Genomic DNA, 114,050 nt, shown 5'->3' with positions numbered 1-114,050 from the left:
CACCGTGCGTCCGCACCAGAGCCTGGACATGCGCACACCCCTGGAAGAGATGCAGCGGCTCCTTTCCCTGGCCGCATGACAGCCACAGAGGCTCCCGGGGGCTGCGAGCCCCCGGCCGCAAGGCCGCCCCCCGGTGTTTTTCATCAATTCAACGTTTCACTTAAAATAAGGAGGTCAAAGAGTTCGCAGAAAACAGAAAATGATTAACTTTGCATCCGGAAGACAGCTGTCAACCCGAAGTGCACTTAACAGAAAAACCTGACAACTATATTTCCACATAAGAAATTTATTGTCAACCTAAAGAACATTTAACTACAAAAACTGTCAACTAAATCCAGGACAGGACAAATTGGAAATTTGACAAGAACTCTATTGGAACTTTTGACACCTGTCGCATAATCGTACGACAAGTGTCGAACGATCGTGTGACACTTGTCAAAAGTTTCAGAAGCATAGCTTTTAGGCAATTGACTGTGGTACGCAAGACGAAAATAAGGTTGCAAAAATCCAACTGCATCTGAAATATTTATCATAACATAGAGCCCAAAACTTTGAAGAAAGACAAAAATATTGTATATTTGTAGCCTAATAGAAAATAACAGAAAGACAGAAACATGGAAGTTGGACAAAAGTTACCCGAGTACCTTGGGAAAGACCAAAACGGGCAAGAAATTAAACTGAGTGATTTTAAGGGCAAAAAACTGGTGCTCTATGCCTATCCTAAAGACTCCACATCCGGCTGCACGGCCGAGGCATGTGACCTGCGTGATAATTACGAACGCTTCTTGAGTATGGGCTATGCGGTCGTTGGCGTAAGCATTCAGGACGAGAAATCGCACCAGAAGTTCATTGAGAAGAACAACTTGCCGTTCCCTCTGATTGCCGATGTTGACCACAAGTTGGTTGAGCAACTGGGCGTGTACGGTGAAAAGAAGATGTACGGACGGTCGTACATGGGCGTGTTCCGCACAACCTTCATAGCAAATGAGGAAGGAGTAATTGAGCGCATCATCACCCCCAAAGAAATCAAAGTAAAAGAGCACTCAAAGCAGATTTTGGGCTAAGAAAGTCTTAAAATATGCAAAAACACGAATGTTTATTTGTGTATTCTAAGATTAGCCGTTACCTTTGCAACCGCTTACGAAAGTAAGGGCGTTTAGCTCAGCTGGTTTAGAGCATCTGCCTTACAAGCAGAGGGTCGGCGGTTCGAATCCGTCAACGCCCACCTTTCAGGGTGGTTACCAGAGTGGCCAAATGGGGCAGACTGTAAATCTGCTGGCTATGCCTTCGGTGGTTCGAATCCATCACCACCCACTCAGAGAGACGAAGCTCACAGGGCTAAGTCTCTTTTTTGTTTATCGAATACGCTACAATCACGATATTTTGAAGCTATAATCCACATTCCCAACCTATGCAGATATTATTAGCCTGTGCCAAGACCATGAACGAGAACACTCCTGTCCGGGTTTCAGGCACCACCACTCCCCTATTCAATGCGGCTGCAGAATTGTTTGCCAAAGAACTCTCCATGATGGATATTGAAGACTTAGCAGATATTTTGCATTGCAACAGAAGAATAGCAGCCGAGAATAAGCTGAGATACATGCAGTTCATGGACGAAGGTCAAAAGCTGCCGGCAATACTGGCATACTACGGACAAGCCTATAAATGCCTGCAGGCCGATACCTTCACAGCTCCGGACTTTGATTATGCACAATCGCACCTTCACATCACCTCGTTCCTGTATGGATTGTTACGCCCGCTCGACAGAATCCATCCGTATAGGCTGGAGGGCAAATCCATACTGCAATCTGCCCATGCCGACAGCATGTTCTCCTATTGGCAAGAGTTGCTGACTGATGTGTTACTCAAGTCTGTTGCGGCAGATGACGGCCTCCTGCTCCATCTGGCAACAAAGGAAATGGAGAGGCTCTTCGACTGGAAACGCGTAAAGAAGGGCCTCCGCATCATTCAGCCGCAATTCCTGGTCAATACAGGCGGCAAGCTGAAAGCGGTATCCGTATATGCCAAAAGCTGCCGGGGAGCCATGACGCGTTACGTGATTGAAAACAGAATAAGCACACCGGAGAGCCTCGAAGCATTCAGCTATCAAGGCTTCAGGTATGCACCGGAACATAGTTCGGTTGATACTCCCGTCTTTATCATGGACCTATAAAATTATCATCAATAAGGTTTTACTTTGCAATTCTTTCCGTATCTTTGCCTTATGAAGAAGTTTTTCGCTTTTATTATCACACTTGCGCTGGCTGCAAACCTCTATGCCAGGCATTATACAGTGGTCGTTTCGCTGGATGGTTTCAGGTGGGACTACCCTCAACTATACAACACTCCTTTCATTGATTACATGGCCAGCCAAGGCGTGGAGTCAGGTCTCATCCCCTCGTTCCCGTCAAAGACATTTCCCAATCACTATACGCTGGCCACAGGTTTGTATCCCGATCACCACGGGATTGTAGGAAACGACTTCTATGATTCGGTCACCAAGGAGTCTTTCTCTCTGAGTTCCAAGGCTGCAAAAACGGATTCAAGGTTCTACGGGGGCGAACCCGTCTGGATTACCGCCCAGAAACAAGGCCTGCACACGACCGTGTTCTATTGGCCGGGGTCGGATGTTAAAGTCAAAGGAAGCTATCCCGACAAGTTCTTTAAATATGATGAACTCCCCCGGCTGGACTACAGCCAACGCATTGACAGCATTATACACGAACTGGAAAAGCCAGCCTCCTCGCGTCCGGAACTGATTATGGCCTACTTCGACCAGCCTGATGCCAGCGGCCATCTGTACGGTCCGCACAACAAGCACACCCGCAAGATGGTGGCAATCATCGACTCGCTGATGCAAAACCTGTATAACCGAATACAGCAACTGCCCGTTGCAGCCGACGTAAATTTGATTATATTGTCCGACCATGGCATGGCCTGGGTGGCCAAAGAACATCAAATACGGGTTATGCCTTATCTGAAAAAGGAATGGATTAGGAAGATTTCCGGCAATGTTCCGGCCAACATCTACACAGCCGAAGGCTGCGCCGACTCCGTTTATACGGCTCTCTCGCACGTTGACCACATCAAGGTATGGAAGAAAGCCGACATACCCGCCTACCTCCACTACGGTAGCAGTCCGCGCGTGGGCGATGTGGTGGCAACGCCCGATGTAGGCTATTACATCATCGAAGACACCATCGACGCCGGCGGCACACATGGATACGACCCCGAACTGCAGGACATGCACGCGCTCTTCAGAGCCATCGGGCCCGACTTCAATCATGTTTCCGCGCCCCATTTCCACAACGTAAATGTCTATGCGCTTATCTGCCGGCTCCTTGGCATTACGCCTGCGCCTAACGACGGAAACATCAAAGAGACAGAAATATTGCTCAAGGAGAGCCTGAAAAGCGGAGGTAATTCGTGATAGAAAAGCCGACTGCCGCCCTACTCCGCCTGTATGCTGATAAGTATGAGACGGCGGATTTTCTTGCCGATGACCCCAGCTGGTTCATGCACCAGGTTGCGGGTGCGCTCAACCAAGAGGCCATCGCCTTTCTTGCCTCGTCTCTGAGCTACGGCAGCAGGAAGCAGTTCTTCCCTAAAATTCAGTATCTGCTGGATTGTTCCGCGGGCAATGTAGATGGCTGGATAAGAAGTGGCGACTTCGTCCATGACGTACCCGATACCTCCGCCTGCTACTATCGCCTGTACACGTTCCACGTTATTCATCAGCTGCTGGTGGCCTATCAGAGGCTTCTCAATGACTATGGAAGCATGGGCGGCTATCTTCAGACAGAAAAATGTCATACTGCACCGGAAGCCGTGCATGCCATCAGCCGGTATTTCTCGGCGTGCGGTATCGAGTCGGTCATACCGAAAGATACCCGGTCAGCATGCAAGCGGCTTTGCATGTACATGAGATGGATGGTGAGAGACCACTCTCCCGTTGACCTTGGACTATGGTGCAAGTTCATTCCCAAGTCGTCACTCATTATTCCGTTGGATACTCACGTGCTGCGGGTAGCCAACGAATTACAGCTCATCCGTACGCACACATCATCCATGGCAACGGCTCTCAAACTTACCGAAGCCATGAGAACGGTGTTCCCTACAGACCCTGTTAAAGCCGATTTTGCCTTATTCGGCATGGGCGTTAATGCCAAGAGAGGGAACAAAAGCAATCATTAGATTTGTAAGGAGATGGTCTCCTTATCGCAAGGAGATGGCCTCCTTATTGTAGTGAGATGGCCTCACTATTGTAGTGAGATGGCCTCACTATCGTAGTGAGATGGCCTCACTACCCAAGTGAGATGGCCTCACTACCCAAGTGAGATGGTCTCACTGTCGACATGAAGGTGTCACAATGCTGTTCGGACATGTGCTTAAACTTCGCATAGTACAGCTATCTGATTCTTATAATCCTTATTCCAACCTGCGAGGGATGCCTGTTCATGTAAGTGCGCAGCAACATGGGTTCTTCTACCACCTTGTGCCTGATGGAACTTGCGTTTAGCAGATGCAGTCCGTCTTTGTGCCAAACGGCGATGCCGATGTGGCTGGTGTCGAGCCCCTTGCGGCTTGTGATGATGGCAATGATATCGCCGCTCCGGATTGTCTCGCGGTAGATTGCCGTGTTGGCTATCTCGTTCTTCGGAATGTATCTGTACTCCTTGCCGTTGAGTTCGTCTTCCATAGCCTTGATACCCTTTATCCATGCCGGGTTTTTCTGCAGCATCGGATAATATTGCGGATAGGTACTCATGTAGTTAATCATCAGTTTCTGCAAGCCGGTAAAGGGCGGGTCGGGATCCTGAACTTCGGCTACATACCCCATGCGCGTGTTGTCTGCAATCCATTCCGTAAAGTAATGCAGGCGGTTGATGTAGCTGACCTCACCGTTTCTGTACCTGATGAGCCTCAGATAAGTGCAGAAGTCTTCGAACCTCTTTCTGCTGTTCTTGGCGCACAAAGAGAGCGCGAGCACGTTCTCTACATAAGTCGTACAGTCCAACTGGCGGAGGTTGACGACCAGTTTTTCGGTCTCGTTCTTTTCAAGAGTTTTGGCTACGTAAGGTATTCCCTTGAGTTCACGCGCAAAATAAACGACTACATTCTCCGCTGAATCCAGTTTCTGCGCCTGCTGCAGCAATCTGGCAACCTTCACGCTGTCCGTCTTCGTGTATTGGATTTCTTGTGCCAGGACCGGACATGTCATCCAGATTGCGGCTATCAAAACTGATAAATGCTTCATGATGAATAGTTCTCTGTAATGTATTTCTGCTTTTTAAGTGTGTTTATCTTCTGTCAAAATTAAAACCAACGTAGATGTTCACATTGCCGAAAGTGCTGTTAGTCCGGAACTGACTCTTACGATAATTATAGGTATGGAATATGGCACTGGCGCCTGCATACCACTTGGTGTTGTTCCATACAATGCCCAAGCGGGTCACGCCGTCGAGGTTGAAGTTCTTGAAATCAAACTCCTCGAAGGTGAAATGCTCCTTTTTCATATCCGCGTCCGTATTCTTATAGCCTACGGCCAGACTCAGTGAGGCATTGAAGAGCCAGTTGTGAGCAAACACCCAGTTGTAACTATAGCCGCCGGAAACGGAAATGTCGGTATAACGGATACGGCCAAAGAGCAGCGTACTGTCGAGCGCAAGGCTGGCTACATCAGTGCCCAGCTTCTTTTCTATCAGGTCGTCAAGGCTTTGCCAGTCTATCTTGAGGCTGTGCCGCGTATAGCCTATGCCGAGCAAGGCCGAACCTGCGTTGCGCCGTTGGACCGTACTCTGGCTGTACGCTGCCGGATAGGAGAATTTCTTGTGGTTGAAGATATAATAGAGATTGAGTCCCTTGATGCTTGCTGAAATGTTGGGGAAGTCGGTGTCCTTGATAGGACTCGTGTCAATGTCTTCACCCAATTTCAGGCTTTTTATCTTATACCCGCTGCCCGTTTCGCGCCAAAAGAAGTCGACACCTATCTGGTTACTGTAGAGACTTATATTGAAGTCTTGCTTGTTGTCGGCGTGGTGCATGTGCGAAACGTCGAGCGTATAGCCCAGGAAAATCCATCTCCACCCGAAGTAAGGGCCAATCTTGATGCTCGGTTTGGGGGCAAAGAGGATGCTCTGGTTATTCTTGTTGGCGATTTCGTAGAACTCATACGTGTTCGTGTTTTGCAGCATCAGCTGGAAGTTATAATGCTGGGGTTCCACGTAATTGGTATCAACGCGGCTGAATTCCTTGACAAAACGGTAGATGCCTTGCAGCATCCCTTTCTTTTGCGGGATAGAGTCCTGGGCGTTGGCGCAGAGCGCAAACAAGCCTATCGCCATCAGGACGATACGCTTCTTGTGGTTGATATGTCTGCAAACACTATCCCGAAACGCCATGTTTAATTGTCAGAATTTACCCAAAATACGGTCCATCACCCAATTTACCGGGGTTGCACTTACGCTTGTACATCCGCATACACCATATCCCTGCAGGTCTTCTATCACGTTCTTGATGATGGGCAGCTGGACGTAGGGCGGATTGGGAACCGTTATGTTCGTAGTTCCTTCGCTGGTAACTACCTTGATGGGGTTGTAAGTATATACGGAGAAAGTCATGGATCCGCGCTCGCCTATCACTTCGATGGCGTCTTCGCGGGCACTCTTATGGCCTACAAAGCACCACGAGCCGCTGCCTACAAGGCCGCTTTCGAACCTGAAACAGGCGCTAATCGTATCTTCGGCATCGTACAGGTGAGCCCGGTTAGAGCAATATCCGTGGGCCTTTACGATAATTCCGAAGAACTCCTGGAGCAAGTCAAGCTGATGTGGAGCCAGGTCATAGAAATATCCGCCACCCGCAATATCCGGCTGCAGACGCCACGGCAGATTACGGCCGGAGGAATAATCCAAATCTCGCGGCGGTACCGAATACCGCAGCTGCACATTCGTTATCTGGCCAAGCGTGCCGTTGTTGATAATTTCCTTGACTCTGCGGAAGTAAGGCAAGTAACGCCGATAATAGGCAACAAAGCAGGGAACCTTGGTCTCCTCGCTGATACGGTTGATGCGTGCGCAGTCTTCATAGCTGGCGGCCAGCGGTTTTTCTACGTACACCGGTTTGCCTGCCCGCATCGACATGATGGCGAAGGTGGCATGCGAGGAAGGTGGGGTTGCGATGTAGATGGCGTTTACATCAGGGTCGTTTATCAGTTCAAGCGCATCAGTGTACCACTTCCTGATATGGTGTCGGGTGGCATATAAGCGTGTCTTTTCTTCATTGCGACCCATAACGGCTTCTACGTGAGAGCCCGGTACCTCGTTAAAAGCCGGTCCCGACTTTTTCTCCGTCACCTCACCACAGCCGATAAAACCCCACGAAATATACTTCATTGTTCTCTGTCTTATTTCATGTAACTCTGCAATTCCTGGCTTTTCCGCTGGTTATATTCGGCAAAAACCTTGTCGAAAGCCTCGCGCTGCTCACTATCAATCTTGCCGAATGTCTCCAGTATGCCGAGATAATAGCTCTTGATGCGCTTCCGGAGTCCCCGCTGGTCAACGGCATTTCCACTCTGTGCCGCCGTGATGTAAGGCTGGTAGATATGGTCGATATCAGCAAACATCTGGGTTCTGACCTGCTCCAGGAAAGCCATCTTGGGATTTACGGGAGCTACGGGAGCAGTTGCGGCTTTCGGAGCGGGCTTCACCTGCTCTTTGGGAGCTGTTTGGACGGAATCCACTATTTCTGTTTGCTGCATTTCTTCCGGTTTTTTCCCGTCTTTTGTCGTAAACCAGTAAACCAACCCAACGACGACAGCAAGCAGGCAGGCTGCCAAAAGTATCCATCTGGCACTTAAACCGCCACGAGACTGGTCACTGTTCAGGGCATCCAGTAAGGCATCAACACCCATGTATCTGTCGGTCCTGCTGTAGCTGCAACATTTATCAATAATGGCATCATAGAATTTTGGGAGCCCCATGTCTTTCATGATAACACCCAATGAATAGATGTCGGAGCGGCCGTCGATAGAGAGCGTTTCGTCTTTCAGTTCAGGCGCCACGTACTTCGGAGCCTTAAAAGGAACCTGCAAATCGTTGGCATAAGCCATTCTGAAATCAATCAGTTTCACCCTGTTGCCTTGCTTGGTTATCAGGACATTGGAAGGCTTCAGGTTCCTGTGCACAATGTTCTTCTCGTGTATATACCTTAATCCTTCGGCAATCTGAACCACGACTGCCAGTTTCTCATCATCAGAAAGGTTTTCTTTCAAGTAATCGGCAAGCGAACGACCATCTACATATTCCTCTACTATACACTTCCCATATTCCGGCAAATCCACAAATTCCTTATACTTAATAATATAAGGACTGTCAAGTTTCTGCCCCTGCTCGAACTCTTTCTTCAACAAGTTCTGGTACTGGCCGCGCTCGCGATATTCCTGTCTTAACCCCTTCATGACTACAGGCTGGTCATCAGTTTGTGCTTTCATGACACGATAGATGCCACTCGCAGCCATCAAACTAAAGTTAGTATATTCCATATTCTACTTGTGTTTACTATGCAATTCACGGGGCAATCACCCACTGCCTCGACGAAAAAGGCAGTACCCGCGCTTGAAAATACAAACTTACATATTTTTTTTCAATTACGAGCCAAATCTTCATAAAACTTCAATCCGGGGGCATTTCTCCCCCTTCGGCTTTGCCGTTTCCTGCTGTCAAAGCCAAGTATTGAGCGGTTTTTATTGGGAGAATGAAAGAGAATACTTACCTTTGTACCTGTTATGAAAGAAAATGTTTTTCGACCCATGAGGCGTAAACGCCAGGAATTGCCCAAAGAAGTTTGTGAAGAAATTCTGCGACAAGGCACATCCGGAGTGCTTGCTCTTCTGGGAGAGAATGATTATCCGTATGCAGTTCCTCTCAGTTATGTGTATTGCGACGGGCATCTATATTTCCACAGTGCCCTCCGAGGCCACAAGGTCGATGCCATCAGGCAGTGCGACAAGGCCTCGTTTTGTGTCATTGACCAGGACTGCGTGAAGCCTAAGGAGTTTACGACCTATTTCCGCAGCGTCATTGCTTTTGGCAGAATATCCATCGTAGAAGATGATACGCACAAGTTGCAAACGCTCAGACTGCTTGCCGAAAGGTACAACCCGAACGACGAAGAAGGATTCCGACACGAAGTGCAGAAAGACTTCAACCACGTACTCATGATGGATTTTATGATTGAAAAACTAAGTGGAAAAGAAGCGATAGAGCTAACAAGAAACCGTCAAACAAACGAATAGAGAAATGGAACACCTGCCCAAAGACATACCGATGCTGGTTTCGGCCATCAATTTTTTGCTGCGCGACGAGGAGTTCGATACCCTCGAAGAGATTTGCTATGCCTACGATGTCGACAAGACTGCGCTGGTTGAGCGCCTTGCAGCTGCCGGTTTCGAGTACAGCACAGAGAACAAACGATTTTGGTAACATAACATCCGGCCCTCGTCGAGCACGTTTTAAGCCTCGACATTATAACTAATTATGAAACAGAAACTTCTGTTTATATGCTTAGGTAATATATGCCGCTCGCCCGGAGCGCATGCTGTCATGCAGAAAATGATTGAACAACACGGCTTAACCGACCGCTTTGAGGTTGATTCTGCCGGCATAGGAGACTGGCATGTGGGGCAGCTGCCCGACAAGCGGATGATGAAGCACGGCCAAAAACGCGGCTACGACATCAGTCACAGAGCACGCCAATTTAACCCAAAGACCGATTTCGACCGCTTTGATTACATCTTCGTCATGGACAACGATAACTATCGCACCATCACATCCACGGCCCGCACCGCGGCTCAAAGAAACAAAGTACGCAAAATGGCGGACTATTTCGCTGAACATGCGGATGCGTCTTCGGTTCCCGACCCCTACTACGGAGACGGCGAAGCATTCGAGTTGGCGCTCGACCTGATAGAAGACGGCTGCCGCGGTATTCTCCGTTCGCTGAACAGCAGGATAAAGATGGTCATTCTGGACTTTGACGGAACCCTCGGCGACACTAACCGGATTATCGTCGACACCATGATGGCAACCTTCGACGAGATAAACTTGCAACGGCCGACTCGTGACGTTTGCCAAAGCACCATCGGCCTACCGCTGGCCCGATGCTTTGCCGTTGCCATGCCATCGCTTACCGACAGCGAGGCCGAAAGGTGTGAAACGACCTACCGAAGGATATTTTCAGAGAACCGAAAGCCCGGAACGGTGCCGCTCTTTCCGCATGTCATGGAGACGTTACGCCAGTTGCACCGCCACGGAACAATCATAACGATAGCCAGCAGCAGAGGCCACAACACGCTCATGGAGTTTGTCCGCGAATTGCAACTGGAGCCACTGGTGAGCTTGGTGCTCGGGGTTGACGACGTTGTTCGGCCCAAACCCGATGCCCAGCCGGTACAACTAACCCTGCAACACTTCGGGGTGAAGCCTCAGGATGCACTCGTAGTAGGCGATACGGAATATGATATCCTAATGGGAAAGAATGCCGGTTGCAGAACCTGCGGCGTAACTTATGGCAACGGAAGTCTACAAGAACTGCAACAAGCGGGGGCTACCTATTTAATTGATGATTTCAGCGAGCTGCTCGGGCTCTAAGCTGTAGCAAGCCGGCAGATGTGCATGCAACAGGCGGAAATTTGCCAATAAAGTCACACTTTTTAGCCCTCAAGCCGTAATTTAACACTAATTATTGTGGCTAAACCAATTTATTTGGTTACTTTTGCATCCGAACATAGGGGCATAGCCCAGTTGGTTTAGAGCGCTGCAGTCACATTGCAGAGGTCATCGGTTCGAGCCCGATTGTCCCTACCCTATCTCACATCCCACTTTCCTGACAAGAAGATACAGCCTTTCTTGTCAGGATTTATTGTTTTTGTACGGCCCTTCCGTCTTGTCTTTCATAGTTTCAACGATGTTTACAAAGTGCTTTTGCCAATGCAACTTCACGTTGATTTCCGGATGTGAAGCCGCAAAAAACAAAGTTTGTTGGTTTTTCACAACTTTTTGAAAACCAGCTGTTTACGGCCAACAATCGTTGAAGAACAGATAAAAAGAAGCCCGTAGAACCCCTTGAAAGCATCATTTTACGTTGCAATGCGGCAAAAACTGCCTGCCGAAGCATACTTACAGCGTTGCTGAATGATAGCTCCAAGGAGGCAAAAGCTATTTTCCAAGCGTGCCAAAGGACACAAGCAACAATCTTGCATGTCGGTTTCAGGCCATTTGTCCGCTGCAAGCAAGAGTTGCGAAGCATGCTTTTTCGGACATTATCCGTACAAATCAAGTCGGCAAAAGGCCGGCAAACGGCAAAGCAGCCGCTGCAATCAGTCAAATAAAATGGTGCCGTTTCTGCTTCAAAAGCAAAGATTTCTGTGGCCGAAAACGGTGTTTTCGGCCAAAAAACTGTAACTTTGCAGGAAAACAGACAATATGAAATACCTCATCATCTCCGATATACACGGGTCGCTCCCCGCCCTGGACAGCGCCTTGCAGTTTTATGCCGACCGGCGTTGTGACATGCTCTGCATCTTAGGCGACATACTTAATTACGGCCCGCGGAACACCATTCCCGACGGGTTGAACCCCAAGGAGATTGCCAAACAACTGAATGCTATGTCCGACCAGATTGTGGCCGTGAGGGGAAATTGCGACTCGGAAGTAGACCAGATGCTGCTGGATTTCCCCTTGCTGCAGGACTACATGCTCCTGGTAGACGAAGGCAAGAAGCTCATGCTTACCCATGGACACGTCTACAACAAAGAAGTTTTGCCGCCCGGACGGTTCGATGCCGTCTTCTACGGGCACACCCACTTGTGGGAACTCTACACTGACGGCAGCAAGGCCGTGTGCAACACCGGCTCAGTCACCTTCCCCAAGGGCGGCAATCCGCCCACCCTGTGCACCTATGAGGGCGGACTAATCAGCATGTTCACCCTCAACGGCGAGTTATTGTCAACCCTAACCATCTAAAACTTCATAACATGTCACCAGCCCTACTTTATGTGCTCATCGCCGTTTTCCTGCTTCTTGCCATCGCCTTGGTGTGGTTCGGCCTCAAAACTTACCTCGACATGAAGAACCATGCCAAGCTGCGACAACAGAAACGCGAGGAGATTAAGAACCGCATCATGCGCCATTAACAGGCGCTGATGCCTGCGGTTGGCGTGTTGCCGCGGCTGACCTGCTTCCGGATTGGCTGCAGGCGGCAACACAACACACTGCCAAAAGAAAAACAAACATTTTCTTTTGGAACAAGAAGATATTTCAACTTTTTTTGTTAGATTTGCATACGACGGGTTCAACTTTGCGTATGCAAGGTTTCTGCCTGCCTGAAAAACCTAAGAACTAATTGGCAATTCAAACCTATGGAGCCTAAACATTATGATGAGTTTTTAGCTGAGGTCAGCAGCTATATACCCAAGCAACAAATTTATACTGACGAGTTACGGACGCTTGGCTGGGGAACAGATGCAAGTTTCTACCGCATGATACCGAAGATGGTTATCCGCTCCGACGGCGAAGAGCAGCTGTCACGGATCGTAAAATCGTGCCGGGCACACAAGTTGCCTTTCACTTTCCGCGCTGCCGGAACATCGCTTTCAGGCCAAAGCGTGAGCGACTCAGTCCTGATAGTGGCCGGCAAGAACTGGGAGAAATACGAGATTGCACCCGACCATAGCAGCATCACGCTGCAGCCGGGGCTTGTAGGCGGAAAGGTGAACCAGTTGCTGAAACCTTACGGCCGGGTGTTTCCGCCCGACCCGGCCTCCATTGGCAGTGCCATGGTTGGCGGCATAGTGTGCAACAATGCGTCGGGTATGAACTGCGGTGTTCATGCCAACAGCGACCGTATGTTGATAAGCGCACGCATCATTCTGACCGATGGCACGCTGCTGGATACGGGCAACGAGGACAGCAAAGCTGCCTTCAGGCAGAGCCATCCAGAGTTTGTACAAGAGATAGAAAGAATAAGAGATAACGTAAACTCAAACAAGGAGTTAAGCGAACTGATAAAACACAAGTACAGTATCAAGAACGTTACGGGGCTGAACATTCGCCCCTTTGTTGCTTACCATGACCCGTTCGACATCATCGCCCACTGTATGGTGGGCTCCGAAGGTACGCTCGCATTCCTCGCCGGCGTAACGATGAAGACCTTGAAAGAGTACGATTACAGGGCTTCTGCCATGGTCTACTTCTTCACAATGAAAGAAAGTTGCGAAGCCGTTGTGGCACTCAAGCAGCTGAAAGCATCGGCTGCCGACCTGGAAATGAGTGCGGAAGACTTGATGGTAAAGAGTGCCGAAATGCTTGATTACATGTCGCTGAGCAGCGTTGACGACCCGGTTTACCTGCGATACAAGAAAGAAGTAGACGCAGGAAACATCCCCGGCGTGGCTCCGGGCGACTATCATAACCTTACGGCCATACTTACTGAGACCAAGGCTATCAGCCATGAAGAACTTCTTGCACAGATAGAGGCCATCAATACTTGCCTCGGCGCATTCCATTTGTATAAGCCTGCAGAATTTACCGAGGATCCAAAGGTCTACGGAAAATACTGGGCAATCCGCTCGGGTATATTCCCCTCGGTAGGCGGAACACGCCCTGTGGGCACTTCGTGTCTGATAGAAGACGTGGCTTTCCATATAGAAGACCTGCCCGAAGCAACCGTAAAACTCCAGCAACTCATTGCAGCGCACGGCTACACGGATGCCTGCATCTACGGTCATGCTTTCGAAGGCAATTATCATTTCATTCTCAACCAGAGCTTCGAGACCTCGGATGAAGTGGCACGATACAAGAACATGATGCAGGATGTGGCACATCTTGTTATCGGAGAATACGGTGGTTCGCTGAAAGCCGAACACGGTACGGGGCGCAATATGGCTCCTTTCGTGAAGTATGAATGGGGCGAAGAGGCCTATGCCGTCATGAAGGAACTCAAACATGTGTTCGATCCCGAAGGCTTGCTGAACCCGGGAGTTATCTTTAATGACGACCCCGATTGCTTTGTCCGGCATCTCAAGCCATTGCCTGTGCTGAGCTACAATACGGACAACATTCCCGACGGAAGACAGTATCTGAAGCAGGAAGGAGAGGATTTCTCGTCGACCAAGGAGATGACCGACGGCGTGGCTGCTGCCAACAAGTGTATAGAATGCGGCTTCTGCGAAATCAACTGCCTCTCGTGTGGTCTCACCTTGTCGTCGCGTATGCGCATTGTCGTTCAACGCGAAATATGCAATCTCGAATTAACAGGCAAAGATCCGGAACGGGCACAGCGTCTTCGGAAACTGTATGAGTATTACGGTGACCAGACTTGTGCATCCGACGGGTTGTGTGCTACCTCGTGTCCGATGAAGATAAACACGGGACATCTGACCCACATGATTAGGCAAATGAACATGATAAAACGTCCTGCAGCCTACCGCGTTGGCAGATTTGCAGGCGAACACATGGCCGGAATAAAGAGCGGATTGCGTGGAGTGCTGGATTTGGCGAACTTCGGTCACACTGTTTTAGGGACTTCAGCCATGAGCAAAGTAACCAAAGGGCTGCATCAAGTCGGTGTTCCTCTATGGACTCCTGCCATGCCACGGAAAGAGAAACAGCCTAAAGCAGCTGATTTACAGCAGCCCATATCGAATTTGAAAGTTGTCTACTTTCCCAGTTGTATCAACCAGACGATGGGTCTCTCCAAAGGTGCTCCGGTCAAGAACTCTTTGGTTGATGAGATGTGCCAACTGCTCCAAAAGGGCGGATACGAAGTTATCTTCCCCCAAAACATGAAGCAAATGTGCTGCGGACAGATTTGGGAAAGCAAGGGAATGATGGATATCGCGGACAAAAAGAGTGCCGAACTGGAGCATGCCTTATGGGAGGCATCAGGACACGGGCGCTATCCAGTGCTCTGCGATCAAAGTCCGTGCCTGCACCGCATGCGTCGGGTGTTTACCAAGATGAAGCTCTACGAGCCGGTAGAATTTATCATGGAGTTCTTGAAAGACAGGCTTGTATTCCACCCAACGGACAGAAAGATTGCCATTCATATAACCTGTTCTACCCGCGAAATGGGTCTCGCAGACCAGTTCATAGCCTTGGCAAAGCTCTGCGCCAAGCACGTTCTGGTGCCCGATGGCGTAGGCTGTTGCGGCTTTGCAGGCGACAAAGGTTTCTCGCATCCGGAGCTCAATCGCTTTGCTCTGCGCAAGTTACGGCCTCAAATAGAAGAGCAAGGAATAGAAGTTGGCTATTCCAACAGCCGTACTTGCGAAATAGGACTCCAAACAAACGGAGGTGTGCCATACATGGGAATTGCCTACCTTGTCAACGAGTGTACGGAAGCCAAGCAATAGACATTGTTTCTGGCTATGCCAAACGGAAAGACCTCCTTGCCCGGAATTAAAATGGCAAAGAGGTCTTTATTGTTGATTGAGGTGTACAAACTCTTCAATCGCCTGTACCGATGTGAAATTCTCCATTGCGGTCAATGAACCCTGTTACCCCGTCTTTTATGGCTTCAAAGTACGGGTACTCATCACGAAGGGAGATATCGTCATAAATGAAGTCGGCCACCACTGTGTCATTGCGGTCTGGCAGTATGAGTCCCAGCTTGCCGTTCTTCTCGGCTATGATGGGCATCAAGGTCAAATCGTCTACATATATATAAGGTGTACGGAGAAATTCGTACTCGGGATGAACCAGAATTTCGCCTTTATGGTCCTTAATCCCGAATTTTCCGTTTTCCTCAAAGACTTCGTGATACTGAATATATTTGTCCTGAATACGATGCAGATAATAAACCATCTTGCGCTTGTTGTTGACCAGTTCGAGCAGATAACTGAAGGTATCGGTGTAATTGGCCATTGCTCTTGTGAGCACCAATTTAAAGTCCAGACCGTTCAGAACCTTTCTGTTCAGGTCGATGTAACGGGCTATGGCTTCTTCCTTTTCAGGGACAGAAAGCGTGGACAGCTTCTCCTCGAACTTGAGCATCATGGCCTTGCTGCCCGACATGCCTTTGATGTACCGGTGAATTTGGCGCCCCATCTCGTCACATACAAACTTGTCTATTTGCTGCTCTTCTATTGGGTCTATGTATTCTATATTAAAATTGTCTTGTGTAATCATGGAAACCTCCTATTTTCAGCAAAGGTAAATAATCTCATCGAATTACACAAATTTTCTGATTGATAACTTTCAGGAGTTGCATCATTCAGAAGTAAAACCCTTCGGTAAACCAATTATTTGCACTACCTTTGCAAATAAAACCGACAACAATGGAAATCAAGAAGTCAGAATTCGTACTGTCAGCTCCCACGGTGAGCCAGTGTCCGAAAGATAATAAACCGGAGTTTGCTTTCATCGGAAGGTCGAATGTGGGCAAATCGAGCCTGATTAACATGCTCTGCAATCACAAGGGACTTGCCAAGACGTCATCAACGCCGGGCAAAACGCTGCTTATCAACCATTTCATCATCAACAACGAATGGTATCTGGTCGACCTTCCGGGCTACGGCTATGCACAACGTTCCAAGTCGGTAATGGCAAAGTTGAGGCAGATGATAGACGGGTATATCCTTCAAAGACCCCAACTGGCGAATGTGTTTGTGCTGATTGACATACGGCATGAGCAACTCCAAATAGACCGCGAGTTCGTAGATTGGCTCGGAGAAAGCCAGATTCCGTTCTGTATTGTGTTTACGAAAGCCGACAAACTCACGGCAGGCAGAGCGAAACAGAATGCAGACAAATGGCTGGACAAGCTGAAGGACCGCTGGGAAGAACTGCCCCCATACTTTATTTCGAGTTCAGAGAAGAAGACCGGACGCGACGAAATACTCGATTACATACAGGAAATTTACAACTCAATGAACGAAGAATAGCTTTCGGAAAGCTTGTATCCGGCCTTTTTACAAACATATTTCCGCAGGCGGTACGGGCTTTACCGAACCGCCTATAACCCATCCTAAAACAACAATGGCAGGCATTCCATATCTTGACGTACAAAATCTTACCAAATCATTCGGGGTAGATGTGCTCTTCAGCGACATTTCCTTTTCGATAGCCGAGGGGCAGAAAGTTGGTCTCGTTGCCCAGAACGGCACCGGGAAATCGACGCTTCTCTCCATCCTCTGCGGCATAGAAAGCGCCGACAGCGGCTCCATCGTATATCGCAACGGCATCCGGACAAGTTTCTTGGAGCAGTCTCCGCACTTCAACCCGCAGGAGAGCGTGCTCGACGCATGCTTCAACCACGAGGGAAATCCGGACAAGATTCTGAAGGCAAAGCAAATACTCACGCAGCTGAAAATAGACAATCTGGAACAGCCGACAGGCGAATTGAGCGGCGGACAGCAGAAACGCGTGGCTCTTGCCAACGCTCTGATAACGGAGCCCGACATGCTGATGCTCGACGAGCCTACCAACCATCTGGACCTTGAGATGATAGAATGGCTCGAAGGCTATTTGGCTCACGGCAACAAAACGCTGCTGATGGTTACACACGACCGCTACTTTCTGGACCACGTCTGCAACGTGATTCTTGAGTTGGACAACAAGAGCATCTACACTTACAGGGGCAATTACAGCTATTATCTGGAAAAGCGGCAGGCACGCATAGACAATGCACGGGCCGAGATTGCCCGCGCCAACAACCTGTACCGCACGGAGCTGGAATGGATGAGGCGCATGCCACAGGCACGAGGACACAAGGCCAAATACCGCGAAGACGCCTTCTACGAACTGCAGAGCAAGGCAAAACAGCGCATAGAGGAACGCCTGATGCGCCTGAAAGCAGGCAATGTGTACATCGGTTCCAAGATTTTTGAGTGCCAATATGTATCCAAGCGGTTTGACGATAAAGTCATTTTAAACAATTTCTATTACAACTTTGCCCGCTTTGAGAAGATGGGCATCGTTGGCAACAACGGTACCGGTAAGTCTACCTTCATCAAGATGCTGTTGGGAACGGTGCCTCCCGACAGCGGAAAGTTCGACATCGGCGAAACCGTACGCTTTGGTTATTTCTCGCAGGAAGGGCTCACTTTCAACGAAGAACAGAAAGTGATAGACATCATTACCGACATAGCAGACTACATAGACCTGGGGAGCGGCAAGCACATGAGTGCGACTCAGTTCCTCCAGTACTTCCTTTTCTCGCCCGAGGAGCAGCACAATTACGTCTACAAACTTAGCGGTGGCGAGAAGCGCAAGCTGTACTTATGCACGGTACTGATGCGCAATCCCAACTTTCTGGTTCTCGACGAGCCTACCAACGACCTGGATATCCAAACGTTGCAGGTGCTGGAAGAATACCTGCAGGACTTCCCCGGCTGTGTCATCATCGTGAGCCACGACCGCTACTTCATGGATAAAGTGGTAGACCATTTGCTGGTATTCGAGGGCGAAGGAGTCATCAAAGACTTTCCGGGCAACTATACACAGTATCGTGAATGGTCGGCCTTGAAGAGCAAAGATACCGAGAAGCAGAAAGACAGTGGCAATACGAAAGAGAAACAGGATTACCACCACGATGCCCGCAAGCGTATGAGCTTCAAGGAAAAGATGGAGTTTGAACAGCTGACCAAGGACATTGAGGCTTTGGAAAAGGAACAACGGCAAATAGAGGAAGACTTGTGCAGCGGAAACCTTGCGATAGATGTGCTCACGGAGAAAAGCAAACGACTGCCCAAAATACAGGAGATACTCGAAGAAAAATCGATGAGATGGCTCGAATTGAGCGAACTCAGCTGATTTTTTACAGTCCATTTTCCGGTATGTTTGATTGCCCGTGCGAACTTTCGACAGGTGTCGCACGATTGTGTGACAAGTGTCAAATTCATGTGCGACACTTGTCGAAAGTTCCTGAAGGATATCTCCAACGCCATGAAAAGATACAGATGGAACGCAAAAAGGCGCGCAATCACACAGTGACTACACGCCTTTTGGCTGTTTGATGTTATCCAGTCAAGAAATACGGCTGAGCATCAGGAAATCAGAAAGACAGCTGAAAGCTATTTGCCTTTGATGAGGTCGACTACATCGTCTATTATCTTCCCTACTCCCTTGCCCGTGGTACTGTCTGTATTTGCCGTTACCTGTTCCTTCACCATCTTGCCTACAGAGTTCACTATGTGCTCCTTGACGGCATTGCCCATATCGGCGTCGGCAGTTGTATCTTCCGCCTGCGGGACCGCATCATCAGGGGCAGGCACCACCGTTGTTTGCTCCTGCCGGCTTGTGAAGCCTGCTTTCTGCAAGGCTTTCAGTATGTCGTCATCGTCGGCTGTAAACACCTTGCCAAGTACACCATAAGAAACGGTGCGTGTTTGGCCGCCAAACTCTGCCGTGGTTGTGGAGAACAGCAGATAGTTGTGGTAGGTCAGCAAGTTGTCAAGGGCGCCGCCGATGATGTGCTGCCCCAGCATCTTGTGCACCATACTGAACCCTATGTCGAATATATCATCCTCGGTTCTGTTGTCCTGAACTTTGTCGAGGGCTGCCCAAAGGTTCCTTTTGATGGCGTCCTCGTGTTCTCTCCTGTCGGGACGGGTAAAAGCCAACAGCAGCACTGCAAACAAGAGAAAGAAGCAGAAGGCTGTGGCAATTTTCCTTCCTGTATGGCTCTTCTTTCTTGGTGGCTGATTGACGTTTTCCGGTTGCTGCGGAGTTTGTGGGACGGTTTGAGACACCGCCTGCTCTGGAGGTGGCGGAGGAGTTGTGCCGTCGGATGTTGTGGTGGTACGAGTGCCGTACAGCAAATCTCTCAACTCTTTCACTTCCCACGCCGGAGTCCATTCCTTCATTCCTTCGGCCCAAACCAGCGTGTCGGATGTTATTTGCCTATCCTTCAGTTCGTAGATAGTAAACGGACCTTCCTGCTTGCCATTATTGACGATAAAGTATTTCATTTCTTTCGTATTTTAAGTTATCTTGAAGCTCTGAACGATTCCATGTTGTCGTATCGGCGTACCATCATTCGCGCATAAATGTTGCGAAGCCACAGGCGGTTGGTGGCTATGAACAACAGTCCTACAGCCAACATGATGATATAAGATGTGTTGAGACTTACCACGCTCTGCAGGACTGATACCAATGCCACGGGCACAATAAACGCTACCATCTGTGCAGCTATCTGGAAATAGTTGTTCTCTATGCCGCTCTTACTAATGAATTTGGTGTTAAGAGGGATGGTCTGCTTGTTGTACACAGCCATCTGGAAGAGGACGAAATACTGGAAACCAGCCGTAAACACACCATAGGAAAATACCATCAGAAGACTCCACTTACCCGAGAAAACGACTGGTAACATGAGCATAAAGGGGAAAAGGAGCATGACGCTATAGAAGCTGTACTTGGCATGAAACAGGGAGAGTATGTTCTCCTTGTGCACCATCAGGCCGTCAATATAATTGCCTTCCGTGCTCATGATCTTAATCAGCAGCACGCTGCCAAACACAACATAGTCGTATATACACCAGAAGTTGGTCATGAACTGCCCGTCGTAGACATCGGTAAACACTATCAGGACGCTGAACAGAAGCACTATCATGAATGCAGAAATGAAACTCTTTCGTGGGTTCTTGTTCCGGAGAATAGACTTCATCTCAAGTTTCAGATATTCGCCCTGTATGCCATATTTGTCTAAGAAAGCAAACTTCGAGACGCTCCGCAGTTTGGTGGTTTCAACATGAGCCAGCTCTCTCCAAATGTGTTTGTACTGCAACAGTCTGTTAATGGCTACAACACCTGCCAACAGCAGGAATACGACAAGGAAAGGCAAAGCGCTGCCATGCTCGATGGCTGTACCGATGCCAGACCACAGTTCCATTAATTTCTCGATGCCGGCATGCTGACCCAAGAATATTGGAGTAGCCAGGAGAGCATAGACGGCAATGGGAAGAAGCCACCATAACTGGCTGTCTACTATGAGTGTACGGACAATGGAGTACCACTGGCTGTCTAACATGATGAGCAGCCACCACAGGAGCAAGAACCCCACCGTGCACCAAACGCCATAGCTGAACAAGACAGCCATCAGGCAATAAGGCAGGAACAAGGCAAGCCAAATCAAGTATCCGCTGTTCCAGAGGGATGTGGCAATAAACGTATCGATGCAAGCATAGCGCGATATCGGCAGCAAGACGTAGGGCTTAATCAGCTGGGCGGGGGTCTGTTGCGCCATGAAGCGGACACCAAAATCAATCGGCAGGATGAACGGAGCCAGTCCGAACATCAGCTCCAATGCCGTAACGTCACTGCTGTCATTGGCTATCAGGGCAAACATGATGGCTATAAAAACGAGGTAGACTATCATGAGTGACCCTGCAATATAAACCATCCCTCGGGCAGTTTTGTTCTGCTCAAAGTTGACGGCACGCTTCCCGGCCAGCTTCCGATGCCTGCGCAGTGCGTTGAATAAGGCTAAAGGCTTCATCTTGATTAATGGAGTTGATGGGCGCAGCAGGCAAAGTTACCGTAAGTCTACCACCTCAGCAGAGGGGTAGTCTTTGGAGCGGAACACGAATAAACTGTCCGACTGGTTCTTTGCCTTGAAGTTACTGATGGCAATGGTTGTCCACGTTTTGCCTTGCCGCATCTTGACTTCAGTCGGAACGTAGCTCTTGGCGTTAACCATGATGTACATTTCCTGAACGCTCCTTTTCTGATTCTGGGCTGTCAGGTGCACCTGGTAGCGGGAGCCAAGCGTCTTGACACCCAGGTTGTAACCATTCTTATACATGGTGATAAAGGTGTAGGGGTTCATGCTCATCTTCTGAGCTTCGGACGGAGTAGAGACGTTTACCTCATTGGTATTCTTCATATAAGTCCATTGGGTTTTGCCATTATACCAGACTACAGCCTGCGGCGTGCGTGCATGAAACTTATTGCCCTTTATGTAAATGGTACCGGTAGTATTGCCATATTTGGCACTTGCTATCTTAAAATCGGCACTGGCACCTCCCTGACGGCCAACAACAGATGCGGCTTTATCAAGGACTGCCTTTGCCTGTGTTGCGTTCTGAGCATTGCCACAGAGGGCAAACAGCAGCATGAATGATACTAAAACAATCTTCTTCATAATCCTTTATCCTTCCTTAAATTATCTAATGTTTATCCTTTAACTTCTTAATCGCGCCAATAGTTCATTGAGTGAGTTCTCATCTTGAATAAGCACTTCACGCGGTTTGCTGCCTTGTGCAGAGCCTACAATTCCCGCAGCTTCCAACTGGTCCATCAGTCTGCCGGCTCTGTTGTAGCCTATCGAGAAGCGCCGCTGTACCATACTGGTGGACCCTTGCTGCGATACGACGATGGCATGGGCTGCTTCTTCAAAATACGGATCTATGTTGCTCATGTTGGCACCACCACCTCCATTGCCTCCCTGACCGTCGTCCGACGGTTCGGGTAACTCAACTGGAGCTACCGGGCCGGGTTGACTTTCAATGTAATCTGAAATGGTTTCTATTTCCGGTGTATCGACAAAAGCACACTGTACACGCACAGGCTCGCCGCCGTTCAGGAAGAGCATGTCGCCCCGCCCTATCAGTCGTTCGGCTCCCTTGCGGTCAAGAATGGTTCTGGAGTCAATCTGCGCACCTACGCGGAACGCCATTCGACCCGGAAAGTTGGCCTTTATGGTACCTGTAATGATATTAGTAGTGGGTCGCTGTGTGGCAATCACCATGTGAATACCTACAGCACGGGCCAGCTGGGCGATACGGGCTATTGGAAGTTCAACCTCCTTGCCTGCTGTCATAATCAAGTCGCCGAACTCATCTATGATAACTACGATGTAGGGCATGTATTCATGTCCCTTGGTCAAATCGAGCTTGTGATGAATGAATTTGTCGTTATAATCCTTGATTTTGTTGACTCCCGCCATCTTCAACAGGTCGTAGCGGTGATCCATCAGCTTACAAAGCGAGTTCAAAGTCCGCACCACTTTCTGCACATCTGTTATAATCGGTTCGTCCTCGTTCTCTGGCAGACAGGCCATAAAATGGGGCGCTATCTTATTATAAATGCTGAATTCAACTTTCTTGGGATCTATCAGGACGAACTTCAACTCATTTGGGTGTTTCTTGTACAGCAAAGAAGTGATGATGGCATTCAGGCCAACCGACTTACCCTGACCTGTGGCACCGGCTACCAGCAAGTGAGGTATCTTGGCCAAGTCAACCATATATACCTCGTTGGTAATGGTCTTTCCCAGCGAAATAGGCAAGTCCATTTTCGTTTCCTTGAATTTCTTTGTATTCAAAACGCTCTCCATCGACACGATATTCTTCTTCTTGTTAGGAACCTCGATGCCGATAGTACCCTTGCCGGGAATAGGCGCAATAATTCTGATACCCAGTGCGGAGAGACTCAAGGCGATATCATCTTCCAAGTTCTTAATCTTGGAAATGCGGACACCAGGGCCGGGGGTAATCTCATACAAGGTAATGGTGGGGCCAACGGTGGCCTTTATTTCCTTAATGGTTACTCCGAAATTGCTGAGCACTTCGACAATATGCGCATTGTTGGCCTTTATTTCCTCCATGTCAACTTCTGGCTTACCGTCGTTGTCGTAGGTCTTCAGCAAATCGATGGTCGGGTATTTATATCTTGTAAAAGGCTCTAACGGATTGATTGGAGTCTTTAAAATGTCCTCCGCGTTGAGTGTCTTCCCATACGCTTCTTCTTCATTGGAAGCCACTTGCACGGAAGTTAGCTTACCGTCGGAGTTGGTTTCCGCCTTGTCTTCCCGGGCCGCTGGAGTTATGGAAAGGCCAATAGGTTCATGCGAAGACTTAGCAGGAGCTGGTTCTGGCGTTAGGTCTACGACCGTGGAAGCAATGCTTTCGCTCTCTGACTCCGATGCCTCAGGCTTCTCTTCGGCCAGCTCTGTTTCAGCATTATCAGCTGGGTCGTCAGAAGAACTGTCCTTGTCGGGGCCGGTTGTCACCGAAATCTTTATCTTTGAAGATATGTATCCGATGGGGTTCAAAGCCTTGCGTATGACGGTAATAGTCTCTGCACTCAAATAAGTAAGGAATGCTATGGCCACCATAAGCAGAATGGCAGTAAGTCCCGGAGGACCCACCAGGTTCTCCAAATGCTGAACACAGAACACACCATGATTTCCACCAGGATTATAGACTTGGTCACCCATGATAGGAGCAAGGAACTTCGCGAAGGTTATCGAACTCCACACCATGACCAATGCCATGCCGAAAAACCACTTCCAGAGGTTCAGCTTGGTATAGGCCTGCATCAATTTAAGGCTTACAAGGATGATGAAAGCCGGTATAAGGAACGATGGCAGACCGAAAGTTGTATAGAGGAAGAAATACGAAAGAATGGCTCCGAACGAACCGCAGTAGTTTGTAAAAACCTGATGCGTATTCATCCATTCTCCGGGTCGCAGACTTTCAAGAAGACTCTGGTCTGCCTGGCCTGTTGTAAGAAACGACACCATCGCGATAATGATGTAGATTGCAACAAGCATGAGAACAAGACCAAGGATAAAATCCGTCTTCTCGTTCGTTTTAAAATTATATGATTTAAAACCGACCGCTTCACCTACATTCTTTGGTTTACGTTCAGATTTCTTTCTTGCCATTTGTCTTTACTATCAATTTTAAATGCAAAAATAGTGTAAAAAAGTCATATCCAGCCATATTTTCGCAACTTTTTCCTAATTTTGCAAATTGTAACAATAACGGGAAATGAAGAAAGTCATATACAACATTTTCGACAAGCATGCCATAAACGAATTACCTACGGTACTTTTCCCCGGAAAAATCATCGTCGTCATTAATCCACGAGAAGCAGAGAAAGCGGTTGATTACCTGCTTACAAGCGATATTTTAGGCATTGACACGGAGACCCGTCCGGCCTTTAAGAAGGGGCAAAACTACAAGGTATCCCTACTCCAGGTGTCCAATCGTGAGAATTGTTTCCTGTTCCGTCTGAACCATACGGGCATGACGCCGGCCATCATCAGGCTGCTGGAAAACAAGCAGGTGCCTATGGTTGGACTCTCTTTACATGACGACTTGCTATCACTCCACCGCAGAGCGGCATTTACTCCGGGCAAGTTCGTTGACCTTCAGGACATGGTTGGGGCCATCGGAATACAAGATTTGTCCTTACAGAAGCTCTACGCCAACCTCTTCCATCAGAAAATCAGTAAGCGCCAGCGCCTGACGAACTGGGATGCGGACATACTGACCGACAAGCAGAAGGCCTATGCAGCAACCGATGCCTGGACATGTATCAACCTATATGAGGAAATAATGAGGCTGAAGAACACCGGGGAATATGAGCTGCGCATGAGGCAAGAGCCACAGAAACTTCAAGAAGCCGAGTTGTGCAAACTGTAAAAATCTGTCAGATTTAAATCATTGAAACCATCTATACGCCACATGTATAAGCAGGTATATCTTAAAAAAGGAAAAGAAGAAAGTCTCAAACGCTTTCATCCGTGGATTTTCTCCGGCGCCATCCACCACATGGACGACGGCATTGAAGAGGGAGAAGTGGTACGAGTTATTACTGCCGGCGGTGACTTCATTGCCGTGGGTCATTATCAGATAGGTTCTATTGCTGTCAGAGTTCTGTCGTTTACCGATGTACCGATAGACGATAACTTCTGGAATGCACGCATACGCTCGGCGCTGAACGTGCGCATGGCAATTGCAGGAATAGCCTGCAATCCTGACAATGACACTTACCGACTGGTTCACGGCGAGGGCGATAACCTGCCGGGACTTGTCATCGACTGCTACGGAAAAACAGCCGTCATGCAGGCCCACAGCGTCGGTATGCACATGAGCCGGATGGAGATATGCAACGCTCTGGTTTCTGTAATGGATGGCAAAATTGACAATGTTTATTACAAGAGTGAGACTACCCTACCCTTCAAAGCCGACTTAGGACAGGAGAACGGATTTATCTACGGCCACACAGACAATAATATTGCGACGGAAAACGGGCTCCGTTTCCGCATCGATTGGCTGAAAGGACAGAAGACCGGCTTCTTTGTGGACCAACGAGAAAACAGGTCGCTGCTCGAAGCCTACGCCAAAGGTCGCTCCGTTCTCAACATGTTCTGCTATACCGGTGGCTTCTCCGTCTATGCCATGCGCGGTGGTGCCAAGCTCGTACATTCCGTTGACAGCAGTGCCAAAGCAATTGAACTGACAAACAGCAACGTCAGCATGAACTTCCCGAACGACAGCAGGCATGCAGCTTTTTGCGAGGACGCATTTAAATATCTCGATGAAAACGACGATAAATACGATTTGATGGTGCTTGATCCGCCGGCCTTCGCCAAGCATCGCGGCGCCCTGCACAATGCCCTCAAAGGATACACCCGGCTGAATGTAAAAGGTCTGCAGCGCATCAAGCACGGCGGAATTCTGTTCACTTTCAGCTGCTCTCAAGTTGTTACCAAGGAGCAATTCCGCAATGCGGTGTTCACTGCAGCAGCTCAGGCGCAGCGTAAAGTCCGCATTCTGCACCAGCTACACCAGCCTGCCGACCATCCCATTAACATTTATCACCCCGAAGGCGAATATCTGAAGGGCCTCGTACTCTATGTTGAATAAGACCGTATCTGATTTTATAACCCGGCATGAGTTAATGGATGGCAAGGGAAAATACCTCGTCGCCCTGTCCGGCGGAGCCGACAGTGTCGCATTGCTGCGTGTCCTTCTGCAGCTGGGCTATCAGATAGAGGCGGTTCACTGCAACTTTAACTTGCGCGGACAAGAGTCTGCCAGAGATGAGACATTTTGCAGGCAACTCTGCAACCGGCACCAAGTAAGCCTGCACATCGCTCACTTCGATACCCGTACTTACGCCAATCTTCATCATGTAAGCATAGAGATGGCCGCCCGCGAACTGCGTTACACGTATTTCGAACAGCTGCGCAACGACCTCGGGTTTGATGGTATCTGCGTAGCCCACCACCAGGACGACAGCTTGGAAACCATCCTTCTGAACCTGCTCAGGGGAACTGGCATACACGGACTCACCGGCATTGCGCCTAAGAACGGGTACATATTACGGCCGCTCTTATGTGTAAACCATTCGGCAATAATCAGTTATTTGGATAACATTCAACAAGATTATGTTACCGACAGCAGCAATCTGACAGACGATGTGCAGCGCAACAAAATACGTCTGAACGTCGTACCGCAACTGCTGCAAATTACTCCGGCAGCCATTGACAATATCCTGAAAGCAGCTGAACACCTGTCGGAAGCTGAAAAGATAATAACCGACAGCCTGGAAAAAGACATCAAGCGCCACGTTGTCTATTACCTGCAAGCCGATAACCGAGCCGACAGCCTCTCGGTTAGCATTGCCGACATCCGGAAATTCGCATCCCCCGAGTATTACGTCTGGTATTTGCTGAAAGACTTCCACTTCCCCGCCCCTGTCTCGCAGCAGATAGCCGAGAACCTTGATGCACCTTCAGGAACCATTTACAGCTCGAGTTCACACGAGGCACTGATAGACCGTGGCCAGCTGATAGTGGAACCCATAACGCCTCTATACCCTGAACTGACGATACCAGAGACTGGATGCTACCGGTTCAACGATGAGATTAAATTCAACGTTCGTATCGATGAAATCGGCAAAAATTATCAATTATCCAGGCGACCGGACGAAATTCATCTGGATGCCGACAAGGTTGAGTTCCCGCTTCACATCAGGTACGCCAAGGAGGGCGACCGTTTTGTACCCTACGGAATGACGGGAAGCAAGCTGGTAAGCGATTTTATGACCGACTTAAAGATGAATGTAATCGAGAAGCGTCACCAGCTTGTCCTCACCGATGCTGCTGACAAAATAGTTTGGATAGTTACCCGCAGGGCAAGTAATGAAGTAAGCATTCGAGAAACAACTAAGAAAGTGCTGGTTATTAATATCTTATGAAAGGTATTCCTGGACATGTTTGTCCCTGCTCCAGGTAATTGTCAGGAGCCACAACGTTTCCGAATTGCACTTTACTGGCAAAGCAATGCCTGCGACATATCATTCTATCCGGCTTGTTTGAAATGATGTCCGGCACCTGTATATTGCTGTTCTGAACCCTCTGCACTTATCGAACAACCGTTTTACCACTATCTGGTAAAGCCTTTACCACTATCTGGTAAAGCCTCTACATGTATCTGGTAAAGCCTCTACATGTATCTGGTAATGCCTCTACATGTATCTGGTAAAGGCTCTACATGTATCTGGTAATCACTTTACCAACTACCTGGTAAAGTCTTTACCACTATCTGGTAATTGGTTTACCACTACCAGGAAGGACTTGAAACTCTACTTCGTTTCGGTATTGTTGGCATGGAGGGCAAACCAAAAGAGAGCCGTTTCCCATTGCGGGGCGGCTCTCTTCTGCTTCCTATATGCGGGTGATACTAATCTAAGGCATCACATTCGTCAGTCCACATTCTGCTTACAGCGTCGCTCGGCATGCGCCAATCGCCGCGTGGCGAGAGTGTCACGTTGCCCACTTTGGGGCCATCGGGCAGGCAGCTGCGCTTGAACTGCTGACTGAAGAAGCGGCGTACAAAGGTCTTGAGCCAATGCTTGATGGTGGCATCGTCGTATTTAACGTTATTTTGACGGAATGCTGACTGGGCAAGCATGAATATCTTGTGCGGACGGAAACCATAGCGCAAGAAATAGTAGAGGAAGAAGTCGTGCAGCTCGTAAGGGCCTACGAGGTCTTCCGTTTTTTGCTGAATTTGCCCGTTTTCATCGGCCGGCGTCAACTCGGGGCTGATGGGCGTGTCTACAATATCAAGCAAAATGTCCGACGCCGTGCGGCCGTCAGCCTGTGCAATTTCGTTTTGCAGCTGCTTGGCCGCATAGCGCACCAGATAGCGGATGAGGGTTTTGGGAATGCCGCTGTTCACGGCGTACATGCTCATGTGGTCGCCATTGTAGGTGCACCACCCTAAAGCAAGCTCGCTCAAGTCGCCCGTACCTATCACCAAACCGCCCATCTGATTGCTCAGGTCCATCAAAATCTGAGTGCGTTCGCGCGCCTGGCTATTCTCATAAGTTACATCCTTTAGGCTTGCATCATGGCCTATGTCTTCAAAATGCTGGGTAACACTCTTGGCGATATTGATTTCGCGCATCGTGATGCCTAATGTCTGCATGAGGCTTACGGCATTTTCGTAAGTCCTGTCGGTCGTTCCAAAGCCGGGCATGGTGACGCCGACAATGCCTTTTCGGTCTAATTTCAGCTTGTCGAAGGCCCTGATACACACCAGCAGAGCGAGCGTAGAGTCCAGTCCGCCACTGATACCTATAATCACCCTGCTGCTGTTGATGTGGGCCAGACGCTTGGCCAAGCCCATTGCCTGAATGTTGAATATTTCCTCGCAGTCGGCACTCATGTCCGTAGATTGCGGCACAAAGGGATGCGGATTTACCGCACGTTCGAGCACGAAATCCGCTGTCGGGGCAACAGCCTGCTGGCACTTGATGATGTGGATGTTTTCGTTCCTCATCCTTCTCTGTGCATTGACAAAGGTTGTGTTGTTGCGCCGGTCGTTGCGCAGGCGTTCCACATCTATCTGCACTGCCGTGAGTTGCGGCTCCAGACAGAAACGCTCGGCCTCTCCCAACAAAATCCCATTCTCATATATCATGGCATTGCCGCCATAGACAACATCCTGCGTGCTCTCTCCAAAGCCGCTGCCGGCATAGATGTAGCCCGATATCGTGCGGGCACTCTGCTGGGCCAGCAGCGTTTGCAGATACTTGTGCTTGCCAATGAGCTCGTTGCTTGCGCTAAGATTGAAGATAAGGTCGGCTCCGGCCAGTGCCAAATGGTTGCTCGGAGGAGTCGGTGCCCACACGTCTTCGCATATTTCAACGCCGAAAGTAACGCCCTGGCTCGTCCTGAAAAGCTGCGGCTCGGGCGTGATGAGGGCGGTACTGCCGCAATATCTTATTTCGGTGGGGCGCAAATCCTGCGACGACGCGAACCATCGTTTCTCGTAAAACTCATTGTAATTGGGCAGATATTCCTTGGGAACAATGCCCAGAATCTGGCCTTTCTGAATGACAACCGCACAGTTGAGCAGCAAATCGCCAACTGCTATTGGCACGCCGACTATCGACACTACGTCCAGATGGCGTGTGTAATCAAGCAGCATCATGACTGCCGTCTCCGAAGCATCGAGCAAGAGGTTTTGCCGGAACAAATCCTGACAGCTGTAACCCGTAATTGAAAGCTCGGGAAAAACCACAATCTCAACGGCTTGTTTTTCGGCCTGAGACACGAGCAACTCTATTTGCTCCAAATTGTATTTGCAGTCAGCTACCTTAACACTCGGCACTGCTGCAGCCACTTTAATAAATCCGTAATTCATGACAAGTAGGTTTAAGTACATTGATTGAAGCAAGCTATCTGACGGTAACCTGCGTGGCACCATAGCCATACTCCTGGAAGCTGGCATCCTGGTACTGGTATTTCTTGTAACGGTAATTAAGCTCGTTGACGATGGCATGGCGCAACACTCCTTCTCCCTTGCCGTGTATAAAGACTATCTTCTGGCCTTTCTTGTTCTTATACGCGGCAAGCGTATCGCGGAAAACCTTGAGCTGATAGTTGAGGATGTCGATGTGCGACATGCCACTCGTAGTGTCCAATAACGCGTCTATATGCAGGTCTACCACAACAATATCCTCATCTCCTTTCCTTTTGACGAGCCAAGGGGTGCCTTTCTGCTTGCCATCATCGTAGCGGCTGACATATCCGGATTGGCTCCCGGCATCGTCGCTCTCGGCAGGCTTGGATTCGGCCGGCTTCTTGTACAACTCTGCCTTCAGCTTGTTTGCATCTATAACCAGTGGACGTGCGGGCACGTCTTTCTCTATAACGGTAAACAGCAAGGCAGGAGTTCCGAAGAAATCCGTAGGCTGGAACGTGTGCAATTTGTAGAATTTCACGCCGTCGATACGAAACTCTACGCTCACAGGCGGCTTCTGGATAAAAGCCTTGTCCTTCTTGTAAGCCAACAGATGGACTGCAATGTGTCTGATGTCGTTGAGATCCTCGTGTCCTATTTCTTCGACAAAGAGCTTTGTGTTAGGCTCAATCTCTCCACGGGAACGAAGCGACCAGCTCGCACCTTCGGCCGACAGATAGGTGTAATCCAGATAGTAATTACAGTCGTTTACCAAATAACACTCAAAGCGCGTATTGGTAGGGGTCTTTTCATCCACAGGTACAAAGGCCAGATAGCAGTTCAGCAGGTTACCGCCTTGCCGTTCTTCAACCGGGGCCCGGAATGAAATTTCTCTGTCGGCAGGCTCTGCATCAACAGCAGTATCTACCGCCTCGTCATAGCCATCGGACATCATGGCCTTGATGCTCTTGCCATCTCTTGCGAGCGGAGAAGTTTCCTTTTGAGCTGTACCTGTTTTGGAAGCTACGATGTTGGCTGTGTTATATTCGTTAGAATCTCCCACTACCACCACATCGTTGACGGGTGTTGGTATCTGGAAACCATCCTTATCCTCTACCAGTACAATGTTTTTTCCCTGAAAGCCGGCAACAACACCGCCGCCGGTTTCGCTTAGAAATCTTACCTTATCTCCTATTTTCATCTTTCGTTTTTCGTTATGTATGTTTTCTGCTGTCCTGTTTGTTCGTTCCGTTTGTGTCAGGGTATCAGCAAACTGCTGTCACCATAGCTCAAGAAACGGAAATCATGAGCCAGAGCATAGTCATATATCTTACGCCAGTCTCCATTCACAAAGGCGCTGACAAGCAGCAAGAGCGTACTTTGAGGTTGGTGGAAATTGGTAATCAACATGTTGACTATCTTGTACACATAGCCTGGAGCGATAATTATCTGCGTACTGGAATGTAAGGCTTCGAGTTCATTACGCGTCAGCCAATCCAGTATATTACTGATTGCAGTATGTGGAGTAACTGCGCTGCCACCAACTATGGCCAACCCAGCTCCGTCATGCTGCAACTCATAAGGCTCCCATTGGTTGATGTGCAGGTCTTCTTCGGATGCCTGAGGATTGATTTGCAACTTCACCCCCATGTAATAGAGACTCTCGAGTGTGCGTACGCTGGTTGTTCCCACGGCAATGGCATGACAGTCGTGAGCGAGCAGTTTCTCGAACGTATGCCGATGAACGACAATATACTCCGAGTGCATCTCATGCCCGGCTATCTCTTCACTCTTTACAGGTTTAAAGGTTCCGGCGCCTACATGCAGGGTTAACTCATCGCGTTCGATACCGTGTGCATCAATATTTTTGAGTACAGAGTCGGTGAAATGCAGCCCGGCGGTTGGGGCAGCAACAGATCCTTTAATCTTGCTATACACCGTTTGGTAGGTTGTTTTGTCGCTCTCCTGAGTTTGCCTGTTCAAATATGGGGGTATGGGGAGCTCGCCCACAGCATCCAGTATCTCTGCAAAGCTGACGGAAGGGTTGTTCCAATCGAAGTCGACCCAATAATTGGTGCCGGTAGATACATGTACGCTTCGCGAATGATTGAGTGTGGCTCGAAGATGGAAACGGTTCCCCTTTATCTCGAATTCACGCACGAGCGAGCCTTCTTTCCATTTCTTTAAATTGCCAATCATGCACAGCCACGAACAGTGACCTGCGGTTTGGAACATCAGTTCGTAGTCTACGGGGTTGGCCGGCTCCATGAGGAATATTTCTATTAACGCCCCGGTTTCTTTGCGAAAATGTATACGAGCCTGAATGACCTTGGTATTGTTAAATACCATCAACGCATGCCGAGGAAGGTAATTGGGAAGGTTGTAGAACACATCCTCGCTGACAACGCCATGTCTGTACAGCAGGAGTTTGCTGTGATCGCGCTCGGAAATCGGGAATTTTGCGATACGCTCATCGGGCAATGGATAACTGTAATCGCTGATTTTAATATATTTTGTTTCCACTGGTTATATGTATATAATGCTACCTATTATGGAAAAAACCATAATAAAGGCAAAAGTACAAACCACAACATCTATATCTACCAGGCTATAACCTGTAGAGGTATATTGTGACGAAATATAATTGATTTTAGGACTTACCTTATAATATAGCTTTCGATATATATAATAAACTCCACAAGCAACTGCACTGCCCCATGCAAGACCTACAATGATATCGCCCGGATAGTGCAGCCCCATGTACATGCGGGTCCAACAGCTAATTACAGACCACGTTATCATGCAAGCAGCAAAAATCCTGTTACGGACCAATAAGCAGAAAAACAATGCTATTGACATTGTGTTGGCGGCATGTGCAGAGAAGAAACCGTAATCTGTACCACGGGTGTTATTGACAATATCTATCGTATATTTGATAATGGGGTCATTGCTCGGCCTCCACCGTCCTACAAGAGGTTTTACGATGCCGTCGGCCATAAGGTCGGCTAAAATGACACACGTCACAGCTCCACCAATAGCAAAGGCTATCTGCAACATTGTTTCGTTATTCTTTACTATCAGATAGAACAAAGCTGCGTACAGTGGAATCCAGGTGTATCCAGAAGTCAGAATTTGGGCAAGACTATCTACAAAGAGAGAGTCACTCCCGTTGAAAACTTCCAATACAGTCCTGTCTATACTGTCTAATGTGGTCCAGTTCATCTGATTTTTACAGCTTTAATTGTTTGCAGGATGTTGTCAAATGTCTTCTATCTGATTGTTCAGAAGCCATCCTTCACGTCCGTCATCCAAACGGATGCCTCTCCATTGCTTCATGCTTCTGTCGGTCACGTTGACGCGAGTGCCTTCATGCAACACAAAGTCATCACTTCCATTCATGTCGGGTGTCTTCTTTACATTGACAGAAGGGGCTATCACTATGGCTCCATTTCTGTTTTCGAGTGTTGATTTCTGCTGATAGGCAAAGAGATTGCTGCCTGCAAACAACAAAAGAAATAATAAAGCGCCAAAGAAACCAACTTTACGAAGGGCAAGCTGGGTGGCGAAAAGATAGACGAGCATCAGGATTAGAGCTAAAGCAATAGAAACTATAGCAACTGCAGCCCAACAGTCTACGCTTGTGTAATTTACCAAAGCCCTGTACCATGTAACAAAAAACATCTCGCTTTCAGGGGTTATTTTGTCAATGGTTTTGCTGCGCGCAAACTCCAGATTGAACCTAATATCCTCGTCGCCCGGCGATAGCAAATGAGCACGCTCATAAGCCAGTACAGCCTGCGTGATATTGTCGCTTCGGAAGTAAGCATTACCCAAATTATAATAAAGGTCGGCGCTCACGCCTTTTTTCAGCAATTCCTGATAATCTTTGATAGCTTGCTGATAGTTGCCTTTCTTGTATTCCAAGTCAGCATCTCTTTTCGTTATAGCCGAACTGGGCAAAGAGAGGAACAACAAAAACAGCAAAAGGACGCCCGTAGCATGATGGCTTGCCGTTCGTTTTCCATTCTTTATGACGTTTTCTATCTCTTCTATTGCTGTCATTGCACTTTCAAAAGTCTTACTCATATTACCCGAAGGATCGCCAGGCGCATAGCGTTCGTATTCACACTCATCCAACGCACCGAGAAACTTCGTGATAGTTTGTTCATCAACAGCATGCTGGTGCAGATTTTCTGCAATATTCTCACGTGACAATTGCTCGACAGGCATGTTCAGTTTATCGCTGACATATCCCCACAAAGCTCTCATCACTTCGTCGTAAAATTCATTTTGCTTGTTTGCAAACATTAATCGGCTGGCGGTTTTCAATCGCTTTGTGGCAATCCTATTAGCCTTTTTGCCACGCATCTTCACAATATCAGCATTGTCGATGGCTCGTTGGCGGAAAATAACAAGTAATGTAATAAATGCTGCCAAGAGCACAAACAAAACAATCCAGTAGACAGTGCTGCCATAAAAGAATTCGTTAATGGCATGCAGTTCTGTTTTGCCTTCCTTAATGGCATGTATATCCTTGTTGCTGTTATCAGCATAATCGGATACAGCTTCACTCGTTCCGTCACCTTTAGCTACATTTACAGTAAATGAATTTGTTTGAATCGTCTTGTAGGCATTGGACCCTATATCGTAGTAAGTGAGCTTCACGGCCGGTATGGTAAAAGTGCCCTGATTACGAGGGACAGCCAGGAAATCATATACCATATTACCTTCTATACCATTAGCAGTCAACTTTGTCTTGTCTGTTACCTTGGCATCATACTTATCAAAGTCCTTGGGGAACTCAATTACCGGTTGTTTGATAAGTTTCAAATTACCAGTTCCACCGATAACAACCCTCAGAGTAATGGGGTCGCCAGCCTTTACCGAGGTCTTGTTGAGTTGAGCTGAAATATTAAATCTGCCTACTCCACCCGAGAAATCTGCCGGCCGATTGGGAAGAGGATCTACCTGGATATCCAACCCCGGCGCAACAATGTTGCGATGAACCTCCACGTATCCGGAACCTCCATTAAAGAATGCTTCAAACGGATCTACAGAGCGGTTTTGCTGGACGACAATTCCTTTAAATGTGATACTTGGAATGGTCAATCTGCCCGTCATTTGCGGATACATTACGTACTGACTCCATGTTACACACTTATACGCTCTGCCGTTCACCTGTTCAATATGGAAGCTCTTTTGCTGAGGCAGTTTCACCTCTTGCGTGTGAAATCCTGTCAGATCAGGCATCTTGCCTTCAAGTTGAGTCAAGTCAACCGTGGTGTACACTTTGTAAGTCAACAACACAGGTTCTTGCTCATGCACTCTCTTCTTGTTAGCACTTACCTTAATAAAAAGATCATTACCGGAAATACGACTGCCTTCGCTGCGTATGCCAGACTCGTCGTAGTCATTGTGCATTTTAGGCGTAACATTGTTTGCGTTGCGGGCGGAACCAGACACAGTAATCCTGATTGCTTGCGAAGATACATGCTTTCCGGCAATACGGGCATGAGCTGCCGGAATGGTATATGTTCCGTTTTTACCTGCATAGAGTGTATAGGTGTAGGTTATAGAAGATGAAGAGCTCGTGTGTCCATTAATCATCTGGTAACTCGATTGCCTTGACTCATAGGGGCCTGCTATGACCTCAATGGCCGACGGTATGTTGCCAGCTCGGAAATCTTCTACATCCTGAGTATTTATGGTATAGGAGAGGCGAAAGTTCTCTCCTAAAGCTACATGGTCAGGTGCTTGCACAGATATACTCTGTGCAACTGCCATCGTTGCTAATAAAACCAGAACGCTGAAAAGTATATATCGTTTCATATAGTCTCTTTCTAATTCTCCTTTGTTTTGGGAAATACTTCACTCATAAAGGCAGTTCTTTACCAATTCTTCAGCAGGCTTCGCTTTCGGGGCTGTTGCATGTTCTTCTTCAATCGTTGCTGAGTTGCTTTTTCTGCTTGCACTGCAGCATTGAGGAGTTGTTCGGCATTTTCCTTGCTCATCTGCTCCTTTGGTTGCTGTTCCTGATTTTGCTTCTGATCTTGGTTTTGCTTGTTCTTTTCCTTATCCTTGTCTTTGTTATCTTGCTTCTTCTTGTTCTTGTTTTGCTTGTCATTCTTCTGCTGGCGCTTACAAAGAGCCAGATTGTATCGGGTCTCATTGTCATTGGGATTGTTGCGCAGGCTCTCCTGGTAGGCTTGTATCGCTTGGGCATACATTTGGTGCGCTTGGAAAATTGTCCCTAAGTTGTGATAAACCATTGCTTTACGCCCTTTCCCAATTTCCAACTTACCAGCATTGTTATATTGAATAACTGCCGCCGAATCTTTTTGTTGCATCATTAAAGCACATCCCAAGTTGTACATGGCTTGAGAATTCTGCGGATTTGCCGTTAAGGCTTTCCTGTATTGAACTTCTGCTTTGGCATAATTTTGCATCCGATACAGTTTGTTTCCATTTCGTATGTACTGGCGGTCGCGCTGCGCGTATGACTGATAGCAGAAAGCGCATAGCAATATTACTAATATATATCTTATTTCTTTGTACATTTCGTTAATTTCTTACTTTTCTCTTATTGAAGAATTTGACATTTTTCAAAAGAGGATTCTTAGATTCCAAAACGCAAACCTCAATGATGAGCATGAGTAGAACCAATATACCCACAGCTTGGAACTGTTCATCGTAAGCGCTGTAAATAACACTTTGCGACTCGCCTGTCTGGAGTTTAGTCAATTCATCATTCAACTTCTCTTGTGCATCGCTTGTATTATCAACGTGTATATATTTCCCACTTCCAGCCTTAGCCACCTCTTTGCACATTTGTTCGTTGAGAGTTGTCATTACCGTCTGGCCGGAATTATCTTTCATATAGCCACCTTCAGCATCCGGTATAGGAGAACCTTTAGGGTCACCAACACCCAGAATGTAAACATTGATACCACGCTTTTTAGCTTCTTGTGCCGCTTGAATAGCTCCGCCCTCATGGTCTTCGCCATCAGTTATGACAATGATAGCTTTACCTATCTTGTCTTCTTGCGTGAAGCTCTTCATTGACAGATTAATTGCCTTGGCAATATCTGTACCCTGAGTTTCTATCAAAGATGGTTCTATGTTTTGCAAAAACATCTTGGCTGAAACATAATCGCTGGTTATCGGTAACTGAACAAAAGCATCGCCTGCAAAAACAACAAGACCTATTTTGTCATTAGTAAAGTGATCTACCAGATTCTCAACAAGCAGTTTACTTTTGTCAAGGCGGGAAGGAGTTACATCTTCTGCTTTCATTGAATTGGATATATCAAGAGCAATGATGGTTTCTATGCCATTCCGTTTCTCGTGACTGATTGTAGTGCCCATCTGCGGACGAGCCAACATTATGATAAGCAACGCCAAAGCTGACAGCATAAACCAGAACTTAACTGTTGGCCGATATTTGGAAACATCAGGCATCAGTTGTTTCAAAAGCTCGATATTTCCGAGCTTTTTCAGTCTGTTCTTTCTTGTTCTCCAGCTTGCCAGTCTTACCAATGCTAAAATTGGAATTATCAGCAAAAGCCAAAGATATATGGGGTCTTCAAATCTAAACATTGCATCAGTGGATTATGGAATTCTCCTTAAAACAGTATTTCTGAGAAGTATTTCTAACAGCAAACAAAAGATGGCGGCAAGTGCAAAAGGTTGATATGCCTCATATCGTTTGGAGAAAGTCTTCACATCCATCTTTGTCTTTTCCAGCGTGTCTATATCTTTATAAATCTGTTTCAGCTCGGCATTGTTGGTAGCTCTGTAAAAATTGCCTTGCGTGGTAGCTGCAATATCGCTCAAAGTCTTCGTATCGATTTCTACCGGGATATTAACATATTGTACACCTCCGGCAACGGGCATAGGATAACGAGCAACTTTGTTTGTACCTACTCCAATGGTATAAACTCTGATACCGAGGCTTTTCGCAATCTGAGCCGCAGTCATTGGCGAGAGATCACCCATATTGTTACTTCCGTCGGTTAAAAGAATTACGACCTTACTTTTGGCTTTACTGCCTTTTAACCTGCTAACAGCATTTGCCAATCCCATTCCAACAGCAGTACCGTCTTGAATGAGTCCTCGGGCAGCAATATCAGTGCGCACATTCTGGAGCAGGCTTATCAAACTGGCATGGTCGGTTGTCATCGGACATTGCGTGAAAGCCTCTCCTGCAAAGATGGTAAGGCCAATATTATCGTTCGGCCTACCCGATATAAATTCAGTTGCAACATCTTTGGCGGCCTCCATTCTGTTTGGCTTCAAATCCTCGGCAAGCATGGAAGTGGAAACATCCATTGCCAACATGATATCTATACCCTCTACCGTCTTCTTGTCCCAAGCATTATGGGTTTGTGGCCGAGCAAGGATGATTACAACAAGAATATAAGTTAAGCATCTCAACAACATCGGCAAATTGCTGATACGCATTCGCCAACTCTTAGGCGCATCGCGAAAAGCGTAAGTGTCGCTCATCCTGATGGTCGGCTCACTTCTCTTTCTGTATAGAAAATACCATAACACATAAGGTATTATCAATAGAAGTAGGAGAAAATATTCTTTATTTGCAAATTCCACTGTATCTCTATATTTAATATTCTTTTTCCGATGGCTACATAAGTTCTGCAGCGGTCGAATTGCTATAGGGTAAGCTCATACACATGATAAACGATGTAAGCAAGCAATGCCACAATAACGCTTCCCAATATGTAAATTGCAGCTTTTAAGGTTGTCCGTTCTTTCTTGGAACGTTTATCCTCCTCACTCAACTTCGGTACTACCTTTTCTTCGGTAGGTTCTCCTTCAAGTTTTGTCTCATCTATGAAGTTTATAGCGTTAACCAGGTTGAGGTCATTTTCGTTGATGAGAGTCGAGTATTTGGCAAACTTAACTAGATCCGCAGTTTGGAACAAACTCTTCAGTTCATCAATCATCTTCTGGTCACCCGTTTCCTTCAACCGGTCTATGATTTCAGCAGAGGTCATTTCCATTGCCTTGAACCCGAACCGTTCGTCAATGTATTGACGTAACGTATCTGTAAGCTTGGTGTAATAGGTTTTCTGGTCCTCTGATATCTGCAACTGCTCCGATTTTATTTTTTCAATGGAAGAGAGCGCTTTCTGATGCGGCAGAACCTTCTTGACAATCCGAATACGCGTGATGACCGGTTTGTTCTCACGCAGGCGAACATACAGATAGTAGCACACCAGACAAAGTAAAAGCAGCAACATGCTGAGCCAGAACAAGGGACTCCACTCGCTCCACTTGAAAGGGTTATCCTGTACATCCTTGGGAGGAAAGAATTGGTTCGGATGGAGCGTGTCTACATCTACCGTAACCACTTTCAGGGCCAGGGGATTGCCGACTACTGTCTTTCCGTTAACCTTGACCTTCATGCCGGGAATCGGATACAGATGCTCGTCAAAGCTGGTTAGGGTAAATGTCTTGCTTACTTTCTCTTGATTATTATCCATGGGCGTGGTGACAGGATCTGTGGATTCAAGAACCTCTACGCCTTGAGTGATATATTGCGACGGTTTAAACTGCGGGAATACAACTTGAGCTCCTTTACCGGCAATTACATCTATCGTAAGATGAGCCTGCTGCCCTATCATAATAGCAATAGAATCTATCCTCGCTTCTACCCGTGGTTGAGCGGAAGAAGTAAGTATTGTCACCCATAGAAGCAGAAACGGATATATATATTTCAACTTGTCGTTTGTCATTTTAGCATTCCTCTTTACAAATTTCAGGCTCGTTGCTTGAACAGCAGAAGCAAAGATTTGGCATAATCTTCGTTAGTGGCTACCGAAACCCAGTCAACATTACTCTTAGTAAAGGTTCTTGTGAGAGTTTCCTGGCGCTGCATCCAGTAACGGGTGTGAGCTTTACGCAGCTTGCTGCTTGAAGTGTCGATAAACGTTTCGTGACCTGTTTCCGCATCTCGTACCTTCATCAGTCCGATATTCGGTAAACTCTTGGCCAGAGGGTCGTACACCTGTATGGCAACCACATCGTGTTTGCGGTTGGCAATCTCGAAAGTATGATCGAAAGTTGGCTCAAGGTTCTTATTATCGTAGAAATCGCTCAATACAAAAGCTGTACACCGACGTTTCATAACACTGGTCAGATATTCCATCGCCATACCGATATCGGTCTTGTAACTTTCTGGATGGAAATCGAGCATTTCTCTGATGATATACAAGATATGTTTTCGACCTTTCTTTGGCGGTATATACTTTTCAATGCGGTCTGAAAAGAATATGACACCAATCTTGTCATTATTCTGTATTGCGCTGAAAGCGAGCGTTGCAGCTATTTCAGTTGTCAATTCACGCTTCATCTGGCGCGTCGTTCCGAAATCAAGAGACCCCGACACATCTATCAGCAACATCACCGTGAGTTCGCGTTCCTCCTCAAAAACTTTGATGTATGGACGATGGAAACGGGCTGTTACATTCCAGTCTATATCCCTCACATCATCACCAAACTGATACTCACGCACTTCAGAGAAGGCCATACCACGTCCCTTGAATGCCGAATGGTATTCACCTGCAAAGATATTCTGACTCAAACCGCGGGTTTTAATCTCTATCTTACGAACCTTCTTTAAAATATCAATTGTTTCCAATCTTCAATATTTTCTCCCGTTTAAGCCGCTATGCACATGGCAAAGTTTAGGGAACCTCAACTTTATTGATTATTTTGCTGACTATTTCTTCCGAAGTTACATTACTTGCCTCTGCCTCGTACGAAAGGCCAATGCGGTGGCGGAGCACATCATGTGCAACAGCCCGGACATCCTCAGGCACCACATAACCACGATGCTTGATGAAAGCGAAGGCACGGGCAGCTTTAGCCAGATTGATACTTGCACGCGGACTACCGCCAAAGGTTATCAAATCCTTCAGCTCTGCCATTCCGTAACGGTCCGGATAGCGGCTGGCAAAAACAATATCAGCAATATATTGCTCTATCTTTTCGTCTATATATACTTGGCTCACCACCTCGCGGGCTTTGAGTATTTCCTCTGCGGTGGTAACCGGAGTTACAACCGGCAGTTCGCCCTGTAAGTTCTCTCTGATGATGAGTTTCTCCTCTTCGATGGTAGGATAGCCTATGACAACTTTCAGCATAAAGCGATCCACCTGAGCTTCAGGAAGCTGGTATGTACCCTCCTGCTCTATCGGGTTCTGTGTTGCCATAACCAGGAACGGGTTAGGTAACTTGAAAGTATTCTCACCGATTGTTACCTGGTGTTCCTGCATAGCTTCCAAAAGAGCGCTCTGAACTTTTGCCGGAGCACGGTTTATCTCATCCGCCAACACGAAGTTTGCAAACACCGGGCCTTTCTTTACCTGAAAGTTCTCTTCTTTCTGGCTGTAAATCATGGTGCCTATCACATCGGCAGGCAGCAAATCCGGAGTAAACTGGATGCGGCTATAATCTGCAGCAATGAGTTGCGCCAAGGTTTTTATAGCCAATGTCTTGGCCAGTCCGGGAACTCCTTCCAGCAGGATGTGTCCATCGCTCAACAGCGAAATGAGTAACGAGTCTACTAAATGTTTCTGTCCGACAATGACGCGATCCATTCCACTCACAAGATTGCTGATGAACGCGCTCTGTTGTTCTATCCGGATGTTTAATTCGCGGATATCAATAGCTTCTGCCATAATTATTTATTCAGTTTATGTTCTATTTTGACGCAAAAGTACAACAATTAGGAGAGAGAGGCGAAAGATAGTATCTAAATTATATTAAAACAGCTCCCTATTTCCTATAATTTAAGAAACTTTTTGTTTGCTTTAAAAGATGTGACATTCAAGTTTGCTACTACAGACTGCTGGGCATGAGCATCAGCCAAACACATAGCAAAAACCATCTAAACATCTTTACAAAGTTGCCGTTGTATCAGAAAGTTTAAAAAGAGCCATAAACATGGAAAGGCCGACTCTGCAGCCGGCCTTTCACTATTTTTCAGATTGCATTTTCAATACATCCCTCTCAGTTCAGGTTCAGGCTCTCTTTAATTGCAGCTATTTTCAGCGCGCCTTCCTTGTCACAACGGTCATAGCATCCGGCGCACTTCATCTGGCCCTTAACCTCAAGATAGAACTTTATTTTAGGCTCCGTACCCGATGGGCGGACACTTACTTTTGTACCATCAGAGCAGAACCACTGAAGCACATTGCTGGTTGCAGGCATGTCTATTTTAGTCACATTGCCCGAGGCGTCCTTTTGTTCCAAGGTACTGAAGTCCTTCCACAGACAGATTTCAGAACCACCCAGTTCCTTCGGAGGATTATTGCGGAAGTTTGCCATCATCTGCTGAATTTCTTCTGCACCCGTCTTGCCCGGTCTTACAACATTGATGGTAAACTCTTTCGAGAAACCGTACTCAAGATAAATGTCCATCAAAACTTCGTATAAGGTCTTGCCTTGGTCTTTTGCCCACGCACAGATTTCGGCCAACAGCGACATGGCCGAAACGGCATCCTTGTCACGAACAAAGTCTTCGGCCAGGAATCCGTAGCTCTCCTCGCCGCCGCCTATATACTGCTGTTTGCCTTCAGACAAAAGAATTTCGCGGGCAATCCATTTAAAACCGGTGTAGCAGTCACGCATCTCGATGCCTGCCTTATCAGCAACTTTCTTTATGACTTCCGTTGTAACAATCGTCTTTACAATGAAGTCGGTGGGCTTGAGCAAGCCTTTAGCCTTGCGGTTGGTAATGATGTAATACAAGAACAGCAAACAGGTCTGGTTGCCATTGATGAGTACCCACTCGCCCTTGTCGTTCTTGCATGCCATGCCCACACGGTCTGCATCAGGGTCAGAGGCCATCACGATATCCGCATCCAGTTCTTTGGCATCGCATATGGCCAAAGCCAGCGCCTCGCCGTTCTCCGGGTTGGGACTCTTAACCGTCGGGAAATTGCCGTCCTTGACCATTTGCTCCTTCACGCAGTGCACATTGTCAAATCCCCACAGTTTGAGCGAGCGCGGAATTAGCGTCATGCCGGTTCCGTGGAGGGGTGTATAGACAATCTTCAGGTCGTGCTGCTTCCTGATAACCTCGGGGTCAATGCTGAGCGTGTGAATTTGATCAAGATATAATTTGTCAATGTCCTCGCCTATTATCTGGATAAGTTCTTCATTGGGCTCGAATTTAACATCCTCTATTTTCACCTTGTTCACCTCATCAATGATGCCCGTATCGTGTGGGGCAAGAACCTGGGCACCATCCTCCCAATAGGCTTTGTAGCCATTGTACTCTTTTGGGTTGTGGCTGGCAGTTACGTTTACACCAGCTTGACAATGCAAGTGCCGGATGGCAAACGAGCACTCCGGCGTTGGGCGCATGTCGTCAAACAGATAGGTCTTGATGCCGTTTGCAGAGAATATGTTGGCAACGGTCTCGGCAAAGAGCCGGGAATTATTGCGGCAATCGTGGCAAACCACCACGGCGATATCCTCTTTATCTTTGAAATTCTTTTTCAGATAGTTGGCAAAGCCTTGGGTAGCCATACCTACAACATAGATGTTCATGCGGTTGGTACCGGCGCCCATTATGCCCCGCAGGCCTCCGGTTCCGAACTCCAAACTCCGATAGAAAGACTCTATCAAGTCTGTCTTGTCTTCTTTATCCAGCATTTCCTGTACGGCTTTGCGTGTTTCTTCGTCAAAAGAAGGAGACAACCATTGTTTTGCCTTGGCCTCACATTGGGCAATGAGCTCTGATTTATTTTCCATACTATTAATTGTTTGTTTAAGTGATATATACCGCAAAGATAACAATAAAAATCGGTAATGGGTGCAGCTTTGGATATTTTTTTGTATTTTTGCACACCGTAAACAGCATATTCACCATTAAGCAATTTATTTGTCATCATGTATTTTACAGGCCTCATCATCGCCATTTCCACCTTTCTCATCATAGGCTTCTTCCATCCCATCGTCATCAAGACCGAGTACCGCTTCGGAACGCGCCCCTGGTGGCTGTTTCTTGCAGGTGGTATCATCTGCATTTGCGGTTCCGTTTGCATTGCCGACGAGATACTGTCCTCCCTCGTTGGTGTCATCGGAGCCAGTCTTCTGTGGTCTATCGGCGAACTTTTTGCCCAGAAGAAGCGGGTCGAGAAAGGCTGGTTTCCCATGAACCCAAAGCGCAAGAATGAGTATCAGCCCATAGACAAGGACGAAACCTTGTGCCCTCTGTCAAAGGGTAAGTCAATCTATGCGGCCAAAGATAACGAAGAATAGCTGCCTATGAAAACAGAGCTTATACTCATAGGCAAGACCCAGGACAGGCACTTGGACGCCGGAATATCCGACTATACGGAGCGTATCGGCCACTACATGCCTTTCGGCATCACGGTAATTCCCGAGCTCAAGAATACCAGAAACCTGTCGGAAGAACAACAGAAGGAAAAGGAAGGCGAACTGATACTGAAGCATCTGGCACCATCCGATACCGTTGTACTGCTTGATGAGCATGGTACCGAGTTCAGAAGTGTTGACTTTGCCGTATGGATACAGAAAAAACAGAACAGCTGCAAGCGCCTCGTTTTCGTTGTAGGAGGCCCCTACGGCTTCTCACCTTCCGTTTATGCCAGGGCCAATGAGAAAATCAGCCTCTCGAAGATGACATTCAGTCATCAACTGATCAGGCTCATCTTTACCGAACAGATTTACCGTGCCTGCACCATTATCAAGGGCGAACCTTACCACCACGAATAGTTAACTCCGCCATGGCAAAAGGACAGGAAACAAGCAATTGAGCCCATGCTGCAGCTTGTTACCTGCCCTCTCTTATTCATTCCTTAAACAGCCGCTGTGCAAACTGCAGCAGATACTGCCGCCAGTTGCACCACAAATGGCCGCGCGTGCTCTCGTGATACTCATACTTGAACCCCAATTTATCAAGCTGTTGCATGTATTCACGGTTGGCCTTATAGAGAAAGTCGTCTTTGCCAATAGATATCCAGTAAAGTTTATAGCCTACGGTTTGCAGTGTCTGCAGTTTCTGGTCCAGATTGTTATAGACCGGGTTAGCGGCATCGTCGGCACTGAAACGGATGCCCGCAGAGAACAACCCCATGTAATCGAACTTCTCCGGAAAGTTGGCCGAGATGTAGAGTGTGTGGAAACCGCCCATAGAGAGGCCTGCTACGGCACGATGTGCCTTGTCAGCCTTCACGCGGTAGGTACGTTCAATGAAGTTGATAATTTCGGGGAAAGCCATTTCATAGTCGCCGTTCTTGTAGTTGCCTTTTATCTGATTGGACATTACTGGGCGGAAGCGCAGGTTGTCTTTCGTTTCACCGGCTGCTGCCTGCACACCGAAGTTGCCATTGGGAATGACCACTATCATGGGTTCAGCTTTCTTCCGGGCTATCAGGTTGTCCATAATTCTGGCCGTCATGCCCAGGTCGAGCCAAGCCGTTTCGTCTCCCCCACTGCCATGAAGCAGGTAGAGCACGGGATAGCTGTGCCCTTCGGTCTGGTAGCCGGCCGGCAAATAGACGCTCATTCTGCGGTCGGTGCCCGCTTTGTCCGAATGATACCACTGCTGCAACACCGTGCCATGAGGAACGTCCTGCACTTGATAAAACTCTGCCGGATAGCCGTCAACGAAGAACATGCTGAAAATGGTTCCCACATCTCTTTTGGTAAAGGGGTTTGCAGGGTCCAATCCCGTTACGCCGTCGATGCTGAACCTGTAGGTGTACATCTCCGACGGCAGCACAGGAGTAGTGTACGTCCACACGCCGTCGGCACCTTTTACCATGTTGCCCTTACCGTCGTTGGCTTCCCAGTCGCCAATAACCATTACCTGCTGCGCCTTGGGAGCATTCAGCCTGAAAGTTACGCTGTTGTCGGAATTCACCTGTGGTGATACCAAGGTACCGTCCTTGAATCCTACGTTTTGCTGTGCCTGAACACCCAGCGCAAAGAGCAGCGCAGGCAGCAACAACATCATCCATTTTGTTTTCATTGCTTCAATATAATTTTAGTTTAGAGTCAGTTGGCAATCTGTTCTGCAGGGCATTTGCAACCTCTTGCAAAATACGCCCCGGTATATGCGCAAAGATAGCTTTTTTAGGTGAACTGACAAAGAAAAAGATGAAGAAACGGAACTTTTGACAAGTGTAGAATATATGTGTGACACATGTCGCACGATCGTGCGACATGTGTCGAAAGTTCCCGAAGCATAGCTTTTGGTATTATTCGGAGGGCAAAGAAGAACGGAAAAGGCAGTAAACAAAAAGAGGACAAGAGCTGTGCGCTCCTGCCCTCCTTTGCCTGAAGACACGGGGAAACTTAGATGATGCCCTGGGCCATCATTGCTTTTGCAACTTTCAGGAAGCCGGCTACGTTGGCACCTTTTACGTAGTTGATGTAGCCATCGGGCTCGGTGCCGTACTTTACGCAGTTGGCGTGTATGTCGTTCATGATATCATGCAGTTTTGCATCTACCTCTTCCCTGCTCCAACGCAGGCGCTCGGAGTTCTGGGTCATCTCAAGACCTGACACTGCCACGCCGCCGGCATTGCTTGCCTTGCCCGGACAGTAGAGTATCTTGGCATCCTGAAACACCTTTGTTGCTTCGGGGGTAGTAGGCATGTTGGCACCTTCGCTCACGGCTATCACGCCGTTGCTGACCAGTGCCTTGGCTGCTTCTTCGTTGATTTCGTTCTGGGTTGCACAGGGGGTTGCTATGTCTCCTTTCTCAAACCACGGCTTGGCACCCTCCACGTATTTAACGCCATACTTCTCGGCATATTCGCGTATGCGGCCGCGCTCAATGTTTTTGAGCTCCATGATGTAGGCAAGTTTCTCTGCGTCAATGCCGTCGGGGTCGTAGATATAGCCGTCAGAATCGGAGCAGGTCACCGGCTTTGCACCGAGCTGGATGAGTTTTTCTATTGTGTACTGGGCAACATTGCCGGCACCGGAAACGAGCACCGTTTTGCCTTTGAGGTCAATGTTGCGGGTCTTGAGCATGTTCTGCAGGAAGTAGATGTTGCCGTAACCTGTAGCTTCGGGGCGGATGCGCGAGCCTCCGAACTCCTGACCTTTGCCCGTCAGGATGCCGCTAAACTGGTGGGTCAGCTTCTTGTACATGCCGAACATGAAGCCTACTTCACGGCCACCCACGCCGATATCGCCGGCCGGAACGTCCTCATCGGGACCGATGTGGCGGTAGAGTTCTATCATAAAAGCCTGACAGAAGCGCATAACCTCGGCGTTCGACTTGCCTCGTGGCGAAAAGTCGGATCCACCCTTGGCGCCACCCATGGGCAGCGTAGTCAACGAGTTCTTGAATGTCTGCTCAAAAGCGAGGAACTTTAAAATAGACTGGTTCACTGATGCGTGGAACCGGATGCCGCCCTTGTAAGGACCAATGGCATTGTTGTGCTGGACGCGATAGCCCATGTTTGTCTGCACGTTACCCTTGTCATCAACCCAATTGACGCGGAACTGGATAATTCGCTCGGGGATGCACAAACGCTCGATAAGATTTGCTCTCTCAAATTCCGGATGCTTGTTGTACTCATCTTCGATAGTTCCTAACACCTGACTAACTGCCTGAATGTACTCAGGCTCATTGGGGAATCTGCGCTGGAGATTCTCTACAACGGTTGTTGCTTTCATAACTTCTTTTGCTTTTACGGTTGATTAAACTTTCTCTACGTTGCAAAGGTACATATAATTATCTAATTACAAAACAAAAAGTAGTTTTTATATCGTATTTGGTGTGATTTTGTTAGATAATCAGCATAAATATTAACGGATTAGTATATTTCTCGCGTTTTTGCTGTCTCAAAAGCATGGACGGCCGGAGAAGTGAAGCTGCTGGTTATGTATCAGTGGCAGAGAATGAGCTTCAGGGAGAACGAGACGGGAAATAAAAAAGGGAACCACCTGAAGATGATTCCCATTCGATAAGGTATATACCTTATTATATAAATGCGTCTCGTATTTATTCCGTGGCTTCATTGGTAACTGTGGTCTGACCTCCGGAATTATCATTCCGTTCGTTTCCCTTGCCATGCTGGCGCGAACGCCGTCGCCGGTTCTGACGATTGTCTTTGCGGCTGTTCCCTTGACCGGAATCTGCAGCTGTTCCGGCTTTTGCTTCCAGCGGTGCAGTGGTACCCTTGTTACTGCGGTTTCCGCTTGCTTTACGGTCATGTCCTTTTGCTCCATGCCCCTTGCCACCTCTGGCAGATTTGCCCGAAAAACGCTGCCCTCTCATCGGCTTGCTAAGCGACCTGTACTCGGGGCCGTCGCCAAGTTCTGCGGGAAGCGGCGTCTTGGTTATCGTTTTTTCCAGAAATCTCTCTATCTGCTGGAAGTAGAACATGTCATCCTCGTTCACAAAAGTAATGGCTGCACCGTCGCGGTCGGCACGTGCCGTGCGGCCTATACGGTGCACATAGTCCTCTACATCGTGGGGCACATCGTAGTTAATGACCACGGCAAGGTCGTCGATGTCAATGCCTCGGGCCAAAATATCAGTTGCAACCAGCACATCGAGCTTGCCGCTCTTGAACCTGAACATCATTTCGTCGCGCTCTGCCTGTGTCAGGTCAGAGTGCATCTCGCCACTGTTCACGCCCATCTTGCATAAAGCGCGGTTAATGTCTTTTACCTTGGTCTTCTTTCCGGAGAAAATGATGACGCGCTTCATGTCCTGATGCTTGAACAGTTCGCGCAGCACGCCCAGCTTTTGCGGCTCATAACAAACATAGGCACTCTGCTGTATCTTCTCTGCGGGCTTGCTGACTGCCAACTTTATTTCAACAGGATTGTGGAGCAAGGTCTTGGCAAGCTGCTCTATCTTTGCCGGCATGGTAGCCGAGAACATGATGGTCTGGCAGGTACTGGGCAAGTGTTTGGCTATGGCGAGAATATCTTCCGAGAAGCCCATGTCGAGCATGCGGTCGGCCTCATCCAGGATAAAGAACGAGACTTTGCTCATGTCTACATTGCCCAAACTCAAGTGAGAGATAAAACGACCGGGCGTTGCAATAATCACATCGGCACCCAAACGCAGTGACTTTATCTCCTGGTCATAGCGGTTACCGTCATTACCGCCGTACACGGCAACGCTGCTCACGCCCTGCAGATAATAGCCGAAGCCCTGCATGGCCTGGTCTATCTGCTGGGCAAGTTCGCGTGTGGGCGACATGATGATGCAGTTAATGGCATCTTTGGGATAGCCTCCGTCATCGAGTTTTGACAGGATGGGCAACAGGTATGCTGCCGTTTTACCGGTACCTGTCTGGGCAACTCCCAGCACATCGTTACCTTTCAGAATTTCCGGAATACACTGTTCCTGTACCGGAGTACATTCATCGAAGCGCATGTCGTACAACGCGTCCAGTACGTTATCATTTAAATCTAATTCATCAAAATACATAATTCAAAATTTATTTCCTCCTCACATTGTTTATAAAACTATCTTGGAGCCTTGCGGTAGCAGAAATACGCCACAATGGCAAAGATGATATTGGGAACCCACGCAGCCAATATTGGAGGGAAATTGGCCTGAATGGCGAAGCTGGAAGATATGGTTTGCAGCAGTATATAGGTGAAACTTAAAGCCAAACCTATGCCCAGGTACATGCCCATACCGCCTTTGCGTTTCTTGGAAGACAAGGATAAACCGATGATGGTAAGAATAAACGAGGCAAACGACGAAGCTATGCGCTTATGGTATTCAACCTGATACTGCACCACATTGCTGGAACCGCGGTTTACTTGTTTGGAGATATAATCGCGGAGTTCGGGACTTGTGAAAGTCTCCTGCTGGCCTTTGGAATACACAAGATCTGTAGGCTCTATCTGGATAACGGTATCTCTCTGGGCGCCGCTTGTAATGTGCTCGCGCAGTCCACGCATCTCCCTTATCTTCCAGTCGCGCAGAGTCCAGTGATACTTGCTGTCGGAGATGGTATCGTACTGAGCCTCCATGGCGGTCATGTGGCTCACCAGCTTCTTGTTTTCAAACTTATCCAGAAGAAAACCGTAACCTTTCTTCAGGTTGTTGTCATAATGCTGAATGTAGGCAATCACACCCTGGTCTACTTGGAGCTGCACGTTTTCGGCCGAAGTGTTCTTTTTGTTGTTTTTATACAGGGACTCGAAGTTCTGCCTGACTACGGTTCCATGCGGGATGACGTAAGCAGTCAGATAGAAAGAAAGCAGTGAAATGAGTACACAGGAGAACATGTAAGGCCGCATCAGCCTGTTAAACGAAATGCCGGTGGCCAGCATTGCAATTATCTCCGAATTGCCTGCGAGCTTTGAAGTAAAGAAGATAACGGCAATAAAGACGAACAAGGGGCTGAACAAGTTCGCGAAGTAAGGCACAAAGTTGGCGTAATAATCAAAAATGATGGCATGCACCGGCGCATGATACTGGGTGAATTTGGCAAGGTTCTCGTTGACATCGAAGACGATGGAGATGGAAATAATTAACGCAATGGAATAGATGTAGGTGCCAATAAACTTGCGGATGATGTACCAGTCAATAATCTGCAAATGGCGGAAAGGATTGAATTTCTGCATCCATCCCAGCTTTCCTTTCAGCCAGCGCAGCACATTGCGCAGCCCGGCTGTATGAAGATACAACCAGCCCATCATGCGGTGAAGCCAAACAGGATGTTGGCTCAACCACCTCAGTATCTTGTAACGTCGCGGATGACGTCGAAGTTGTTTGATGTTCATTGCTGCTTCTTGGATTTAGAAAACATTATATGCGCCGGCCAAGTTGATTGATGACAGAGGACTTCCATTGTACAAAATCGCCTTGCTCGATGTGCTGACGTGCATCTGTCACCAAACGGAGATAGAACGCCAGGTTATGGATACTTGCTATCTGCATGGCCAGCAGTTCCTGTGCCTTAAAAAGATGGTGAAGATAAGCCTTGGTATATACCTTGTCTGTCTCGCAACCTTCTTCGTCTATCGGACTGAAGTCCATCTCCCACTTCTTGTTTCGCATGTTCATCGTGCCGTTATAGGTGAACAGCATGGCATTGCGGCCGTTGCGCGTTGGCATCACACAGTCAAACATATCAACTCCTCGCTCAATGGCTTCCAATATGTTTTGCGGAGTACCTACTCCCATTAAATAACGTGGTTTGTCCTTGGGAAGAATCTCATTGACAACTTCTATCATCTCATACATCACCTCCGTAGGTTCACCAACGGCCAGTCCACCAATGGCATTGCCGTCAGCACCCTTGTCAGCTACGTGTTTTGCTGCTTCGCGCCTCAAGTCCTTGAACGTACATCCCTGTACTATCGGGAAAAGACTTTGATGATATCCATACAGCGGCTCGGTCTCCTCAAATCGTTGTATGCACCTGTCGAGCCATCTTTGAGTCATCTCCAAACTCTTTTTGGCGTATTGATAGTCGCTTTTGCCTGGCGGACACTCATCGAGCGCCATCATGATGTCAGCACCTATGATACGCTCGGTATCCATCACGTTTTCGGGAGTAAAGAAGTGTTTACTGCCATCTATATGTGAACGGAATTCGCATCCGGCCTCTGTCAGTTTCCTTATTCCGGTCAGTGAAAACACCTGGAAGCCACCGCTGTCGGTGAGAATAGGCCGATCCCATCCGTTGAAACGATGAAGCCCCCCAGCAGCCCGCAGAACTTCCAAACCCGGACGCAGGTAGAGATGATAGGTATTCCCAAGGATAATCTGCGCCTGAACCTGCTGCCGGAGTTCATTGAAATGAACCCCTTTCACAGAACCACACGTGCCAACAGGCATAAAGATGGGAGTCTTTATTTGCCCGTGGTCAGTAGTAATGAGCCCAGTGCGCGCATCAGAAGCCTTGTCCGTATGCTGTAACTCGAATGTCATTTCCTCTCGTCCTCAAGTTTAAATGCGATAGGATTGTCAACCAACTCTTCGGTAAGTGCGAAATCCCACACATCCTGCACATTCTCAACATAATGGAATGTTACGCCTTTGAGATAAATGGCAGGTATTTCCTCTATGTCCTTCCGATTGTCCTTGCACATCATAATATCGGTAATGCCCGCCCGCTTGGCTGCAAGGATTTTCTCCTTGATACCACCCACAGGGAGCACCTTGCCCCGGAGGGTTATTTCTCCGGTCATGGCAGTGTTCTTGCGAACCTTGCGCTGAGTGAGTGCCGAAGCAATAGACGTTGCTATGGTTATGCCGGCTGAAGGGCCGTCTTTGGGTGTTGCACCTTCGGGAACATGGATATGAATGTTGTACTGCTCAAATATTCTGCTGTCAACCTTTAGTTTCTCTGCATGAGCTTTCACGTATTCCAAAGCGATAACAGCACTTTCTTTCATTACATCACCCAAATTACCGGTGAGCGTCAGCTTCCCTCCGCGACCTTTACTCAATGAAGTTTCGATGAAAAGTATCTCACCGCCGACTACCGTCCACGCCAGCCCGGTTACAACACCGGCATAAGCATTGCCCTGATAGATATCCCTATAGAAAGGAGGCTTGCCGAGAAGGCTTTCCAACTCTTTGGGCGTAATGTTCGAATAGCTAAGTTCGCCATCCATAGCCTTATTGAAGGCCATCTTGCGTAACGCCTTGTTAATTTGTTTTTCCAGCTGACGAACACCGCTCTCACGGGTGTATGACTCTATTATCTTCTCTAAAGCCGGCTTTGTGAACTTGATTTTTGGCTCGTAGGTATCAAGTCCTGTGTTCTCAAGTTCGCGTGGAACAAGGTGGCGTCGGGCTATTTCGATTTTCTCCTCAGTGATGTATCCACTCAGTTCTATAATCTCCATGCGGTCAAGCAACGGCCGAGGAATTGTGTTCAAGTCGTTGGCCGTAGCAATGAACAGTACTTTGGAAAGATCGTAATCAACATCCAGATAATTGTCATGGAAAGCATTGTTCTGCTCCGGGTCAAGCACTTCAAGCAGTGCCGAAGCCGGATCACCATTCAACGTGTTCTGTGTTACCTTGTCTATTTCATCCAAAATGAACACTGGGTTTGATGAGCCGGCTTTCTGAACGCTCTTGATGATGCGGCCCGGCATGGCGCCAACGTAGGTGCGGCGATGGCCTCTGATTTCGGCTTCGTCATGTAATCCGCCCAGTGAAATGCGAACATACTGGCGTTTCATGGCAGCTGCAATACTCTTTCCCAGGCTGGTTTTGCCTACTCCCGGAGGTCCATAAAGGCAAATGATGGGCGATTTCAGGTCGCCACGTAGCTGCAGTACGGCCATGTACTCCAAGATACGCTCTTTTACTTTCTCCATTCCATAATGGTCATGGTCAAGTACAGCCTGCGCTCTTCTCAAGTCCAGATTGTCTTTTGTGTACTCTCCCCAAGGCAACCCGACAAGTGTCTGAAGATAAGTGAGCTGTACGCTGTATTCAGGACTTTGCGGGTTAAGCGTTTCCAGCTTATCCAGTTCTTTCCTGAAAGTCTTTTCTATCTCTTCCGGCCATTTCTTTTTCTTGGCCTCCTCCTCCAGTTCGTGGCGTTCCGGAGAGCCATCCCCGTCACCCAGTTCTTCCTTTATGTTCTTTATCTGTTGCTGGAGAAAGTATTCTTTCTGCTGTTCATCAATATCCTCTCGCGTCTTTGACCGAATGCTCTGCTTGAGATTGAGCAGCTGAATCTCACGATTGAGAACTCTCAACGTAACAAGAACACGCTCGTAGATTGTGTCTGCACGAAGCATCTTGATTTTGTCCAAGATATTGAAAGGCATGTTCGCACAAACGAAATCAATTGCAATGATGTCGTTCTGGATATTGCTCAACGCATATTGAGTTTCGTCCGGAATGTCTTCATTTTGCAAAATATATTCTACAGTCAGCTTGCGCAAATCGTCCACTGCAGTCTTGAATTCCTTATCTCCCGATTGTGGAAAATCCTCCGGGATAGATATCGTTGTAGCTTGCAAATAGGGTTTCTTACGCACCACGCTATCCATGAGGCAGCGTCCGAGCCCCTGAACGATGGCAGTAACGTTGTTGCCGGGTCCTGGCATTTCAAGAACTCTTACCAGTTTGGCATACACGCCTACCTCGTACAAGTCTTTCTTCACCGGCTCATCTATATCGGAATCTTTCTGGCAGAATACGGAAAAGATTGCATCATCTTCTTTCTGGAGCTTCTTGATTAAGCTCAAACTCGCTTCCCGTCCTATCAGAACAGGCGTAATGACGCCTGGAAAGAGCACCAGATTTCGTGTAGCGAGTACAGGAATACTTCCTTTTACATCCACATCGAACAGGTTTGAGATGTCACCATCATAATCGGCAATCATCTGTATGGCTGTATTTGATTTCTTATTCATTATTTCAATGCTTCTTCAGTTTTTAATGTGCAAAGATAACTATTTTAATCAAGATTTGCACATAACTAAATGAGAAAAAGGTAAAACAGACCTATAAAACTGCAAAAAGAATAAAATATTTTTCTGTATCAAGCGTTTTCAAGGCATGACGGGACAGAGTTTTACATTCAAGCAATTCCAAGTACACCAAGAAAAAAGCGGCATGAAAGTTGGCACTGACGGTGTACTGTTAGGTGTCTGGGCTAATGGCGGTAAGCAGATACTTGACATCGGCACCGGTACGGGCCTCATTGCGCTCTTTATGGCCCAACGGTTTGCCAACGCCAGGATTGATGGCATTGATATAGATGCAGACACATGTCTTCAAGCGCAGGAAAACATAGCAGCCTCGCCCTTTAAGGAACGCATTATAATTAAAAATATTTCACTTCAAGATTACGCATTTCCGGCTCTTGAAGAGCCGGCCACAAAAGCGAACTATTACGATGCGATTGTCTCCAATCCACCGTTTTTTGTCAACAGCTTGCATAATCCTGATCACAAGAGAAACGTGGCACGACATGCAGATTTCCTGCCGTTCAGAGACTTGTTGAGAGGCGTCAAAGAACTGCTTTCTGCCGATGGAGAATTCAGTGTCATTATTCCTGCAGAAGAACTTGATAGTTTTCTTTCAGAAAGCTGTATATCTGGGCTTTTTGAATACAGACGATGCAGTATTAAAACGACGCCAAGAAAAGCTGTAAAAAGAATCCTCCTATCGTTCCGGAGAAGTTCTACAGAAAGTCCGGAACAAGAAACGCACACTCTGCTGAATGCCGACGGCTCCCGGTCGGAATGGTACCGGAACCTGACAAAGGATTTCTATCTAACATGAACCCTGCAATATCTGGCGCGTTTTCCTTCTTCTGTAGCTTTGCATTAACTGCTCATCACAAATGGCAGTGTTACAATATCTTATCACAACTATTACCTTTCGCGCTTCCCGGAGTTATGCTTCAACGTTCTTGAAGCTATCATTCAAGGTTGTTGAAGCATAGCTTCAAGAGGCTTAAAGCATAGCTTCGCCATGCCAACTATGAACTGACATAACTGCGGTTTGATATTGGTGGCAATTCTGTACGTATAATCCGGTGCTTCTGTTCACCCCCAACGAGCACCTCATAACACCAATCTTTAGGAGCTTAATTTGTAAGGAAATAAAACAGATATTTTCCGTTTCAAAGGTTCAACTTACGTTGCAACACCTTGCTTAAGGCGATAATATGGCGCCCTTGCTTGGAAATGTCACTCCTAACCACATTTATTTCATTGAATAAATCGGCAGCAGCACTTTGCAAAACATTAGGACGACGTAACCTTTTGTTGGCATCTGGGTTTACTATCATGTAAATGCCCTTCTCCTGTATCTCAATATCAACATCTTCGCCTGCCATTACCGGGTCGCCGTCATAGTGGATAACGCCGGGGCTCTTTCGGTGAATATGGAGCTTTTTGCATTTGAATGTCTTGATTTTAGAGCTTTTGTCCAGCGTTTTGTTAAACATGTCTATGCTTATCTGCGGCGCTTCCAGAATGTCGAAAGGCTCCATGATGATTACATCCATCAACCCGTCACGCATGGAAGCCTGCGGAGCTATGTAGGCATTGTTGCCATACTGTGAGGCATTGGCACACGAAATCAAGAAAGCCTTGTAGCGATTGGTTCCGTTTTCATCCTGCAATTCGTAGGTTTCGGGCTTGTACCTGACGCCTTCCTCCAATACTTTCTGCACGTAGGTTATAGGCCCGCGCTTGCCGGCTTCGGCGAATTTCTGACTTACAAAAGCGTCGAATCCCATGCCACACGTACAAAAAAACGGATGGCCACACACAATACCGAAATCTAAAGCATGGATTTCGCACACGTTGATAATCTCAATAGCCTTTCGTAAGTTCATGGGTATCATGAGATGCCGGGCTAACCCGTTGCCCGAACCGCAAGGAATGATACCCAACGCCGTGTGCGAATGTACAATGGAACGAGCCACCTCGTTGACCGTACCGTCCCCTCCCACGGCTACAACGATATCTACTCCGGCATTCTTGGCTTCAATCGCAATTTCTGAAGCATGTCCCGGTCGTTCCGTCATATAAATTTCATAATCGAACTTCTCCTTGTCAAGGGTCCGATCTATCAATTCCGGGATGCCCACTTTACTCGTTGTACCAGAAATAGGATTCATTATGAAGACTATTTTCCGTTTCATATTACCGTTTCGTTATCATTTATTCGCATTCATTTGCAAAAATAAGAAATTCTCATTAAAATACTGTTTTTAAACCGAAAATTTTCTCTTTGCACATTATTTCTTAGCAAAAAAAGAATTAATAACACATTTTTTTGTATCTTTGCAGCCTGAACAAAACAAAAAGTAGTTTTTCTACACCTATTAGATAATGGGACAATTACAAGAAAGGTACAAAAATTATCGTGAGCCGCAGAAGTATATGAACGCTGGCGTTTATCCATACTTTCGCGCTATTACAAGTAAACAAGGCCCGGAAGTAGTAATGGAAGGCCACAAGGTTCTCATGTTCGGTTCCAATGCCTATACAGGCCTGACAGGTGACGAACGTGTTATTGCAGCTGCTCATAAAGCCCTCGACAAATATGGTTCTGGTTGTGCAGGAAGCCGTTTCCTCAATGGTACGCTCGATTTGCACATACAGTTGGAAAAGGAACTGGCCGAGTTTGAACACAAGGACGACGTTCTCTGCTTTTCAACAGGTTTCTCCGTTAACGCCGGAGTACTGGCTGTTATCGTTGGCCGAGGCGACTACATCATCTGTGACGACCGCGACCATGCCAGTATTGTAGACGGACGCCGCCTCAGTTTTGCTACTCAGCTGCACTACAAGCACAACGACATGGAAGATCTGGAGCGCGTACTCCAGAAGTTACCCAATGATGCTGTAAAGCTCATTGTGGTAGATGGTGTTTTCTCTATGGAGGGTGATTTAGCCAAATTGCCAGAGATAGTAGAACTCAAGCACAAGTACAACTGCTCCATCATGGTAGACGAAGCTCATGGTCTGGGTGTTTTCGGCAAGCAGGGGCGTGGCGTTTGCGACCACTTCGGGTTGGCCGACGAGATTGACCTCATTATGGGCACATTCTCCAAGAGCCTTGCTTCTATCGGCGGTTTCATCGCTTCAGACAAGGATACCATTAACTACCTGCGGCACACCTGCCGCACTTACATCTTCAGTGCATCCGATACGCCTGCTGCCACAGCAGCAGCGCTGGAAGCACTGCACATTATCCAGAACGAGCCCAAGCGCATTGAGCACCTCTGGGATGTAACCAAATACGCTCTGAAGCGTTTCCGTGAAGAAGGCTTTGAGATTGGAGAAACCGAAAGTCCCATTATTCCGCTCTACGTGCGTGACATCAAAAAGACCTTCCTCGTTACTAAGTTGGCTTTCGAGGCCGGCGTATTCATCAACCCGGTTATACCTCCCGCCTGTGCTCCACAAGACACGCTGGTTCGCTTTGCCCTCATGGCAAGCCACACCCAAGAGCAGGTTGAGCGTGGCGTACAAATACTGAAGAAGGTGTTTGTAGAACAAGGAATCATCAAATAAAGTCCTACTACTTCTGTTTCCGCATGGAAACAATTCCATATAAGGCCGTACCCGTAAGAGAGTACGGTCTTTTTTCGTGACATTAATACACTGCCGCCTAACTTTTTCCAGTTGTTTTTCCGCTTTCTTGGCGCTCCGGCAAATGAGACAATAGAGGCAAAAGAAGTGGCAATTTTCGGCCTTTTCATCGCATCTGCACGGGCTACTGTCCAGCTCCAAAACGATTATCCTACAGTCATCTGGCCCCGTTCAGGTGGCTTCTAAAAAAACACTGGTATTATTTGGCTACCTCAACAAAATACACTACCTTTGCAACCGCTAACGACGAATGGTGTTTTTCTGCGGGGCGTAGCGCAGCCCGGTAGCGCTCCTGGTTTGGGACCAGGCGGCCGCAGGTTCGAATCCTGTCGCCCCGACGAAACCATTCGGCCCGATAGCAGCGGGGCGTAGCGCAGCCCGGTAGCGCTCCTGGTTTGGGACCAGGCGGCCGCAGGTTCGAATCCTGTCGCCCCGACGAAAGATTACTGTTCCGGATAGCCTCTGTCAGACTATCCGTTTTTTTATTTGACAGGGTGGCTGTTATCAAGTAATTTACCAAAACAAAGTGAGCGACCTCACCCACATACAGTCCAACTATTCATATCTGCTTAAGTATCAAGAGAATTGATGGCGGGTGTAAAACCTATGGTTAGGGAACTTTCGACAGGTGTCAAATTCATGTGTGACAAGTGTCTAACAATCGTGTGACACTTGTCGAAAGTTCGGAACGGCGGCAGATGGCACTCTGAAAACATCCTGATAACGGCATCACGGCAGGCATGCTGCCGCTAAATGCAGATGATGGGATATAGCTGCTGATAAAATTTCGAATCAAACAGCCACTTGGGCAAGACTTAGGACAACAAGCCTAAGCCTTGGGTAACCGCTGCAAACAATAAGAGGAATGCAGCAACCTGCACTCCTCTTGTTGGTTTTAATCGACTTTCCATTCGGTAGAATCGTCTATAATTTCCAATTCACGTTCGTCTTCCTGATAAACATTATCGAGTTCGTATTCCAACTCGTTGTGACTTTTAGGTAATCGTTTCATAACAAGTCCTCCATATTTTGTATATCCATTGCAAATATAACATTTAATTGAAAAAGACTTGTATAATATTCAGAAAATTACTCCAACCCTTCAATTCTGCCGTTCACCACGTCTATCCGTTCGGCCTGAGGATGCCTGGGCAGTCCGGGCATGCGCATGATTTCACCGGCTACGGCTACTATCATTTCTGCTCCGGCATTGACTATCAAGTCCTGTATGGTGAACGTGAAGTTTGTGGGTACGCCGTAGAGCTTGCTGTCATCGCTGAACGAATATTGAGTTTTGGCTATACACACGGGGTAGCTGCTCATTCCCCACGCCTCTATCTGCTCCAAGGCCTTCATGGCAGCCGGCCTGAAAATGACTTTTCCGGCTCCGTATATGTTCTTGGCTATCTTGTTTATCTTTGTCTGAACGTCGTCATCCTCGCTGTATGCGAATTTAATTCCACGTGACGGTTCTTTCGCAATGGCCTTAACCACCAAGCGGGCAAGCTCTGCTGTCCCCTCTCCGCCTTGCATGTAGGCATTGTTTTCGGCAAAGCCAACGCCCAGCTGAGCACAATGGTCGGCCACTATCCGGATTTCGGCATCCGTATCGGTGCCAAAGCGGTTGAGCGTAACTACAACCGTTTGGCCCATAGACTGCAGGTTTGAGAGGTGCTTGTCCAGATTGGCGAGTCCCCGGCGAATGGCTTCGTCGTTCTTTTCGTCTATCGCGCCAACGGGCATCCCGCCGTTCATCTTTAGCCCCTTCAGCGTGGCAACCAACACGGTTACGCGCGGATGGATGCCAGCCTTGCGACACTTGATGTCCAGAAACTTCTCAGCACCAAGGTCGGCACCGAAGCCCGCCTCAGTCACCACATAGTCGCTGAAGGTCATGGCCATCTTGGTTGCGATGATACTGTTGCATCCGTGGGCTATGTTTGCAAACGGGCCACCATGCACAAAGGCACCTGTGCCCTCGATGGTCTGCACAAAATTTGGTGCAACGGCATCGTGCAGCAAGGCGCAGATGGCACCGGCAATACCTAAATCCTTGACCGTAAAAGGCTTGTCGTCAATGGTTACGCCCAACAGAATGTTCTCAATACGGCGGCGCAAGTCGTCTTCGTCCTGTGCCAAACAGAATATGGCCATGATTTCACTGGCCGGTGTAATGTCAAAACCACTCTCACTCACTACTCCGTTAGTCTTGGCTCCAAGGCCGGTAACGATGTATCGCAGATTGCGGTCGTTGATATCCATCACTCGCTTCCAGTACACTTCTCTCAGTCCGGTACATTCATCGCGGTGCTGATAAATATAGTTATCCAGCATGGCCGTAATCATATTGTGGGCCGTGGTGATGGCATGAAAATCGCCGGTAAAGTGGAGATTTATCTTCTCCATGGGCAGAACCTGCGAATAACCGCCGCCCGCTGCTCCGCCCTTCATGCCGAAACAGGGGCCAAGACTGGGCTCGCGTAAGGCCAGCAGCGACTTGTAGCCTATCCTGTTCAAGGCCATCGAGAGGCCAATGCTTACGGTGGTTTTGCCTATTCCTGCCTTGGTCGGCGAGATGGCTGTTACCAGAATGAGATTGCTCTGCTCCACTTTACGGTTGTCAATACATGCAAGCGGAACTTTTGCTATGTACTTGCCATAATATTCCAGCTCATCAACAGGAATGCCGTACTTGCCGGCAATTTTGCCGATGCGCTGCAATTTATGCTCGCGTGAGATTTCAATATCCGATTTCATTAGATTTAGTTATTTGTTTACTGCAAAGATAATCATTTTATAGGAACGGGTGAAAAAAACGTGCGTTTTACTTGTCAATATCTGCAGATTGTGCTATCTTTGCAACAGAAAGGAGTTAGCTATTGGGGTTGTATCGATTCGATAGGGATACTCATCAAATTAAATTGAAAACCGAGAAGGCTTCTTTTGCTCATGGCGGGCCACATAAATTGCATCTGCAACTAAATGCTTCGGCATCGGTGGATTACAAAGGCGGGAAACTCTCAAATCTTTTAAACTCGGAGTTTTCATCACATCGTCGTGCAACCCTTTTTATATTACAAAAGGCAGGAGGGCTCTCCTGCCTTTTATTTATTAAATAAGGTATAGTATGTTCAGTGGTATTGTAGAAGAAATGGCTACCGTAGTAGCCGTCAGGAAGTATGAGGGCAATGTGGACTTCACGCTTAAATGCTCATTTGTCGATGCGTTGAAAATTGACCAAAGTATTGCGCATAACGGTGTTTGCCTCACGGTGGTCAAGATAGAAGACGGAACCTACACCGTTACAGCTATGAAGGAGACCTTAGACAGGTCGAATCTCGGCTTGCTGCAGGTGGGTTCTGCTGTCAATGTAGAGCGTTCCATGCTGATGAACGGGCGGCTTGACGGCCATATTGTACAGGGACACGTAGACGAAACGGCCACATGTATCGGCATGGAAGATGCCGACGGGTCTACTTACTTTACCTTTGAATACAAGGCGGACAAGGCGATGGCCCGTCGCGGATACTTTACTGTAGACAAAGGCTCGGTAACCGTGAACGGCGTTTCGCTAACAGTCTGCGAACCTACTGCCAACACGTTCAAGGTTGCCATCATCCCCTACACACGGGAACACACCAACTTCAGGACAATAGAAATAGGCAGCGTAGTCAACATAGAATTCGATATACTGGGCAAATACATAGCCAGGTTGCAGGATTTCAAGTAACAATCGAATTAATTTATGTTAATACCGGTCTGTGAAATAAACCTTTCTTCACAAGAATAGTCCAATAAACAAGAGACCGGCCTATGGCTGCAGACTGTACGGATGTTCTGCAGCCAGTTACTGAATGGCGGCGAATGTCGCCGGGACTCCTAAGAACCAACAAAGACAATGACAAGGAAGAGTATTTTCAAAAGACCCGGTTTGCTTGTGCTGACCATTGTATGGGTTGCCATCTTCCTGATGCCTATCATGTTTATCAACTACCATGAGGCATTTGAATGGAACAAGTTTATGGGAACTTTGCTTATTCACATATCTTTGTTCATTGTCTTTTTCGCCAATTTCCTGTATCTTGCTCCGCGATATCTGATGAAAGCCAGAGCCGGCATCTACTGGCTCATCAACAGCGTTCTCATCACTTCGCTGGCTTTCTTTATCCTGTTGTTCGAGCATCTGACCAGAGTTGATATACCTGAAGTGAAGATTCAGGTGTTTTACCTGCTGAGGGACATGTTCAATATGTGGGTGGCAGGAACCGTAGCTACGGCTATCGTGCTTTCTAAACACTACGCAGAGTCAGAAGATATCAAGAATAAAGCCGAACTGGAGCGTACACATGCCGAACTCGAAGTGCTCAGAACGCAGATTGGTCCGCACTTCCTGCTCAACACGCTCAACAATATCTACGCGCTTACTGCCATTAACCAGGACAGCGCGCAGAAGGCTCTCCTACAGTTGAGCGGACTGCTTCGGCACATGTTATACGAAACCCAAGAGCAAGCAGTCGGCCTGGAAAACGAACTGGAATTCTACCGCAATTACATCAACCTGATGAAGATAAGGTTGCCGGAGCGTGTAGAACTGACCTTTGAAACAAGCGTGAAGGACGAAAATGCTATAAAAATAGCTCCTCTGATTGCGCTTCCTTTGTTGGAAAATGCCTTCAAACACGGCATCTCACCTACCCAGAAGAGTTTTATACACTTCAATTGTGAGGCCGACAGGCAGCACATCAGCATGACCATAGAGAACAGCAACTATCCAAAGTCGGATGCTGACAGGAGCGGACACGGCATTGGACTCGAGCACGTTAGGCGTCGTTTGGAACTTCTCTATCCAGGGAAATACGAATGGAAACAAATAACCAACTCTGATAAAACCATTTATACAAATAATATAATCATCTATGACACTGAACTGCGTAATTATTGACGATGAACCATTGGCAGCTGAATTGCTTACAAGTTATGTTAAAAAGACACCTTTCCTGCATCTTGTCGGAACTTACAACAGTGCGATAGAAGCCATCAAGGACATCAAGACCAACGAAGTACATCTGATTTTCCTTGACATTCAGATGCCGGAGCTGAGCGGAGTGGAGTTTGCCAAGATACTCTCCAAGGATATCAAGGTTATCTTCACCACAGCTTTTAGCCAGTATGCAATCGAAGGATACAAGGTCGATGCACTCGACTACCTGCTCAAACCCATCAGCTACGAAGATTTCATCGCTGCAGCCAACAAAGGTCTCAGCTGGTTTACGAAAGCCAACATGAAACATACGTACATGCAGGATCGGTTCATCTTTGTCAAAAGCGAATACAAGTTGGTTCGCATCAACTTGGATGACATTATCTTCATTGAAGGCGTCAAGGACTATGTCAAAATCTATTTAGGCCCTGACCAGAAGCCTATCATGAGCCTGATGAACATGAAAAAGCTGGAAGAAGGACTTCCTCATCCCGAGTTCTTGCGCATTCATCGGTCCTACATCGTGCACATGCCAAAGGTGCAGATGGTAGACAGATTCCGTCTTGTATTCGGAGATCAGTTCCTACCAATATCCGACAGCTACAAGGATGCTGCGCAACAATACTTTGACTCACATTCCATCATTTGATATCCAGCAAATCCAAAGGGTTTGCTATCAGATGTTCTGCCCCGTGTTTTATCAGGAATTCGCGACTGCGAAATCCCCATAAGACACTGGCGCACGGCATTCCGCAGTTACGTGCAGTCTCGATGTCAACATCGCTGTCACCCACATAGATTGCATTTTCGGCAGAAACGCCGAGTTGTCTCAGTGCTTCTGTCACGGTATCGGGGGCAGGTTTCTTCCTGATGTTTTCCCTTTCGCCTATTGCCACTTGTATGTAATCGCCGAAGAAATGGCGGCACAGGTCCTGTGTTGCAGCGTAGAACTTGTTGCTAACCACAGCCATGTTGCGATGTTCTTTGTGCAACGTCGCCAATAACTCCATGATACCGGGATATGCCTTCGTCGTGTCAAGGTTATGCACCATGTAATGTTTCCTGAACGTTTGATAAGTTTCGTCGAACCGCGGATTATCCATTCCGCCGGGGATAGCCCGCTCCATCAGCTTTTTCACTCCGTTTCCAACGAATTTCCTTACTTCTTCCATGCTGCGCTCGGGCATGTCAGCCCATCGTAGCGCATAGTTGCAACTTGCCGCCAAGTCCTGAAGCGAGTCGAGCAAGGTGCCGTCTAAATCGAATATATATGTATTGTACCTCATGTTCTTTGCGTCACCAACGCAGCCTTACCTCCTGCTGCGCCGGACCATTGTCTGTATTTTATTGTTAAACTGGTTTGCTTTCAAAAGCTCTTCGATGGTTATCGGCATCCTGACATGCCACGGCTGGTATTCGTCCGAGTGCGCCCGCGCATGCCCCGTAGCGGCTTCTGCCGGCCGTATGTCGGCATTCATTGACAGCCAGTCCTGCAGAGCAAGCAAGCATAACATGGAAGGACAGTACAGATGACGGGCTATAACTTTCTCTGCCAGATGAGCCGGCAGGTTCCTGGGAGCCCTCCCTTCCTGTTGCAACAAGGTTATGTAATAGCGCTGGGCATGCCCGGGATGTTCCTGCCACCATTGCCTGAAAGGTGGCATGGCAGGCGTAGAAGCTATTGCTACACTACGGTACGGATTGGCTTCTAGATGTGAGAACTCGCTACCGCGGGCTTTCGGGCGCGTCTGCACTTCCACTGAGAGAATGCGGAAATCATCCAGCACCGAGGCTGTTTGTTCCGAGGACTCGTCAGAGTCATCACCTATTATCAGCATGCGGGTTGCATTGGCAATCATGCCGAGCTTCTTCTTGGCCGTGTAACCCCAATAGTCGGTGTGGCGTTCGTAATAATAGCTGTTGTACAATCGCATGAAAGCATCTTTCTCTTCACCTTTCAACACCTCGTAAACGGGGGATGAGAAGACTCCGAAACGCGGATGATACATGTCCTGCAGCGTACCATCTTCCAGGAAAAGCACATTGGCTATCAGACTGTAAAGTCCGTCTCTAATCCAGAGACTGTTCTCATCGGTAAGCCCGGCAAAATGCTCACGAACGCGGGTCTGGGTGCTGTATTCGCCCTTCAGCTTGTAAAGTCCGCCATCGATGCTGTCAAGGAACTTGTCTTTTACATACCGGCAGTGGATACCGAACGTTTTATCCAGTATTTTATCCGAAATATATGGCCGGGTGAACAGCTCACACCTGAAAGTCAGTCCGTATTGTTCTATTTCCTCGATACTCAACGGCAACGCGGGTACAAAGTGCCCCATGACCGCCGTCAGCTGGTCGGCGGGAACTTCCCATACCCTGAAATAACGGGCTACATGTTCCAGGCAGATACCGTCGAAGAACTGCTCCATGTACTCCAGCCGTCGGTTCCACCACTGTTTCAGCAAGTCGGCAGCATAGGAATTGCCATTGCAATTCCAGTCCATTACTTGATAATCGGCAGGTGCCATGTCGTCTTCGCCGGCACCGGGGAAATGTCCCATCCATGCGTGAGCATGGAAAAACTCGGGATGCAGAACAGCTTCCGCGCTGTCATGGCATATTCCCGAGGGCAAGTCGCCTACGATGGAAATGCCTTTAAGGCGCGCTTCAGAAACGGCTTTGGTAAGCTGGAGGTTAAGGAAATACTGCACAAACCACACTTCCTCAACCGGATAGCCGCTACATGATACATGTTCCGCATAAGGCACGAGCCAATCACGGTTAGCTTCAAAAAAGCGCTTGAAGCCCTCGGAGGCAAGCACTCTACTACCGTTTGCCTTGAAGAGATGGTCTGCATAGGCTTTTTTCACTCGTTCCACAGCTTCAAAATCTATAGTCGGCAACGCGTTGAGTTCTCTGCGCTGACGCCTGAACGCAGTCTTTTTAGTTTTGTCTTTCGGTTCTCCCAATGCCTCCAAATCCAGATACAGCGGATGGAGAGCGAACTGGGAAACTCCGAGATAGGGATTAAAATCACTGCACGCATCGTAAGGTCTGGTATCATTCAGCGGCAGCAGTTGTATCATCCGTAGGCCTGTAGCTGACGCCCAATCCACCAACCGCTTTAGGTCGCCAAAGTCGCCTATGCCGAACGAATGCTCCGAACGCAGCGACGAGAGAGCCACAACCACCCCGGCACATCGCCAGAGTTCCTCCTTCACGCGCAGGCTCTCGCCGTAAAGCACCAGCACCTGGCCGTCGGCCAGCCCGCCATTGCCCGTTGTACGGTTCTCTCCTTCTTCCCATTGCTTCAGCTGATTGGCAGCATCATCTATCACCACGAACTTGTATTCCAGCGGCAGATACAGTCCGTAGGCATTGACGGCAATCACCCATTCGTAGTTGCCTATCGGCGTGAGCCGTTGAAATTTAGCCGGATTCCAGTCTCCCAGGGCCGGATGACTGCCACAGATACCTACCGATTCGCCCCTGCCCAGCTGCGGAGCAGAGACGCGGAAGACAACTGTCCGCCTGAAGAGCGGCAACTTGAGCACCTCAACCCCATCCTGCCGTTGCCGGCCTGTGGTAGTGAGACAGGCATCGCTGTACAGATGGAGCTGCAGAGGTACATCCCTCCACCGGTCAGGGAACAGGTATTCCTTGGTAGTATCCACACTGTACCGGCGCGGCACCAGATTCCATTCCGTACGGATAACCTTGCCTTCGCCATCCTCGACCCGATAGTAATAATCAACCGACGACAGCGGCCGGCGCCGCGACTCCATGACATCGGTTTCCATTGTCCACACCTCGCCGTCCTGCGTTTGCATGGGCAGGTTGTGCGAACGACAACGTCCATCGGCGTCATAATACGAAATGACGACATGCAGGGACTGTCCCCACGATGTGCCGTAATGGATGGAGAACCTTAATTTCATACCGATATCGTTTTCTCAATCGCAAAGTTACCATTTTTTCCTTAAACTACATGCCGATGCCAGCAAAGTTTCTGCACAAACGGAAAAAGCCTTCGGCCGAAAAGGAATAAAACATTTGCACGTTTGCATAACTTCATGTATCTTTGCAACGATTATATTTGAATATCCTTATGAATAAAGAACATCGAAAAAAATATCTCATTCCGGCAGTTCTGTGCCTGATGGTAATAGGCGGACTTGTCTACTATTACTTCTTCTCCTCGTTCCTGGCAAGCCCTCAAACGGCTTATGTCTACGTAGACCCGGACGACAATGTTGACTCCGTATTTGCCAAGCTCACGCCCGTAGCCTCGCATCATGGCCTGCAGGGGTTCAGCACGCTGGCCCGCCACAGCGCCTACATGAAGAAGGTACGCACAGGTAGATACGGCATACAGCCGGGCGACGGCGCTCTGACAGTGTTCCGCCATCTGAAAAACGGCATGCAGACACCGGTCAATCTGACCATTCCCTCGGTGAGAACTCTCGACAGGCTGGCCGGCGAGCTCTCGCAAAAGCTCATGTTAGACAGTACCACTTTGTACCGCAAACTGACCGATGAGGCCACCTGCCGCAAGTATGGATACGACACAACGACCATTGCCTGCATGTTCATACCTAACACTTACGACGTTTACTGGAACATACCGGCAGACAAGTTCTTGGACCGAATGGACAAGGAGGCCAAAGCTTTCTGGAACGATGACCGCACGGCCAAGGCCCAACAGATGGGTCTCAGCAAGACGCAGGTTATCACCATGGCCAGCATTATAGACGAGGAGACGGCCAACGACGGCGAAAAGCCGATGATAGCCGGCATGTATTACAACAGGCTGAAGTACCGCGATGCCGAATATCCCAACGGAATGCCCCTGCAGGCCGACCCCACCATCAAGTTTGCCCTGAGGCGGTTCGACCTGCACCGCATCTATAACAACATGCTCTACACCAACAGTCCCTACAACACGTACAAGAATGTGGGGCTCCCACCGGGACCTATCCGCATTCCGTCGGTGGCAGGTATAGACGCCGTACTCAACTACGCGAAGCACGACTACCTGTACATGTGCGCCAAGGAAGACTTCAGCGGCACGCACAATTTTGCCCGTACGTACGACGAACATCTGCGCAATGCGGCCAAATATGCCGCCGCACTGAACCACAGAGGCATCAAGTAACTGCTCTGACAGTGGTTGCCATGCCGGCAGCATGCAACCGGGAACGGAGCTTAATGTCAAGAATTCATACGTAAAAAACCGCTCTCCGAAATCTGCGAAACAGAAAATGGAGAAGCGGTTTTTATCTTTTTACCCCCTTGTTCTTTACCCTCTGCCTGCTTAAAACTATGCTCCAGCATTCCCGAAGCATAGCTCCAAGGGCGTTGAAGGATGCTTTCAACGCGGCCGAAAGCATGCTCCGGCAGGCAGAAAACAATCTTTTTTCGGCCTTGAAAGCCTCATTCGGGCAACCCGAAAATGCGGAATAAAAACGAAACTCTTGGTTATCAACAAGTTAGGAGGTGGCTCCATACGGGCGTATTTCGGCCCACATGTAGTCTTGACAGCAAATATCACAAACCAGCGAGACCTTTTGTAACGATTATTTTAAGTTGTAAACAAGGTGTGACCTGTAACAAACAAGAAATGCCCCCCGCTTCACAGAGGGAGGCATTCTATCTCAATAGGTATTAGTTCTCTTTAAGGTAAAAAGATTGTATTCAGGATAACGTTTGCAAAGATATAGGGTTTTTAAGTTTTATACAAATTTATTTGCATGTTATAAAACATGTTTTCAGTTTTTGTTTTTCATTCTTTCACATCATCAGCCCTCGTTGTCAAACGCAGCGGCAGGGCGTGCTGGCTGCATTACAATGTGCCGGCAGGGCGTATGCCGCACACTTGGGGTAAAAACGTAAATAGTTTAAATTCTTCTTGGATATTCCCACAACTTGCACTATCTTTGCACGTAAATATAATAAGGTATATAGTTTATGTCAGTAAAAGAAGAAAACGCTAACGAAGAAAAGAAAAGCCTGAGCTTTGTGGAACAGCTCGTTGAAGAAGACCTTGCTGCCGGTAAGAACGGCGGTAGGATACAGACCCGCTTTCCACCGGAGCCTAACGGCTACCTTCACATCGGCCATGCCAAGGCTATCTGCATGGACTTCGGCGTAGCTGAAAAATATAACGGAGTCTGCAACCTGCGCTTCGATGACACCAACCCCAGCAAAGAGAACACGGAATACGTTGACAACATTCTCTCTGATATCAGCTGGCTGGGCTTCAAGTGGGGAAATATATACTATGCTTCCGACTATTTCCAGCAGCTGTGGGACTTTGCCGTATGGATGATAAAGCAGGGCAATGCCTACGTTGACGAGCAGACTTCGGAGCAGATAGCACAGCAAAAAGGTACGCCGACAACACCTGGCGTAGCCAGTCCTTACCGGGACCGGCCGGTGGAAGAGAGCCTGGAACTGTTTGAAAAGATGAACACCCCCGAGGCTGTAGAAGGCTCGATGGTGCTGCGAGCCAAGCTCGACATGGCCAATCCGAACATGCACTTCCGCGACCCCATCATGTATCGCATCATCCAGACACCCCATCACCGCACCGGTACGACGTGGCACTGTTACCCTATGTACGACTTTGCACACGGCCAGAGCGACTACTTTGAGGGTGTAACCCATTCCATCTGTACGCTGGAATTTGTGCCCCACCGCCCTTTGTACGATAAATTCGTGGACTTCCTCAAGGAATACGACGGCACAGCTGCCAAGGGGCTGAACGACTTCCGGCCGCGCCAGATTGAGTTTAACCGGCTGAACCTCACCTATACCGTTATGAGCAAGCGCAAGCTCCACACGCTGGTTGACGAGCACCTCGTTAACGGTTGGGACGACCCACGTATGCCTACACTATGCGGCATGCGCCGTCGCGGCTACTCGCCTGAGAGCATCCGTGAGTTCATCAACTCCATCGGCTACACCAAGTTCGATGCACTGAACGACGTGGCACTGCTTGAGGCTGCCGTAAGAGACGACCTGAACAGGCGTTCCTGCAGGGTTAGCGCCGTGCTGGATCCGGTAAAACTGGTGATTACCAATTATCCTGAAGGCGCAAGCGAGGAAATGGAAGCGGTCAACAATCCCGAGAACGAGGCCGACGGTACACACGCCATCACCTTCTCCAAGAACCTGTGGATAGAGCGGGCCGACTTTATGGAAGATGCTCCTAAGAAGTTCTTCCGCCTATCGCCTGGCAAAGAAGTCCGGCTGAAGAACGCTTACATTATTAAATGTACAGGTTGCACCAAGGATGCCGAGGGCAATGTAACCGAGATACAGGCAGAGTACGACCCCGAAAGCAAGAGCGGTATGCCGGGTGCAAACCGCAAAGTGAAGGGTACGCTACACTGGGTTTCGGCCGACCATTGCGTCAAGGCAGAGGTCAGAGAGTACGACCGGCTGTTCTATGTAGAGAATCCATCGGCCGATGAGCGCGACTTCCACGAGCTTCTTAACCCCGACTCGCTGCACGTTTACACCAACTGCTACGTTGAGAACTATGCCGCCGGCAAGAAGCCGGGCGACTATCTGCAGTTCCAACGCATTGGTTACTTCATGGCAGACCTCGACTCCACGGCTGCGCATCCGGTCTTTAACAAGACCGTTGGCTTAAAAGACACTTGGGCAAAACTGAATAAATAATGGCCGACAGCTATTTTAACAAGAAGGAATTCAAGGATAATCTGAACAAATACGAAGCTGCCCGCAATGCCGGCAGCTCCGTTTATTTAGAGCCAGAAGAACTTACCGACATAGCAGAGTACTATCACTCCAAAGGTCAACTGCAACAAGCCATGGAGACAATAGACTATGCCATCTCGGTTTTTCCGGGCGCTACGGCCCCTCTTGTGTTTCGTTCAAGGGCCGCTTTGCTGGAATACGGCAATGCAGAAGAAGCTGAAATGTATGCTGAACAGATAGCTGACAAAGCTGATTTGGACTACTTCTACTTGAAAGCCGAAATACTGATTGTTGACAATAAGATACAGGAGGCCGACGATTTCCTGAAGAATTGCTATCACGAAATAGACAAGGAAGAACGCGAGGACTTCGTTCTCGACGTGGCAAACATGTACACCGATTACAACCTGAATGACATGGCGCTGCTGTGGTTGCAGCTATCGGAAGACAAAGAGAGCGAAGATTACCAGGAGGCAATGGGTAGAATATCCATCGGACAGGGTAACTATGAGGAAGGAGAACGTATCTTCAACGAGCTGCTCGACAAGAATCCGTACGATAACATCTATTGGAATAGCTTGGCGTCGTCGCAATACATGAGCAACAACATTCAGGATTCCATCACAAGCAGCGAGTTTTCGCTGGCCATCAATCCCGACGATGAGGAAGCTCTTCTGAACAAGGCAAACGGTCTCTTGAGCCTGGGAAACAACGAGGAAGCGCTCGAATACTATCAGCGATACAGCAAGCTATGCCCTAATGACTTCTCGGGCGAACTCTTCCAAGGCATTGCCTTGGCCAATCTCAACAGGTCCCAGGAGGCTATTGAGCACCTGCAACAGGCTTCAAGACTGTTACCAAAGGACTCACTGAACCATCTGGAGATTTATCTGCACCTTGTTTTCCTGCTCTCACGCCACATTGGACTGGACAAAGCATTAGAATATGTGGACAAAGCTGAACGCGAACCCAACAGCAATCAGGAAGAGCTGATGGTACTGCGGGGACATCTGTATGCCGAACACGGCAAGCAGAAGGAGGCTGCTAAGTGGTTCAGCAAGGCTGTCAGGCATTCGCACGAGAACCCGGTCATCATGTACAAGATTGCCATCTCGCTCTTTGAGAGCGGCTACCTCAAGGCAACCTACAGAATACTGAAGCTGATATTTGAAACCGCAGGTGACGATTGGGACACCGGATGGTCGTACTACGCAGTGTGCTGCAAGGAACTCAATCGGAACGAAGAATTTATGAAGGCAGTAAAGAAAGCCGTGGAACTGAACCCGCAGGAGGCGAAGGCTGTACTGGGCGACATGTTCCCGGACGACCTGCAGCCCAAAGACTATTATAAATACTTAAAGAATAAAGCATGAATTGGATATCAACCCTACTGGGAAACCTGAATTACGGGACTATCTTCCTGCTGATGTTGCTGGAAAGTACCGTTATTCCCGTCCCATCGGAGTTAGTTGTTTCTCCCGCGGCTTATCATGCCGCCGGAGGCAATATCAACATTTGGCTCGTCATACTCTTTGCTACACTTGGAGCTGATACAGGTGCCACAATCAACTACATAGGCGGATACTACCTGGGACGACCTATCATCTACAAGTTTGCAAACAGCAAATGGGGGCATATCTGCCTGCTGAACCAGGCTAAGGTAGAAAAGAGTGAGCGCTATTTCTACAACCACGGAATGGTTGCCACTATTACCGGACGGCTCATTCCGGGCATCAGACACCTGATATCTATCCCTGCCGGATTGGCCAAAATGAAGTATTGGCAGTTTCTGCTTTACACTACACTTGGAGCGGGAGTGTGGAATTGCATCCTCGCAGCGCTGGGGTGGTATCTGCACTCGATGGTACCCGAGGAGCAACTCAATGATAAGATAATGGAATATGGAGAGTATATAAAGGTTGTTATTGCTGCAGCAGTAGCTGTGGCCTTTGTGTATTTTCTTGCAAAATGGTATTTAAACAGGCGCAAGAACTTGAACCTCGACTAAACGGAGGGGCCTACTTGGCAGCCAACTGGTTATTTCTTGGCTCGCGGCTTGCATCTTGCAACATCGCCCAAACCGTCTTCCAACAATGTAAAATCTCAGCTTTCAGCCACTTCACTCATAAAAAAGTCGTGGCTAAAAGCTGAGATTTTTCTTTATCAGAGGATGTTCCCAACAGGCAGAACAATCCTTATTCTTCTCCCGAAAATTGTTTAATTCGCTGCTCCTCGCTCAAACTGCATATCAGGAGCACGCCATCCTTCTCGGCTACAATATAATTGTCGAGCCCCTGAACGATGACTTTCTTTTCCTGAAGCGTATGAACAATGCAGTTATGGCTGTCGAACATGGAGATATTCGGGCCGATGCAGCTGTTTCCGTAGAGGTCGTGCTTGGTCTGAATAAGCAGACTGCCCCATGTTCCGAGGTCGCTCCAGCCAAAGTCGGCAGGACAAACAAAGATTTCTTCTGCCTTTTCCATGATGGCATAATCTACTGATATGCTTTCACATTCAGGATATCGCTTGTCGATTTCTGCCTGTTCCAGCTCCGTGCCATAGACATGCTGCATGCCTTCGAATATCTTGCTGATAGCCGGCTGATAAACCCTGAAAGCGTTGACAATCGTGCTCACACTCCAGATAAATATACCCGCGTTCCAGAAGTAGTTCTTGTTTTTGATGTATTTCAGGGCAGTCTGCATGTCGGGTTTCTCTCGGAAAGAGTCCACCCGGAATATTTCCGGATTGCGGGGAGAGCTGGTAGTCAGGTCAGCCTGAATGTAGCCGTAGCCTGTCTCGGGGCGAGTTGGGTGCATGCCAAGGGTTACTATGGCGTCAGACTCTGATGTAAACTTCAGACAAGACGCAATAATCCGGCGGAACTCGGCCTCATTCGTAACGACGTGGTCACTGGGCGACACAACGATATTGGCTTTCGGATTGACGCACTTGATGCGCCAGCTCACGTAAGCGATGCAGGGTGCCGTGTTCTTACGGCATGGCTCCAAGAGCACATGGTCAGCAGGAACCTCCGGAAGTTGCTCTTTCACCAGCGGCGCATAAGTCCTGTTGGTCACAACCCACACGTTCTCAGGAGGGCAGACTCCCTTGAAACGATCCATCGTTAGCTGCAAAAGAGAACGCCCAACACCCAGTACATCGATGAACTGTTTAGGTTTCTCGGCTGTACTCATAGGCCAAAAACGACTTCCTACGCCGCCTGCCATAATGACCAAATGATTGTTTTCTTGAGCCATAATCTATTTTTAATTAAGAAAAGTTGAGCACAAATATAGAAAAAAAAAAGCTACCACGGAAATAATCATGCAGAAATCTTATTGATGAATTGCATGAGGTCAAAATAAAAAGGTTACGTTCTGCATTCATAGAGAAGCCTATCGGCGTGTTGAAGATATACCTTCGGGAACTTTCGACAAGTGTCACACAAGAATTCGACACTTGTCGCACGATCGTTTGACACTTGTCAAAAGTTTCTTCACATTACCTTTTTGGCTTCAATTCTGCATTCATTATGACCTGATGGTGCAGCCCTAAGATTGGGTTAGTCAAAGAGCGAGGGTTGGTTTTGTGTATCTTCCGCTTCTGCATCGGTCTCGTCTTCCTCATCATCATCAAACTGCAGCATCAGTTGTTGGGTTTCCGAAGAATGGAAATTGAGATGATACACGCCTCTCTGGGCCGTTTTTTCGATTAGAGAATCAGGATTGTGCGAATTATGAACCAGATATCGGGAAACGTAGCGGTACACCTCTTCGTAGGACAAAGGGCAGAAAAAATCGTTTAAAGAGTTGAATACGCGATGCGTAGTACAGCCTACCGACAATCCTTCTTCACCTGCCCGGTACAGTGCGCGCAGTATAGCTTTATCGTAATCCAAGACCAATGAAGTATTATTTCTGCAAGAGATATAACAATGTAGAAGTCGACAAAAAAGGCCGCACTCTATTCAGCGCGGCCTTTTTTGTAAAAGTGGTATTTACGCGAGAGCAATCTTGTTGTCCTCGTCTTTGATTTTGCCTTCTTTGAAAAGCCATCCAATACCCAGCAGAGTCTCCTCTTCTGTGATTTTAGCAGCCTTAGCGATTTCGGCTACAGTATAAGCCTTTCCTGCTGCTGCCAATGTCTGGTAAACATCACCAGCCTTGAAACCTGCGTTTTCAGCATTCAAAACCAATACAGCTTTCTTAGGAGCAGCCTTTTTAACTGGTGCCTTCTTGGTTGTTGCCTTTGGTGCAGCAACCTTCTTTGTTGCATTCTTTTCTGCCATAATCTTTGTAAAATTAATAATGCCGCTTTATGTTTTAATAACGGTTTTGCTCTTAATACGGTGCAAAATTAATAATTTATATTCATTTTGCAGAATATTTTTACCACAATCTACATCAAAAGCAGTTTGTTTGTCCGTTATTTTTAAATTTCTTGATGTAAATCAAGCATTTTCCCCTATATTACCTCCTTATTGCCTGCATTTCAAGGACATAACAATGCGCAAACTCAAATCAAAAGAGCGGAGGCTATCTTGACTCGTGCAAGAAAACCTCCGCAATATCAGAAATATGTGCCCATTATCGAACGGATAACGTACTCTTTATCATTTGGTCTTAATATCCAGCTTCAGTTGCAGTTCCTCTAACTGGCCGGCTTCGAGTGCAGAAGGAGCATCGAGCATCACATCGCGCCCGTTATTGTTCTTCGGGAAAGCAATGCAATCGCGAATGGAATCCAACCCGGCCATGATACTTACAAATCTGTCCAGGCCGAAGGCGAGTCCTGCGTGAGGTGGTGCACCATATTTGAAAGCATTCATCAGGAAGCCAAACTGTGCTTCTGCCCGCTCCGGAGTGAAGCCAAGAATCTTGAACATCTTCTCCTGCAAGTTCGTATCATGGATACGGAGACTTCCGCCGCCGACCTCTATGCCATTGCAAACAAAGTCGTAGGCCTTGGCCCGAACACGTTCCGGATGTTCTTCCAGCAAAGGAATATCATCCGGATTAGGCATGGTAAAGGGATGATGAGTGGCCATCAGGCGCTGTTCTTCATCGCTCCACTCGAACAGGGGGAAGTCAACAATCCACAGACACTTGAAGACATTCTTATCCCGCAGGCCTAATCTGTCGCCCATCTCAAGGCGAAGCGAGCAGAGCTGCACACGAGTTTTGTTGGCATTGTCGCCACTCAAGATGAGAACAAGGTCGCCATCATTAGCTCCCATCTTCTGTTTGACGTCGAGCAGAACATCTTCCGAATAGAATTTTTCTATCGAACTCTTTACCGTTCCGTCGGTGTTGTACTTGATAAAAACGAGTCCCTTGGCGCCTATTTGCGGCCGTTTTACGAAGTCGGTGAGCTCGTTGAGCTGTTTGCGGCTATAGTCGGCACAGCCTGGAACACAGATACCGCCAATGTATTGAGCCTCGTCAAATACGCTGAACGTGCCTTTTCCGGCAAACGCATCTTTCAACTCCACGAACTCCATGCCAAAACGAAGGTCCGGTTTATCGGAACCATAGCGTTTCATAGCATCGTGCCAAGTCATCTGCTGCAGCTTTGGCAGCTCCACGCCGCGTATCTCCCTGAAGAGCGTTCGGCACATATCTTCGAAGATGTTTATCACGTCATCCTGGTCAACAAAGCTCATCTCGCAGTCTACTTGCGTAAATTCAGGCTGGCGGTCGGCCCGCAGATCCTCATCGCGGAAGCACTTGGCTATCTGAAAATAGCGGTCGAAACCTGCCACCATCAGCAGTTGCTTCAGGGTTTGTGGGCTTTGGGGCAAGGCATAGAACTGGCCGGGGTTCATGCGCGAAGGCACTACAAAGTCTCGTGCCCCCTCGGGTGTAGAGCCTATCAGAATAGGGGTTTCAACTTCTATGAAGTCCCTTGCATCCAGGAAATTGCGTATGAGTATCGTCATGCGATGGCGAAGTTCCAGATTGCTGCGTACCGGCGTGCGGCGTAAGTCGAGGTAGCGGTACTTCATGCGCAACTCGTCACCGCCGTCTGTTTTATCTTCTATAGTAAAAGGAGGAGTGAGGCTTGGGCTCAAGACATTCAGTTCACGAGCCAAGATCTCTATGTCGCCCGTTGGTATTTTAGGATTTTTGCTTTGCCGCTCACTCACTACGCCTTTCACTTGGATACAGTATTCGCGGCCCAGACCATTGGCGGCATCGCAAAGTTCCTTGTTATCAGTCTCATTGAACACTAACTGTGTAATTCCATAACGGTCACGCAAATCGACGAAACTCATTCCGCCCATTTTCCTGATTCGCTGCACCCAACCGGACAGTGTTACGTTTTTACCAGCATCAGAGAGTCGCAACTCTCCACAAGTATTCGTTCTATACATAAAACAAAGGATTAATTATTTAAGCACAAAAGTACACTTTTTCGGCCGCAATGCAAAATAAATACATGACAAAATCAAGTTTACGCTCCTAATTTGGCTATAATCAAGTCTTTTTAATCTTTGACGCATGCTGAGGATGAACGGCTTTAGGCAACGTATTTCATGGCACGTTCAGCCTGAAGCACGTTGCATCAAGGTAGTTGTGCAGCTGCTTTCGCCGTGTAAGTTGATGCCTATTGGAACTTTCGACACTTGTCGCACATGAATTCGACACTTGTCAAACAATCGTGCGACAAGTGTCGAAAGTTCCTGAAGGATAACTTCAGGAATACGGAAGGGGGCAAATGGAAACCCTTGCAGGTCACATTCACATAGTGAGTACAAACTTATTTCGGTATTAATACTGACGAACGTGGTCACAAAACGCTGACCGACATGCCTTCTTGCGATAATTCTGAATGGGGGAAAATAGCGCGGGCTTCCTGTAAAATGGCCGTTTCGTCATCGTATCGGGCACTATAATGGCCCAGCAACAACTTGCCCACATGGGCATCGCGAGCCACCATAGCAGCCTGTTGCGACGTACTGTGATAGAAGAGTTCTGCCCTATTGGCACAACTGCTGTCGTAAGTGCTCTCATGATAAAGCAGGTTCACCCCCTCTATCAGCTTATGGAGCGTGGGCATATACTTGGTGTCGCTGCAATAAGCATAGCTGCGTACGGGGTCGGGGTCGGTTGTCAGCCGGGCGTTGGGAATGGTGTCGCCTTCCACCGTAGTCCAGTCGGCTCCGCATTTAATGTTATCAATCTGACTTATGGGGATGTGATAGAAATCTATCATGTCGCGACGGATGTGTCTGCGAGTGGGCTTTTCTCTGAACAGAAAGCCGCAGCAAGGCACCCGGTGCTGCAAAGGGATGGTTTCAACGGTCAGACTCTTGTCTTCGTAAATTACCTGACTGACCGTTGTGTCCACTGCATGAAACCTGACTTCGTACTCCAATCCGTGGCAAAAGAGATCTATCTGGGCCTGCAGCATGGTTTCAAACTCAGCCGGAGCATACACATGCAGCGGAGCTGTACGCCCCAACATGCCGAAGGAGGAGATAAGACCCATCAGGCCGAAACAATGATCACCGTGCAGATGAGATATGAACACAGCGCTTATTTTGGTAAAACGGATGCGAGAACGGCGCAGTTGAATCTGCGTGCCTTCGCCACAATCAACCATAAACAGCTTCTCTCGTATCTCCACAACCTGTGATGATGCGAAATGCTTTAATGTGGGTAAGGCGGAGCCACACCCCAGAATGTGGACTTTAAAAGGTTCCAATGGAATACTGTCTAAACATGCCTGCTTGAGCGAAGCTGCGCAACGGCCGCTCCATGGCACTACTTCTGTCGATTGTAAGCAAAGATGCCGTTTTTGTTCTCAAGGTAAAGACTGTCGGCACCGAGCTCATTGATGGTGAACGTATCCTTGTTGAGCAGCAGCTTCCCGTTCAGGATTTTCCAGTTGGTCCAAGGGTTCGACTCCGCTCTTACGTTCGATTTTACGACTCCACCCTCTTCTATCTCGAAGTTCTTGTCTATACTTGTCCATTTACCCAGCAGCGTTGTCAGGTTAATGACGTTGCGGGCAACCTTTTCGCCATCAACCTCCGTGCTGACCACAGCCAGACGGTCGCCGGCCAATAAGCCGCCTTTCACGTTTTCCTCTTCGTCCGTGTTGACCATGTAAGTAAGCGTGTCGCCGGTATCTGTTATCAGTTCCAGCGCGTGCATGGATGTTCCTTCGCCGCAAACGCCATATACCGTACTGTCCGCTATGGTGGGTGCAGCGGCTGTACTGTCAACTTCGGCTATCTGATTTACGGGCTTGTTTTGCTTACATCCTGTGATGAGCAAAGCTGCCAGCAGAACTGCCGCAATATAAAAAAGTCTTCTCATAATTATTGGTCGTTTATTATTCAGTCTTTTCTTCCTTTTTCCATTTCTTTTGCTTCGTTCCAGAGTTCGTCCATCTCGGCCAAGGTAAGGTTCTTCAACTGCTTTCCGGCTTCCTTAACTTTCTGCTCTATGTAATTAAAACGGTAGATGAACTTCTTGTTGGTGTGCTCAAGCGCATTGTCAGGATTCAGATGATAGAGACGCGCTGCATTGATGACGCTAAACAGGAAGTCGCCCAGCTCCTTGGTAGAGTTCTCCTTGTTTTCCTTTTTCAGTTCCACTTCCAGCTCTTCCAGTTCTTCCCGCACCTTTGTCCAGACGTCTTCTTTCTGCTTCCAGTCAAAGCCCACGTTGCGTGCCTTGTCCTGTATGCGGTAGGCTTTGATGATGGAGGGCAGCGCATCCGGTACTCCCGAAAGCACGCTCTCGTTGCCATCTTTCTCCTTCTGTTTAATCTGTTCCCAAGTCTGTTCTACCTCGCCGGCAGTTTTAGGCTTGTCTGCTAAAGTGCCGGACACATCTTTATAAACGGCCTGACCTTGTTCGTTGATTTCCATCTCGGAACAGCTCACCGTAAAAGGCTTGTTGTCAATGCCCCAGTTCCCCTGCTCCTGCTTCCAGTTAATAAACGGATGGCGGAACATCAGCTTGTCGGCTTCCTGATTGCAGACGTCGGCTATGTCGAAATCTCCGGTCTCTTCGCCTATCAGGGAGTAGAACATGACATGCTCCATAACGTCGCCCAACTCTTTGCTTACATTCTTGCAGTCGTCTTTCATCAAGGCATCAGCAAGCTCAAATACTTCTTCTATCGTGTTGGGGCGGAGGCTTTCGTTCGTCTGTTTCCTGTCCCACGGACATTCTACTCGCAAGCGATGCTGTACATCCAGCAATCTTCCGAAGGCCTTCAACTTTTCTTCTCTCGTGTGCATCTTAGACATAATTTAAATACAAAAGTAGTCATTTCTAATCAAAAATGACTAACTTTGCATCGTTTTTTATAAAGAATATCATAAATAGAGAATAATTAAATGGAATTAGCAAGTAAGTACGACCCAAAAGAAGTTGAGTCAAAATGGTATCAGTACTGGCTGGATAACAAACTCTTCAGTTCTAAACCCGATGGTCGAGAGCCCTATACCGTGGTTATACCTCCGCCAAACGTGACGGGCGTTCTCCACATGGGGCACATGCTGAACAACACTATACAGGACATTCTGGTACGTCGCGCTCGAATGGAGGGCAAGAACGCTTGCTGGGTTCCGGGCACCGACCACGCCTCTATCGCAACAGAGGCAAAGGTGGTAAATAAACTTGCAGAGCAGGGAGTTAAGAAGACAGACCTTACACGCGAGCAATTTCTGGAGCATGCGTGGGACTGGACGCACGAACATGGCGGCATTATTCTCAAGCAGTTGCGCAAATTGGGCGCAAGTTGCGACTGGGATCGCACTGCGTTTACAATGGACGAGACCCGCTCAAAGAGCGTTATCAAGGTTTTCGTAGACCTCTTCAACAAGGGATATATTTATCGCGGCGTGCGCATGGTGAACTGGGATCCTATGGCACAGACCGCCCTTTCGGATGAAGAAGTTATCTACAAGGACGAACACTCCAAACTCTATTATCTTAAATATTATGTAGCTCCCGAAGACCAAGCAGGCATTACGCGCAAAGACGAAGGAAATGTGATGCACCAGGACGAACGCGGTTACTATGCCGTTGTGGCTACCACGCGTCCGGAAACCATCATGGGTGACACCGCCATGTGCATCAATCCCGACGATGTAAAGAACACTTGGTTAAAAGGAAAGCATGTCATCGTGCCGCTGGTGGACCGTTGCATTCCCGTTATCGAAGACGGATACGTTGACATTCAGTTCGGTACCGGCTGTCTGAAGGTTACACCTGCTCACGATGTAAACGACCATGCACTCGGCCTGAAACATGGATTGGAGACCATAGACATCTTTAACGACAACGGTACCCTATCCGAAGCAGCCGGCATGTACGTTGGCCAGGATCGCATGGATGTGCGCAAGCAGATTTCCAAAGACCTCGAGTCAGCCTCGCTGATGGAGAAAGTGGAGGATTACGACAACAAGGTAGGCTTCTCCGAACGTACCAATGTGCCCATCGAACCGAAGCTGTCTACGCAGTGGTTCCTCAAGATGGAGCACTTTGCAGACATAGCCTTGGATCCTGTAATGAATGATGAGATAGAGTTCTATCCCAAGAAATACAAGAACACTTACCGCCACTGGTTGGAGAACATCAAGGACTGGTGCATCTCCCGGCAACTCTGGTGGGGGCACAGAATTCCCGCTTATTACTTCAAGAACGCCGAAGGCAAGAACGATTTCGTTGTAGCCGAGACGGCAGAACAAGCCTTAATCCAGGCTCAAGAAAAGAATCCGACACTGACAGCCGCCGACCTTGAGCAGGAAAACGATTGTCTCGACACGTGGTTCTCCTCGTGGCTGTGGCCCATCTCTGTATTCGACGGCATCAACAATCCGGACAATGAAGACATCAACTACTACTACCCCACTTCCGACTTGGTAACAGGACCCGACATCATCTTCTTCTGGGTGGCCCGTATGATTATGGCCGGATACGAGTATAGGCACAAGATGCCGTTCCGCCACGTGTACTTTACGGGCATTGTACGTGACAAGTTAGGACGCAAGATGAGCAAGAGCCTGGGCAATTCGCCCGACCCCATCATGCTCATTGATAAATATGGTGCCGACGGCGTGCGTATGGGCATGATGCTTTCAGCCCCTGCAGGCAACGACATCTTGTTCGACGAGACGCTCTGTGAGCAGGGACGCAACTTCAACAACAAGATTTGGAATGCTTTCCGGCTCATCAAAGGGTGGCAGACTGCCGACGTCCAGCAGCCAAAAGCCAATGAAATAGCCACAAAATGGTTTGAAGCCAAGCTGAAGGAAACCAGCGAAATCATGGACGAACAGTTCAAGAGCTATCGTATCTCCGAAGCTCTGATGACCGTTTATCGCCTCTTCTGGGATGAATTCTCAAGCTGGTACCTGGAGATGATAAAGCCTGAATACGGCAAACCCATTGACAAACAGACCTACGAAGCAACCTTGCGTTACTTCGACTCATTGCTGAAGATGCTGCATCCCTTCATGCCTTTCATTACCGAGGAGCTCTGGCAGCACATCTACGAGCGCCAAGAAGGCGAAAGCATCATGCGCGCCACGCTCGCCATCCCGGCACCCACGGCTGAAGAGAAACAGCTGGCTGCGGATATAGAAACCGTCAAGCAGATTGTGTCCGGTGTGCGTACGGTTCGCAACCAGAAGAACATTGCGCCCAAAGAGCCGCTGACGTTGGAAGCCATCGGACAGAACCAATACGAAGCCTACAACGAAGTTATCCTCAAGATGGCCAACCTTCAGGCTGTCAATGTTGCTGCCGAGAAGGCTGCCGACGCCAGTGCATTCATGGTAGGTACCTACGAATACGCCGTGCCTGTAGGCAATCTGATAGACATTGAGGCCGAAATTGAGAAAGCCAAAAAGGAACTTGAGCACCTCGAAGGCTTCCTGGCAAGCATAAAGAAGAAGCTCGCCAACGAGAACTTTGTAGCCCATGCGCCCGAGGCCGTTGTGGCCCGTGAGCGCAAAAAACAAAGCGACTCAGAGGAAAAGATAGCCGCCCTGAAGGCTTCTATCGAAGAATTGACGAAAAAGTAAGAAGAACAAATGCAGACAAAGGCTATGAATCGTTTTCTCTTTTACATCTTGTGCGCCATTGTTTTAGGTGGACTTACTTCCTGTCATGACAGTGAAGACGGTCCTGGCGGCAGCGATGTTACGGAGAAAACGATTTTTGTTTATATGCCGTGGACGGCGAGCGAACATTCCACAGCCAACAACCTGTACGGTAACTTCATGGATAACATTCGCGACATGGAGGCAGCCATCGGGACTCAAGGAGGCTTGGGCAACAACAGAATGCTCGTTTTCATCTCTAAATCAGCGCATTACTCTGCACTGGTTGAAGTGAAGTACAGGGATGGAAGATGCCTGCGCGACACGCTGAAACGCTATACAGACTTCGACTACACCACGGCTGCCAACCTGGCCTCCATCCTTCGGGATGTGAAAAGCTACGCTCCGGCCAATATCTACGACATGCTCATAGGCTGCCACGGTTCCGGTTGGCTTCCCAAAGGCTCCAATCCGGCACAAACCAAGAGCAGAGCTTTCGGCGGGGCTACTGCAACCTATCAGACTGAAATTCCGACTCTGGCTGACGGCATACGCCAAGCAGGCATGCACATGCAGTTCATTTCGTTCGACGACTGCTACATGGCGGCCGTTGAAGTTGCCTATGACCTCAAAGATGTAACCGACTTTCTCATTGCATCAACCAGCGAAATCATGGCAGCCGGCATGCCTTATAAGGACATTTGGAGATACATTACTCCTTCAGAGCCCGACTACGGCGCTATTGTCGATGGTTTCTACAATTTCTATTCAGCCTATGTTGGCCCCGACGGACAGCCTTATCCCTACGGCACATTGAGCGTTATCAACTGCCGTCAGACTGAAAACATGGCTCAAATCATGCAAACCATCAACAGCCGCTACACCTTCGACCCGACGAAACTGGCCGCTGTACAGCGTTTAGACGGCTACAGCAGTGCGGTGTTCTACGACATGGGCAGCTACGTTAGGCTTCTGTGCAGCGACGCAACACTCTTGGACAGCTACCTAAACGCGGAGCAGTTGCTCGTTCCTTACAAGAAAGCAACCCAGCGGATTTATTCCAACTACGATATCCAGTACACCGACGTGCTTTCTTTCTCAGGTATCACAATCTCCGACCCCACCCAGAACCCGAATGTAACCACTCCGTTACAAAACACGGCATGGTACCGGGCAACTCACTAAAATATCTGCATGCGGGTACCAAACTGACTGTAACGGGAACTTTTGACAAGTGTCGCACGATTGTTCGACAAGTGTCACAGATATGTGTGACAAGTGTCGAAAGTTCCTGAAGGCATCAATCAACACTGCGAAAGCATCTTTAAAACGACCCGAGAAAGGCCGTTTTGAGATACTCATAGCGCTGCCGCTGAACGGAAGAACAGCTGTTTACAGTCGCTACGGTAAGAATTCGTGCTATAACAAGCAATGATATGCTTAAATATGAAAACGGTACTTGCGCCGTGCCTTCTGGGGTACGGCAGGCGTGCCGAAGTGGGTGGAGTAGCCGCCTGTGGCCACTCCGCGATACTGGGCGTAGCGGGAACGGATGCGTTCAACATAGTCCACTGTCTCCGAACCTCGCATATAGCCATACTTCACCACAGGGTCATTGTAACATTCGGGCGTGCTGAGACGCAGCACAAAGGGTGCCACTTCGCCCCATCTGTGCGGGTCGCGGCCATGTTTGCGGGCCAGTGCCATGGCATCGCGTATGTGGTTGAAGCCGCCGTTGTAGCAAGCCAGTACAAAATAAGTACGCTCCATGCGGTCCGAAATGTCGCGCAGCTTGGTATCGAGCTCACGTATATAGTTGGCCGCAGCGGCTATGTTGGCTTCGGGATGGTATATCTGGGCCCGCGGCAGGCCAAGATGGTCGGCCGTGCCCGGCATAATCTGCATCAGTCCACAGGCTCCTACCCACGACCGGGCATTAGGGTCAAAGGTTGATTCCTGATAGCACAGGGCAGCCATCAGGCGCCAATCCCAACGGGCAAGCGGTGCATACTTCTGGAAATAAGCATCGTACTGCGAGATAACACCGGCCGAGCGGTTGAGCATGGGCGAATAAACGTGGCGCGTGATGCTGCGCGAAGAGAGCAGAAAAGCCTCATCCTTCTTTATCCGGGCCAGCATTTCGGGGCGATACCAGCGGTCGAGTGTGTCGGCCAACGCCTTGTTTTCATCTCTCACAGCCCATCTGCGGCCATTGTCGGAGAGTCCGCACAGCCTCACTCCCCGTGTGTTTCCGGGCAGGGGAAAGGCCACAACATCGCCCTCGCCCTGTTGCAGACGCGACACGAGTTCGGCCGTATCCTTGCATACTTCAACGCGCAAAGAGACGCCTAACTGCTGGGCAAACTTCTCGCACAGCAGATACTGCGTTCCCATACCTCGTCCGCGGTAGTCGTAGTAATTATCAGGGCCGGTGAGCGTCAGCATTATCATCTCGCCATTACTCACTATGTCGTCAAGTGTAAAGCTGCCGGTTACGGCAACCGTATCGCCCCCCACGGGCGTTCCCCAGGGCGTCATCGCTTTCTCCTTGTGCTCCGAGCAACTCACGGTCAGCAGCAATGAAAATATAATGTATATATATCTTAAACTCATCTTCAACCGCACAAAAGTAATACATTTCTTGCAAATAAGCCTGAAAAAGCGTAATTTTGCCCCTACATTTAAGAAAATTAGACGATTATGCTACGTATTGCAGTTCAATCAAAGGGCCGTTTGTATGAGGACACGATGGCTCTTCTGGCCGAGGCCGACATCAAGATAACACCCTCCAAGCGTACTTTGCTGGTGCAGGCTGACAATTTCCCGCTCGAAGTTCTCTATCTGCGCGACGACGATATACCACAAAGTGTGGCCAGCGGAGTGGCCGACATTGGCGTTGTGGGCGAAAACGAGTTCATCGAGAAGCAGGAAGATGCCGACATCATCTCGCGCCTCGGCTTCAGCAAGTGTCGTCTTTCGCTCGCCATACCCAAGCACATTGACTACCAGGGGCTGCAGTGGTTCGACGGCAAAAAGGTTGCAACGTCCTACCCCAACATCCTTCGCAAGTTCATGAATGATAACCATATACATGCCAACATTCACGTTATAACCGGCAGTGTGGAGATTAGTCCGGGCATCGGACTGGCCGATGCCATCTTTGATATTGTGAGTTCGGGTTCTACCCTTGTGCATAACAACCTGCGAGAGGTGGAAGTAGTGCTCAAAAGTGAGGCACTGCTGATAGGCAACAAGCAAATGAGCCAGGAGAACAAGGGCATACTCGACGAGGTGCTTTTCCGTTTCGAGGCCGTGCGCTCGGCACAAGACAAGAAATACGTGATGATGAACGCGCCCCGTGCCAGGGTGCAGGATATCATCAATGTGCTGCCGGGTATCAAGAGCCCCACCATCATTCCGCTGGCCGATCCGAACTGGTGCTCCATCCACACGGTACTGGATGAGAAGCGTTTCTGGGAAATCATCGGCAAGCTGAAGGAGCTCGAAGCCCAAGGAATACTGGTTACGCCTATCGAGAAGATGATTTTATAGCCCTATGGAAAGGGTAACTGCAACACAAAACAAACCTAAAGCAATAAATCAATGAGTATAGATAACAGTTCTGAACAACAAGAGTTTACCTCTTGCCGAACAACAGGAAAATTAGGAGAGGCCATCTACAAGTATCCGTCTCGCGACCTCTGGAACGAGATTGTGGAGCGTCCGCACCTGGACGTATCCCAACTCAATGCCACAGTGGCGGGTGTACTGGCTGATGTAAAACAGAATGGCGACAAGGCGGTACAAACATACGAGGAGAAGTTCGACCACGTTCAGCTCTCCTCTCTCGCCGTTACGGAGGCCGAAATGGACGAAGCAGAGCTGCTGGTTACGGCAGAACTCAAGGAGGCTCTGCATCTGGCACATGCCAATATCAAGTCGTTCCACGAAACCCAGCTGTTCAAAAGCACGAAGAAAGAAACCGCTCCGGGCGTAAGCTGCTGGCAGAAAAGCGTGCCGATAGAGAAAGTCGGCCTCTACATACCGGGTGGAACGGCACCGCTGTTTTCAACTGTGCTGATGCTTGCAACCCCTGCCAAGATTGCCGGTTGCAGGGAGATAGTGCTCTGCACGCCGCCAAACAGAGAGGGAAAGGTGAACCCTGCCATTCTTGTTGCTGCCCGCATTGCAGGCGTGAGCAGCATTTACAAGGCCGGAGGTGTACAGGCCATCGGGGCGATGGCTTACGGAACGCAGAGCATTCCCAAAGTTTACAAGATATTCGGCCCGGGCAACCAGTACGTCATGGCAGCCAAACAGCAGGTTAGCCTGCACGATGTGGCAATCGATATGCCGGCCGGTCCGTCGGAAGTATGCGTCATAACCGACGCGCAAAGCAATGCAGCCTTTGCCGCGGCCGACCTGCTCTCGCAGGCCGAACATGGTACTGATTCGCAGGTTATGCTGATAACAACCTCCGAACAGATGCTTCATGACATTGAGAACGAAGTGGAAAAGCAACTCCGGTTGCTGCCCCGTAAGGAGATAGCTGCCCAGACTCTGCAGAACTCTAAGCTGGTTCTCGTCAGTAACACGGCCGAAGCCGTGGCTCTCAGCAATGCTTATGCGCCCGAACATCTCATCATTGCCACGGCCGACTATACACAGCTGGCAGAGAAAGTGGTCAATGCAGGGAGCGTGTTTCTCGGAAAATACGCCTGTGAAAGCGCCGGCGATTATGCCAGCGGCACCAATCACACGTTGCCAACGCACCGGTATGCCTTGGCTTATAACGGCGTAAATCTGGACAGCTACAACAGGAAGATAACCTTCCAGGAGCTGAATGAGGAGGGCATACGCAGCATCGGGAAAGCCGTAGTCATCATGGCAGAAGAGGAACAGCTGCACGCCCATGCCCATGCCATGCAGCTGCGGATGGACAACATCGGGCTATAAACGTCAAAAAAGTGATAAGATGAAGAAACTGGAAGAACTGGTCAGGCCCAACATCTGGAACCTGGCGCCCTACAGCAGTGCCCGAAACGAGTACAGCGGGCACGCTGCCCACGTATTTCTTGATGCCAACGAGAGCCCTTACAACAAGCCATACAACCGCTATCCCGACCCGTTACAAACGGAATTAAAGGCCAAGCTCGCAAAAATAAAGGGCGTTCCGGCCGAGCAAATCTTTCTGGGCAACGGCTCCGACGAGGCCATCGACCTGTGCTACCGGATATTCTGCCGCCCCGGAAAGGACAATGTGGTAGCCATAGAGCCCACGTACGGTATGTACAAAGTATGTGCCGACATTAACGAAGTGGAGTACCGGCCCGTGCTGCTGGATGACAGTTACCAGATGAAAGCCGGCAAATTGCTGCAGGCCTGCAATGAACGGACAAAGCTGATATGGATATGCTCGCCAAACAACCCTACGGGTAACAACATCGACCGCAACGAAGTTGCGAAGGTGCTCGGCGCTTTTGGAGGCATCGTAGTGATAGACGAGGCCTACAGTGACTTCTCTTCGCAGAAGACATTCAGGTCGGAAATAGCCCTATATCCCAACATCATCGTGCTAAACACCATGAGTAAGGCTTGGGCTAACGCAGCCATAAGACTGGGCATGGCCTTTGCCGGCAAGGAAATAATAGACTTATTTAATAAGGTGAAGTATCCCTACAACGTCAACCTGCTCACCCAGGAGCATGCCATTGAGGCTCTCGACGAACGCATTGACGTTGAGAAATGGGTGACGACGTTGCTGCTGGAGCGTGGCAGACTCATGAAATCGTTCCTCGATTTGCCTATTTGCAAAGCCGTGTATCCATCGGATGCCAACTTCTTTCTGGCCAAGATGACCGATGCACAAGCCATTTACAACTACCTGGTAGAGAGCGGTATCATTGTAAGAAACCGTACTAAGGTGGCCTTATGCAAGGATTGTTTGCGAATAACCGTAGGCAACAAGGCCGAAAACAACGAACTGCTATCTGTTCTCCGGCAGTATTAGGCAGTCTGCCTGCACGCAGGCAACAACAAGAAACAAGTAAGGCGATAAGAGTAATCTTACCGCCTTATTCATTCTCTCTCATTTTTCTTTTGTCTCAAACATAGGTTCCGGTCTGGCATTCGCTGTCCTATCGGAGCCTTTTTTGTAGACAACATAATCTCTACTACCCTGCAAAGATAATTCTATTATTAAAAAACGAGTTGTTCCGAAAGCAGTAAATTGCCTTTTCTCAACAATTTCTTGACTTATGTCAACTCACGAAATAGGCAATGTGTGCGTAAACACAAGAAAACTGAAGCATAAAGAATGAAAAAAAGTCTGTTAAATCTTTGTACGTTGGCAATATTTGGTTATTTTTGCAAAAACGGACAAGAACAATTCTAAAATCTAACAACAAACAAATTATAACAATCTATGACATTTCTAATGATTATCGAGCTACTTGTTGTTTTGGTAGCACTTTGGATTGGAGCACGTTACGGTTCCCTGGCGCTTGGCGCCATTTCAGGCATCGGCCTGGCCATTCTTGTATTCGGTTTTCAGTTAAAACCGGGAAATCCTCCTACCGATGTAATCTACATCATCATAGCAGCAGTTACCTGTGCCGGCATCTTGCAGGCTTCGGGAGGTATGGACTGGATGATACAGATAGCAGAAAAAATGTTGCGCAAGCACCCTGACCGCATCACCATTCTGGCTCCTTTCACCACGTTTATACTCACTGTGCTCGTTGGAACGGGGCACGTGGTTTACACGTTGATGCCCATTATCTGCGACATTGCACTGAAAAAAGGCATCCGTCCGGAGCGTCCGTGCGGCGTTGCAAGTATCGCCTCGCAGATTGGCATTACCTGTTCCCCCATCGCTGCGGCCGTAGTAGCTTTCTCATCTATTTCTGCCGACAATGGTTTCAACGTCAGCAACATTCAAATTATCATGGTTACCATCCCGGCATGTATCGTCGGCATCCTGATGGCTGTTATCTACAGTTGGAACCGCGGCTTAGACCTTGACAAGGATCCCGAGTTCCAGAAGAAGCTTCAGGACCCCGTTCAGTATGCCTACATCTATGGAAACAGCGCTACAACGCTTGATAAGCAGATTTCAAAAGAGAGCAAGAATGCCGTTTACATCTTCCTCGGCGCCCTTGTCGTCATTGTTCTTTTCTCCGTTCTGACCATGATGGGGCACAACATTCTGCCCGCCTGGAACGAAATACAGACTGTGAAAGGAGGCCCGGAGAGCATCACCCTGGCCGGCGGCGTTACCGAGTCGGCCAAACAACTGGCAAAAGCCGGCGTGGTGGTTGCAGGTGTAACGGAGAGCGTGTCCAAACATCTGTCGATGAACATCGTCATTCAGATTATCATGATTACAGCAGCAGCGCTGATGATTATTTTCTGCAAAGCCAAGCCCAAGGCCGCCATCTCCGGTGCCGTATGGCAGAACGGCATGGTGGCAGTTGTTGCCATCTATGGTATTGCATGGATGTCGAACACCTATTTTGACAATTATACCGACGAGATGAACCTCATGTTGAGCGGTATTGTTGAGAAGTGGCCGTGGGCCATGGCCTTTGCGTTCTTCGCTGTTTCGGTACTCATCAACTCGCAGGGTGCCGTTGTGGTGTCCATGTTGCCGCTAGCATACTCTCTGGGTATTGAAGGCTGGGTTCTGCTGGGTATCATGCCGTCGGTTTACGGGTACTTCTTCATCCCGAACTATCCGTCGGATATCGCCACGGTGAACTTCGACCGCTCCGGCACTACCGTCATCGGAAAGTACCTGCTCAACCACTCGTTCATGGCACCCGGTATGATTCATGTCGTTGCTGCAACCATTGCCGGCTATGGCATATCATTCCTGTTTCATAGCATGGGCATGTACTAAGCCATTACAGCACTGCCACATGGCTGGCGGAATAAAGAGCCCGGGAAAAGCCCGGGCTCTTTTTTGTTTATTCCTATTTCCTTTCTGTCTTTCTGCAGCATGCTGTTGTAAGTGTTTGAATTACAGAATTATACTGCTTCTTATATCGTCCTGCTTTTAAAGAGCTATTCTTCAAGGCGCTTGATGCTGCCGTTCAAGGCGCTTGAAGCTATCCTTCAACAGTCTTGAACGACAGCTTCGCCACGGCGGCTGCAAACATACGCCTTTCCCGATTTGTCTCATTGGTCGGAGTAAAGTTCATCATGCGGTGTGGTCTTGTAGCACTTCAGAGACCTGCTTTTCAGGCGTTAAATTAGCAGCTGTTATCCTCTCGGTTATCAACAAATCTTGTTCAATCTGCCAAGTTTTTCATTTTTAATCAGTATCTTTGCAAAAAATAATTGCTATTATGGGGATATTCGGACTGTTTAACAAGAACAAGAAAGAGACGCTTGACAAGGGTCTTGAGAAGACCAAGCAAAGTGTTTTTGACAAACTGAGCCGTGCGATAGCCGGAAAATCGAAGGTTGACGACGAAGTTCTGGATAACCTGGAAGAGGTGCTCATTACATCCGACGTGGGCGTTGACACCACGCTCAAGATTATTGAGCGCATAGAAGAACGGGTGGCGAGGGACAAATACGTGTCTACCTCGGAACTGAACGGCATCCTGCGCAGCGAAATTGTTGCCCTGCTGGCCGAGAATAACTCGGAAGACAACGACAACTGGGACCTCCCCAACGACCATAAGCCATACGTAATATTGGTAGTTGGCGTGAATGGCGTAGGTAAAACCACGACTATAGGCAAGCTGGCGTATCAGTTCAAGAAGGCCGGTAAGCAGGTATATCTTGGCGCCGCAGACACCTTCAGGGCAGCTGCCGTGGAGCAAATCCAGATTTGGGGCGACCGTGTTGGTGTTCCGGTGGTAAAGCAGCAAATGGGGTCGGACCCCGCCTCCGTTGCCTTTGACACGCTGCAGAGCGCCAAGGCCAAGGATGCCGACGTGGTTATCATAGACACAGCCGGCCGACTGCATAACAAAGTGGGACTGATGAACGAGCTTAAGAAAATCAAGGAGGTAATGCGAAAGGTTCTTCCCGAAGCTCCCGACGAGGTGTTGCTGGTGCTCGACGGCAGCACCGGGCAGAACGCCTTTGAGCAAGCTAAGCAGTTCTCGGCCGTTACACAAATCACATCGCTGGCCATCACCAAACTTGACGGAACCGCTAAGGGCGGCGTGGTTATCGGTATCAGCGACCAGCTGAAAGTTCCCGTGAAATATATCGGGCTCGGTGAAAGGATGGAGGACTTGCAGTTGTTCAACCGCAAGGAATTTGTAGACTCCCTATTTAACGAATGATGAAGAAGAACCAGATAGACATCATTACAATGGGTTGCTCCAAGAATCTGGTCGATTCGGAGCTGCTGATGAAACAGTTTGAAGCCAACGGCTATCATTGCACGCACGACAGCAAACGCCCGCAAGGTGAGATTGCTGTCATCAATACATGCGGCTTCATTGAGAGCGCTAAGGAAGAGAGTATCAATACAATACTAGAATTCGTTGAACGTAAGAACGAAGGCCAGCTCAACAAGCTCTACGTCATGGGTTGCCTCTCACAACGCTACCAGAAAGAGCTCGAAGCCGAAATCCCCGAAGTTGACAAATTCTACGGCAAGTTCAACTATAAGCAGCTGTTGCAGGAATTGGGCAAGGCCGACGTTCCCTCATGCGACGGGCGCCGTCACCTTACTACGCCGCACCATTATGCCTACATCAAAATAGCCGAAGGATGCGACCGGCACTGCGCTTACTGCGCCATTCCGCTCATTACGGGCAAACATGTTTCGCGCCCCCAGGCCGAGATACTGCAGGAAGTGAGAGAGTTGGTGCAGGCGGGAGTAAAGGAATTCCAGATTATTGAGCAGGAGCTGACCTACTACGGCGTTGATCTTGACGGCCGCAGGCAGATAGCAGAACTCATAGCTGCCATAGCCGACATTCCCGGTGTAAAGTGGGTGCGGCTGCATTACGCCTACCCTAACCAGTTCCCGTTGGAGCTTCTCGACGTTATTCGCGAGAAACAGAATGTCTGCAACTATCTTGACATAGCTCTGCAGCACATCTCCGACCACATGCTCAGCCGCATGCACCGCCGTGTGACCAAGCAGGAAACCATCGACCTCCTGACGCGCATTCGCCAGTCTGTTCCCGGTATCCACATCCGCACTACATTAATGGTTGGCTTTCCTGGTGAAACAGAGGAAGATTTTCGGGAGTTGGTAGACCTTGTGAAATGGGCCCGGTTCGAGCGGATGGGGGCTTTCGCCTATTCCGAGGAAGAAGGAACCTACAGCGCCCGGCACTATCCTGACGATGTTCCCGAGGATATCAAGCAGCGCAGATTGGACGAGCTGATGGCCGTACAACAGGAAATCAGCGCGGAGATTGAAGCTGAGAAAGTGGGAAAGGTATGCAAAGTCATCATTGATAGAAAAGAAGGAGACTACTATGTGGGGCGTACAGAGTTCTCTTCGCCGGAGGTTGACCCCGAAGTTCTTATCCCCGTAGCCAAGCGCAAGCTCCGTGTGGGCAGCTTCTATGATGTCAGGATAACTTCCAGCGAGGCTTTCGACCTTTACGGTGAATGTATTCAGTAACCCAAATAACGAGGATGACCTATGAACAACAAGGAGTTTTTAGCAGAATTAGCTTCGAAGTGCGGCTATACACAGCAGGATACACAGAAACTGGTGCGTACTGTCATTGAGGAAATGGGAGCCCGCTTTGAAGACGGCGATGCCCTGTCGGTTCCCGCCTTCGGCAGCTTCGAAGTCAAGAAGCGCCTCGAGCGCATTGTTGTCAACCCATCTACAGGCAGGCGCATGCTTGTACCGCCAAAGCTCGTTCTTAATTTCAAGCCTGCTACTGCCATCAAGGAAGAATTAAAAAATGGAGGACTTGAGGCATGAGCAAAGTTGGAATAACCGAATTGGCACAGGCTCTGGCCAATAAGCATGGACTGGATACGAAGGATGCGGAATTGTTTGTAGAGCGGATGTTCGAGGTGCTCAACGAAGCTCTCCGCCACGAGAAGCAAGTCAAACTGAAAGGACTGGGCACGTTCAAGGTCATCTCCGTCAGTCCGCGTAAAAGCATCGACGTCAATACCGGAGAACCTATCGTCATCGAAGGACGTGAAAAGATATCGTTCACTCCTGATGTTTCCATGCGCGATTTGGTCAATCGGCCGTTTTCACAGTTCGAGACCACGGTCGTTAACGATGGCGTAGACTTCAGCGATATAGATAACCGAATGCCCGCCGAACTGTCGGAAGAAGAGTCGGAAGATGAAGAACCCGCAGCGGAACCGGCAAATTCACCGGAACCCATTGCTGAAATCGCGGCTGTTGAACCAGTCGCCGAGAGCCAGCCTGAGTCTCCTGCCGTCGCTGCCTCCCTACTCTCTGCCATGGAACCAGAGCAAGAGTATTCTGCACAATCGAAACCAATGACAGAACCAACAGCGGAAGACGAGATTGAGGAAGATGTAACAGAAGACGACAATCAGGAGGAAGAAGTTGCACTTGTAGACTTCTCCGACAATCCTACCGTCGAAACCCAAGAAGAGCAGACCAATGCGACCGAGCAAGACATAGCCAGAAAATGGGAAACTGCCCGCGAGCATTCGGAAAACGAAGTCCTAACAGTAGCAAACAATCAGCTCCGTGAGGAAATCGCACGCAGCCACAAGCTCATCAAAGGACTCATTGCCGGCGTGGCGCTGCTTCTGCTTGCCGTGATAGGCGGAGCTTACTACGTGGGGCGACAAATATCCATCCGCGACAACAGAATACTGCACCTGGAGGCTGAACATCGTGTTCCCAATCCCATAGTAAAGCCATCCGTTACAGCTAAAAGAGCAGTTGCACGGCGGTCCGTTGCCGTAAAGCCTGCCGCATCAGCACCTGCAGTTACCCAGCAAACAGCCGCACAAAGCCAGCCGAAGCAGCAGAACACCCAGACTCCGGCACAGCCTGCAACCAAAGCTAAGGTACAACAGCCAATTGTCGCAAGCCCTTACGACAGCGATCCACGTGTGCGTACAGGCGCTTACCGCATTGTAGGAGTGGCCAATACCGTAACGGTAAAGAAAGGACAAACCCTCTCTTCCATCAGCCGCACCTACTTAGGTCCGGGCATGGAGTGCTATGTCGAAGCACTCAACGGCGGCATCAAGACCGCTGAGGCAGGCCAAAAGGTCAAGATACCCGAGCTGCAACTCAGGAAGAAAAGATAAAGGGCAAGTCTGTTTCGCACCGTCTGTTCGGCTAAACAGTTCTGGACTATATTCCAAAACGACAATTTCAAGGCCTCTTCGTAGCAGAAAAGCTACAAGAGGCCGTACTTTTGTGCATGCCACATCACCCTTTCTTATGCTTTTGCTTGTCGTTTCCCACCTTTTTATTACTATGAATGAGAGCCAGATAGCAGTACTTCTCACATAAAAAACACGCTGACACAAAATATTTTGGCATAACATTTGCTCACTATCAAATGATTGTTTATTTTTGTGAAGTATAACTATAGAAGAAAGGTAAAAAGATATATGACCAGTCAATTTTCACCCAAAGTGTCTGAGATACTCGCCTTTTCACGTGAGGAAGCAACGCGATTGGCCAGCCGTTCGGTTGGTCCGGAGCACTTGCTGCTTGGCATCATCCGTGAAAGAAACGGCCTTATCATTGATTTGTTCCGCCGTTTGGACGTGAACATAGACGCTGTAAAGGAAGAACTGGAGCAGCGTGTACGTCAGGACGAGATAGGAGAACCGCTTCAGACGACCGAGCTCGTGCTCAACGAAAAAGCCAGCAACATTCTGAAACTCGCAGTTCTTGAAGCCCGCATCCAGCACACTCAGATGGTTGACGTGCAGCATCTGCTGCTTGCCATCCTGCATGACCAAGTGAACAACGGTGCCAAGGAGGTTCTGGAATTCAACAACATGAACTACGAGGACACGCTGACACTGCTGCACAAGGAAGCCAAAACCATACAAGACGGTATCGGACTGCCTGACGAAGACGAGGAAGTGAACGACGAACAGTGGAAGTCTTCCAAATCAAGTGACGGCGGTACACAGGCCCATACCACAACTCAAACCCGCAAGGGAAACGGCAAGACGCCGGTGCTCGACAACTTTTCGACTGACCTTACGCAGGCTGCAGCCGAAGGAAAGCTCGACCCCGTAGTCGGCCGTGACAAGGAGATAATGCGCGTGACCGAAATTCTGGGACGCCGAAAGAAGAACAACCCCATCCTCATAGGTGAGCCGGGCGTTGGCAAGAGTGCCATTGTAGAAGGGCTGGCACAACTCATCAACAAGCACCAAACATCGCCCATACTGTTCAATAAGCGGCTTGTAAGCCTTGACATGACCGCCATTGTGGCAGGAACCAAGTACCGCGGACAATTTGAGGAGCGCATACGAGCCCTGCTCAAGGAGCTGGAACAGAACCCGGACATCATCGTCTTCATAGACGAGATACACACCCTCATCGGTGCCGGAAGCACTCCGGGCAGCATGGATGCGGCCAACATCATGAAGCCGGCGCTTGCCCGCGGAACCATACAGTGCATTGGCGCCACCACGCTGGAGGAATACCGCAACTCCATTGAGAAAGACGGAGCGCTGGAACGCAGATTTCAGAAGATTCTCATCGAGCCCACCACGACCGACGAAACGCTCCAGATACTGGAGAACATCAAAGACCGGTACGAGCAACATCACCACGTTTCGTACACTGATGACGCACTGAAAGCCTGTGTCAAATTGACAGAAAGGTATATAACTGACAGGTTCTTCCCCGATAAAGCCATTGATGCACTCGACGAGGTAGGCTCCCGCGTACACCTGCAGCACGCCAAGGTTCCGCAGGAAATTACTGACAAAGAGAAGCAGATAGATGAAATAAAGGAGAAGAAACAGGCTGCCGTGAGGAACCAGAACTTCGAACTGGCCGCAGGTTTCAGAGACAAACAGACCGAACTGGAGCGAGAACTGCAGCAGATGCAGGACAACTGGACCAAGGGAGATACCGACAACCGCGAGGTCATTACCGAGAAAGACGTGGCCGACGTAGTGAGCATGATGACCGGTGTACCCGTGCAGCGGATGGCCGAAGCCGAAGGCACAAGGCTGAAAGGCATGGCAGCCGAGCTGAAACAGGCCGTCATTGCCCAGGATCCGGCAATCGACAAGATGGTGAAAGCCATCCAGCGTAACCGCGTAGGCCTCAAGGAGCCCAACCACCCCATCGGTGCATTCATGTTCCTGGGCCCGACCGGCGTCGGCAAAACGTATCTGGCAAAGAAGCTGGCCGAGTTTATGTTCGGTTCAACCGACTCGCTTATCCGCATTGACATGAGCGAATACACAGAGTCGTTCAACGTATCAAGGCTCATCGGAGCACCTCCCGGATATGTGGGATATGAAGAAGGAGGCCAGCTGACGGAGCGCGTACGCCGCCATCCCTACTCCATTGTGCTGCTGGACGAAATAGAGAAGGCGCACGGAAACGTGTTCAACCTGTTGCTCCAGGTGTTGGATGAGGGCCGACTGACCGATGGAAACGGCCGACTGGTTGACTTCCGCAACACCGTCATCATCATGACATCCAACGCGGGAACCCGCCAGCTCAAGGAGTTTGGGCGCGGCATAGGCTTCAATGCCAACGGAACGCTCGGCTTGAGCCTGAACGAGAGCGACAAGGAATACGCCCGCTCCATCATTCAGAAGAGCCTGAGCAAGCAGTTCGCGCCAGAGTTTCTGAACCGCCTGGACGAAATCATCACCTTCGACCAGCTGGACATGGACGCCATCAAGAAGATTATCGACATAGAACTGAAGTCTCTTTTCAAGCGCATTGAGGACATGGGCTATCATCTCTCCATAACCGACAAGGCCAAAGAGTTCGTGGCCTCCAAGGGCTACGATGTCCAGTTTGGAGCCCGTCCGCTGAAGCGAGCCATCCAGAACTACATCGAAGATGGCCTGTGCGAGAAGATACTATCCGGCGATGTTCATCCCGGCGACACCATCGCCATAGGGAAGAACCCGGCGAAAGACGAACTTACGTTCAAATAAACCTAAAAGGCGTGCAACTTGATTGTGGTTGCACGCCTTTTGCGTTCTATCTGCCTAAGTGCTCTATCCTGCTCTTTCTGCATACAATTGATGGCCTCACTGTCGTAGTGAGATGGCCTCACTGTCGTAGTGAGATGGCCTCACTGTTGTAGTGAGATGGCCTCACTATTGTAGTGAGATGGCCTCACTATTGTAGTGAGATGGCCTCACTGTTGTAGTGAGATGGCCTCACTGTTGTAGTGAGATGGCCTCACTGTTGTAAGGAGATGGTCTCCTTATCGTTCGACAAGTGTCACACGATTATTAAACAAGTGTCACACGATTGTTCGACACTTGTCAAAAGTTGCCGAAAGGTGTATTTGACAATGCCTTAGCAGACCGGCGGAGCCTACGGAGGGCACTGATGCAACAGATACTGCTACTGATGTTGCTCGCGCAACAGGTCGTTCACGGTCTTTACCGGATTGAAGGTAGACAGCGGAACCTCTACGAACACCGTGCTCCAGTTGCTCATGGCGCCGTTCCACAAGCCGGGCAGTTCCAGTGCTTTCAGTTCTCTTCCGTCCTTGCTCTTGTTGCTGATGAAGCCCGTTGCGGCGTCAACGAACTTAGGCAAATCGAACCTATGGCCCTTGTAGTCCTTGGTTGCGCATACAAGGTCTACCGGATTGAAGTGCGTTCCCTCGGTAAACATGCGCACGTAGCTGGGGTTGTTCTTGTCTATCTGGCTCGATTCGAGTATCTGCGGGCTCACAGTTCCGTCCTGATTGTAGGTGAGGAACGGTCCGCCGCCAGGCTCTCCAACATTCTTCACCACGCCGCACACACGCATGGGTCTGTTGAGTTTGGTGCGCAGGTAGCTCACCAGTTCGGCATCCTCCAGTTCTTTGATATCGTGCTTGCGGCAACACAGGTCGCGCTGAACAAAGCGAATCATCTCTTCCAGCTGTGCATGCGAGTAGGCTCCGCTGTCGAGTATGCGCAGAAACTCAAACGCCTGGGCCTGCAGTGTTACGAGTATGCCTGCCAGGAGCTGCTTGTAAGTAACGGTATCGTCCTTCAGCCGGTCGGGCACAACGTTGTCTATATTCTTGATAAACACCACATCAGCATCTATCTCGTTGAGGTTCTGTATCAGCGCACCATGCCCTCCGGGGCGGAAGAGCAGCGAGCCGTCCGCATTGCGGAAAGGAGTATTGTCGGGATTGGCGGCTATCGTGTCGGTAGAAGGTTTCTGCTCGGAGAAGGAGATGTTGTATTTCACTCCGTATTTCCTGGCATAGAATTCGGCCTTTTCGGCCACTTTCTGCTTGAAGAGTTCCAAGTGCTCGTGGCTCACCGTGAAGTGTACGTTGGCTTCGGCATTGCTGTCGGCGTAAAGGGCGGCCTCAACCAGGTGCTCTTCCATCGATGTACGCGGCCCGTCGTCATAGTTGTGGAATAGCAACAAGCCCTTGGGCAAGCGTCCGTAGTTAAGTCCTTCGGCGTTGAGCATGTTGTCCACTACGGCTTTATACTCTCCGTCGCGTATCAACTCCATGATGCTCTTGCCCGTGTTCTGCCTGCACTTGTCGCACAGAGCCTCGCGGAAAGCGAATTTCTTGATGTTGTCAAAGAACTGTTTCTCGAAGTCCGTAGTGGGTACATCGTAGTCGGCATCCAGAAAAGCGAACATGTCTTTGAACATTCTGCTGGCCGCTCCCGATGCCGGGACAAACTTCACAATCTTGTGTCCGGCCTGTTTATAATCCTGCCATGCCGTTATGTAGGCATCGCGTTCGTTGTTGTCGGGCGCCATGATGCCCTTGCCGATAGCCGCAGGAGCTTCCAATCGGAGGAAAGGGAAGCCCGTCCGTATCTGCTCAAGCTGGTGATTTACTTGCTCCGCTGTAATCCCGCGCAGGGAGATTTGTTTCAAGTCGTTGTTAGAAAGCATAATTATTAGGTTTATATCATGTTCCAGGTAAATGTGCCACAAATATAATCAGTTTTTCTGAAAACATGAAATCTTTTCGCATAAAAAGCAATATCTTTGCATTATAGCAAACCCTGTGTGGCTGCACAAATAAATAACAGGACATGGAGAATGGTTTTGAATTCACGCCTCAGGAGATTTCCGAGGCTCAGGCAATATACAAGAGACTAAAGGACTATATTGGAGAAACCTTGCAGGAAGACGACGAGCAGAAGCTCGCCGACTATCTGCGCCGTGCCGTGGAGGCCGGTAACATGAAGCGGGACGTGTTTGGTCTCAACTCGATATTAAGCGCATTGCAAACCGCAGAGATTGCCGTACGCGAGATAGGACTGAAAAGAGACGGCGTGCTGGCTATCCTCCTCTACCCCAATGTGTCTGATGGCAGTTCGAGTTTCGAGGACATCAAAAAGCAGTTTGGCGACCATGTGGCCCATATCATTCATGGACTTGTCAGAATCCAGAACCTCTACAAGAAGAATCCTGTTATCGAGAGCGAGAACTTCCGCAACCTGCTCATCTCCTTTGCCGAGGACATGAGGGTTATTCTCATTATGATTGCAGACCGAGTAAACCTAATGAGACAGATACGGGACACGCAGAACGAGGAAGCAAAGCGCGAGGTTTCGGAAGAAGCCAGCTATCTTTACGCCCCGCTGGCTCATAAGCTCGGCCTCTACACGCTCAAGAGCGAGCTGGAGGATTTGAGCCTGAAATACCTGGAACACGATGCCTACTATATGATAAAGGAGAAGCTGAATGCTACGAAGAAGGCACGTGACGAATACATCCGGCGCTTCATCACTCCTATCCAGGCACGCCTGCAGGATGCCGGACTCAAGTTCCACATGAAGGGACGGACAAAGAGCATTCACTCCATCTGGCAGAAGATGAAGAAGCAGGGATGCGGTTTCGAGGGCATCTACGATTTGTTCGCCATCCGCATCATCATCGATTCTCCGGTCGAGAAAGAAAAAATGCAGTGCTGGCAGGCCTACTCCATCGTAACAGATATGTACCAGCCAAATCCCAAACGACTGCGCGATTGGCTGTCGGTGCCTAAAAGCAACGGTTACGAAAGCCTGCATATCACGGTTCTGGGACCTGAAAACAAATGGGTGGAAGTGCAGATTCGCACTGAACGCATGGACGACATAGCCGAACACGGACTTGCTGCTCACTGGCGGTACAAAGGCATCAAGAGTGAAGGTGGCCTCGACACCTGGCTCGCAAGCATCAGGGCAGCACTCGAAGCGGGCAACGGTCTTGAGGTCATGGACCAGTTCAAACTGGAGTTGTACGAAGATGAAGTGTACGTGTTCACACCAAAAGGCGACCTTTTCAAGTTCCCGAAAGGTGCCACGGTGCTTGATTTTGCTTACCACATCCACTCCGGTGTGGGCAATACCTGCGTGGGGGCACGCATCAATGGCAAGAATGTATCTATCAGAGAGCAGCTCTCTTCAGGCGACACTGTTGAGATTCTGACCCAAAGCAATCAGAAACCAAACCGCAACTGGCTGTCGATAGTCAAGACAAGTAAGGCTCGTTCCAAAATCCGCCTGGCCCTGAAAGAGACCACCATCAAGGATGGCTTATATGCCAAAGAGCTGCTCGAAAGGCGCTTCAGGAACAAGAAGGTGGAGTATGAGGAAAGTGTTATGAACCATCTCATTAAGAAGATGGGGTTCAAGGAAATCTCCGACTTCTACAAACAGATTGCAGACGAAAAACTGGATGTCAACTCCATCATTGAACAATATATCGAACTGCGCGACCACTCGCAAAACACAGGGATGCAGAAAGCAGCGGAAAGCGCAGAAAAATTTGAATACGACAATCCTGATGAGGACATAGCCAGGCAGAATGACGATGTTCTGGTCATTGACAGGAACCTTAAAGGCGTGGATTATTCGCTCGCCCAATGCTGCCATCCCATCTATGGAGATGATGTTTTCGGGTTTGTTACTGTCAGCGGAGGCATCAAGATACACCGCAAGGACTGCCCGAATGCACCGGAGTTGCGGCGCCGTTTCGGCTACAGAATAGTAAAGGCACGGTGGAGCGGCAAAGGTTCAAGCCAGTACAGCATAACCTTGCGCGTAATAGGTAACGATGATATCGGTATCGTAAGCAACATTACCAACATCATATCCAAGGAAGAAAAGATTGTCATGCGCTCCATTAACATCGATTCCAACGATGGTCTGTTCAGTGGAAACATGGTGGTAATGCTCGACGACACATCACGTCTGGAGGCTCTTATCAAGAAACTACGGACCGTAAAGGGGGTCAAGCAGGTTTCCAGAATCTAACCCCGCGCGGCAAGAAACGCTACTTCCATTCGAAGTTATCTATCATGGCGATGCCTTTCTGCGTGCAGATGCTTCGAATGAAGAGGATAATCGTGTTGCGCAGCAGCCTGTCCATGTCGAACTCCTTGTACATTTGCGTCTGCATGGCGTGCTGCATGGCTGCATTTGCCAGCCTGTAGATAATCAGATAATCCACGCCTCCAAGGAAGTAACCCTCCTCTACTCCTTTCCGGAAAAACTCATGCGACTTCTGTTCCTTTACCTTGTGCTTCTCTGAAAGGAAAGAGATAATGCGCGGATACTTATGCAAATCGGAAAAGAACAAGGGGTTTATATTCGCCAGATTCTTTATTTGCAGGCGATAGAATTCGGCCAAGATGTCCATTACATGGTGTTTCGGCTTGGCTGCGAACTGGCGCATATAGGCATCATTGCTGGCTTCTTCCCTTAAAACTCCTTCGTAAAGAAGCTCCTCTTTGTTTGCATAGGTTTCGTAAAGTGTACGCTTGGATATGCCCAAAAGATTGGCTATATCGTCCATTTTAACAGACTTGATGCCCTTGACTTTAAACTCCTGCATGGCAGCAATTAAAATCCGGGATTTCAATTCTTGGCGATAAAGCGTTGAGTTGCTCATTTCCGAAATCTTTTGTTATTATATGCAAAGATATAAAAAATCGGAAAAACTTCATTCAGTTTATCGGTTTTTTGTTATCTTTGTGGTCAAATTAGCCAGGCGTACCGTAGCATTTACGGCCTGTTTGACGACAAAGAGAAAGATTACATAGAATATTTAACATAAATCATAAAGCGTATATGGTAAAGATTACGAAAGAGGCTGCCCTCGAATATCATGAGACCGGCAGGCCAGGTAAGATTGAAGTAAAACCAACCAAGCCCTATCATACCCAAACAGACTTGAGCTTAGCCTATTCTCCGGGCGTGGCTTATCCTTGCCTGGAAATACAAAAGAACCCCGACGATGTTTACAAATATACCGACAAAGGCAATCTGGTAGCTGTTATCAGCAATGGTACTGCCGTGCTGGGACTGGGAGACATTGGCGCCATGAGCGGCAAACCGGTCATGGAAGGCAAGGGACTCCTCTTCAAGATATATGGAGGCATCGATGTGTTCGACATAGAGGTCGACGAGAAAGACCCCGAGAAATTCTGCGAGGCGGTAGAGAAAATTGCCCCGACCTTCGGCGGTATCAACCTGGAAGACATCAAGGCTCCTGAGTGTTTCTATATAGAGGAACGACTGAAAAAGACGCTGGACATTCCCGTCATGCACGACGACCAACATGGAACGGCTATCGTATCGGCAGCCGGACTGAAGAATGCGCTCGAAGTAGCAGGCAAAGATATTGCCAAAGTCAGGATAGTAGTCAACGGCGCCGGCGCTGCCGCCATCAGCTGTACCAAACTCTACGTGGCTCTCGGAGCCCGGAAAGAGAACATCGTGATGCTCGATTCCAAGGGAGTTATTACTTCCGACCGGCCCAACCTTACACCCCAAAAGGCTCTCTTTGCCACCGACCGGCGCGATGTACACACACTGGCAGAGGCTATAGTGGGTGCCGATGTGTTTGTAGGACTGTCCAAGGGCAATGTCCTTACGCAGGACATGGTGCGCCGGATGAACGAGAACCCGGTGGTATTCGCGTTGGCCAACCCCGTGCCGGAGATTTCCTATGAGGACGCAATGGCAGCTCGCCCCGACGTACTGATGTCCACCGGACGTTCTGACTACCCCAACCAGATTAACAATGTGATGGTTTTCCCGTATATTTTCAGGGGTGCTTTAGACGTTCATGCCAAAGCTATCAACGAGGAAATGAAGCTCGCCGCCGTCGAGGCTGTTGCCGAGCTGGCCAAGCAACCCGTACCAGACATTGTGAACGAGGTATATCATGTCAACGATTTACAGTTCGGTTCAAAGTACTTTATTCCCAAACCAGTAGACCCGCGGCTCATTACCGAGGTTTCTGCTGCCGTGGCCCAAGCCGCCATTGAGAGCGGAGTTGCCCGCACGTGCATCACCAACTGGAAGGAATACAAGGAACACCTGCGCCAGCTGTTGGGCCAAGAGACCAAGCTCACCCGTACCATTCACGCCACCGCGGCCATGCACCCGCAGCGTGTGGTATTTGCCGAAGGCGGCCATCCAACCATGATGAAGGCAGCCGTACAGGCTAAGCAGGAAGGTATCTGCCAACCTATTCTGTTGGGAAACGTAGACCGTCTGCACCGTCTGGCTACCCGGCTGAAGCTCGACTTGACTGATATTGAAATCGTAGACATGCGTGCCGACAAAGAACAAGGACGCCGCGCCACTTACGCCAAGCATCTGGCCGAGAAGCGGGCACGCCAAGGATACACCTTCGAAGAGGCCTACGACAAGATGTACGAGCGCAACTACTTCGGCATGTCGATGGTAGAAAAAGGCGACGCCGACGCCTTCATTACCGGTCTGTACACCAAATATTCCAACACCATCAAGGTGGCAAAGGAAGTAATCGGCATCCGCAAGGGCTTCAACACCTTCGGTACGATGCACATTCTCAACACGAAACGCGGTGTCTACTTCATTGCCGACACGCTGATAAACCGCCATCCCGACGAGAATGTACTCTACGACATAGCCCGGCTGAGTGCTCACAGCGTGAAGTTCTTCAATGAGGAGCCCGTCATTGCAATGGTTAGCTACTCCAACTTCGGCACCGATGAGATTGGAAGTCCGGCCAAAGTGCACGCGGCAGTTGAGCAGTTGCAAAACGAATTCCCTGATTTGGCCATCGACGGAGAGATGCAGGTGAACTTTGCTTTCAACAAGGAGCTGCGCGACAGCAAATATCCGTTCACCCGCCTCAAGGGGAAAGACGTCAATACGCTGGTGTTCCCCAACATGAGTTCGGCCAATGGAAGCTACAAGCTCCTGCAGGCTCTCGACCCTGATGCAGAGATTATAGGCCCCATCCAGATGGGTCTCAACAAGCCAATCCACTTCACCGATTTCGAGAGTTCTGTGCGTGACGTCATCAACATCACCGCAGTAGCGGTTATCGACGCCTATGTAGACAAGCTGAAGAACAAAATGTAAGGCTTGACAGGTTAGCCTGCACGAAGCAGAAAACAAATCCACACGCCCCCGATAGTCAGCAGTTGACTGTCGGGGGTTGTTGTTTGATGCAGCCGGGAGATGCAAAACGAAGGTCTCCATCTGTCCGTTCAGGTTCCTTGATAATGCCGGTCTGGAACTTTCGACACTTGTCGCACGATTGTGTGACACTTGTCGAATATAAATGCGACACTTGTCGAAAGTTCACGGAGCATAGCTTCAGCACCGCAGAAGAGCAGGAATGAAAACGAAAAGCATGAGAGTTGGGAAAACAAAAAAAGAGAGTCTTACGACTCTCTTGTGACTCCGCTGGGATTCAAACCCGGAACCTTCTGATCCGTAGTCAGATGCTCTATTCAGTTGAGCTACGGAGCCTAACCGTTTTGGTTGCAAATAACGAACTTGGTGACTCCGCTGGGATTCAAACCCGGAACCTTCTGATCCGTAGTCAGATGCTCTATTCAGTTGAGCTACGGAGCCATTATTCGTGTTTTGCGAGTGCAAAGGTAGCTACTTTTTTCAGAACCACCAAATATTTTCTTCACTTTTTACGCTTGCCCTCCTTTCCGTAATCCGGATACAGAAATGCTGCTTGCCACGGTCTGCAATGTCTGCCTCCGGCAGCATGAAAGAACAAAACGGCAGGTTTGTTTTGTATTTCGGACAAAATAATGTATTTTTGCATACTCAATCACAAGGTATTGTACATGGATAAATATATTGAGATAAAGGGAGCGAGAGCCAACAATCTGAAGAACGTAGACTTGCGGATACCACGAAACAAGTTCATTGTCGTTGCAGGTGTTTCAGGCTCCGGCAAGTCGTCATTGGCCTTCGATACGCTGTACGCCGAGGGACAGAGGCGGTATGTAGAATCTCTTTCGAGCTATGCCCGCCAGTTTTTAGGCCGCATGAGCAAGCCCGAATGCGATTTCATCAAAGGCTTGCCTCCGGCCATAGCCATCGAGCAGAAAGTCATAGCGCGCAATCCACGCTCCACCGTAGGCACCTCTACCGAGATATATGAATATCTGCGCCTGCTCTTCGCGCGCATTGGCAAGACCTACTCGCCTATATCCGGGCAGGAAGTTAAGAAGCACTCTACCGAAGATATCATACAGTGTACGCGGCAATTCTCCAAAGGTACCAAGTTCATGGTGCTGGCTCCGCTGCACATAACCGAAGGAAGAACGGTTCTGAAGCAGCTCGAAATGGATTTTCAGGAGGGTTACTCGCGCCTGTTAATGGACGGGGAAGTGAAGCGAATAGACGACGTTCTGGAAGAGGCAGGCGGCAACGAGGACGGCATCCGGGACAAAGAAATCTATATAGTCATAGACAGGATGAGCGTGTCTGACGAGAAGAGCGAGCTCTCACGACTCGTGGACTCCGCCGAAACGGCCATGTACGAGGGCGACGGAAGGTGCAAGCTCATGTTCCTGCCGTCTAATCTGTGCTATGAATTCTCAACCAAGTACGAAGCCGACGGCATGAAGTTCGAGGAACCAAACGACAATATGTTCTCCTTTAACTCGCCACTTGGCGCCTGTCCTACATGCGAGGGGTTCGGCAATATCATCGGCATTGACGAGAAACTCGTCATCCCCAATTCTACGCTCAGTGTTTATGACGGTTGCGTGCAGTGCTGGCATGGCGACAAGATGAAGATATGGCAGGACGAATTCTGCCGCAGGGCACAGCGGGATAACTTTCCTATATTCAAGCCGTACTTTGAACTTTCGCGTAAAGAGAAGGACCAGCTGTGGCATGGGCTGCCTTCGGAAGCGAAACTCGACATCCACGACCAGGTCTCGATTGACAGCTTCTTCCAGATGGTAAAGGAGAACCAGTACAAGATACAGTACCGTGTCATGATGAGCAGATACAGAGGCAAGACAACTTGTCCTGACTGTCATGGCACGCGCCTGAAGAAAGAAGCCACATGGGTGAAGATTAACGGCATGAGCATAACGGATTTGGTAGAGATGCCTATAACCAATCTGACCGAGTGGTTCAGCTCTCTCCAACTCAGCGAGCATGACGCCGACGTGGCCAAACGGCTGCTCACGGAAATAAAAAGCCGTCTGCAATTCCTTAATGAGGTAGGTTTGGGCTATCTCACGCTGAATCGGCAATCGAATACTTTGTCGGGTGGCGAGTCTCAAAGAATTAACCTCACAACATCTCTCGGCAGTTCTCTCGTCGGTTCTCTCTACATTCTCGACGAACCGAGCATAGGTCTCCACAGCCGGGATACCGACAGGCTCATCCATGTTCTGAAGGATTTGCAGAGTCTCGGCAATACTGTGATGGTGGTGGAGCACGACGAAGAAATCATGCGTGCAGCCGACTATCTGATTGACGTGGGGCCTGATGCGGGCACAAACGGCGGTGAAATCGTTTTCGAAGGTGACACCGAAGAGATAAACAAGACACTGAAGAACGACCAACTCCTGAAGAAATACCCTCGAAGTTACACCATCAAATACCTTACAGGGACTGAAACGATTGACACGCCCAAGTCGCGGCGCAGCTGGAACATGGCCGTTGAGATTAAAGGAGCACGCATGAACAACCTGCGAGGCATTGACGTTAAGTTCCCGCTGAATGTGCTCACCGTTGTTACCGGTGTCTCCGGATCGGGCAAATCTTCCTTGGTCAAGGGCATCCTCTACCCTGCCCTGAAACGTCATCTTGATGAAGTTGCCGACATTCCGGGCGAGTACATCGCCATGGAAGGAGACTGGGAACACATCAAACACGTAGAGTTCGTTGACCAGAACCCTATCGGCAAGAGTACACGTTCTAATCCGGCAACCTACGTAAAGGCCTATGATGCCATCCGGCAGCTGTTTGCCGAGCAGCCTCTGGCCAAGCAGCTGGGGTTCTCGGCGCAGTATTTCTCATTCAATGCAGAAGGAGGCAGGTGCGAGGAATGTAAGGGGGCAGGCGTCATTACGGTTGAGATGCAGTTCATGGCCGACCTTGTACTGGAGTGTGATGCCTGCCACGGACAACGCTTCAAGCACGATGTACTGGACGTGAGGTTCCATGAGAAGAACATCAACGATGTGCTGAACATGACCGTTTCAGAAGCTATAGCCTTCTTCAATACCTATAAACAGAAGAATATAGTTACCCGTTTGCAACCGCTTGAGGAAGTTGGACTGGGCTACATCAAGCTCGGACAGAACTCAAGTACGCTGTCCGGCGGCGAAAACCAGCGCGTTAAACTGGCCTACTTCATTGGACAGGAGAAACAGGAGCCCAGCCTCTTCATCTTCGACGAGCCAACAACGGGACTCCACTTCCACGACATACAGAAGCTGCTCCATGCTTTCAGCGCACTGATAGAGCGCGGACACTCCGTTATAGTCATTGAACACAACATGGATGTCATCAAGTGCGCCGACTGGGTTATTGACTTGGGACCCGACGGTGGTGCCAAGGGAGGCGGCCTGGTATGTGCCGGAACGCCTGAAACCATAGCAGCCTGCAAGGGAAGCATAACGGGCAAGTACCTGAAAGAGAAACTCTGACACGTTAACGACGGCCGATGAAAAGCGGAATATCTTTCCTCATACCCACTTACAACAGCGTTTGCGTGGCATTGGTTACTGCCATTGCCCGGCAAGCTGAAGCCATTGCAGGCTTCGGGTATGAAGTGATTGTTGCCGATGACGGTTCTACGCAGGCTGATGTAATTGCACGTAACGAGCCCATCAACAACCTGACAAACTGCCGATACATCATCAGACGGCAGAATGTAGGCCGAGCTTCAATCAGAAACTTTCTCGCATCAGAATCCCAATACCATTGGCTCGTGTTTGTTGACAGCGATGTGCAGATAAACAACCCCACCTTTGTATCTACTTATCTCAGTGCTACCAATAACCGTCAACCTGTTATTTACGGCGGATTTAAGGTTGCAGACGAGGCCGGAACCTACAAACACAACCTGCGTTATGCGTACGAACGCCACTACTGCCACACACAAACGCTGGCCAAAAGGCGCCGGCATGCAAACCAACACTTCCGCTCCTGCAACTTCATGATACGCTGCGACGTCATGCGCAGCACGCCAATGGACGAGCGGATGCAGGCTTACGGATACGAAGATGTCATGCTTGGAAAGCGGCTCAAGGAACAAGGCATCAGCATCAGCCACATCGAGAACCCCGTCACCTATTCGCATTTTGAAACCAACAAGACATTCGTAGAGAAAACGGAAGAGGCTATCAGAACCCTTGCACACATCAGGCAAGATTTGTCCGGGTACTCACGGCTGGACCACATCAGCACATCCTTGCGCAAACTTTATCTCGACACACTCTTTTCCGGGCTCTTTAAACGCACGCGAAACCGCTGGCGCAGCAATCTGTGCGGTGCCAACCCACGGCTCATTACATTCCAACTCTACAAGTTGGGGTATTACTTGGAGTGCCTGAACCATAAAGAATAGAGCGGGCCGAGACTAAACCAAATCGTATATTTCGGATGGAATTTTACGCCGCAACACTTCCAACTGGAAGTCTGTACCGGCTATAATGCCATGCGATCTGAGAACTTGCTCCACCGTTTTGCGTGCCAGTTCGGGATGGTTATTATCCTCGCTGATGTGGCAAAGCCATACATGCTTGAGCTCCGGCGTGGCATTCTCCGTTATGGCCACGCCGCAGTTATAATTAGAAAGGTGCCCGTTATCGCTCAAGATGCGTTGCTGCAAGTGTTTGGGATAACTGCCGCGCAGAAGCATCTCCTCGTCGTGGTTGGCCTCAATGACCAGATAATTGGCCGATGCAATGAATGGTTTCATCTCATCAGTCACATGTCCGACGTCGGTCATAACTACGAAGCAGACGTCATTATACCTCACCTGGTAGCCCACACAGTCGGTACTGTCGTGCGGCACGCCAAAAGAAGTTATCGTGAAGTCATTGATTTGGAAAGTACTACCCTTCTCTATAATCTTTGTTCGCTCCGGAGATATCTTGCATTTTACACAATAGTTGTTCCTTATTCCTTGATGTACTCTCTCCGTTGCATAAACAGGTATGTCATAATCTCTGCTCAAATTACCAACACATCTAACATGGTCGGCATGGTCGTGGGTAACAAGTATGTTCTTGACATTCGCCAACGACAATCCGTACTCTTTGAAATGTCGCTTGAGTGCCCTGACACCAACGCCTGCGTCAATGAGCAATCCGTCTGTCTCTGTATATAGGAAATAACTGTTACCACTGCTACCACTGCCGAAAGAAATAAATTTCAGCATTATCGCTCCTTATTTTCTACAAAAGTAAAAAAAAGGTTCGAGACTACAAAATTATTTCTTTACCTTTGTACAAAATTAATGATTGAGTTATGTCTTTTCGCAAGTTGCCATTCGCCCTCTCTCTCTTCGCATTCTGCCTGCTGGCAGCTTCGCTCGGGGCTTGCCACCATCAGGACGACGAAGCCCTGTTAAAGGAAACCGTCGACTCGTTTGCCACCAATTATTATAACTGGCGGTTTGAAGCTGCCAAAGCATATTGTACCCCGGAAAGTGGACGATGGCTGCGTTATGCTGCAAGCCAGGTACACCAGGAGGACGTAGATATTTTGAAAGCCCAAGCCCAAGGTGCAAAGTGTGAAATTCAGGACATAGCCTATGCCGACAACGATACTACGGCTACGGTAAACATCAGTGTCAGGGATTTTTTGCGCATGGATACCATTGGAACGGTGGCTCACCTAACCGACGAAGCCTCCTACACGCTCACTGCTGTGCGCAGAAACGAGAAGTGGAAAGTGGCACTCAGTTCGCTGCCGCGTGCCTTGAAGGAACAAGAACGATAAAATATAGCATGCTGAACATGTGCGTCGCAAGATAATTCCTAAAATACAACTTATTGAAAATAACGGAGTTACCATGTTGGTATAACTAAACAGGTAACGATTTGGAAACGAGCGAGCTACTTGGCTTCGCTGTTTTCTGCCTAACAAAGAACGCTTGTTATTCTGTCTGCAAAGATAATACTTTGTTACCGAATAACAAGCGTTTTTAATGAGATATTCTTCTTTTTGCATTTTTTCTCAGGTGTGGATTATAATCTTCTTCCACGTCTCTTCTTCCTGTTGGCTTGGTTTCTGAGTTTACGCTGCCACGCAACTTCGGCATAGTCATCGCCCTGTGCGGTTGGTGTAATCAAATCGCCCAATCCTTCTACGACTTCATCGGCTGCGCCAACGATGGTGTCTGCCACTGCACCAATGGGATTCTGCACTTGTGAGGTGTCATTATCTCGTGAGATTGAGGAACGGCTCTTGGGTACGAGTTGATAACCTGTGTCAGATTGTTCTTTCTTTTCGGTTACCTCTTGTATTGTTTGATATGATTTATTTGATTCTTCTTTGTTGATTGGTTCAAAGTTCTTCTGCAGGGAACGATAGCCGAACTCCCTGCCGATTTCGGATGCCTTGAAGGATTGTCCTTCGTATGAGAACTTCAAGCCATAGACTTTGCCCTGCCTGTTTCTCATGCGTTCGATAGCCACACCATTCTTGTTCAACTCGTAGAGGAACATGGAATGCCCCGTGATATCTGTACCCTTGTACTTATTAAGCAGATTATAACAGATTTGTCGCATCTCTTTCTTGGTTTGCTCCCTTGTCGGGTTGGCTTTTGGCTCCTGATGCTGTTTTTTCGCCTTGACTTCCTTTGCAATGGTCATGCCATACTTACGGCTGAGTTCCTCTGCTACCCTCGCTGCCCTGTTGCTCACAAAGGTGGTATCATAGACCTCTCCATATAGGCTGATGCGGTTGGCAATGATGTGGATGTGCATATTGTCGGTATCCTTGTGCGTTACCGCCACCCACTGGTGATTTTCAAGTCCCATCTGTCTGGTAAAATTCGATGCAAGGTTGCGGACTGATTCGAGGCTCAGCCTTTTCTCGTCTGTCGGTGCAATACCGATTTCAATGCGCAGGAACTTGTTCCTGCACCTTGTGTTGTAATCGCTGACCATCTTCATTTCCCCGTAAATCTCCTTCGGTGTAGTTCCGTAGAGATGATTGGAAACAAGATGTTGTCCGAGTTTCCCTTCTCTGAATATATAGTCCAAGGCGGTGCTTCCGTGGGCTATCGCCTTACATTTTCCTATCATCTCTTGTTAGATTTAAGACCTTATATATCTCATCGTCCACGCGAAAATGTGGGTCGTAAAACCGCTTAAATGCTTCCTTTGCACATAGGGAAAGGTTCTTTGTTATGAGTACCCACCTTTCGTCCTTGACCTTGATGAGGTTGGAAATCTGTGCATAGAACTTTGCTATTTGCCCAAGAATGGCAATGGCTTCCCTCTCGTTGTCGGTCATCTTGGGGACGGCTGTTACCTCGCCGTTAAGGAGTATCTCACGGCAGTAATCAGAGAACTTCCGCCCTGCGCTTTCCGCCCTTGATTTGATACGCTGCTTTTCCTCTAAGGTGCATCTTACCTTGATGAACTCCGTCTTGTTCATCTGCTGCCCTTCCTTATCCTGTTGCTGCCATCGGGCAGATTTTCCTTTGTATCTGTTCATATAAGTTTCCTTGAAAGTTAATCATTGTAGATGATTTGTTGTTGCTTAATTCCTGAACCTTGACCGATGAGAACGGAGTGATTACGGTCTAATCTCCTCGACTGTCTGACGAGGGGAGCAAGAGCAGTTTGTGGGTACAAACTGACGTCTTGCAATGTCAGCTAACGAAACGTTTACGCACAAGGCGTTTTGCAGTCGAAAAGTGAATGCCGTGCATTCCGTGCCTGACGGCGTTCGTGGTGTTCTCATCATTCATTATGTTTGGCAAATATCTGTTGCTATGTTCTCTAAAAAAGGATTGAGGATTTTCCTGACTTCGTCATTGCGTCACCCAAAAATTCTCATCAAATAGTTTAGCAATTTTCTGATGTTGGAAAAGCCGAGCGCGTTTGACCCCCGAGGGCAAGCGACGTTGACCCTTACGGGCAAAATAAGAATGACCCTCTGCGGCAAAATAAAATTGACCCCTGAATGCGATTGCCATTCAGGGGCTTTTTTGTAGTTTTGTGTTGCCGTCCTGACTGGCGGATAAACGTTAAACTACAGAATTCAATGACAAAGTTAAGAAATTTATTGCGATGTTACGCCATTGGAATGAGTATAAAAAGCATCTCTAGTGCTTTTCATCTCTCGCG

87 protein-coding genes, 7 tRNA genes and 1 pseudogene are annotated in these 114,050 nt (G+C 48.7%); 48 read left to right on the top strand and 47 right to left on the bottom strand.

The window, feature by feature from the left end; genetic code table 11:
- Positions 1-614: 614 nt before the first annotated feature.
- The 6 genes from bcp (at position 615) to BMW31_RS08625 (ending at position 4,197) form a co-directional block, all read left to right on the top strand.
- On the top strand, positions 615-1,064 hold the full coding sequence (gene bcp / locus BMW31_RS08650) for a thioredoxin-dependent thiol peroxidase (protein WP_091824152.1): 450 nt from the start codon (positions 615-617) through the stop codon (positions 1,062-1,064).
- A gap of 86 nt (positions 1,065-1,150) precedes the next feature.
- Positions 1,151-1,225, top strand: a tRNA-Val gene (locus BMW31_RS08645).
- A 7-nt stretch (positions 1,226-1,232) separates the two neighbouring features.
- Positions 1,233-1,314 (top strand) — tRNA-Tyr (locus BMW31_RS08640).
- A 97-nt stretch (positions 1,315-1,411) separates the two neighbouring features.
- Entirely contained in the window at positions 1,412-2,176 is a 765-nt protein-coding gene (locus BMW31_RS08635; RefSeq protein ID WP_091824148.1) for a YaaA family protein, read from the top strand.
- A gap of 51 nt (positions 2,177-2,227) precedes the next feature.
- The gene (locus BMW31_RS08630) at positions 2,228-3,433 is read left to right on the top strand and encodes an alkaline phosphatase family protein (protein WP_091824145.1); all 1,206 of its coding nucleotides are present in this window, start codon (positions 2,228-2,230) and stop codon (positions 3,431-3,433) included.
- Positions 3,430-4,197: a TIGR02757 family protein gene (locus tag BMW31_RS08625; protein ID WP_317039778.1), complete on the top strand. Its 768-nt coding sequence runs from the start codon at positions 3,430-3,432 to the stop codon at positions 4,195-4,197. The genes BMW31_RS08630 and BMW31_RS08625 overlap by 4 nt, the downstream gene beginning before the upstream one ends.
- Positions 4,198-4,411: 214 nt before the next feature.
- On the opposite strand, the gene BMW31_RS08620 is transcribed toward BMW31_RS08625, so the two are convergent.
- From BMW31_RS08620 to BMW31_RS08605, 4 genes are read right to left on the bottom strand one after another with little or no spacing between them, the layout of a single operon-like run.
- Entirely contained in the window at positions 4,412-5,260 is an 849-nt protein-coding gene (locus BMW31_RS08620) for an N-acetylmuramoyl-L-alanine amidase-like domain-containing protein (protein WP_091824143.1), read from the bottom strand.
- Between the two features lie 43 nt (positions 5,261-5,303).
- Positions 5,304-6,404, bottom strand: coding sequence for a DUF4421 domain-containing protein (locus BMW31_RS08615; protein WP_091824140.1), 1,101 nt, complete (start codon positions 6,402-6,404; stop codon positions 5,304-5,306).
- A 9-nt stretch (positions 6,405-6,413) separates the two neighbouring features.
- Positions 6,414-7,397: a Gfo/Idh/MocA family protein gene (locus BMW31_RS08610; protein ID WP_091824137.1), complete on the bottom strand. Its 984-nt coding sequence runs from the start codon at positions 7,395-7,397 to the stop codon at positions 6,414-6,416.
- Positions 7,398-7,408: 11 nt separating this feature from the next.
- Positions 7,409-8,548, bottom strand: a complete 1,140-nt coding sequence (locus tag BMW31_RS08605) for a serine/threonine-protein kinase (protein ID WP_091824134.1) — start codon at positions 8,546-8,548, stop codon at positions 7,409-7,411.
- 243 nt (positions 8,549-8,791) lie between these two features.
- On the opposite strand from BMW31_RS08605, the gene BMW31_RS08600 reads away from it, so the two are divergent.
- The 8 genes and pseudogenes from BMW31_RS08600 to BMW31_RS08575 all read left to right on the top strand — a co-directional run bounded on the left by BMW31_RS08600 (position 8,792) and on the right by BMW31_RS08575 (position 15,418).
- Complete coding sequence (locus tag BMW31_RS08600; protein WP_091824131.1) at positions 8,792-9,301, top strand: pyridoxamine 5'-phosphate oxidase family protein; 510 nt, start codon at positions 8,792-8,794, stop codon at positions 9,299-9,301.
- Positions 9,302-9,305: 4 nt separating this feature from the next.
- Positions 9,306-9,488, top strand: coding sequence for a DUF4250 domain-containing protein (locus BMW31_RS08595; protein WP_091824128.1), 183 nt, complete (start codon positions 9,306-9,308; stop codon positions 9,486-9,488).
- Positions 9,489-9,542: 54 nt separating this feature from the next.
- Positions 9,543-10,007 (top strand): annotated as a pseudogene (locus BMW31_RS13465) (low molecular weight protein-tyrosine-phosphatase); the annotation flags it as partial.
- 15 nt (positions 10,008-10,022) lie between these two features.
- Entirely contained in the window at positions 10,023-10,655 is a 633-nt protein-coding gene (locus BMW31_RS13460; protein ID WP_177166297.1) for an HAD family hydrolase, read from the top strand.
- Positions 10,656-10,793: 138 nt separating this feature from the next.
- Positions 10,794-10,868, top strand: a tRNA-Val gene (locus tag BMW31_RS08585).
- 621 nt (positions 10,869-11,489) lie between these two features.
- Positions 11,490-12,029, top strand: coding sequence for a phosphodiesterase (gene yfcE, locus BMW31_RS08580; RefSeq protein WP_091824120.1), 540 nt, complete (start codon positions 11,490-11,492; stop codon positions 12,027-12,029).
- Positions 12,030-12,040: 11 nt separating this feature from the next.
- A complete protein-coding gene (locus BMW31_RS13455) occupies positions 12,041-12,199 on the top strand; it encodes a hypothetical protein (protein ID WP_177166295.1) in 159 nt (52 codons plus the stop codon).
- A 225-nt stretch (positions 12,200-12,424) separates the two neighbouring features.
- Positions 12,425-15,418: an FAD-binding and (Fe-S)-binding domain-containing protein gene (locus BMW31_RS08575; RefSeq protein ID WP_091824117.1), complete on the top strand. Its 2,994-nt coding sequence runs from the start codon at positions 12,425-12,427 to the stop codon at positions 15,416-15,418.
- Between the two features lie 94 nt (positions 15,419-15,512).
- On the opposite strand, the gene BMW31_RS08570 is transcribed toward BMW31_RS08575, so the two are convergent.
- Positions 15,513-16,193 (bottom strand): hypothetical protein, encoded by a 681-nt coding sequence (locus BMW31_RS08570; RefSeq protein WP_091824114.1) that lies wholly within the window; start codon positions 16,191-16,193, stop codon positions 15,513-15,515.
- Between the two features lie 149 nt (positions 16,194-16,342).
- On the opposite strand from BMW31_RS08570, the gene yihA reads away from it, so the two are divergent.
- The gene (gene yihA / locus BMW31_RS08565) at positions 16,343-16,948 is read left to right on the top strand and encodes a ribosome biogenesis GTP-binding protein YihA/YsxC (RefSeq protein ID WP_091824111.1); all 606 of its coding nucleotides are present in this window, start codon (positions 16,343-16,345) and stop codon (positions 16,946-16,948) included.
- 94 nt (positions 16,949-17,042) lie between these two features.
- Positions 17,043-18,818 carry a ribosomal protection-like ABC-F family protein gene (gene abc-f / locus BMW31_RS08560; protein WP_091824108.1) on the top strand — a complete coding sequence of 592 codons (1,776 nt, stop codon included), beginning with the start codon at positions 17,043-17,045 and terminating at the stop codon, positions 18,816-18,818.
- A gap of 260 nt (positions 18,819-19,078) precedes the next feature.
- Here abc-f and BMW31_RS08555 read toward each other — a convergent pair whose 3' ends face one another.
- Genes BMW31_RS08555 through BMW31_RS08540 form a run of 4 tightly spaced genes read right to left on the bottom strand, consistent with a single transcriptional unit; the run spans position 19,079 to position 24,672 of the window.
- Entirely contained in the window at positions 19,079-19,975 is an 897-nt protein-coding gene (locus BMW31_RS08555) for a GYF domain-containing protein (RefSeq protein ID WP_091824105.1), read from the bottom strand.
- Between the two features lie 17 nt (positions 19,976-19,992).
- The gene (locus BMW31_RS08550) at positions 19,993-21,501 is read right to left on the bottom strand and encodes a DUF5687 family protein (RefSeq protein ID WP_091824102.1); all 1,509 of its coding nucleotides are present in this window, start codon (positions 21,499-21,501) and stop codon (positions 19,993-19,995) included.
- A 36-nt stretch (positions 21,502-21,537) separates the two neighbouring features.
- Entirely contained in the window at positions 21,538-22,149 is a 612-nt protein-coding gene (locus BMW31_RS08545) for an outer membrane lipoprotein periplasmic chaperone LolA1 (RefSeq protein ID WP_091824099.1), read from the bottom strand.
- A 36-nt stretch (positions 22,150-22,185) separates the two neighbouring features.
- On the bottom strand, positions 22,186-24,672 hold the full coding sequence (locus BMW31_RS08540; RefSeq protein WP_091824096.1) for an FtsK/SpoIIIE family DNA translocase: 2,487 nt from the start codon (positions 24,670-24,672) through the stop codon (positions 22,186-22,188).
- Positions 24,673-24,778: 106 nt separating this feature from the next.
- Here BMW31_RS08540 and BMW31_RS08535 point away from each other — a divergent pair, with 106 nt between their 5' ends.
- From BMW31_RS08535 to tilS, 3 genes are read left to right on the top strand one after another with little or no spacing between them, the layout of a single operon-like run.
- Positions 24,779-25,435 carry a 3'-5' exonuclease gene (locus BMW31_RS08535; protein WP_091824093.1) on the top strand — a complete coding sequence of 219 codons (657 nt, stop codon included), beginning with the start codon at positions 24,779-24,781 and terminating at the stop codon, positions 25,433-25,435.
- A gap of 42 nt (positions 25,436-25,477) precedes the next feature.
- Positions 25,478-26,662 (top strand): class I SAM-dependent rRNA methyltransferase, encoded by a 1,185-nt coding sequence (locus tag BMW31_RS08530; protein ID WP_091824090.1) that lies wholly within the window; start codon positions 25,478-25,480, stop codon positions 26,660-26,662.
- Between the two features lie 34 nt (positions 26,663-26,696).
- Positions 26,697-27,998 (top strand): tRNA lysidine(34) synthetase TilS, encoded by a 1,302-nt coding sequence (tilS, locus tag BMW31_RS08525; RefSeq protein WP_255404916.1) that lies wholly within the window; start codon positions 26,697-26,699, stop codon positions 27,996-27,998.
- A 485-nt stretch (positions 27,999-28,483) separates the two neighbouring features.
- On the opposite strand, the gene BMW31_RS08520 is transcribed toward tilS, so the two are convergent.
- The 12 genes from BMW31_RS08520 to BMW31_RS08465 all read right to left on the bottom strand — a co-directional run bounded on the left by BMW31_RS08520 (position 28,484) and on the right by BMW31_RS08465 (position 44,275).
- On the bottom strand, positions 28,484-30,454 hold the full coding sequence (locus BMW31_RS08520) for an NAD(+) synthase (RefSeq protein ID WP_091824083.1): 1,971 nt from the start codon (positions 30,452-30,454) through the stop codon (positions 28,484-28,486).
- 34 nt (positions 30,455-30,488) lie between these two features.
- Complete coding sequence (locus tag BMW31_RS08515; protein WP_091824078.1) at positions 30,489-31,694, bottom strand: DUF2027 domain-containing protein; 1,206 nt, start codon at positions 31,692-31,694, stop codon at positions 30,489-30,491.
- Positions 31,695-31,750: 56 nt separating this feature from the next.
- Positions 31,751-33,016, bottom strand: a complete 1,266-nt coding sequence (locus tag BMW31_RS08510; protein ID WP_091824075.1) for an S-adenosylmethionine:tRNA ribosyltransferase-isomerase — start codon at positions 33,014-33,016, stop codon at positions 31,751-31,753.
- 3 nt (positions 33,017-33,019) lie between these two features.
- Positions 33,020-33,715, bottom strand: coding sequence for a phosphatase PAP2 family protein (locus BMW31_RS08505; protein WP_091824071.1), 696 nt, complete (start codon positions 33,713-33,715; stop codon positions 33,020-33,022).
- A 36-nt stretch (positions 33,716-33,751) separates the two neighbouring features.
- A complete protein-coding gene (locus BMW31_RS08500) occupies positions 33,752-36,322 on the bottom strand; it encodes a BatD family protein (RefSeq protein ID WP_091824067.1) in 2,571 nt (856 codons plus the stop codon).
- Between the two features lie 59 nt (positions 36,323-36,381).
- Positions 36,382-37,050 (bottom strand): tetratricopeptide repeat protein, encoded by a 669-nt coding sequence (locus BMW31_RS08495; protein WP_091824064.1) that lies wholly within the window; start codon positions 37,048-37,050, stop codon positions 36,382-36,384.
- Between the two features lie 4 nt (positions 37,051-37,054).
- Positions 37,055-38,089, bottom strand: a complete 1,035-nt coding sequence (locus BMW31_RS08490) for a VWA domain-containing protein (RefSeq protein ID WP_091824060.1) — start codon at positions 38,087-38,089, stop codon at positions 37,055-37,057.
- Between the two features lie 12 nt (positions 38,090-38,101).
- The gene (locus BMW31_RS08485) at positions 38,102-39,100 is read right to left on the bottom strand and encodes a vWA domain-containing protein (RefSeq protein WP_091824057.1); all 999 of its coding nucleotides are present in this window, start codon (positions 39,098-39,100) and stop codon (positions 38,102-38,104) included.
- A gap of 62 nt (positions 39,101-39,162) precedes the next feature.
- The gene (locus BMW31_RS08480; RefSeq protein WP_177166294.1) at positions 39,163-40,248 is read right to left on the bottom strand and encodes a BatD family protein; all 1,086 of its coding nucleotides are present in this window, start codon (positions 40,246-40,248) and stop codon (positions 39,163-39,165) included.
- Between the two features lie 23 nt (positions 40,249-40,271).
- Positions 40,272-41,153, bottom strand: a complete 882-nt coding sequence (locus tag BMW31_RS08475; protein ID WP_091824054.1) for a DUF58 domain-containing protein — start codon at positions 41,151-41,153, stop codon at positions 40,272-40,274.
- Positions 41,154-41,199: 46 nt separating this feature from the next.
- Positions 41,200-42,195 (bottom strand): AAA family ATPase, encoded by a 996-nt coding sequence (locus BMW31_RS08470; protein ID WP_091824049.1) that lies wholly within the window; start codon positions 42,193-42,195, stop codon positions 41,200-41,202.
- A 331-nt stretch (positions 42,196-42,526) separates the two neighbouring features.
- Positions 42,527-44,275 (bottom strand): phospho-sugar mutase, encoded by a 1,749-nt coding sequence (locus tag BMW31_RS08465; RefSeq protein ID WP_091824046.1) that lies wholly within the window; start codon positions 44,273-44,275, stop codon positions 42,527-42,529.
- Between the two features lie 138 nt (positions 44,276-44,413).
- Here BMW31_RS08465 and BMW31_RS08460 point away from each other — a divergent pair, with 138 nt between their 5' ends.
- A complete protein-coding gene (locus BMW31_RS08460; protein WP_091824043.1) occupies positions 44,414-44,785 on the top strand; it encodes a DUF4491 family protein in 372 nt (123 codons plus the stop codon).
- A 6-nt stretch (positions 44,786-44,791) separates the two neighbouring features.
- Positions 44,792-45,262 carry a 23S rRNA (pseudouridine(1915)-N(3))-methyltransferase RlmH gene (gene rlmH, locus BMW31_RS08455; protein ID WP_091824040.1) on the top strand — a complete coding sequence of 157 codons (471 nt, stop codon included), beginning with the start codon at positions 44,792-44,794 and terminating at the stop codon, positions 45,260-45,262.
- Between the two features lie 76 nt (positions 45,263-45,338).
- Here rlmH and BMW31_RS08450 read toward each other — a convergent pair whose 3' ends face one another.
- The 6 genes from BMW31_RS08450 to lon all read right to left on the bottom strand — a co-directional run bounded on the left by BMW31_RS08450 (position 45,339) and on the right by lon (position 54,868).
- On the bottom strand, positions 45,339-46,520 hold the full coding sequence (locus BMW31_RS08450; protein WP_091824037.1) for an esterase: 1,182 nt from the start codon (positions 46,518-46,520) through the stop codon (positions 45,339-45,341).
- A gap of 326 nt (positions 46,521-46,846) precedes the next feature.
- Entirely contained in the window at positions 46,847-48,181 is a 1,335-nt protein-coding gene (locus BMW31_RS08445) for an NADP-specific glutamate dehydrogenase (RefSeq protein ID WP_091824034.1), read from the bottom strand.
- Between the two features lie 328 nt (positions 48,182-48,509).
- Complete coding sequence (locus BMW31_RS08440) at positions 48,510-49,952, bottom strand: DEAD/DEAH box helicase (RefSeq protein ID WP_255404911.1); 1,443 nt, start codon at positions 49,950-49,952, stop codon at positions 48,510-48,512.
- A 38-nt stretch (positions 49,953-49,990) separates the two neighbouring features.
- The gene (locus tag BMW31_RS08435) at positions 49,991-51,262 is read right to left on the bottom strand and encodes an LptF/LptG family permease (RefSeq protein WP_091824029.1); all 1,272 of its coding nucleotides are present in this window, start codon (positions 51,260-51,262) and stop codon (positions 49,991-49,993) included.
- A gap of 25 nt (positions 51,263-51,287) precedes the next feature.
- Positions 51,288-52,415: a tRNA guanosine(34) transglycosylase Tgt gene (gene tgt, locus BMW31_RS08430; protein ID WP_091824025.1), complete on the bottom strand. Its 1,128-nt coding sequence runs from the start codon at positions 52,413-52,415 to the stop codon at positions 51,288-51,290.
- A complete protein-coding gene (gene lon / locus BMW31_RS08425; RefSeq protein WP_091824022.1) occupies positions 52,412-54,868 on the bottom strand; it encodes an endopeptidase La in 2,457 nt (818 codons plus the stop codon). Before lon ends, tgt begins: the two co-directional genes overlap by 4 nt.
- Before the next feature lie 145 nt (positions 54,869-55,013).
- Here lon and BMW31_RS08420 point away from each other — a divergent pair, with 145 nt between their 5' ends.
- Positions 55,014-55,742, top strand: coding sequence for a tRNA1(Val) (adenine(37)-N6)-methyltransferase (locus BMW31_RS08420; protein ID WP_091824019.1), 729 nt, complete (start codon positions 55,014-55,016; stop codon positions 55,740-55,742).
- A gap of 343 nt (positions 55,743-56,085) precedes the next feature.
- On the opposite strand, the gene BMW31_RS08415 is transcribed toward BMW31_RS08420, so the two are convergent.
- Entirely contained in the window at positions 56,086-57,114 is a 1,029-nt protein-coding gene (locus tag BMW31_RS08415; protein WP_091824017.1) for a diacylglycerol/lipid kinase family protein, read from the bottom strand.
- Positions 57,115-57,304: 190 nt separating this feature from the next.
- Here BMW31_RS08415 and spt point away from each other — a divergent pair, with 190 nt between their 5' ends.
- The 3 genes from spt to BMW31_RS08400 all read left to right on the top strand — a co-directional run bounded on the left by spt (position 57,305) and on the right by BMW31_RS08400 (position 59,006).
- Complete coding sequence (spt, locus tag BMW31_RS08410; RefSeq protein WP_091824013.1) at positions 57,305-58,492, top strand: serine palmitoyltransferase; 1,188 nt, start codon at positions 57,305-57,307, stop codon at positions 58,490-58,492.
- A gap of 342 nt (positions 58,493-58,834) precedes the next feature.
- Positions 58,835-58,908: transfer RNA gene (locus tag BMW31_RS08405), tRNA-Pro, on the top strand.
- 24 nt (positions 58,909-58,932) lie between these two features.
- Positions 58,933-59,006, top strand: a tRNA-Pro gene (locus tag BMW31_RS08400).
- 653 nt (positions 59,007-59,659) lie between these two features.
- On the opposite strand, the gene BMW31_RS08395 is transcribed toward BMW31_RS08400, so the two are convergent.
- Positions 59,660-61,327: a formate--tetrahydrofolate ligase gene (locus BMW31_RS08395; protein WP_091824010.1), complete on the bottom strand. Its 1,668-nt coding sequence runs from the start codon at positions 61,325-61,327 to the stop codon at positions 59,660-59,662.
- A gap of 370 nt (positions 61,328-61,697) precedes the next feature.
- On the opposite strand from BMW31_RS08395, the gene BMW31_RS08390 reads away from it, so the two are divergent.
- The 3 genes from BMW31_RS08390 (at position 61,698) to BMW31_RS08380 (ending at position 64,200) form a co-directional block, all read left to right on the top strand.
- Complete coding sequence (locus tag BMW31_RS08390; protein WP_091824005.1) at positions 61,698-62,300, top strand: riboflavin synthase; 603 nt, start codon at positions 61,698-61,700, stop codon at positions 62,298-62,300.
- A gap of 168 nt (positions 62,301-62,468) precedes the next feature.
- Entirely contained in the window at positions 62,469-63,512 is a 1,044-nt protein-coding gene (locus BMW31_RS08385) for a sensor histidine kinase (protein WP_091824001.1), read from the top strand.
- Entirely contained in the window at positions 63,487-64,200 is a 714-nt protein-coding gene (locus tag BMW31_RS08380) for a LytR/AlgR family response regulator transcription factor (RefSeq protein WP_091823997.1), read from the top strand. The genes BMW31_RS08385 and BMW31_RS08380 overlap by 26 nt, the downstream gene beginning before the upstream one ends.
- Here the strand turns inward: BMW31_RS08380 and BMW31_RS08375 are convergent.
- Entirely contained in the window at positions 64,193-64,837 is a 645-nt protein-coding gene (locus BMW31_RS08375) for an HAD family hydrolase (RefSeq protein ID WP_091823994.1), read from the bottom strand. The two genes, BMW31_RS08380 and BMW31_RS08375, sit on opposite strands and share 8 nt — an antisense overlap.
- Positions 64,838-64,861: 24 nt before the next feature.
- The gene (locus BMW31_RS08370) at positions 64,862-67,486 is read right to left on the bottom strand and encodes a 4-alpha-glucanotransferase (RefSeq protein WP_091823991.1); all 2,625 of its coding nucleotides are present in this window, start codon (positions 67,484-67,486) and stop codon (positions 64,862-64,864) included.
- 170 nt (positions 67,487-67,656) lie between these two features.
- Between BMW31_RS08370 and mltG the strand changes: the two genes are divergently transcribed.
- From mltG to BMW31_RS08350, 4 genes are all read left to right on the top strand, one after another.
- Positions 67,657-68,703: an endolytic transglycosylase MltG gene (gene mltG, locus BMW31_RS08365; protein ID WP_091823988.1), complete on the top strand. Its 1,047-nt coding sequence runs from the start codon at positions 67,657-67,659 to the stop codon at positions 68,701-68,703.
- 812 nt (positions 68,704-69,515) lie between these two features.
- Positions 69,516-71,234: a glutamine--tRNA ligase/YqeY domain fusion protein gene (locus tag BMW31_RS08360; protein WP_091823985.1), complete on the top strand. Its 1,719-nt coding sequence runs from the start codon at positions 69,516-69,518 to the stop codon at positions 71,232-71,234.
- Positions 71,234-72,646, top strand: a complete 1,413-nt coding sequence (locus BMW31_RS08355; protein WP_091823982.1) for a tetratricopeptide repeat protein — start codon at positions 71,234-71,236, stop codon at positions 72,644-72,646. The genes BMW31_RS08360 and BMW31_RS08355 overlap by 1 nt, the downstream gene beginning before the upstream one ends.
- Complete coding sequence (locus BMW31_RS08350) at positions 72,643-73,281, top strand: DedA family protein (RefSeq protein ID WP_091823978.1); 639 nt, start codon at positions 72,643-72,645, stop codon at positions 73,279-73,281. The genes BMW31_RS08355 and BMW31_RS08350 overlap by 4 nt, the downstream gene beginning before the upstream one ends.
- 187 nt (positions 73,282-73,468) lie before the next feature.
- Here the strand turns inward: BMW31_RS08350 and BMW31_RS08345 are convergent, their stop codons facing one another.
- From BMW31_RS08345 to mazG, 7 genes are all read right to left on the bottom strand, one after another.
- Positions 73,469-74,536: a mannose-1-phosphate guanylyltransferase gene (locus BMW31_RS08345; protein WP_091823975.1), complete on the bottom strand. Its 1,068-nt coding sequence runs from the start codon at positions 74,534-74,536 to the stop codon at positions 73,469-73,471.
- A gap of 305 nt (positions 74,537-74,841) precedes the next feature.
- On the bottom strand, positions 74,842-75,177 hold the full coding sequence (locus BMW31_RS08340; protein WP_255404909.1) for a hypothetical protein: 336 nt from the start codon (positions 75,175-75,177) through the stop codon (positions 74,842-74,844).
- 99 nt (positions 75,178-75,276) lie between these two features.
- Complete coding sequence (locus BMW31_RS08335; protein WP_091823967.1) at positions 75,277-75,567, bottom strand: winged helix-turn-helix domain-containing protein; 291 nt, start codon at positions 75,565-75,567, stop codon at positions 75,277-75,279.
- 324 nt (positions 75,568-75,891) lie between these two features.
- Complete coding sequence (gene aspS / locus BMW31_RS08330) at positions 75,892-77,652, bottom strand: aspartate--tRNA ligase (RefSeq protein ID WP_091823964.1); 1,761 nt, start codon at positions 77,650-77,652, stop codon at positions 75,892-75,894.
- Between the two features lie 416 nt (positions 77,653-78,068).
- Complete coding sequence (locus BMW31_RS08325) at positions 78,069-78,986, bottom strand: ribonuclease Z (protein ID WP_091824160.1); 918 nt, start codon at positions 78,984-78,986, stop codon at positions 78,069-78,071.
- A gap of 59 nt (positions 78,987-79,045) precedes the next feature.
- Entirely contained in the window at positions 79,046-79,603 is a 558-nt protein-coding gene (locus BMW31_RS08320) for a lipocalin-like domain-containing protein (protein ID WP_091823961.1), read from the bottom strand.
- A 20-nt stretch (positions 79,604-79,623) separates the two neighbouring features.
- On the bottom strand, positions 79,624-80,535 hold the full coding sequence (mazG, locus tag BMW31_RS08315) for a nucleoside triphosphate pyrophosphohydrolase (RefSeq protein WP_091823958.1): 912 nt from the start codon (positions 80,533-80,535) through the stop codon (positions 79,624-79,626).
- A gap of 99 nt (positions 80,536-80,634) precedes the next feature.
- On the opposite strand from mazG, the gene BMW31_RS08310 reads away from it, so the two are divergent.
- Together BMW31_RS08310 and BMW31_RS08305 are read left to right on the top strand one after the other, a co-directional pair.
- Positions 80,635-83,328: a valine--tRNA ligase gene (locus tag BMW31_RS08310; RefSeq protein ID WP_091823954.1), complete on the top strand. Its 2,694-nt coding sequence runs from the start codon at positions 80,635-80,637 to the stop codon at positions 83,326-83,328.
- 24 nt (positions 83,329-83,352) lie between these two features.
- A complete protein-coding gene (locus BMW31_RS08305) occupies positions 83,353-84,531 on the top strand; it encodes a clostripain-related cysteine peptidase (RefSeq protein WP_255404907.1) in 1,179 nt (392 codons plus the stop codon).
- 255 nt (positions 84,532-84,786) lie between these two features.
- On the opposite strand, the gene BMW31_RS08300 is transcribed toward BMW31_RS08305, so the two are convergent.
- Positions 84,787-85,959: a transglycosylase SLT domain-containing protein gene (locus BMW31_RS08300; RefSeq protein WP_091823948.1), complete on the bottom strand. Its 1,173-nt coding sequence runs from the start codon at positions 85,957-85,959 to the stop codon at positions 84,787-84,789.
- Positions 85,960-86,046: 87 nt separating this feature from the next.
- On the opposite strand from BMW31_RS08300, the gene hisG reads away from it, so the two are divergent.
- The 9 genes from hisG to BMW31_RS08255 all read left to right on the top strand — a co-directional run bounded on the left by hisG (position 86,047) and on the right by BMW31_RS08255 (position 98,436).
- Positions 86,047-86,898 (top strand): ATP phosphoribosyltransferase, encoded by an 852-nt coding sequence (gene hisG / locus BMW31_RS08295; RefSeq protein ID WP_091823945.1) that lies wholly within the window; start codon positions 86,047-86,049, stop codon positions 86,896-86,898.
- 51 nt (positions 86,899-86,949) lie between these two features.
- Entirely contained in the window at positions 86,950-88,302 is a 1,353-nt protein-coding gene (gene hisD / locus BMW31_RS08290) for a histidinol dehydrogenase (protein ID WP_091823942.1), read from the top strand.
- 19 nt (positions 88,303-88,321) lie between these two features.
- Positions 88,322-89,356 (top strand): histidinol-phosphate transaminase, encoded by a 1,035-nt coding sequence (gene hisC / locus BMW31_RS08285; protein WP_091823938.1) that lies wholly within the window; start codon positions 88,322-88,324, stop codon positions 89,354-89,356.
- Positions 89,357-89,770: 414 nt separating this feature from the next.
- Positions 89,771-91,246, top strand: a complete 1,476-nt coding sequence (locus BMW31_RS08280; protein WP_091823935.1) for an anaerobic C4-dicarboxylate transporter — start codon at positions 89,771-89,773, stop codon at positions 91,244-91,246.
- 448 nt (positions 91,247-91,694) lie between these two features.
- Positions 91,695-92,648, top strand: coding sequence for a signal recognition particle-docking protein FtsY (ftsY, locus tag BMW31_RS08275; protein ID WP_091823931.1), 954 nt, complete (start codon positions 91,695-91,697; stop codon positions 92,646-92,648).
- Complete coding sequence (gene rimO / locus BMW31_RS08270; RefSeq protein WP_091824156.1) at positions 92,648-93,949, top strand: 30S ribosomal protein S12 methylthiotransferase RimO; 1,302 nt, start codon at positions 92,648-92,650, stop codon at positions 93,947-93,949. The genes ftsY and rimO overlap by 1 nt, the downstream gene beginning before the upstream one ends.
- A gap of 21 nt (positions 93,950-93,970) precedes the next feature.
- On the top strand, positions 93,971-94,261 hold the full coding sequence (locus tag BMW31_RS08265) for an HU family DNA-binding protein (RefSeq protein WP_091823928.1): 291 nt from the start codon (positions 93,971-93,973) through the stop codon (positions 94,259-94,261).
- Positions 94,258-95,589 carry an HU family DNA-binding protein gene (locus BMW31_RS08260; RefSeq protein WP_091823925.1) on the top strand — a complete coding sequence of 444 codons (1,332 nt, stop codon included), beginning with the start codon at positions 94,258-94,260 and terminating at the stop codon, positions 95,587-95,589. The genes BMW31_RS08265 and BMW31_RS08260 overlap by 4 nt, the downstream gene beginning before the upstream one ends.
- 309 nt (positions 95,590-95,898) lie before the next feature.
- The gene (locus BMW31_RS08255; RefSeq protein ID WP_091823922.1) at positions 95,899-98,436 is read left to right on the top strand and encodes an ATP-dependent Clp protease ATP-binding subunit; all 2,538 of its coding nucleotides are present in this window, start codon (positions 95,899-95,901) and stop codon (positions 98,434-98,436) included.
- A 418-nt stretch (positions 98,437-98,854) separates the two neighbouring features.
- Here the strand turns inward: BMW31_RS08255 and BMW31_RS08250 are convergent, their stop codons facing one another.
- Entirely contained in the window at positions 98,855-100,372 is a 1,518-nt protein-coding gene (locus tag BMW31_RS08250; RefSeq protein ID WP_091823918.1) for a DUF4301 family protein, read from the bottom strand.
- Positions 100,373-100,515: 143 nt separating this feature from the next.
- Between BMW31_RS08250 and BMW31_RS08245 the strand changes: the two genes are divergently transcribed.
- Complete coding sequence (locus BMW31_RS08245) at positions 100,516-102,726, top strand: RelA/SpoT family protein (protein ID WP_091823915.1); 2,211 nt, start codon at positions 100,516-100,518, stop codon at positions 102,724-102,726.
- A 19-nt stretch (positions 102,727-102,745) separates the two neighbouring features.
- On the opposite strand, the gene BMW31_RS08240 is transcribed toward BMW31_RS08245, so the two are convergent.
- The gene (locus tag BMW31_RS08240; RefSeq protein WP_091823911.1) at positions 102,746-103,363 is read right to left on the bottom strand and encodes a TetR/AcrR family transcriptional regulator; all 618 of its coding nucleotides are present in this window, start codon (positions 103,361-103,363) and stop codon (positions 102,746-102,748) included.
- 179 nt (positions 103,364-103,542) lie between these two features.
- Between BMW31_RS08240 and BMW31_RS08235 the strand changes: the two genes are divergently transcribed.
- Positions 103,543-105,831, top strand: a complete 2,289-nt coding sequence (locus BMW31_RS08235) for an NADP-dependent malic enzyme (protein ID WP_091823907.1) — start codon at positions 103,543-103,545, stop codon at positions 105,829-105,831.
- Positions 105,832-106,150: 319 nt separating this feature from the next.
- Here BMW31_RS08235 and BMW31_RS08230 read toward each other — a convergent pair.
- Positions 106,151-106,224, bottom strand: a tRNA-Arg gene (locus tag BMW31_RS08230).
- Positions 106,225-106,252: 28 nt separating this feature from the next.
- Positions 106,253-106,329 (bottom strand) — tRNA-Arg (locus BMW31_RS08225).
- 227 nt (positions 106,330-106,556) lie between these two features.
- Between BMW31_RS08225 and uvrA the strand changes: the two genes are divergently transcribed.
- Both uvrA and BMW31_RS08215 read left to right on the top strand, forming a co-directional pair.
- Positions 106,557-109,388 carry an excinuclease ABC subunit UvrA gene (uvrA, locus tag BMW31_RS08220; protein ID WP_091823903.1) on the top strand — a complete coding sequence of 944 codons (2,832 nt, stop codon included), beginning with the start codon at positions 106,557-106,559 and terminating at the stop codon, positions 109,386-109,388.
- A gap of 17 nt (positions 109,389-109,405) precedes the next feature.
- Positions 109,406-110,311, top strand: coding sequence for a glycosyltransferase family 2 protein (locus tag BMW31_RS08215; protein ID WP_091823900.1), 906 nt, complete (start codon positions 109,406-109,408; stop codon positions 110,309-110,311).
- A 12-nt stretch (positions 110,312-110,323) separates the two neighbouring features.
- Here BMW31_RS08215 and BMW31_RS08210 read toward each other — a convergent pair whose 3' ends face one another.
- A complete protein-coding gene (locus BMW31_RS08210; RefSeq protein WP_091823897.1) occupies positions 110,324-111,127 on the bottom strand; it encodes an MBL fold metallo-hydrolase in 804 nt (267 codons plus the stop codon).
- A gap of 89 nt (positions 111,128-111,216) precedes the next feature.
- On the opposite strand from BMW31_RS08210, the gene BMW31_RS08205 reads away from it, so the two are divergent.
- The gene (locus BMW31_RS08205) at positions 111,217-111,690 is read left to right on the top strand and encodes a hypothetical protein (protein ID WP_091823894.1); all 474 of its coding nucleotides are present in this window, start codon (positions 111,217-111,219) and stop codon (positions 111,688-111,690) included.
- A gap of 248 nt (positions 111,691-111,938) precedes the next feature.
- Here BMW31_RS08205 and BMW31_RS08195 read toward each other — a convergent pair whose 3' ends face one another.
- From BMW31_RS08195 to BMW31_RS13450, 3 genes are all read right to left on the bottom strand, one after another.
- Positions 111,939-113,000, bottom strand: coding sequence for a relaxase/mobilization nuclease domain-containing protein (locus BMW31_RS08195; protein WP_091823214.1), 1,062 nt, complete (start codon positions 112,998-113,000; stop codon positions 111,939-111,941).
- Entirely contained in the window at positions 112,984-113,415 is a 432-nt protein-coding gene (locus BMW31_RS08190) for a plasmid mobilization protein (RefSeq protein ID WP_091823217.1), read from the bottom strand. The genes BMW31_RS08195 and BMW31_RS08190 overlap by 17 nt, the downstream gene beginning before the upstream one ends.
- Positions 113,416-113,734: 319 nt before the next feature.
- A complete protein-coding gene (locus BMW31_RS13450; RefSeq protein ID WP_177166289.1) occupies positions 113,735-113,899 on the bottom strand; it encodes a hypothetical protein in 165 nt (54 codons plus the stop codon).
- Between the last annotated feature and the right edge of the window lie 151 nt (positions 113,900-114,050).

Source organism: Prevotella sp. kh1p2 (assembly GCF_900111525.1).
Classification (GTDB): domain Bacteria; phylum Bacteroidota; class Bacteroidia; order Bacteroidales; family Bacteroidaceae; genus Prevotella.
This window is presented reverse-complemented; position numbering and strand designations above follow the sequence as displayed.

Coding starts and splice junctions, on each gene's coding strand:
- bcp (WP_091824152.1), top strand. CDS start 615: ATGGAAGTTGGACAAAAGTTACCCGAGTACCTTGGGAAAGACCAAAAC.
- BMW31_RS08635 (WP_091824148.1), top strand. CDS start 1,412: ATGCAGATATTATTAGCCTGTGCCAAGACCATGAACGAGAACACTCCT.
- BMW31_RS08630 (WP_091824145.1), top strand. CDS start 2,228: ATGAAGAAGTTTTTCGCTTTTATTATCACACTTGCGCTGGCTGCAAAC.
- BMW31_RS08620 (WP_091824143.1), bottom strand. CDS start 5,260: ATGAAGCATTTATCAGTTTTGATAGCCGCAATCTGGATGACATGTCCG.
- BMW31_RS08615 (WP_091824140.1), bottom strand. CDS start 6,404: ATGGCGTTTCGGGATAGTGTTTGCAGACATATCAACCACAAGAAGCGT.
- BMW31_RS08610 (WP_091824137.1), bottom strand. CDS start 7,397: ATGAAGTATATTTCGTGGGGTTTTATCGGCTGTGGTGAGGTGACGGAG.
- BMW31_RS08605 (WP_091824134.1), bottom strand. CDS start 8,548: ATGGAATATACTAACTTTAGTTTGATGGCTGCGAGTGGCATCTATCGT.
- BMW31_RS08600 (WP_091824131.1), top strand. CDS start 8,792: ATGAAAGAAAATGTTTTTCGACCCATGAGGCGTAAACGCCAGGAATTG.
- BMW31_RS08595 (WP_091824128.1), top strand. CDS start 9,306: ATGGAACACCTGCCCAAAGACATACCGATGCTGGTTTCGGCCATCAAT.
- BMW31_RS13460 (WP_177166297.1), top strand. CDS start 10,023: ATGGTCATTCTGGACTTTGACGGAACCCTCGGCGACACTAACCGGATT.
- yfcE (WP_091824120.1), top strand. CDS start 11,490: ATGAAATACCTCATCATCTCCGATATACACGGGTCGCTCCCCGCCCTG.
- BMW31_RS13455 (WP_177166295.1), top strand. CDS start 12,041: ATGTCACCAGCCCTACTTTATGTGCTCATCGCCGTTTTCCTGCTTCTT.
- BMW31_RS08575 (WP_091824117.1), top strand. CDS start 12,425: ATGGAGCCTAAACATTATGATGAGTTTTTAGCTGAGGTCAGCAGCTAT.
- BMW31_RS08570 (WP_091824114.1), bottom strand. CDS start 16,193: ATGATTACACAAGACAATTTTAATATAGAATACATAGACCCAATAGAA.
- yihA (WP_091824111.1), top strand. CDS start 16,343: ATGGAAATCAAGAAGTCAGAATTCGTACTGTCAGCTCCCACGGTGAGC.
- abc-f (WP_091824108.1), top strand. CDS start 17,043: ATGGCAGGCATTCCATATCTTGACGTACAAAATCTTACCAAATCATTC.
- BMW31_RS08555 (WP_091824105.1), bottom strand. CDS start 19,975: ATGAAATACTTTATCGTCAATAATGGCAAGCAGGAAGGTCCGTTTACT.
- BMW31_RS08550 (WP_091824102.1), bottom strand. CDS start 21,501: ATGAAGCCTTTAGCCTTATTCAACGCACTGCGCAGGCATCGGAAGCTG.
- BMW31_RS08540 (WP_091824096.1), bottom strand. CDS start 24,672: ATGGCAAGAAAGAAATCTGAACGTAAACCAAAGAATGTAGGTGAAGCG.
- BMW31_RS08535 (WP_091824093.1), top strand. CDS start 24,779: ATGAAGAAAGTCATATACAACATTTTCGACAAGCATGCCATAAACGAA.
- BMW31_RS08530 (WP_091824090.1), top strand. CDS start 25,478: ATGTATAAGCAGGTATATCTTAAAAAAGGAAAAGAAGAAAGTCTCAAA.
- tilS (WP_255404916.1), top strand. CDS start 26,697: ATGGATGGCAAGGGAAAATACCTCGTCGCCCTGTCCGGCGGAGCCGAC.
- BMW31_RS08520 (WP_091824083.1), bottom strand. CDS start 30,454: ATGAATTACGGATTTATTAAAGTGGCTGCAGCAGTGCCGAGTGTTAAG.
- BMW31_RS08515 (WP_091824078.1), bottom strand. CDS start 31,694: ATGAAAATAGGAGATAAGGTAAGATTTCTAAGCGAAACCGGCGGCGGT.
- BMW31_RS08505 (WP_091824071.1), bottom strand. CDS start 33,715: ATGAACTGGACCACATTAGACAGTATAGACAGGACTGTATTGGAAGTT.
- BMW31_RS08500 (WP_091824067.1), bottom strand. CDS start 36,322: ATGAAACGATATATACTTTTCAGCGTTCTGGTTTTATTAGCAACGATG.
- BMW31_RS08495 (WP_091824064.1), bottom strand. CDS start 37,050: ATGTACAAAGAAATAAGATATATATTAGTAATATTGCTATGCGCTTTC.
- BMW31_RS08490 (WP_091824060.1), bottom strand. CDS start 38,089: ATGTTTAGATTTGAAGACCCCATATATCTTTGGCTTTTGCTGATAATT.
- BMW31_RS08480 (WP_177166294.1), bottom strand. CDS start 40,248: ATGACAAACGACAAGTTGAAATATATATATCCGTTTCTGCTTCTATGG.
- BMW31_RS08470 (WP_091824049.1), bottom strand. CDS start 42,195: ATGGCAGAAGCTATTGATATCCGCGAATTAAACATCCGGATAGAACAA.
- BMW31_RS08465 (WP_091824046.1), bottom strand. CDS start 44,275: ATGGAAAATAAATCAGAGCTCATTGCCCAATGTGAGGCCAAGGCAAAA.
- BMW31_RS08460 (WP_091824043.1), top strand. CDS start 44,414: ATGTATTTTACAGGCCTCATCATCGCCATTTCCACCTTTCTCATCATA.
- rlmH (WP_091824040.1), top strand. CDS start 44,792: ATGAAAACAGAGCTTATACTCATAGGCAAGACCCAGGACAGGCACTTG.
- BMW31_RS08450 (WP_091824037.1), bottom strand. CDS start 46,520: ATGAAAACAAAATGGATGATGTTGTTGCTGCCTGCGCTGCTCTTTGCG.
- BMW31_RS08445 (WP_091824034.1), bottom strand. CDS start 48,181: ATGAAAGCAACAACCGTTGTAGAGAATCTCCAGCGCAGATTCCCCAAT.
- BMW31_RS08440 (WP_255404911.1), bottom strand. CDS start 49,952: ATGTATTTTGATGAATTAGATTTAAATGATAACGTACTGGACGCGTTG.
- BMW31_RS08435 (WP_091824029.1), bottom strand. CDS start 51,262: ATGAACATCAAACAACTTCGACGTCATCCGCGACGTTACAAGATACTG.
- tgt (WP_091824025.1), bottom strand. CDS start 52,415: ATGACATTCGAGTTACAGCATACGGACAAGGCTTCTGATGCGCGCACT.
- lon (WP_091824022.1), bottom strand. CDS start 54,868: ATGAATAAGAAATCAAATACAGCCATACAGATGATTGCCGATTATGAT.
- BMW31_RS08420 (WP_091824019.1), top strand. CDS start 55,014: ATGACGGGACAGAGTTTTACATTCAAGCAATTCCAAGTACACCAAGAA.
- BMW31_RS08415 (WP_091824017.1), bottom strand. CDS start 57,114: ATGAAACGGAAAATAGTCTTCATAATGAATCCTATTTCTGGTACAACG.
- spt (WP_091824013.1), top strand. CDS start 57,305: ATGGGACAATTACAAGAAAGGTACAAAAATTATCGTGAGCCGCAGAAG.
- BMW31_RS08395 (WP_091824010.1), bottom strand. CDS start 61,327: ATGAAATCGGATATTGAAATCTCACGCGAGCATAAATTGCAGCGCATC.
- BMW31_RS08390 (WP_091824005.1), top strand. CDS start 61,698: ATGTTCAGTGGTATTGTAGAAGAAATGGCTACCGTAGTAGCCGTCAGG.
- BMW31_RS08385 (WP_091824001.1), top strand. CDS start 62,469: ATGACAAGGAAGAGTATTTTCAAAAGACCCGGTTTGCTTGTGCTGACC.
- BMW31_RS08380 (WP_091823997.1), top strand. CDS start 63,487: ATGACACTGAACTGCGTAATTATTGACGATGAACCATTGGCAGCTGAA.
- BMW31_RS08375 (WP_091823994.1), bottom strand. CDS start 64,837: ATGAGGTACAATACATATATATTCGATTTAGACGGCACCTTGCTCGAC.
- BMW31_RS08370 (WP_091823991.1), bottom strand. CDS start 67,486: ATGAAATTAAGGTTCTCCATCCATTACGGCACATCGTGGGGACAGTCC.
- mltG (WP_091823988.1), top strand. CDS start 67,657: ATGAATAAAGAACATCGAAAAAAATATCTCATTCCGGCAGTTCTGTGC.
- BMW31_RS08360 (WP_091823985.1), top strand. CDS start 69,516: ATGTCAGTAAAAGAAGAAAACGCTAACGAAGAAAAGAAAAGCCTGAGC.
- BMW31_RS08355 (WP_091823982.1), top strand. CDS start 71,234: ATGGCCGACAGCTATTTTAACAAGAAGGAATTCAAGGATAATCTGAAC.
- BMW31_RS08350 (WP_091823978.1), top strand. CDS start 72,643: ATGAATTGGATATCAACCCTACTGGGAAACCTGAATTACGGGACTATC.
- BMW31_RS08345 (WP_091823975.1), bottom strand. CDS start 74,536: ATGGCTCAAGAAAACAATCATTTGGTCATTATGGCAGGCGGCGTAGGA.
- BMW31_RS08335 (WP_091823967.1), bottom strand. CDS start 75,567: ATGGCAGAAAAGAATGCAACAAAGAAGGTTGCTGCACCAAAGGCAACA.
- aspS (WP_091823964.1), bottom strand. CDS start 77,652: ATGTATAGAACGAATACTTGTGGAGAGTTGCGACTCTCTGATGCTGGT.
- BMW31_RS08320 (WP_091823961.1), bottom strand. CDS start 79,603: ATGAGAAGACTTTTTTATATTGCGGCAGTTCTGCTGGCAGCTTTGCTC.
- mazG (WP_091823958.1), bottom strand. CDS start 80,535: ATGCACACGAGAGAAGAAAAGTTGAAGGCCTTCGGAAGATTGCTGGAT.
- BMW31_RS08310 (WP_091823954.1), top strand. CDS start 80,635: ATGGAATTAGCAAGTAAGTACGACCCAAAAGAAGTTGAGTCAAAATGG.
- BMW31_RS08305 (WP_255404907.1), top strand. CDS start 83,353: ATGAATCGTTTTCTCTTTTACATCTTGTGCGCCATTGTTTTAGGTGGA.
- BMW31_RS08300 (WP_091823948.1), bottom strand. CDS start 85,959: ATGAGTTTAAGATATATATACATTATATTTTCATTGCTGCTGACCGTG.
- hisG (WP_091823945.1), top strand. CDS start 86,047: ATGCTACGTATTGCAGTTCAATCAAAGGGCCGTTTGTATGAGGACACG.
- hisD (WP_091823942.1), top strand. CDS start 86,950: ATGAGTATAGATAACAGTTCTGAACAACAAGAGTTTACCTCTTGCCGA.
- hisC (WP_091823938.1), top strand. CDS start 88,322: ATGAAGAAACTGGAAGAACTGGTCAGGCCCAACATCTGGAACCTGGCG.
- BMW31_RS08280 (WP_091823935.1), top strand. CDS start 89,771: ATGACATTTCTAATGATTATCGAGCTACTTGTTGTTTTGGTAGCACTT.
- ftsY (WP_091823931.1), top strand. CDS start 91,695: ATGGGGATATTCGGACTGTTTAACAAGAACAAGAAAGAGACGCTTGAC.
- rimO (WP_091824156.1), top strand. CDS start 92,648: ATGAAGAAGAACCAGATAGACATCATTACAATGGGTTGCTCCAAGAAT.
- BMW31_RS08265 (WP_091823928.1), top strand. CDS start 93,971: ATGAACAACAAGGAGTTTTTAGCAGAATTAGCTTCGAAGTGCGGCTAT.
- BMW31_RS08260 (WP_091823925.1), top strand. CDS start 94,258: ATGAGCAAAGTTGGAATAACCGAATTGGCACAGGCTCTGGCCAATAAG.
- BMW31_RS08255 (WP_091823922.1), top strand. CDS start 95,899: ATGACCAGTCAATTTTCACCCAAAGTGTCTGAGATACTCGCCTTTTCA.
- BMW31_RS08250 (WP_091823918.1), bottom strand. CDS start 100,372: ATGCTTTCTAACAACGACTTGAAACAAATCTCCCTGCGCGGGATTACA.
- BMW31_RS08245 (WP_091823915.1), top strand. CDS start 100,516: ATGGAGAATGGTTTTGAATTCACGCCTCAGGAGATTTCCGAGGCTCAG.
- BMW31_RS08240 (WP_091823911.1), bottom strand. CDS start 103,363: ATGAGCAACTCAACGCTTTATCGCCAAGAATTGAAATCCCGGATTTTA.
- BMW31_RS08235 (WP_091823907.1), top strand. CDS start 103,543: ATGGTAAAGATTACGAAAGAGGCTGCCCTCGAATATCATGAGACCGGC.
- uvrA (WP_091823903.1), top strand. CDS start 106,557: ATGGATAAATATATTGAGATAAAGGGAGCGAGAGCCAACAATCTGAAG.
- BMW31_RS08215 (WP_091823900.1), top strand. CDS start 109,406: ATGAAAAGCGGAATATCTTTCCTCATACCCACTTACAACAGCGTTTGC.
- BMW31_RS08210 (WP_091823897.1), bottom strand. CDS start 111,127: ATGCTGAAATTTATTTCTTTCGGCAGTGGTAGCAGTGGTAACAGTTAT.
- BMW31_RS08205 (WP_091823894.1), top strand. CDS start 111,217: ATGTCTTTTCGCAAGTTGCCATTCGCCCTCTCTCTCTTCGCATTCTGC.
- BMW31_RS08195 (WP_091823214.1), bottom strand. CDS start 113,000: ATGATAGGAAAATGTAAGGCGATAGCCCACGGAAGCACCGCCTTGGAC.
- BMW31_RS08190 (WP_091823217.1), bottom strand. CDS start 113,415: ATGAACAGATACAAAGGAAAATCTGCCCGATGGCAGCAACAGGATAAG.
- BMW31_RS13450 (WP_177166289.1), bottom strand. CDS start 113,899: ATGGCAATCGCATTCAGGGGTCAATTTTATTTTGCCGCAGAGGGTCAT.